Annotated in this window: 105 protein-coding genes, 1 tRNA gene and 1 pseudogene (2 of these 107 running past the window's edge); 51 read left to right on the forward strand and 56 right to left on the reverse strand. The window is 73.6% G+C overall.

Features of this window, described 5'->3' with window-relative positions:
* Both A6F73_RS06650 and A6F73_RS06655 read left to right on the forward strand, forming a co-directional pair.
* Positions 1-268: the end of a hypothetical protein gene (locus A6F73_RS06650; RefSeq protein WP_208869056.1), read on the forward strand. Its footprint begins 824 nt before the window's first position; only the last 268 of its 1,092 coding nucleotides appear in the window; its start codon lies off the left edge, out of view; it ends in the stop codon at positions 266-268.
* Positions 269-638: 370 nt separating this feature from the next.
* Complete coding sequence (locus A6F73_RS06655; protein ID WP_063346923.1) at positions 639-1,589, forward strand: PAC2 family protein; 951 nt, start codon at positions 639-641, stop codon at positions 1,587-1,589.
* An 88-nt stretch (positions 1,590-1,677) separates the two neighbouring features.
* Here the strand turns inward: A6F73_RS06655 and mshC are convergent, their stop codons facing one another.
* From mshC to A6F73_RS06685, 6 genes are all read right to left on the reverse strand, one after another.
* Positions 1,678-2,907 (reverse strand): cysteine--1-D-myo-inosityl 2-amino-2-deoxy-alpha-D-glucopyranoside ligase, encoded by a 1,230-nt coding sequence (mshC, locus tag A6F73_RS06660; RefSeq protein ID WP_063346924.1) that lies wholly within the window; start codon positions 2,905-2,907, stop codon positions 1,678-1,680.
* 284 nt (positions 2,908-3,191) lie between these two features.
* Positions 3,192-4,031 (reverse strand): carbohydrate-binding protein, encoded by an 840-nt coding sequence (locus tag A6F73_RS06665; RefSeq protein ID WP_063346925.1) that lies wholly within the window; start codon positions 4,029-4,031, stop codon positions 3,192-3,194.
* Positions 4,032-4,158: 127 nt separating this feature from the next.
* Positions 4,159-5,088 (reverse strand): AraC family transcriptional regulator, encoded by a 930-nt coding sequence (locus A6F73_RS06670; protein WP_107452830.1) that lies wholly within the window; start codon positions 5,086-5,088, stop codon positions 4,159-4,161.
* Between the two features lie 73 nt (positions 5,089-5,161).
* Positions 5,162-5,947 carry an SCO1664 family protein gene (locus tag A6F73_RS06675; RefSeq protein ID WP_063350993.1) on the reverse strand — a complete coding sequence of 262 codons (786 nt, stop codon included), beginning with the start codon at positions 5,945-5,947 and terminating at the stop codon, positions 5,162-5,164.
* Positions 5,948-6,003: 56 nt separating this feature from the next.
* Positions 6,004-6,582, reverse strand: coding sequence for a DUF3090 domain-containing protein (locus A6F73_RS06680; protein WP_063350992.1), 579 nt, complete (start codon positions 6,580-6,582; stop codon positions 6,004-6,006).
* Between the two features lie 328 nt (positions 6,583-6,910).
* Positions 6,911-7,603, reverse strand: coding sequence for a histidine phosphatase family protein (locus A6F73_RS06685; RefSeq protein WP_063346926.1), 693 nt, complete (start codon positions 7,601-7,603; stop codon positions 6,911-6,913).
* A 219-nt stretch (positions 7,604-7,822) separates the two neighbouring features.
* On the opposite strand from A6F73_RS06685, the gene A6F73_RS06690 reads away from it, so the two are divergent.
* Positions 7,823-8,806: a magnesium and cobalt transport protein CorA gene (locus tag A6F73_RS06690; RefSeq protein WP_063346927.1), complete on the forward strand. Its 984-nt coding sequence runs from the start codon at positions 7,823-7,825 to the stop codon at positions 8,804-8,806.
* A gap of 23 nt (positions 8,807-8,829) precedes the next feature.
* Here A6F73_RS06690 and A6F73_RS06695 read toward each other — a convergent pair whose 3' ends face one another.
* Positions 8,830-9,876 (reverse strand): LLM class F420-dependent oxidoreductase, encoded by a 1,047-nt coding sequence (locus A6F73_RS06695; protein WP_063346928.1) that lies wholly within the window; start codon positions 9,874-9,876, stop codon positions 8,830-8,832.
* 251 nt (positions 9,877-10,127) lie between these two features.
* Between A6F73_RS06695 and A6F73_RS06700 the strand changes: the two genes are divergently transcribed.
* Positions 10,128-11,108, forward strand: a complete 981-nt coding sequence (locus tag A6F73_RS06700; RefSeq protein WP_063346929.1) for an aldo/keto reductase — start codon at positions 10,128-10,130, stop codon at positions 11,106-11,108.
* A gap of 50 nt (positions 11,109-11,158) precedes the next feature.
* A complete protein-coding gene (locus A6F73_RS06705; protein ID WP_063346930.1) occupies positions 11,159-13,336 on the forward strand; it encodes a helix-hairpin-helix domain-containing protein in 2,178 nt (725 codons plus the stop codon).
* 85 nt (positions 13,337-13,421) lie between these two features.
* On the opposite strand, the gene A6F73_RS06710 is transcribed toward A6F73_RS06705, so the two are convergent.
* A complete protein-coding gene (locus A6F73_RS06710; protein ID WP_063346931.1) occupies positions 13,422-14,027 on the reverse strand; it encodes a hypothetical protein in 606 nt (201 codons plus the stop codon).
* A gap of 378 nt (positions 14,028-14,405) precedes the next feature.
* Between A6F73_RS06710 and A6F73_RS06715 the strand changes: the two genes are divergently transcribed.
* Entirely contained in the window at positions 14,406-14,615 is a 210-nt protein-coding gene (locus A6F73_RS06715; protein ID WP_033350848.1) for a DUF5703 family protein, read from the forward strand.
* Positions 14,616-14,919: 304 nt separating this feature from the next.
* On the opposite strand, the gene A6F73_RS06720 is transcribed toward A6F73_RS06715, so the two are convergent.
* The 3 genes from A6F73_RS06720 to A6F73_RS06730 all read right to left on the reverse strand — a co-directional run bounded on the left by A6F73_RS06720 (position 14,920) and on the right by A6F73_RS06730 (position 17,973).
* A complete protein-coding gene (locus tag A6F73_RS06720; protein WP_244293313.1) occupies positions 14,920-15,759 on the reverse strand; it encodes a chaplin in 840 nt (279 codons plus the stop codon).
* A 334-nt stretch (positions 15,760-16,093) separates the two neighbouring features.
* Positions 16,094-16,339 carry a chaplin gene (locus A6F73_RS06725; RefSeq protein WP_079135485.1) on the reverse strand — a complete coding sequence of 82 codons (246 nt, stop codon included), beginning with the start codon at positions 16,337-16,339 and terminating at the stop codon, positions 16,094-16,096.
* Positions 16,340-16,641: 302 nt separating this feature from the next.
* On the reverse strand, positions 16,642-17,973 hold the full coding sequence (locus A6F73_RS06730; RefSeq protein ID WP_063346934.1) for a M20/M25/M40 family metallo-hydrolase: 1,332 nt from the start codon (positions 17,971-17,973) through the stop codon (positions 16,642-16,644).
* A gap of 290 nt (positions 17,974-18,263) precedes the next feature.
* Between A6F73_RS06730 and A6F73_RS06735 the strand changes: the two genes are divergently transcribed.
* A tRNA-Leu gene (locus A6F73_RS06735) sits at positions 18,264-18,351 on the forward strand.
* Positions 18,352-18,391: 40 nt separating this feature from the next.
* Here the strand turns inward: A6F73_RS06735 and A6F73_RS41320 are convergent.
* From A6F73_RS41320 to A6F73_RS06765, 6 genes are all read right to left on the reverse strand, one after another.
* Entirely contained in the window at positions 18,392-18,604 is a 213-nt protein-coding gene (locus A6F73_RS41320; RefSeq protein ID WP_159398380.1) for a hypothetical protein, read from the reverse strand.
* Positions 18,605-19,344: 740 nt separating this feature from the next.
* Positions 19,345-20,553 (reverse strand): alpha/beta hydrolase, encoded by a 1,209-nt coding sequence (locus tag A6F73_RS06745; RefSeq protein WP_063346936.1) that lies wholly within the window; start codon positions 20,551-20,553, stop codon positions 19,345-19,347.
* 231 nt (positions 20,554-20,784) lie between these two features.
* Complete coding sequence (locus A6F73_RS06750; RefSeq protein ID WP_063346937.1) at positions 20,785-21,459, reverse strand: response regulator transcription factor; 675 nt, start codon at positions 21,457-21,459, stop codon at positions 20,785-20,787.
* Positions 21,456-22,616, reverse strand: coding sequence for a sensor histidine kinase (locus A6F73_RS06755; protein ID WP_244293314.1), 1,161 nt, complete (start codon positions 22,614-22,616; stop codon positions 21,456-21,458). The genes A6F73_RS06750 and A6F73_RS06755 overlap by 4 nt, the downstream gene beginning before the upstream one ends.
* 291 nt (positions 22,617-22,907) lie before the next feature.
* Positions 22,908-24,584, reverse strand: coding sequence for a DUF6297 family protein (locus A6F73_RS06760; RefSeq protein WP_159398382.1), 1,677 nt, complete (start codon positions 24,582-24,584; stop codon positions 22,908-22,910).
* Between the two features lie 5 nt (positions 24,585-24,589).
* Positions 24,590-25,288 (reverse strand): ATP-binding cassette domain-containing protein, encoded by a 699-nt coding sequence (locus tag A6F73_RS06765; protein ID WP_063346939.1) that lies wholly within the window; start codon positions 25,286-25,288, stop codon positions 24,590-24,592.
* 517 nt (positions 25,289-25,805) lie between these two features.
* Here A6F73_RS06765 and A6F73_RS41325 point away from each other — a divergent pair.
* The 7 genes from A6F73_RS41325 (at position 25,806) to A6F73_RS06795 (ending at position 31,347) form a co-directional block, all read left to right on the forward strand.
* Positions 25,806-25,979: a cypemycin family RiPP gene (locus A6F73_RS41325; RefSeq protein WP_159398383.1), complete on the forward strand. Its 174-nt coding sequence runs from the start codon at positions 25,806-25,808 to the stop codon at positions 25,977-25,979.
* 107 nt (positions 25,980-26,086) lie between these two features.
* Positions 26,087-26,935, forward strand: coding sequence for a hypothetical protein (locus A6F73_RS42475; RefSeq protein ID WP_208869057.1), 849 nt, complete (start codon positions 26,087-26,089; stop codon positions 26,933-26,935).
* Positions 26,932-27,843 carry an alpha/beta hydrolase gene (locus tag A6F73_RS06775; RefSeq protein ID WP_063346941.1) on the forward strand — a complete coding sequence of 304 codons (912 nt, stop codon included), beginning with the start codon at positions 26,932-26,934 and terminating at the stop codon, positions 27,841-27,843. The genes A6F73_RS42475 and A6F73_RS06775 overlap by 4 nt, the downstream gene beginning before the upstream one ends.
* Positions 27,840-28,370, forward strand: a complete 531-nt coding sequence (locus tag A6F73_RS41330; RefSeq protein WP_063346942.1) for a hypothetical protein — start codon at positions 27,840-27,842, stop codon at positions 28,368-28,370. The genes A6F73_RS06775 and A6F73_RS41330 overlap by 4 nt, the downstream gene beginning before the upstream one ends.
* 17 nt (positions 28,371-28,387) lie before the next feature.
* The gene (locus A6F73_RS41335; protein WP_159398384.1) at positions 28,388-29,026 is read left to right on the forward strand and encodes a flavoprotein; all 639 of its coding nucleotides are present in this window, start codon (positions 28,388-28,390) and stop codon (positions 29,024-29,026) included.
* Positions 29,027-29,103: 77 nt separating this feature from the next.
* On the forward strand, positions 29,104-30,585 hold the full coding sequence (locus A6F73_RS06790; RefSeq protein ID WP_063346943.1) for an NAD(P)/FAD-dependent oxidoreductase: 1,482 nt from the start codon (positions 29,104-29,106) through the stop codon (positions 30,583-30,585).
* A 90-nt stretch (positions 30,586-30,675) separates the two neighbouring features.
* Positions 30,676-31,347: a PHB depolymerase family esterase gene (locus A6F73_RS06795; protein ID WP_063346944.1), complete on the forward strand. Its 672-nt coding sequence runs from the start codon at positions 30,676-30,678 to the stop codon at positions 31,345-31,347.
* Positions 31,348-31,371: 24 nt separating this feature from the next.
* Here A6F73_RS06795 and A6F73_RS06800 read toward each other — a convergent pair whose 3' ends face one another.
* From A6F73_RS06800 to A6F73_RS06815, 4 genes are all read right to left on the reverse strand, one after another.
* Positions 31,372-32,094 (reverse strand): YukJ family protein, encoded by a 723-nt coding sequence (locus A6F73_RS06800; protein WP_063346945.1) that lies wholly within the window; start codon positions 32,092-32,094, stop codon positions 31,372-31,374.
* Between the two features lie 258 nt (positions 32,095-32,352).
* Positions 32,353-33,738, reverse strand: a complete 1,386-nt coding sequence (locus A6F73_RS06805) for a chloride channel protein (protein ID WP_063346946.1) — start codon at positions 33,736-33,738, stop codon at positions 32,353-32,355.
* Positions 33,739-33,941: 203 nt separating this feature from the next.
* On the reverse strand, positions 33,942-34,697 hold the full coding sequence (locus A6F73_RS06810; protein WP_244293315.1) for a TetR family transcriptional regulator: 756 nt from the start codon (positions 34,695-34,697) through the stop codon (positions 33,942-33,944).
* A 76-nt stretch (positions 34,698-34,773) separates the two neighbouring features.
* A complete protein-coding gene (locus A6F73_RS06815; RefSeq protein ID WP_063346948.1) occupies positions 34,774-35,925 on the reverse strand; it encodes an acyl-CoA dehydrogenase family protein in 1,152 nt (383 codons plus the stop codon).
* Positions 35,926-36,087: 162 nt separating this feature from the next.
* On the opposite strand from A6F73_RS06815, the gene A6F73_RS06820 reads away from it, so the two are divergent.
* A complete protein-coding gene (locus A6F73_RS06820; protein WP_063346949.1) occupies positions 36,088-36,522 on the forward strand; it encodes a hypothetical protein in 435 nt (144 codons plus the stop codon).
* Positions 36,523-36,615: 93 nt separating this feature from the next.
* Here A6F73_RS06820 and A6F73_RS06825 read toward each other — a convergent pair whose 3' ends face one another.
* The 6 genes from A6F73_RS06825 to A6F73_RS06850 all read right to left on the reverse strand — a co-directional run bounded on the left by A6F73_RS06825 (position 36,616) and on the right by A6F73_RS06850 (position 42,568).
* Complete coding sequence (locus A6F73_RS06825; protein ID WP_063346950.1) at positions 36,616-37,578, reverse strand: electron transfer flavoprotein subunit alpha/FixB family protein; 963 nt, start codon at positions 37,576-37,578, stop codon at positions 36,616-36,618.
* Between the two features lie 57 nt (positions 37,579-37,635).
* Complete coding sequence (locus A6F73_RS06830; RefSeq protein ID WP_079135488.1) at positions 37,636-38,421, reverse strand: electron transfer flavoprotein subunit beta/FixA family protein; 786 nt, start codon at positions 38,419-38,421, stop codon at positions 37,636-37,638.
* 244 nt (positions 38,422-38,665) lie between these two features.
* Positions 38,666-39,463: a family 1 encapsulin nanocompartment shell protein gene (locus tag A6F73_RS06835; RefSeq protein ID WP_063346952.1), complete on the reverse strand. Its 798-nt coding sequence runs from the start codon at positions 39,461-39,463 to the stop codon at positions 38,666-38,668.
* A gap of 28 nt (positions 39,464-39,491) precedes the next feature.
* The gene (locus A6F73_RS06840) at positions 39,492-40,526 is read right to left on the reverse strand and encodes a Dyp-type peroxidase (RefSeq protein ID WP_063346953.1); all 1,035 of its coding nucleotides are present in this window, start codon (positions 40,524-40,526) and stop codon (positions 39,492-39,494) included.
* 309 nt (positions 40,527-40,835) lie between these two features.
* A complete protein-coding gene (locus A6F73_RS06845; protein ID WP_063346954.1) occupies positions 40,836-41,459 on the reverse strand; it encodes an FMN reductase in 624 nt (207 codons plus the stop codon).
* Positions 41,456-42,568 (reverse strand): LLM class flavin-dependent oxidoreductase, encoded by a 1,113-nt coding sequence (locus A6F73_RS06850; RefSeq protein WP_063346955.1) that lies wholly within the window; start codon positions 42,566-42,568, stop codon positions 41,456-41,458. The genes A6F73_RS06845 and A6F73_RS06850 overlap by 4 nt, the downstream gene beginning before the upstream one ends.
* Positions 42,569-42,726: 158 nt before the next feature.
* On the opposite strand from A6F73_RS06850, the gene A6F73_RS06855 reads away from it, so the two are divergent.
* Positions 42,727-43,488 (forward strand): protein phosphatase 2C domain-containing protein, encoded by a 762-nt coding sequence (locus A6F73_RS06855; protein ID WP_063346956.1) that lies wholly within the window; start codon positions 42,727-42,729, stop codon positions 43,486-43,488.
* A 93-nt stretch (positions 43,489-43,581) separates the two neighbouring features.
* On the opposite strand, the gene A6F73_RS06860 is transcribed toward A6F73_RS06855, so the two are convergent.
* Positions 43,582-45,810 carry a M9 family metallopeptidase gene (locus tag A6F73_RS06860; RefSeq protein WP_063346957.1) on the reverse strand — a complete coding sequence of 743 codons (2,229 nt, stop codon included), beginning with the start codon at positions 45,808-45,810 and terminating at the stop codon, positions 43,582-43,584.
* Positions 45,811-46,122: 312 nt separating this feature from the next.
* The gene (locus A6F73_RS06865; RefSeq protein WP_063346958.1) at positions 46,123-46,692 is read right to left on the reverse strand and encodes a DoxX family protein; all 570 of its coding nucleotides are present in this window, start codon (positions 46,690-46,692) and stop codon (positions 46,123-46,125) included.
* Between the two features lie 183 nt (positions 46,693-46,875).
* On the opposite strand from A6F73_RS06865, the gene A6F73_RS06870 reads away from it, so the two are divergent.
* Entirely contained in the window at positions 46,876-47,472 is a 597-nt protein-coding gene (locus A6F73_RS06870) for a TIGR03086 family metal-binding protein (RefSeq protein ID WP_063346959.1), read from the forward strand.
* 145 nt (positions 47,473-47,617) lie between these two features.
* A complete protein-coding gene (locus tag A6F73_RS06875) occupies positions 47,618-48,115 on the forward strand; it encodes a hemerythrin domain-containing protein (RefSeq protein ID WP_063346960.1) in 498 nt (165 codons plus the stop codon).
* 3 nt (positions 48,116-48,118) lie between these two features.
* Here the strand turns inward: A6F73_RS06875 and A6F73_RS06880 are convergent, their stop codons facing one another.
* Entirely contained in the window at positions 48,119-48,907 is a 789-nt protein-coding gene (locus A6F73_RS06880) for a VOC family protein (RefSeq protein WP_063346961.1), read from the reverse strand.
* 282 nt (positions 48,908-49,189) lie between these two features.
* Complete coding sequence (locus tag A6F73_RS06885) at positions 49,190-49,798, reverse strand: Uma2 family endonuclease (protein WP_244293316.1); 609 nt, start codon at positions 49,796-49,798, stop codon at positions 49,190-49,192.
* 196 nt (positions 49,799-49,994) lie between these two features.
* Here A6F73_RS06885 and A6F73_RS06890 point away from each other — a divergent pair, with 196 nt between their 5' ends.
* The 4 genes from A6F73_RS06890 (at position 49,995) to A6F73_RS06905 (ending at position 54,733) form a co-directional block, all read left to right on the forward strand.
* Positions 49,995-50,672, forward strand: a complete 678-nt coding sequence (locus A6F73_RS06890; RefSeq protein ID WP_063346963.1) for a TetR/AcrR family transcriptional regulator — start codon at positions 49,995-49,997, stop codon at positions 50,670-50,672.
* Between the two features lie 176 nt (positions 50,673-50,848).
* Positions 50,849-52,378 (forward strand): MFS transporter, encoded by a 1,530-nt coding sequence (locus tag A6F73_RS06895; RefSeq protein ID WP_063346964.1) that lies wholly within the window; start codon positions 50,849-50,851, stop codon positions 52,376-52,378.
* Positions 52,379-52,645: 267 nt separating this feature from the next.
* Positions 52,646-54,256, forward strand: coding sequence for a cytochrome bc complex cytochrome b subunit (locus A6F73_RS06900; protein ID WP_063346965.1), 1,611 nt, complete (start codon positions 52,646-52,648; stop codon positions 54,254-54,256).
* Positions 54,257-54,292: 36 nt separating this feature from the next.
* Positions 54,293-54,733 carry a PPOX class F420-dependent oxidoreductase gene (locus tag A6F73_RS06905; RefSeq protein WP_063346966.1) on the forward strand — a complete coding sequence of 147 codons (441 nt, stop codon included), beginning with the start codon at positions 54,293-54,295 and terminating at the stop codon, positions 54,731-54,733.
* A 107-nt stretch (positions 54,734-54,840) separates the two neighbouring features.
* On the opposite strand, the gene A6F73_RS06910 is transcribed toward A6F73_RS06905, so the two are convergent.
* Complete coding sequence (locus tag A6F73_RS06910) at positions 54,841-55,044, reverse strand: hypothetical protein (protein ID WP_063346967.1); 204 nt, start codon at positions 55,042-55,044, stop codon at positions 54,841-54,843.
* Positions 55,041-55,310 carry a DUF1876 domain-containing protein gene (locus A6F73_RS06915; protein ID WP_063346968.1) on the reverse strand — a complete coding sequence of 90 codons (270 nt, stop codon included), beginning with the start codon at positions 55,308-55,310 and terminating at the stop codon, positions 55,041-55,043. Before A6F73_RS06915 ends, A6F73_RS06910 begins: the two co-directional genes overlap by 4 nt.
* 167 nt (positions 55,311-55,477) lie before the next feature.
* On the opposite strand from A6F73_RS06915, the gene A6F73_RS06920 reads away from it, so the two are divergent.
* The 10 genes and pseudogenes from A6F73_RS06920 to A6F73_RS06965 all read left to right on the forward strand — a co-directional run bounded on the left by A6F73_RS06920 (position 55,478) and on the right by A6F73_RS06965 (position 64,559).
* On the forward strand, positions 55,478-56,320 hold the full coding sequence (locus A6F73_RS06920; RefSeq protein WP_063346969.1) for a YndJ family protein: 843 nt from the start codon (positions 55,478-55,480) through the stop codon (positions 56,318-56,320).
* Positions 56,317-56,874, forward strand: a complete 558-nt coding sequence (locus A6F73_RS06925; RefSeq protein WP_063346970.1) for a DUF1990 domain-containing protein — start codon at positions 56,317-56,319, stop codon at positions 56,872-56,874. Before A6F73_RS06920 ends, A6F73_RS06925 begins: the two co-directional genes overlap by 4 nt.
* A gap of 40 nt (positions 56,875-56,914) precedes the next feature.
* Entirely contained in the window at positions 56,915-57,637 is a 723-nt protein-coding gene (locus A6F73_RS06930) for a hypothetical protein (protein ID WP_063346971.1), read from the forward strand.
* 147 nt (positions 57,638-57,784) lie between these two features.
* Positions 57,785-58,186 (forward strand): annotated as a pseudogene (locus tag A6F73_RS06935) (thioredoxin domain-containing protein); the annotation flags it as partial.
* Positions 58,187-58,532: 346 nt separating this feature from the next.
* Positions 58,533-59,690, forward strand: coding sequence for an IS701 family transposase (locus A6F73_RS06940; protein ID WP_063346973.1), 1,158 nt, complete (start codon positions 58,533-58,535; stop codon positions 59,688-59,690).
* 244 nt (positions 59,691-59,934) lie between these two features.
* Positions 59,935-60,669, forward strand: a complete 735-nt coding sequence (locus A6F73_RS06945) for an alpha/beta hydrolase (protein WP_063346974.1) — start codon at positions 59,935-59,937, stop codon at positions 60,667-60,669.
* Positions 60,670-60,821: 152 nt separating this feature from the next.
* A complete protein-coding gene (locus tag A6F73_RS06950) occupies positions 60,822-61,052 on the forward strand; it encodes a hypothetical protein (protein WP_063346975.1) in 231 nt (76 codons plus the stop codon).
* Positions 61,049-62,491, forward strand: coding sequence for an NAD(P)/FAD-dependent oxidoreductase (locus A6F73_RS06955; RefSeq protein ID WP_208869058.1), 1,443 nt, complete (start codon positions 61,049-61,051; stop codon positions 62,489-62,491). Before A6F73_RS06950 ends, A6F73_RS06955 begins: the two co-directional genes overlap by 4 nt.
* A 138-nt stretch (positions 62,492-62,629) precedes the next feature.
* Positions 62,630-63,724, forward strand: coding sequence for a hypothetical protein (locus tag A6F73_RS06960; protein ID WP_063346976.1), 1,095 nt, complete (start codon positions 62,630-62,632; stop codon positions 63,722-63,724).
* A gap of 73 nt (positions 63,725-63,797) precedes the next feature.
* Complete coding sequence (locus A6F73_RS06965) at positions 63,798-64,559, forward strand: GNAT family N-acetyltransferase (RefSeq protein ID WP_244293317.1); 762 nt, start codon at positions 63,798-63,800, stop codon at positions 64,557-64,559.
* Positions 64,560-64,619: 60 nt separating this feature from the next.
* On the opposite strand, the gene A6F73_RS06970 is transcribed toward A6F73_RS06965, so the two are convergent.
* Entirely contained in the window at positions 64,620-65,477 is an 858-nt protein-coding gene (locus A6F73_RS06970) for a DMT family transporter (RefSeq protein ID WP_063346978.1), read from the reverse strand.
* 92 nt (positions 65,478-65,569) lie between these two features.
* Between A6F73_RS06970 and A6F73_RS06975 the strand changes: the two genes are divergently transcribed.
* A complete protein-coding gene (locus A6F73_RS06975; RefSeq protein WP_244293318.1) occupies positions 65,570-66,421 on the forward strand; it encodes a MurR/RpiR family transcriptional regulator in 852 nt (283 codons plus the stop codon).
* 66 nt (positions 66,422-66,487) lie between these two features.
* Positions 66,488-67,534 (forward strand): LacI family DNA-binding transcriptional regulator, encoded by a 1,047-nt coding sequence (locus tag A6F73_RS06980; RefSeq protein WP_063346980.1) that lies wholly within the window; start codon positions 66,488-66,490, stop codon positions 67,532-67,534.
* A 70-nt stretch (positions 67,535-67,604) separates the two neighbouring features.
* Here A6F73_RS06980 and A6F73_RS06985 read toward each other — a convergent pair whose 3' ends face one another.
* The 3 genes from A6F73_RS06985 to A6F73_RS06995 all read right to left on the reverse strand — a co-directional run bounded on the left by A6F73_RS06985 (position 67,605) and on the right by A6F73_RS06995 (position 69,189).
* Positions 67,605-68,117 (reverse strand): GNAT family protein, encoded by a 513-nt coding sequence (locus A6F73_RS06985; RefSeq protein WP_079135490.1) that lies wholly within the window; start codon positions 68,115-68,117, stop codon positions 67,605-67,607.
* Between the two features lie 122 nt (positions 68,118-68,239).
* On the reverse strand, positions 68,240-68,605 hold the full coding sequence (locus tag A6F73_RS06990; RefSeq protein ID WP_063346981.1) for a nuclear transport factor 2 family protein: 366 nt from the start codon (positions 68,603-68,605) through the stop codon (positions 68,240-68,242).
* 131 nt (positions 68,606-68,736) lie between these two features.
* Positions 68,737-69,189, reverse strand: a complete 453-nt coding sequence (locus tag A6F73_RS06995) for a molybdopterin-dependent oxidoreductase (protein ID WP_063346982.1) — start codon at positions 69,187-69,189, stop codon at positions 68,737-68,739.
* Positions 69,190-69,652: 463 nt separating this feature from the next.
* On the opposite strand from A6F73_RS06995, the gene A6F73_RS07000 reads away from it, so the two are divergent.
* Positions 69,653-71,227, forward strand: coding sequence for a PucR family transcriptional regulator (locus A6F73_RS07000; protein WP_063346983.1), 1,575 nt, complete (start codon positions 69,653-69,655; stop codon positions 71,225-71,227).
* 70 nt (positions 71,228-71,297) lie between these two features.
* Here the strand turns inward: A6F73_RS07000 and A6F73_RS07005 are convergent, their stop codons facing one another.
* A complete protein-coding gene (locus A6F73_RS07005) occupies positions 71,298-71,765 on the reverse strand; it encodes a MarR family transcriptional regulator (RefSeq protein ID WP_063350998.1) in 468 nt (155 codons plus the stop codon).
* A gap of 128 nt (positions 71,766-71,893) precedes the next feature.
* Here A6F73_RS07005 and A6F73_RS07010 point away from each other — a divergent pair, with 128 nt between their 5' ends.
* Positions 71,894-72,676 carry a class III extradiol ring-cleavage dioxygenase gene (locus A6F73_RS07010; RefSeq protein ID WP_063346984.1) on the forward strand — a complete coding sequence of 261 codons (783 nt, stop codon included), beginning with the start codon at positions 71,894-71,896 and terminating at the stop codon, positions 72,674-72,676.
* Between the two features lie 22 nt (positions 72,677-72,698).
* Here the strand turns inward: A6F73_RS07010 and A6F73_RS07015 are convergent, their stop codons facing one another.
* From A6F73_RS07015 to A6F73_RS07025, 3 genes are all read right to left on the reverse strand, one after another.
* Entirely contained in the window at positions 72,699-73,346 is a 648-nt protein-coding gene (locus A6F73_RS07015; protein WP_063346985.1) for an NAD(P)H-binding protein, read from the reverse strand.
* Between the two features lie 222 nt (positions 73,347-73,568).
* Positions 73,569-73,955 carry a VOC family protein gene (locus A6F73_RS07020; protein ID WP_063346986.1) on the reverse strand — a complete coding sequence of 129 codons (387 nt, stop codon included), beginning with the start codon at positions 73,953-73,955 and terminating at the stop codon, positions 73,569-73,571.
* Positions 73,956-73,959: 4 nt separating this feature from the next.
* Entirely contained in the window at positions 73,960-74,526 is a 567-nt protein-coding gene (locus tag A6F73_RS07025; RefSeq protein WP_063346987.1) for a GNAT family N-acetyltransferase, read from the reverse strand.
* A 243-nt stretch (positions 74,527-74,769) separates the two neighbouring features.
* Here A6F73_RS07025 and A6F73_RS07030 point away from each other — a divergent pair, with 243 nt between their 5' ends.
* Positions 74,770-76,308, forward strand: coding sequence for an AMP-binding protein (locus A6F73_RS07030; protein WP_063346988.1), 1,539 nt, complete (start codon positions 74,770-74,772; stop codon positions 76,306-76,308).
* Between the two features lie 72 nt (positions 76,309-76,380).
* On the opposite strand, the gene A6F73_RS07035 is transcribed toward A6F73_RS07030, so the two are convergent.
* The gene (locus tag A6F73_RS07035) at positions 76,381-77,163 is read right to left on the reverse strand and encodes a LuxR C-terminal-related transcriptional regulator (RefSeq protein WP_063346989.1); all 783 of its coding nucleotides are present in this window, start codon (positions 77,161-77,163) and stop codon (positions 76,381-76,383) included.
* Positions 77,164-77,322: 159 nt separating this feature from the next.
* On the opposite strand from A6F73_RS07035, the gene A6F73_RS07040 reads away from it, so the two are divergent.
* Positions 77,323-78,159: a TIGR03084 family metal-binding protein gene (locus A6F73_RS07040; protein ID WP_063346990.1), complete on the forward strand. Its 837-nt coding sequence runs from the start codon at positions 77,323-77,325 to the stop codon at positions 78,157-78,159.
* Positions 78,160-78,216: 57 nt separating this feature from the next.
* Here A6F73_RS07040 and A6F73_RS07045 read toward each other — a convergent pair whose 3' ends face one another.
* From A6F73_RS07045 to A6F73_RS07055, 3 genes are all read right to left on the reverse strand, one after another.
* Positions 78,217-81,453 carry an error-prone DNA polymerase gene (locus A6F73_RS07045; RefSeq protein ID WP_063346991.1) on the reverse strand — a complete coding sequence of 1,079 codons (3,237 nt, stop codon included), beginning with the start codon at positions 81,451-81,453 and terminating at the stop codon, positions 78,217-78,219.
* Between the two features lie 80 nt (positions 81,454-81,533).
* Complete coding sequence (locus A6F73_RS43915) at positions 81,534-83,207, reverse strand: DNA polymerase Y family protein (protein WP_063346992.1); 1,674 nt, start codon at positions 83,205-83,207, stop codon at positions 81,534-81,536.
* A gap of 3 nt (positions 83,208-83,210) precedes the next feature.
* Positions 83,211-83,942 carry a hypothetical protein gene (locus A6F73_RS07055; RefSeq protein ID WP_063346993.1) on the reverse strand — a complete coding sequence of 244 codons (732 nt, stop codon included), beginning with the start codon at positions 83,940-83,942 and terminating at the stop codon, positions 83,211-83,213.
* A 201-nt stretch (positions 83,943-84,143) separates the two neighbouring features.
* Between A6F73_RS07055 and A6F73_RS07060 the strand changes: the two genes are divergently transcribed.
* From A6F73_RS07060 to A6F73_RS07070, 3 genes are all read left to right on the forward strand, one after another.
* Complete coding sequence (locus A6F73_RS07060) at positions 84,144-84,746, forward strand: DinB family protein (protein ID WP_063346994.1); 603 nt, start codon at positions 84,144-84,146, stop codon at positions 84,744-84,746.
* 189 nt (positions 84,747-84,935) lie between these two features.
* Entirely contained in the window at positions 84,936-86,045 is a 1,110-nt protein-coding gene (locus tag A6F73_RS07065) for an SUKH-4 family immunity protein (RefSeq protein ID WP_244293319.1), read from the forward strand.
* Between the two features lie 41 nt (positions 86,046-86,086).
* Positions 86,087-86,461: a hypothetical protein gene (locus A6F73_RS07070; protein ID WP_159398386.1), complete on the forward strand. Its 375-nt coding sequence runs from the start codon at positions 86,087-86,089 to the stop codon at positions 86,459-86,461.
* A 4-nt stretch (positions 86,462-86,465) separates the two neighbouring features.
* Here A6F73_RS07070 and A6F73_RS07075 read toward each other — a convergent pair whose 3' ends face one another.
* Positions 86,466-87,809, reverse strand: coding sequence for an MFS transporter (locus tag A6F73_RS07075; protein WP_079135492.1), 1,344 nt, complete (start codon positions 87,807-87,809; stop codon positions 86,466-86,468).
* A gap of 7 nt (positions 87,810-87,816) precedes the next feature.
* Positions 87,817-88,734: a DMT family transporter gene (locus tag A6F73_RS07080; protein ID WP_063350999.1), complete on the reverse strand. Its 918-nt coding sequence runs from the start codon at positions 88,732-88,734 to the stop codon at positions 87,817-87,819.
* Positions 88,735-88,949: 215 nt separating this feature from the next.
* On the opposite strand from A6F73_RS07080, the gene A6F73_RS07085 reads away from it, so the two are divergent.
* From A6F73_RS07085 to A6F73_RS07095, 3 genes are all read left to right on the forward strand, one after another.
* A complete protein-coding gene (locus tag A6F73_RS07085) occupies positions 88,950-89,822 on the forward strand; it encodes a LysR family transcriptional regulator (RefSeq protein WP_063351000.1) in 873 nt (290 codons plus the stop codon).
* 179 nt (positions 89,823-90,001) lie between these two features.
* Positions 90,002-91,033 (forward strand): DUF2332 domain-containing protein, encoded by a 1,032-nt coding sequence (locus A6F73_RS07090; RefSeq protein WP_079135493.1) that lies wholly within the window; start codon positions 90,002-90,004, stop codon positions 91,031-91,033.
* 88 nt (positions 91,034-91,121) lie between these two features.
* A complete protein-coding gene (locus A6F73_RS07095; protein ID WP_063346998.1) occupies positions 91,122-91,889 on the forward strand; it encodes a MerR family transcriptional regulator in 768 nt (255 codons plus the stop codon).
* 88 nt (positions 91,890-91,977) lie between these two features.
* On the opposite strand, the gene A6F73_RS07100 is transcribed toward A6F73_RS07095, so the two are convergent.
* Together A6F73_RS07100 and A6F73_RS07105 are read right to left on the reverse strand one after the other, a co-directional pair.
* Complete coding sequence (locus tag A6F73_RS07100) at positions 91,978-94,443, reverse strand: ABC transporter permease (protein ID WP_063346999.1); 2,466 nt, start codon at positions 94,441-94,443, stop codon at positions 91,978-91,980.
* A gap of 118 nt (positions 94,444-94,561) precedes the next feature.
* Positions 94,562-95,275, reverse strand: coding sequence for an ABC transporter ATP-binding protein (locus tag A6F73_RS07105; protein WP_244293320.1), 714 nt, complete (start codon positions 95,273-95,275; stop codon positions 94,562-94,564).
* 233 nt (positions 95,276-95,508) lie between these two features.
* Here A6F73_RS07105 and A6F73_RS07110 point away from each other — a divergent pair, with 233 nt between their 5' ends.
* The 4 genes from A6F73_RS07110 (at position 95,509) to A6F73_RS07125 (ending at position 99,991) form a co-directional block, all read left to right on the forward strand.
* The gene (locus A6F73_RS07110; RefSeq protein WP_244293321.1) at positions 95,509-96,960 is read left to right on the forward strand and encodes a sensor domain-containing protein; all 1,452 of its coding nucleotides are present in this window, start codon (positions 95,509-95,511) and stop codon (positions 96,958-96,960) included.
* Positions 96,912-97,559 carry a response regulator transcription factor gene (locus A6F73_RS07115; protein ID WP_063347002.1) on the forward strand — a complete coding sequence of 216 codons (648 nt, stop codon included), beginning with the start codon at positions 96,912-96,914 and terminating at the stop codon, positions 97,557-97,559. The genes A6F73_RS07110 and A6F73_RS07115 overlap by 49 nt, the downstream gene beginning before the upstream one ends.
* A gap of 336 nt (positions 97,560-97,895) precedes the next feature.
* A complete protein-coding gene (locus A6F73_RS07120) occupies positions 97,896-98,936 on the forward strand; it encodes a 2-oxoglutarate and iron-dependent oxygenase domain-containing protein (protein WP_063347003.1) in 1,041 nt (346 codons plus the stop codon).
* A gap of 299 nt (positions 98,937-99,235) precedes the next feature.
* Positions 99,236-99,991 (forward strand): MerR family transcriptional regulator, encoded by a 756-nt coding sequence (locus tag A6F73_RS07125; protein ID WP_063347004.1) that lies wholly within the window; start codon positions 99,236-99,238, stop codon positions 99,989-99,991.
* 129 nt (positions 99,992-100,120) lie between these two features.
* Here the strand turns inward: A6F73_RS07125 and A6F73_RS07130 are convergent, their stop codons facing one another.
* The 4 genes from A6F73_RS07130 to A6F73_RS07145 are packed head-to-tail and all read right to left on the reverse strand — an operon-like array spanning position 100,121 to position 105,933.
* Positions 100,121-102,313: a 3-hydroxyacyl-CoA dehydrogenase NAD-binding domain-containing protein gene (locus A6F73_RS07130; protein WP_063347005.1), complete on the reverse strand. Its 2,193-nt coding sequence runs from the start codon at positions 102,311-102,313 to the stop codon at positions 100,121-100,123.
* A 38-nt stretch (positions 102,314-102,351) separates the two neighbouring features.
* A complete protein-coding gene (locus tag A6F73_RS07135; protein WP_063351001.1) occupies positions 102,352-103,566 on the reverse strand; it encodes an acetyl-CoA C-acetyltransferase in 1,215 nt (404 codons plus the stop codon).
* A 40-nt stretch (positions 103,567-103,606) separates the two neighbouring features.
* A complete protein-coding gene (locus A6F73_RS07140) occupies positions 103,607-104,749 on the reverse strand; it encodes an acyl-CoA dehydrogenase family protein (RefSeq protein ID WP_063347006.1) in 1,143 nt (380 codons plus the stop codon).
* A 2-nt stretch (positions 104,750-104,751) separates the two neighbouring features.
* Positions 104,752-105,933, reverse strand: coding sequence for a CaiB/BaiF CoA-transferase family protein (locus A6F73_RS07145; protein ID WP_167745853.1), 1,182 nt, complete (start codon positions 105,931-105,933; stop codon positions 104,752-104,754).
* Between the two features lie 288 nt (positions 105,934-106,221).
* On the opposite strand from A6F73_RS07145, the gene A6F73_RS07150 reads away from it, so the two are divergent.
* Positions 106,222-106,767, forward strand: a complete 546-nt coding sequence (locus A6F73_RS07150; protein ID WP_063347007.1) for a GNAT family N-acetyltransferase — start codon at positions 106,222-106,224, stop codon at positions 106,765-106,767.
* Positions 106,768-106,902: 135 nt separating this feature from the next.
* On the forward strand, positions 106,903-107,550 hold the full coding sequence (locus A6F73_RS07155; protein ID WP_063347008.1) for a Pr6Pr family membrane protein: 648 nt from the start codon (positions 106,903-106,905) through the stop codon (positions 107,548-107,550).
* A gap of 100 nt (positions 107,551-107,650) precedes the next feature.
* Here A6F73_RS07155 and A6F73_RS07160 read toward each other — a convergent pair whose 3' ends face one another.
* Positions 107,651-108,022: a hypothetical protein gene (locus A6F73_RS07160; protein ID WP_063351003.1), complete on the reverse strand. Its 372-nt coding sequence runs from the start codon at positions 108,020-108,022 to the stop codon at positions 107,651-107,653.
* Positions 108,023-108,047: 25 nt separating this feature from the next.
* On the reverse strand, positions 108,048-108,260 hold the full coding sequence (locus A6F73_RS07165; protein WP_063351004.1) for a hypothetical protein: 213 nt from the start codon (positions 108,258-108,260) through the stop codon (positions 108,048-108,050).
* 335 nt (positions 108,261-108,595) lie between these two features.
* On the opposite strand from A6F73_RS07165, the gene A6F73_RS07170 reads away from it, so the two are divergent.
* A complete protein-coding gene (locus A6F73_RS07170) occupies positions 108,596-110,029 on the forward strand; it encodes a S41 family peptidase (RefSeq protein ID WP_063347009.1) in 1,434 nt (477 codons plus the stop codon).
* Positions 110,030-110,105: 76 nt separating this feature from the next.
* Here the strand turns inward: A6F73_RS07170 and A6F73_RS07175 are convergent, their stop codons facing one another.
* Positions 110,106-111,286, reverse strand: the 3' portion of a protein-coding gene (locus A6F73_RS07175) for an ABC-F family ATP-binding cassette domain-containing protein (RefSeq protein WP_063347010.1). The gene runs 427 nt beyond the window's last position; 1,181 of the gene's 1,608 nt are visible here — the last part of the coding sequence; its start codon lies off the right edge, out of view — the gene reads right to left on this strand; its stop codon occupies positions 110,106-110,108.

Below are 111,286 nucleotides of genomic sequence, written 5' to 3' on the forward strand. Positions count from 1 at the left end.
CGGCGGCTACGTCGCCCTGCAGACCGAACTGGCGCTGGAGGCCACCCCGGCCGGGGTGGACCTGCTGATCGGCCTGCCGTTCTTCTGGGACGACCGGCACGGCCATCGGGGTGACGCCGAGACCGTGCCGGCCGCCGTCCGGGGCGTCCGGCTGGGCCTGGGCCGCCAGGACCCGGGGCGGCGGAACTTCGGCGTCGCGCTGTACGTGGACTTCGCCGCCACCCCGGAGCACTGGGCGGCGTACCGGCGCGGGTGGGTGGACGCCTGAGGGGTTCCGGCGGCGAGTGCGGGACCGGCGTGCGCGGAAAGGGTGCGTACGGGAAGGGTGTGCGCGGGAAGGGCTCGTCGTCGCGCCGCGTCGCCGTCCGGACACCGTCCGCGCCCGCTCCGAGCCACCTGACGCCCCGTCAGCCGAGGCGGTCCGGATATCCGCTGGATCGGGGCGGCACGCTCCCCCAGACTGTCCCGGTGCCCGGCCGCGGTGCGCATCAAAGCCCGTAGGCTGGGCAGGTAGGGACCATGGGGCGAGGCGTTCCATGGGTGACGAGAGGTTCGACAGTCGGCAGCCGACCCGTCGGCGCCCCGGCAGGCCAGCCGAGGCGGCGCAGGTTCGACCGCCGACCGGAGGGAGACGCTGGGTGATCGAGCTGGAAGATGTTCCCGAGTTGATCGACCCGGTGATGGTCTGCGCTTTCGAGGGCTGGAACGACGCGGGCGACGCCGCCTCCGCGGCTCTGGCACATCTGGACGACACCTGGGGCGGCAAGGTGATCGCCGCCCTGGACGCGGAGGACTACTACGACTTCCAGGTCAACCGGCCCACGGTCTGGCTGGACGGCGGCATCCGCCGGATCACCTGGCCGACCACCAGGCTCTCGGTGATCCGGGTGACCGAGCCGACCACCCGGGACGTCGTCCTGGTGCGCGGCATCGAGCCGAGCATGCGCTGGCGCTCGTTCTGCAACGAGCTGCTCGGCTTCGCGCACGAGCTCGGCATCGAGCTGGTGGTGATCCTGGGCGCGCTGCTCGGCGACACCCCGCACAGCCGCCCGGTGCCGGTCAGCGGGGTCACCTCCGACCCGGAGCTGGCCCGCCGGCTGGACCTGGAGGAGAGCCGCTACGAGGGCCCGACCGGCATCGTCGGGGTGCTCCAGGAGGCCTGCACGCACGCCGGAGTCCCGGCCGTGACGCTCTGGGCGGCCGTGCCGCACTACGTCGCGCAGCCGCCGAACCCCAAGGCGACGCTGGCCCTGGTCAACAAGCTGGAGGACCTGCTCGACCTGCGCATCCCGCCGGGCGAGCTCGGCGAGGACGCCCGGGCCTGGCAGCTGGGCGTGGACCAGCTGGCCGCCGAGGACAGCGAGGTGGCCGAGTACGTCCAGCAGTTGGAGGAGGCGCAGGACACCGCGGAGCTGCCGGAGGCCTCCGGCGACGCGATCGCCCGCGAGTTCGAGCGCTACCTGCGCCGCCGGGAGAACGTCGGGCCGACCGGCGAGAAGCCGGTGGCCGGGCACGCCACGGCGGAGCGGCCGGCCGAGCCGGAGGCCCCGGGCGCGGCCCGGGAGAGCCAGGACGGCGACGAGGAGTAGCCGCCGCCCCGGGGCCCGCCCCGGACAACGCCGAAGGGGCGTCAGGACACCTGGTCCGGACGCCCCTTCGGCGTGTTGAGGGAGGACTCTAGAGCGCGACGCCCAGCAGGGCGTCCACGGTGCGGCTGACCAGGCCGGGCGCACCCATGTCGGCGCCGCCCCCGGCCTCCTGCCGCTCGGCCCAGCGGTCGACGGCGGCCAGCGCGGCGGGCGCGTCCAGGTCGTCCGCGAGCGCCGTACGGACCTCGCCGAGCAGCTGCTCGGCGGCCGGGCCGTCCGGCCGGGAGACTGCGGCCCGCCAGCGGGCGAGGCGCTCGACGGCCTCGTCCAGGGTCGCCTTGGTCCACTCCCAGTCCTCGCGGTAGTGGTGCGCGAGCAGCGCCAGGCGGATCGCCGCCGGGTCGACGCCCTCGCGGCGCAGCGCCGAGACGAAGACCAGGTTGCCGCGGGACTTGGACATCTTGTGGCCGTCCAGGCCGACCATGCCGGCGTGCACGTACGCCTTGGCGTACGGGTGGGCGCCGGTGGCGACCTGGGCGTGCGAGGCGCCCATCTCGTGGTGCGGGAAGGAGAGGTCGCTGCCGCCGCCCTGGATGTCGAAGGACATGCCGAGGTACTGCAGCGCGATGGCGACGCACTCGATGTGCCAGCCGGGGCGGCCGTGGCCGAGTTCGGTCTCCCAGGCGGGCTCGCCCGGGCGGGCGGCGAGCCAGAGCAGGGCGTCCAGTGGGTGGCGCTTGCCCGGGCGGTCCGGGTCTCCGCCGCGCTCGGCGAAGACCGGGCGCATGGCCTCCTGGTCGAGGCCGGAGACCTGGCCGAAGCGGGGGTCGGACTCGACCGAGAAGTAGATGTCGCCGTCCACCTGGTAGGCGGCGCCGCTGGCGAGCAGCTTCTGGACCAGCGGGACGATCCACGGGATCGACTCGACGGCGCCGATGTAGTGGGCCGGCGGGAGCAGCCGCAGGGCGGTCATGTCCTCGCGGAACAGGGCCGTCTCGCGCTCGGCGAGGGCCACCCAGTCCTGACCGGTCTCGACCGCCCGGGCCAGCAGCGGGTCGTCCACGTCGGTGACGTTCTGGACGTACAGGACGTCGTGGCCGGCGTCCTTCCACACGCGCTGCACCAGGTCGAAGGCGTTGTAGGTGGCGGCGTGGCCCATGTGGGTCGCGTCGTAGGGGGTGATGCCGCAGACGTAGATCCGGGCAGTGCCGTCCTGCGGCACGACCTCGCGGACCGTGCCCGCTGCGGTGTCGAAGATACGGAGGGGGAGCCCCTGACCAGGCAGGGCGGGAACCTCGGAGGCGGGCCAGGCATGCATGGAACCGACTTTAACCTTGCGAACATTTGAAAGCCTAACCAGTACACAAGATCGACTGGATTCGCTTCCTGTCGTTGCCGGACCGCTTCCCGACTGATAAGGAGCGGACCTTGACGGGCCCGGCGTTGTTTCGGGCAGGAATGCGGCAGGCTTCGGGCGGGCATTGGGCAGGCGTCGAGCAGGCGTTGGGCAGGCGTTGGGCAGGCTTTCGGACACGGTTGAGCGCCCGGTCGACCCTGCCGCCGACCGGGCGCCCGGCACCCCGGGGAACGCGGCCGGAGCCGCTACGACCGCTGCCAGAGGGCCGGCACGTTCGGCGGCTCCCAGCCCACCATGGCGGTGTGCGCCTGGAGGCAGAGGTAGGAGGCGCCGGAGTAGGTGACGCGGTCGCCCGCGTTGTAGGAGGCTCCCGGCTTCCAACTGCCGCTCGGCGGCGTGGGCGTTCCGGTGGGGGTTCCGGTCGGGGTGGCGGTGGGGGTCGGGCTCGGCGTGCCCGGGGTCTGCGGCACGTCCAGGACGAAGTCGTAACTGCCCTCACGGCCCGGGCCGTTCTGGCGGACGTTCATCAGCAGCCGGGCGTCGTAGATGGTGTCCGTGCTGTTGCGCGGCTCGCCGGGGAAGTAGAGCTGGGTGGTGAGCACCGGGCGGCCGGGCGCCTGGAGCTTGACGTGGAGGTGCCGGGTGCGGCCCGGGTAGAGGCCGGGGACAATCGTGTCCAGCTTGAAGGCGCCGTTCGCGTCGGTGAACTGGTGGCCGCGGAAGGTGAAGCCGGCGTTGTCGTAGGCGCCGTTGTCGTCGGCCTGCCAGAAGTCCAGCAGGACGCCGGAGATCGGTCGGCAGGCGCGGCCGAAGACGTAGCCGCTGACGGTCAGCCGGGTGCCGGGGCCGTCGTTGACCATGGAGCTGCGCAGTGGGGAGTTGGGCTTGAAGTAGGGGCCCTCGGTCTGCTCGATGGTGGGGTCGTCGCCGTCGTGGCACTCGGGGGTGAGGCCGAGGGGCCGGCCGGTGCCGGCCTGCTCACGGGCCAGCGCGACGCCGCCGCCGACCAGCAGCGGGGCGGCGCCGAGCGCGGCAGCGGCCTTCAGGACGGTCTTGCGGCTGATCATGCCGTCGGGCGTGGGCATACGCCCTCTCCTTCGGGTGGGGGGTGGATGTGGGGGGGCGGCCCTTGCCATGGTGGGGGCATGACAAGGGCCGAACCGGCCGCCCGTCCGCGCGCGCCGGACCGGCCACCGGTGGCCACCAGCAAAGCTACGGGCCGTCCGGGGCAGCCGCGATGGACGCGATCCGGGGATCGTGGTGATTTCCGTCGACCCGGGCCCGGAACTCCCCCGGCGTCATCCCGGTCTCCCGCCGGAAGAAGCGGCAGAAGTAGGCCGGGTCGGCGAAGCCCGCCTCCTTCGCGACCTGACGAATCGTCAAATCCGTGCACGCCAGCAACCGTTTGGCCTCCAGGGTCTGCTGGCGGCGGATCAGCCCGCCCGGGGTGCGACCGGTGGCCTGCTTGACCAGGGTCTGCAAGTGGCCCGGCGAGACGCCGAGTTCCTGCGCGCTGGACGCCACCGAGTGCCGCACCCCGCCCGGACCGGCGATCAACCGGGTGAAGGCGGAGGCCACTTCGGTCGGGCGGCCGGGCGGCGACGGCCGCTCCCCCGGCCGGGCGGCGCGCAGCGCCCGGACGATCAGGATGTGCAGACTGGCCCGCAGCACGCCCTGGTAGCCGGGCTGCCTGGAGCGGTACTCGTGTTCCATGTCGGCGAGCAACGCGCCGACCGGCCCGGCCTGTTCACCGAGTCCGAGCGCGGGGCGGGTGGCCAGGGTGCGCAGCGCGGCAAGGTCCTGCGGGTTCCGGAGCAGGAAGTCCTCGTTGAACAGGACGACCTGGCCGGTGAGTTCGTCCGCGTCCGACCAGTAGTGCACCTGGCCGGGCGTGATCACGCACAACTGCGGTGGCGCCAGCGGCCGGTGGACCAGGTCCAGGACGTGGGCGCCGCGGCCGCCGGTGACGTGGACGATCTCGTAGAACGAGTGCCGGTGCGGGAAGCCCGCCCGGGACAGCGGGCCGATCGTGTCGAAGCTCCCGATGGCGAACGGGAGCAGGTGCGGCAGCGGGACCTGGAGCCGGTGCAGCGGCAGGTCCGGCGTGGTACGGGGGGTGGGGGTGGTCCGTAACGCGTCCATCGGAGCAGTGTGCTGCCGGTTCGCGGACAGGTCCAGACCATCAGCCGGCCCGAACCGGTCCGCGGGATACGTCCTAGACCGGGGGCCAGGGGATCGAGGGCCAGTCCTCGGAGGGCAGCGGGTGCCGACCGGTGCGGCGCAGCCCGGCCACCCGGGCGCGGGTCGCCTCCAGTTCGGCGGCGGTCAGGTGCGGGGCGAGGCGCGCGGCCAGCTCGCCGTCCAGCCGCTCGGCGAGCCGGGTCAGCACCTCCAGCGCCTCGGCGGGCAGCGGCTCGCCGGCCCAGCCCCAGAGCAGGGTGCGCAGCTTGCCCTCGGTGTTGAAGGTGACGCCGTGGTCGATGCCGTAGACCCGGCCGTCGGCGGCCGGGATCAGGTGGCCGCCCTTGCGGTCGGCGTTGTTGAGCACCGCGTCCAGCACGGCGAGCCGGCGCAGCCGCTGGTCGTCGTGGTGCACCAGCAGCGCGGTGCGTCCCCCGCCGACCTCGGCCCGCACGATCGGCAGCCAGCCGTGCTCCGGGCCGCGCGGGTCCTGGAGGGCCAGCAGCGGCTCGGCCTGCGGATCCGGCTCGACCCACAGCTGCACCATCCCGGGCCCGTGCGGCCCGTCGCGCAGCACGGTCGGCGGCACCAGCGCCCAGCCGGTCGCGGCCGACACCTCGTACGCGGCGACCTCGCGGCCGGCCAGCGTGCCGTCCGGGAAGTCCCACAGCGGGCGCTCCCCGGCGACCGGCTTGTAGACGGCCTGCGCGCTCAGCGAACCGTGCGTGGCGGTGCAGTACAGCGCGGCGTTGGACGCCTCGGTGAGGCGCCCGTGCACCGTCAACTCGCCCTCGCGCAGCAGCTCCAACGCAGTGGGCACGTCGGCGGCAAGGGCGGCGGCGGCCGCCGGGTCCGCCTGGGGTGGGGTCTCGGTGTTCAGCGCCGGTAGCCGTTCGCGCGCGGGCACAGGTGGCCCTCCGGGTCGAGCGGCAGGTTGCAGAACGGGCAGGGCTTGCGGCCGGCCGAGACCAGGTCCAGCGCCCGCTTGGCGAACACCCGGGCCATCGCGCCGGACAGCCGCACCCGCAGCATGTCCGGACCGTTGTCGTCGTCCTCGAAGACCGCCGCGGCGCTGTCCTCGTCCTCGCCGTCCTCCTCCGCCTCGATCAGCGCCTGCGCCTCGACCACCAGGCAGCCGTCCACGCTGTCCCAGGCCAGGGCCATGGTGCCGACCCGGAACTCCTGCTCCAGCGGCAGGTCCAGCGGCGCGGTGTCGAGCAGGTCCTGCGGGGCGGCGGCCGGGATGGAGACGTCGCCGCCGCTGCGCCGCAGCGCCTCGTCCAGGACCTCCTCGATCCGCTCGGCGAGCGCCGCCACCTGGGTCTTCTCCAACAGGACGCTGGTGATCCGGCCCCGGGCACTGGCCTGGAGGTAGAACGCCCGGGCGCCGGGCTGGCCGACGGTGCCGGCCACGAACCGTTCGGGCTGGTCGTAGAAGAAGACCTGACGGGGCACGCTCTCGCTCCGGATCGTGTCGGTCGTGGGGATCACAGGGATCGTTCGGACGTCATGGCTCGGGCTGCCGTACGGCGGCCCGCGCGCGGGCTCGCCACGCGGCGGGGCTCGTTAGTCACCCTACGACCTCCGGGCCCCCGCAGGGGAGCCGAGCCGCAGTGGCACCGGCCAGCTCAGGCGGTGCCGCCGGTCCCTGCGGGGCGGGGTACGACGGCTCTCCCGCCCACGTCATGCGGCTCCGGGCCGGACGGCTCCGGTCAGGCCGGGTGGCGCCGGTCGGGCCAGGGTCGTACCAGGCGGGTCAGGCGGGCCAGGTGGAACGACCGCCTCAGATGGTGCCGCCGACCACCGCGTCGCCCGCCGGGGCGGCCGGGGCCGCGCCGGGCCTGGGCGCGAGCGAGGCGAGGTCGCCAGTGTCGCCCATCCTCAGGACGAAGGGCCGCTGCGGGGTGTAGCGGATCGCGGTGACCGAGCAGGGCTCGACGCTGATCCGCTGGAAGTGGTCCAGGTGCAGGCCGAGGGCGTCGGCCACCACCGCCTTGATCACGTCCCCGTGCGAGCAGGCCAGCCAGACCGCGTCCGCGCCGTGCTCGGCGGCGATCTTCTCGTTCCACTCCCGGACCGCACCGACCGTCCGATGGCTCAGCTCGCGCAACGACTCCCCGCCGGGGAAGGCCGCGGCGGCCGCGTGGTCCTGCACGGTGCGCCAGAGCGGCTCCTTGGCCAGCTCGGCCAGCGGCCGGCCGGTCCACTCGCCGTAGTGGCACTCGCCCAGCCGCTCGTCCTCGGCGGGCGGGCCCAGCTCGGGCCGAGCCGTCAACAGCGGCTCCAGGGTCTGCCGACAGCGCTCCAGCGGGCTGCTGACGGCCTGCACCAGTGGGATCCCCGCGAGCCGGCCGGCCAGCGCGGCGGCCTGCCCGCGCCCGGTGTCGTCGAGGTCCACGCCGGGCGTCCAACCGGCCAGGATTCCGGCGGTGTTCGCGGTCGAGCGGCCGTGGCGGACGAGCAGCAGGGTGGGCATGGGGCTCAGCCTACGGCCTCCGGGCGCGGGCGTGGAGTGTCGGTGCGAGGTGCGGGCGCGGGGTGCGGGCGCGGGGTGCGGGGTGCGCGGCCGCGTGGGGTGCGGGCGCGCAACGCGCGGTGGGCTGCGGGCCCCCCTGGGCCGCCGCCGGCACCGGCCCGCGACGCCGTCCTGGCCCGGCTCCGCCCCGGGCACCCCGCCCCGGGCCACAATGGCCCGATGATCGTCCACTGCGCCAGCTACCACGACGGCCACCGGATCGAGGCCCCCGACGACCTCGCCGGCGCGCTCGCCGCCGCCCGCGCCGCCGGGCCCGGCGGCTTCGTCTGGATAGGCCTGTTCGAGCCCACCGCCGATGAACTCAACCACGTCGGACGGGAGTTCGCCCTGCACCCGCTGGCCGTCGAGGACGCCGTCAGCGCCCACCAGCGCCCCAAGATCGAGCCGTACCAGGGCTCCCTGTTCGTCGCCCTCAAGACGCTCGGCTACCACCCCGGCGCCCACGCGGTGACCATCGGCGAGGTGATGGTCTTCCTCGGCGCGGACTTCGTGATGACCGTCCGGCACGGCGCCGACGCCCCGCTCTCAGGCCTGCGGGCCCGGCTGGAGAAGCAGCCCGAACTGCTGCGCTACGGGCCCAGCTCGGTGCTGCACTCGGTCTGCGACACCATCGTCGACGGCTACATGGACGTGGCCACCGGACTCCAGACCGACCTGGACGAACTGGAGGCGGACGTCTTCGCCCCCGGCCGGGTCGGCCGCGACACCGCCGGCCGGATCTACGGCTACAAACGCCAGGTGATGACCGTCCGCCGCGCCACCGGCCCGCTGCTGGAACCGACGCTGCGCCTGGCCCGCGGCGGCGAGCCGTACATCCGCCCGGAGACCCTGCCCTACCTGCGGGACGTCGCCGACCACCTGGCCCGGGTGACCGACCAGGTCGAGGGCATGGACCGGCTGCTGTCCGACATCCTCAACGCCAACCTGGCGCAGGTCAGCGTGCAGCAGAACAACGACATGCGGAAGATCTCGGCCTGGGCGGCGCTGGCCGCCGTGCCGACGATGATCGCGGGCGTCTACGGGATGAACTTCGAGGACATGCCCGAACTGCGCCAGCCCTGGGGGTACCCGGCGGTGCTGTCGCTGATGGTCGCGGTCTGCATAGTGCTGCACCGGGTGTTCAAGCGGCACGACTGGCTGTAGTGCCGCTCGACGGCCCCGGGCGGCTACGCCAGGCCGGCCAGTTCCAGGGCCTCGACGCCGGTGCGCAGCGCCTGGATCCGCTCGTCCAGGGTGAAGCCGGACGGGGCCAGGGTGAGCGTGGTGACGCCCGCGTCGGCGTAGGCCTGCATCCGGTCGGCGATCCGGGCGGTGTCGCCGATCAGCGAGGTGGCGTCGATCAGGTCGTGCGGGACGGCGGCTGCGGCGCCCGCGTAGTCCTTGGCCAGGTACTTCTCCTGGATCTCGTCGGCGGCCTGCTCGTAACCCATCCGCCGGGCGAGCTGGTTGTAGAAGTTCTTCTCCTTGCTGCCCATGCCGCCGATGTACAGCGCGGCGTAGGAGCGCTGGGAGTCGACGCCGGCCTTGATGTCCTCGCCGACCGCGATGGTGACGGTCGGGCACAGGTCGAAGCCGTCCAGACTCTGCCCCGCCTTGGCGCGGCCGGCCTTCAGCGGGTCGAGGGAGAGCGCGGCGTGCTCGGGCGAGAAGAAGATGCCGAGCCAGCCGTCGGCGATCTCGCCGGTCTGCTCCAGGTTCTTCGGGCCGATCGCGGCGATGTACAGCGGGATGTGCTCGCGCACCGGGTGCACGGTGAGCTTGATCGGCTTGCCGGGGCCGCCGGGCAGCGGCAGCGTCCAGTGCGCGCCCTCGTGGACCAGCCGCTCGCGGGACATCGCCTTGCGGATGATCTCCACGTACTCGCGGGTGCGGGCGAGCGGCTTGTCGAACTTCACCCCGTACCAGCCCTCGGAGACCTGCGGGCCGGAGACGCCGAGGCCGAGTCGGAAGCGGCCGCCGGACAGGGTGTCCAGGGTCGCCGCGGTCATCGCGGTCATCGCCGGGGTGCGGGCGGGGATCTGGAAGATGGCCGAACCGACGTCGATCCGCTCGGTCTTCGCGGCGACGAAGCTCAGCACCGTCGCGGCGTCCGAGCCGTACGCCTCGGCCGCCCAGCACACCGAGTAGCCGAGCCGGTCCGCCTCCTGGGCCACGGCGATGTTGTCGGCGTCCATGCCGAGACCCCAGTAGCCGAGGTTGATTCCGAGTCGCATGTGCCGAACCTTCCAGTCGGTGAGGGTTGGTGGCGAGGGTAGCCGCGCACTCGCCGGTCATGCTACTGACCGGTAGTGGTGGTCTGGGTCACACCCGCCGTCGCCCGGGCCCGGTGATCGTTCTGCGGGTCGCCACCCCTGCCCGGACACCGGCCGCTACGCTCAGCCGACGTGGGGAGCGCTCTCCCCACCTGCGCGTTCTCAGGGCTACCGGGGCGCCCGGTGCCACCGGCCAGTGGAGGGCCCGCCCGATGGAAAAGCGTCACCTCGGCCGTACCGGTCTCCAGGTCTCGCGGCTCGGCCTCGGCACCATGACCTGGGGCCGCGACACCGACGAACACGAGGCCGCCGAGCAGCTCAAGGAGTTCGTCGACGCCGGCGGGACCCTGCTCGACACCGCCGACGTGTACGCCGACGGCGGCGCCGAGTACCTGATCTCCCGGCTCACCGACAACCTCGTCCCCCGCTCCGAACTCGTCATCGCCACCAAGGCCGGCAGCGTGCCGGAGTCCTCCCGCCGCTTCGACGGCTCCCGCGGCCACCTCCTCGCCGCCCTCGACGCCTCGCTGCGCCGACTCGGCACCGACTACGTCGACCTGTGGCAGGTGCACTCCTTCGACCCCATGACGCCCGTCGAGGAGACGCTCAGCGCCCTCGACATCGCCGTCTCCTCCGGACGCGCCCGGTACGTCGGGGTCTGCGACTTCAGCGGCTGGCAGCTCGCCAAGGCCGCCACCTGGCAGCGCGCCCACCACGGGCGGACCCCGCTGGCCGGGGCCCAGCTGGAGTACTCGCTGCTCCAGCGCGGCATCGAGCGCGAGGCGCTGCCCGCCGCGGCGGACGCCGGGGTCGGACTGCTCGCCTCCTCGCCGCTCGGGCGCGGGGTGCTCACCGGCAAGTACCGGCACGGCGTCCCGCAGGACTCGCGCGGCGCCTCGCCGTACCTGTCCGGGTTCGTCCAGCCGTACCTCGGGGAGCGCTCGCGGCGGATCGTCGACGCCGTCGCCACGGCCGCCGACGGCCTCGCCAGCAGCCCGCTCGCGGTCGCCCTCGCCTGGGTCCGGGACCGGCCCGGAGTGGCGAGCGCGCTGGTCGGGGCCCGTACGGTGGCACAGCTGCAGGCGGCGCTGTCAGTGGAGGCGCTTACGCTACCGGGTGAGATCCGTGGTGCGCTGGACGACATCTCGTCACCGGTGCACCGCTACCCGGACCAGGGGTGGAGCGAGCTGTAGCCCCCCTCGTTCAGCTGAAACACGCAGTGGAGTGACCCTTGGAGCGGACGATGAGTGACACGGAGAACGGCGCTCCGGAGGAGACCTCGGCAGTCTCGGTGAGCCCGACGGAGAAGGCGAGCCCCGCGGAGACGGCGAGCCCGGCTGAGAAGGCGGCGGCGATCGCCGAGCTGGCGCAGCGGATCCGCAGCGTCGGCCCGCAGGCCGCACCGCCGGAGGGCGAGGGCCGCGCCGCGGCTCCCGAGCACGCCAAGGACGTCAAGGACGGCCAGGGCGCCAAGGCCCCGGCTTCCGCGCAGCCCGACCAGCAGCGCGCGCAGGCGCTCAAGGACACCGCCGAGGTGCTGACCGCCGGGGGCGCCCCGGCCGATCTCGCGGCCGCCGCGGTCGCCGAGTTCGGCGACGGCGCCGCCGAACAGCTGCGCTCCGACCCGTGGGCCGTACTGTCCCTGCCCGGCGTCCGCCCCGAGCACGCGGACGGCTTCGCCCGCGGCCTGCTCGGCCCCGCCGCCGGCCCCGGTGACCCGCGCCGCGCTCAGGCGCTGGTGCCGTGGCTGCTGGAGCAGGCGGCGCTGCGCGGCCACTCCGCCGTCGAGGTCGCCGAGATCGCGGCCGGGCTCGACCGCCACGGGCTGCCGGACTCGGCCGCGGCGATCCAGGCCGCCGTCCTGGACGGGCGCGCGATGCCGTTCCAGGAGGAGCTGACCGGCCCCGAGGCGCACGCGGCGGGCGGCGACGAGGACGAGGAGCCGCCGACCCGGACGCTGCTCGCCCTGGAGCGACTCGCGCTGGCCGAGGAGAGCCTCGCGGACGGGCTGGTCCGGCTGATGTCGACCTTCGTGCCGGGCGAGGACCCGGAACCGTGCGAGGAAGACGCGGTGGCGGAGGAGGAGGCGGCGGAGGACGCCGAGTCCGCGGCCGACTCCGTGGCCGACTCCTCGCCGGCCCCTGGCTCCGAGGCCGCCTCCGGCTCGGGCGCGGCCCCCGCGGAGGACACGGCGGAGGCCACGGTGGAGGACACTCCGCAGGCCCCCGCCGCGCCCGGCCCGACCGCGTGGGCGGCTGCCGGCGAGGCCGCGCCGTCCTCCTCCGCGACCGCCCTGATCCAGGCCGTCGCCGACAGCGCCCTGGTGCTGCACACCGGCGGCGAGGCCGCCCGCGCCGAACCCGCCGCGCTGCTGGCCGCTGCCGGCGGCCTCGGGCTGCGGGTCTGGGCCGCCACCTGGACCGACCAGGGCCGGGAGTCCTTCGCCGCGCTCACCGACACCCCGGCCGCCGTGATCACCCTGGCCGACCTGCTCTCCGGCGCCGCCGGGCCGGGCCGCGCCGCTGACGGCACGCTCGCCCTGGACGTCCTGGTCGTCCTCGACGCCCCGCTGCTGGACGTCGAACTGGCCGCCACCGTCCTGGAGTCGCTCGCCGACAGCACCCGGCTGGTGCTCAGCGGCGACCCCGGCCAGCTCTGGTCGGCCGGCCCCGGCCGGTTCTTCGCCGACCTGCTGGCCGCCAGGGTCTGCCCGGCGGTCGCCTCCCGCACCCCGGACTTCGGCCCGATCGGCGAGCTGGTCTCCGGCGTCGGCATCGGCGAGCTCCAGCCCGTCGAGGCGCCGGACAAGGAGGTGGTCATCCTGACCGCGAAGGACGGCGGCGAAGCCGTCCACCGCGCCCTCCAGCTGCTCACCGACTCCATCCCCCGCGCCCTCGGCATCCCCGCCGAGCAGGTGGTGCTGCTCACCCCCGGCCACGGCGGCCCGGCGGGCACCCGGGCGCTGAACGCCGCCGCGAAGGCCCGGCTCAACCCGGGGCCCGGCCGGTTCGGCGGCTTCGACCCGGGCGACCGGGTGGTCGACTCCCCGGCCCCCGGCGTCACCCGCCCGGCCCGGGTGCTGGACGGCGACGCCACCGGCCTGCACCTGGCGTACGCGGACGGCTCGCGCCGGACCGTCCCGCCCGCCCAGGCGGCACGGCTGCGGCACGGCTGGGCGCTGACCGTCCACCAGGCACTCGGCCGCCGCTGGCCGGGCGCGGTCGTGGTGCTCCCGGAGGACGCCGGCCCGGCGCTCACCCGGCAGTGGGTCTACACCGCCTTCGGCCGCGGCGAGCGGCACCTGTCCGTGGTGCACGCGGCGGGCCCGGCGCTCGCCCAGGCCGTCACCGAGCGCCCGGCGCAGCCGCGCACCACCCGGCTGCGGGCGATCCTCGCCGAGAACGCCGCCTCGGCGTACTAGCCCTGTCCGGCGGTTGGCGGAACGCGCGGAGGGCGGGCCCCCTACAGGTGGGGCCCGCCCTCCGGGTGTCTGCACGACGAACGGTTCAGTCGTCGGGGTCCTCGTCGTCGTAGACCTCGCTCACGTCGAACCGGCAGATCAGCATCTGCGGGTCGGCGTGCTCGAAGGGTTCCGGCAGCCACTCCCCCGGCTCGGTCGGCTCCGCCGCCGCGACCCAGAGCGTCGAGTCCGCCTCCTCCAGGCCGAACTCCTCGCTGCGGGCGGCGATCTCGTCCGGCTCGTACTCGCCGAACAGCACGCCGATCGCGGCGTTCACCCCGCTGGTACCGCCCCCGCCGGGGGTCAGCGACTCGTCGAGCCGCTCGGCCTGGGCGCGCAGCCGCTTGGGGTCGGCGACGTGGTAGTCGCGGCGGATCAGCACGCTGATCGCCTCCGGCTGTTCGGGGCCGTGGTAGCCGCCCGGACCCTCGTCCCCGGGGATCTCGAAGGGGGTGACCTCGTCGTAGACCTCGTAGAGGATCTGGTCGTAGGCGATGGCCGCCGTCGCGAGCTGCTCGTAGGCGGCGGACACAGCGGGATCATCCGCTGCGCTGGGGCTTGACACCGCTTCCAGATGACGGTCGATGGCGGCCTTGACCGCCTCGGCGGCGGCGCGTACCTCGGCAATGGTTGGCTGCGCGGCATCAGACATGGTGCAGACGCTATCTCCCCGCGGTGTCGGTACGCACAGCGGTTGTCACCTACACCCGCGATTTCACCGCAACTTCCCCCCTGATGTCCGATCCGCGTGGTTCTGTCCCCGCGCGTGCCCGGCGCGAAGGGCGTGCAGCCGGGCCGCGCGGGGCCGATCGGGTGCCGCTTCGCGCGCCGGGATCGGGGTATCCCGTCCGGAGGAACAACGGAACTGATGCACTGTCAGGCGAGCTGGCGTGCCCCGGCCGGTCCGGGGCGTCCTGCCGGGTCGGACGGACGGACGGGAGGACGTCCGGGAGGACGTCCGGAAATACCCGGGCCGACTGTCCGAGGCAGGTCGTAGGCTTGCGTGCAGGTGATTCTCAGGAGGAGCGTTTTGACCCCACCGAAGCCGGTCCGGCAACCGGAGTACGAGTACCAGTCGCTGCGCATGCCGCGCGGCACCACGCGCAACGCGGCACGCCAACTGCTCACCGAGCACGCCGAGTACGGGCACTGGGAGCTCGACCGGCTGCGGCTGTTCCCCGACGGGAGCCGGACGGTCCGGCTGAAGCGGCGGATCATCCGGCAGGTCCGGAGCTGGTGACGGGCGAGCGCGTCTGAGCCCACCCGCCGCGGCGGGGGTGGACAGGCGGGGCGCCCGGGCGGGAGGCGGCCGGGTCGGGGAGCTCCGGGCCCGGGAACGCTCCCGTCTCGGTGGGGATTTCACGCCGGGCTTTCGGACCGGGGCTTCACGTCACCGTCAGGCCTTCGTACGGGCTTTCACGCCGGGCCTCCGCTTGCCCGCAGCCGCCCGTACCTCCAGGCGGCCGCGGGCGCGTCACGCTCCGACGTCGTGCTCCGGCAGCGCCGCTGGGGTGCGGCGCCGCGGGGTGTGGCCTACCGGCCGCTCAGCGGGCGCCGGCGCGGGCGCGGCGGTAGAGCACGCCGCCACCGAGCAGCAGAGCGAGGCCGGCGGCGCCGAGCAGTTCGACGTCACCGGCGCCGGTGGAGGCCAGCTGGCTGCCGACGGCGCCGCTCGGCGAGGAGGCGACGGCCGGGGCGACGGCGCGGGCCGCGACCGGGGCGACCTGGCCGCTCGCGACCGGCGCGACGGCGGGGGCCGAGTGTGCGCCGGCCTCGGGGGTGGCGGACGGGCCGCCGTTGCGCGGGTTGCCCGGGACCTCGCCGCCGGCCTGCGGCGGGATGGACGGGCTGTGCTTCTCGGGGCAGTCGTCGGCCGGCTTCGGCGCCGGGGCGGGCTGCGCGACGTTGGCGCAGTCGTTGCCGAAGGCGGGGTTCCCGACGCCGACCACGTCGACGGAGTTGCCGCAGGCGTTGACCGGGACGTGCACGGGGGCCTGGATGCTGTTGCCGGAGACCACGCCGGGCGAGTTGGCGGCGACGCCGGAGGCGGACGCGCCCGAGGCGGAGGAGCCCCGGCCGGTGCCGCCGTTGGCCCCGGAGCCTGCGTGGGAACCGGAGCCGGTGTGGGAGCCGGAGCCCACGTGGGAGCCGCCCGGCTTCGCGGCCTCGGGGTGGCCGCTGGCGTTGGCGCAACGGTTGCCGTAGGACGGGTTCAGCACGCCGATCACGTCGACGGTGTTGCCGCAGGCGTTGATCGGCACCTCGACCGGCACCTGCACCGAGTTCCCGGAGGCGACGCCCGCCGAGCCGGCGGCACCTCCCTGGGCCTCGGCACCCGCGTAGGCGTAGCCGGCGGTCGAGGCCAGGACACTGCCGGTGGCCACGACCGTGAGGATCCCCTTCTTGGCTACATTCCTCATTTTTTCCCCTGACGTATCGAGAACGACGTGACGACCTTGACGCAAACGCCTTCCGAAAGTCGGAATTTCCGTATATCCGGATATCCGGCAAGGTCTTCGACTGCACAGGAGTTAACGAGAGGACGGCGGGCAGGTTGAGCCGAACGAACCAGCTTCACCCGATCGAGCGATTGCCCCCTTGTTTACCTCTCCGCACCCCGCACTCGCACCCCGCACGCAAGCGACCCCCGGGCGGCGCGTCCGCCACCCGGGGGTCGAATGAGTCGGCTCAACGAGCCTCAGCAGCTCGGAGCGTGACTCAGAAGTTGGCGCAGTGGTTGCCGAACGCCGGGTTCAGCACACCGATCACGCTGACGGTGTTGCCGCACAGGTTGACCGGGACGTGCACCGGGATCTGCACCTGGTTGCCGGCGACGACACCCGGGGAGCCGGCGGCCACACCCTCGGCGGCGGCACCGCCGTGAGCGGACGCGACACCGGCGGCGGCGATCACCAGGCCACCGGTGGCGGCGGCAACAGCGGCGATCTTCTTGACCTTCATCATTCCTCCTGTATGGACAACGCAACCCGTTCGGCGGGTTGCACAGGGATGAACGAGGGTGTGGCAAACGGGGTACGGAACAGATTTGCCATTCACTCGCAACGGTGACGTCTCGCACGCACGCTCGATCCGCATTTCCATGCAGGATCGTTTCTGTTGATCTCCTTCGCCCTGTCCCAAATCATTAGCTCGGACAATGCGGACGGCCCGCCCCCGGCACTCCGGGAACGGGCCGTCCGCCCGAGGTGCTCAGCCCAAGGAGCTCAGCCCAAGCCGCTCGACAGACAACGCTCGGCAGGCAACGCTCAGCAGGCGTCGAGGAACCGGTCCAGCACCCGGACGCCGAACTTCAGCCCGTCCACCGGCACCCGCTCGTCCACGCCGTGGAACATCCCGGCGAAGTCCAGCTCCGGCGGCAGCTGCAGCGGCGCGAAACCGAAGCAGCGGATCCCGAGGTCCTGGAACGACTTGGCGTCCGTCCCGCCCGACAGGCAGTACGGCACCGCGCGGGCGATCGGGTCCTCCGCCCGCAGCGCCGTCTGCATCGCCTCCACCAGCGCGCCGTCGAAGGTGGTCTCGATCGCCTTGTCCGAGTGCAGGCTCTCCCGCTTCACACGCGGGCCCAGCACGCTGTCCAGCTCCGCCAGGAACTCCTCCTCGTAGCCGGGCAGGAAGCGCCCGTCCACGTGTGCGGTGGCCTGGCCGGGGATCACGTTCACCTTGTAGCCGGCGCCGAGCATGGTCGGCTGGGCGGTGTTGCGCAGCGTGGTGCCGATCATCTTGGCGATGCCGCCGAGCACCCGCAGGGTCTCGTCCATGTTCTCCGGGTCGAGCTCGACCCCGAGCGCGTCCGACAGCTCGTTCAGGAACGCCCGTACGGTCTTGGTGATCCGCAGCGGGAACTTGTGCCGGCCGAGCCGGGCGACCGCCTCGCACAGCTCGGTGATCGCGTTGTCGTCGTTCTCCATCGAGCCGTGCCCGGCGCGGCCCTCGACCGTCAGGCGCATCCAGTGCATGCCCTTCTCGGCCGTCTCCACCAGGTACAGCCGCACCTGGTCGTTGACCGTGAAGGAGAAGCCGCCGACCTCGCCGATGCCCTCGGTCACGCCCTCGAACAGCTCCGGGTGCTTGTCCACCAGGAACCGCGCCCCGTACGTGCCGCCGGCCTCCTCGTCCGCGACGAACGCCAGCACCAGGTCGCGCGGGGGCTTGCGGCCGGTGCGCAGCCGGTCGCGGACCACCGCGAGGGTCATCGCGTCCATGTCCTTCATGTCGACCGCGCCGCGACCCCACACGCAGCCGTCCGCGATCTCGCCCCCGAACGGGTCGTACGTCCAGTCCGCGGCGTTGGCCGGCACCACGTCGGTGTGGCCGTGGATCAGCAGGCCCGGGCGGGAACGGTCCTCGCCCTCGATCCGCACCACCGTCGAGGCCCGCCCCTTGGCCGACTCGAAGATCTGCGGCTCCACCCCGAACTCGGCGAGCTGCTCGGCGACGTACTCCGCCGCCTTGCGCTCCCCCGGGCCGGAGCCGTCCCCGTAGTTGCTGGTGTCGATCCGGATCAGATCGCGACAGATCCCGGCGACCTCCGACTCAGCCGTCGCCCTCGGCCCCGCCGACTCGCTCCGCTCGCTCACGGTCACTCCTCGTCTTTGGCCCGCACCGACGCACCAGCGCGCCACCCCCAGGACCTGCACCCGGGCGTACGAGCACGTACGCCCATCCTCCCCCAGCCCCCGACCCGGATCCACCCCCTGCGCACCCCCGAAACCCCCTGGTCACGCCCCCGCCACACACTCCCCCTTGCCCCCGCCACCACCCCCGCACCCCCGCCCCGAACCGTTTTGGGACCCCAAGCCGATCTTTGCTACAGTTACATCTGTCAGCGCGGCCGACGAGAGAACGAAAGCCGCAAAGACAACACCCGGTCCGGGTGGCGGAATGGCAGACGCGCTAGCTTGAGGTGCTAGTGCCCTTTATCGGGCGTGGGGGTTCAAGTCCCCCCTCGGACACCAGCAAGACCCCTGTTGATTCAGGGGTCTTTTGCTTTTCCGGTCATGGTGCAGCAGTCACGTGACCCACCGGCCAGCGGACTCGCCCCTGGGCCAGGGCGGACAGGCCCAGCCGGCCTGCTCCGGAGGCGGCCAGCCGCCGCGCCCCGTCCTTACGTGAGTGCCCGTACCGGGCCATCGTGCAGCCCGGGGAGTGGTGGCGGACGTTCGCCGAGACCTCCGCCGGGTTCTCCCCCGCCTCCAGGTCGTCGGTCACCTTCACCGGTCGCCGCGACGGGGGAGGCCTACGGCTTCACGGTCGTCTACTCGCCCTACCTGGCCGACAAGACCGCCGTCGCCTACGTCAGTTCGGCATTCGCCATGGCCGTCCGCTCCCCGCCCGTGGTGCGGAGCGAGTTTTCCGCTGCGGCAGGACACCAGGGGTACTCCATGCGCTGGTTGACGACCTTTGACGACGACAGCCTGAACCGGCGTTCCATCATGGACGCGTACGTGGGCTCGTGCGTTCTTGACGAGCGACGCTCCATCACGGTGGCCACATGAAGCCAGGCGTTGATCAAACGTCTGCTGGCCGCTGGTCCCCTGTGAGCACCGACCTCTTCGAGTCCTTGGAGGACCATCGTGCTCAAGCGTGTAGTAATGGGCGTGGCGACAGCCGCGCTGTTCAGCCTCGGCACCGGCGTAGCGCTCGCAAACGCGGGCGTGGACAGCACCGCACGGCCGGCCCCGGCCCGCTATTCGACCCCGGTGTCGACGCCCACCCCCGTGGCGGAGTCCGCCCCTGCGGGGGAAAGCGGCACTGACAGCACCCAGGCCTGGTGGAACCACAGCACGCACTACTAGCGAGTCTCCCGCAGCCGTGGCGCGCTGCCTGTCCGCCTCGACGGCCAGCACCAGCAGGCCCTCTGTGGCCGCGGCAGCGGCTAGGGCGCGTCTGACAATTCCCGCCGGGCGCGCGTTGTCAGACACGCCCTAGGTCCCGGCCGGGACCCGGGGTCAGCGTGCGTCCGCGAGGAGGAAGTCGAGCAGGATCTGCCGGCTCGTCTGGGAGGTGAGGCTGCCGTACGCGTCGTCGAACGCGTGGTCGGCGAAGGGCAGTTCCTTCACCTCCACGTCGACGCCCTGCTTCCTCAGCGCGTCGCCGAGGCCGGCGACGGTCTCGGGGCGGGCGCTGCGGTCGCGGTCCCCGACGACGAGCAGGGTGCGGGGCAGGCCGGGGCGGACGTCGGACGTCGGGGACACCTCGCGGTAGCGGTCCGGGTACTGCTGCGGGGTGCCGCCGGTGTACATCTGCGCCGCCTCGCGGGTCCCGGCCACGTCGTCCTCCCACATCTGCGCGACGTCGGTGCCGGGGTAGAAGCCGATCACGGAGGCCGGGGGCGCAGGGGTGGCGCCCTCGGCGGCCTTGATGGTGCCGTTCTGGAGGCGGTAGGCGGTGTTCATCGCCAGGGTGCCGCCCGCCGACATGCCGCCGAGCGAGATCCGCGCGCCGTCGACGCCGTACACGTCGGCGTTGCGCTGCACCCAGCCCATGGCGGAGACGAGGTCTTGCGGGGCCTTGTCCCAGGTGGGACGGTCGGGACCGGCCAGGCGGTAGTCGACGGCGAAGACGGCGACGCCGTGGTCGGCGAGCCAGCGGCCGGTGCCGCGCAGGTCGTTCTTGTCGAAGGTGTGGAAGCCGCCGGCGTGGGCGAGCACGACAGCCGGGGTCCGCTTGCCCGGGGCCTTCGCGGGCAGGTACGCGTCCACCCGCAGGGGCTCGCCCTCGGGGCTCGCGAACGTCTCGGTCGCGTCCGGCTTCGCCGCGGGGTAGGAGAGTTCGGTGAACACCTGGCCCAGCGAGATGTCGACGCCGGCCTCCCTGGCGGCCTGGAACTGGATGCCGCCGATGACCAGCGCGCCCACGGTGCACAGCGTCGAGACGCCGGTGACCACGCGTCCCCAGCGCACCAGGCCGGCCCGCCAGGCCAGCGTGGCGAGGCCGGCGGCGACGAGGGCCAGCAGGGCCGTGTGGAACGGGTACTGCCCGCCCAGGACCGGCCCGATCACGCCCGCCTTGGGTATCGAGGGGACGTACGCGCCGAGCACGATGGCGACGGTCAGGAACGCGAGGAACGACGCCAGGACGGCGGAGGCGGCCCGCAGGATCCGGGCGGCCCGTCCGGGCCGGGCGGGCGAGGCGGCGGAGCTTCGGGGTGTGGTCATGGCTGTACTCCTGCGATGGTGCGCGGGGCGGTCGCCGCCGCCCGCGGAACTTGTCGGGAGCCGCGAGGTCCTCGGAACCGCACACGGGGGCGGCGAGGACCGGCTCGTACAAGAACGCTAGGAATCCGGCACCCGCACGGGCCTCACACCGCGGAGCCATTCTCCGGAGCAGCTCTCAGGTAGGGGGTCGGAGGGAGACGTCCGGGCCAGTGCCGCCGCACTACCGCGGGATCACAGACCGGTGCGGCCGGGAACGACCAGTCCCGTCTCGTAGGCGAGGACTGCGGCCTGGGTGCGGTCCCGCAGCTGCAGCTTCTGCAGGATGCTGCCCATGTGCGTCTTGACGGTCTGCTCGGCGACGACGAGTTCGGCGGCGATCTCCGCGTTGGACAGGCCCCGGGCGACCAGCGTGAGCACCTCGGTCTCGCGGTTGGTGAGGACGTCGATCCGCACCTGGGCGGGCGGTTTCGCCGAGCCGCCCAGCCGGGCGAACTCCGTGATGAGCCGCTTGGTGAGTCCGGGCGACAGCAGCGCGTCCCCGGCGGCCACGACGCGTACCGCCTCGGCCAGTTGGACCCCGGAGGCGTCCTTGAGGAGGAACCCGCCGGCGCCGGCCCGCAGCGCCTCGTACACATACTCGTCGAGGTCGAAGGTGGTCAGGACGAGGATCCTGGTCGACAGGCCGGCCTGCCCGGTGATCCGGCGGGTGGCCTCGATGCCGTTCAGTCCGGGCATCCGGATGTCCATCACGATCACGTCGGGGCGGAGCTCCTCGGCCTTGGCCACCGCGTCCAGGCCGTCCACGGCGGTCGCGATCACCTCGATGCCGGGCTGGGCGCCGAGGAGCACCGAGAAGGCCTCGCGAACCATCGCCTGGTCGTCGGCGATCATCACTCGGATCGTCATGCGGTCTGTTCCCTGTCTGTCCGGACGGCTGGGGCGGCGGGCACCGGCAGCAGCGCGGTGACCTCGTAGCCACCGTCGGGGGTGGTGCCGGCGGAGAACTCCCCGCCGAGCATCACGGCACGTTCGCGCATGCCCAGGAGGCCGTGCCCGGCTCCCGGCGAGGGCTCGGCAACCGCGGTGCCGGGCCCGTTGCGGATCCGCAGCCGCAGGGCGGCGTCGGTGTACGTCAGCTCGACGCGGGCCGCGGCGCCCGGGGCGTGGCGCAGCGTGTTGCTGAGCGCCTCCTGCACGATGCGGTAGGCCGACAGCTCCACGCCCTCGGGCAGCGGTCGGCGCGTCCCGGAGACCACCGCCCGCACGTCGAGCCCGGCCGCGCGCACCCCGGCGAGCAGGTCGTCGAGCCTTTCCAGGGTGGGCTGCGGAGCCTCGGGAGCACGCCCGCCGGGACGGTCCTCGGAGCGCAGCACGCCGAGGAGGCGGCGCAGCTCGGTCAGTCCCTCCAGGGCACCCGCGCGGATGTCGGCCAGCGCCGCGACCAGTTCCCGGGGCGGGTCCGCGACCCGGTACGGGGCGGCCTCGGCCTGGATGGAGATGACGGACATGTGGTGGGCGACCACGTCGTGCAACTCGCGCGCGATGCGGGCGCGTTCCTCCAGGACGGTGCGGTGCGCCCGCTCCTGCGCGAGGGCCCGCTCCTGCTCCGCGAGCCGGGCGCGGACCTCCCTCGTCCGGCGCACCCCGGTCGCGGCGGCCACGACGAGGGCGAACAACACCAGCACGATCACCGTGAAGTACCAGGGCCCGATCCGCCCGCCCGCCAGCTGCAGTCCCAGCAGCAGCGCGGTGCTCAGCGCCACCGTCTCGCCCGTCACCCGCGGCGGGTTGCGCAGCGCGACCAGGAACGACAGCCCAGCCTGCACGGCCCACGCCCATCCCGTGTACGGCGCGAAGGGCGGGTACAACGAGAACACCGGCAGCATCACCAGCGACAGCCACCAGGCCGGCAGCGGCCGGCGCAGCGCCGGTACCAGGAGCGCGGCGTGGAGCATCCCGAGCGGCCGCAACGGGATGTCCTCGGTAGCGGAGACGGCCGCGAAGACCGCCACCGCGACGACCGCGCCGTGCGGCAGCCACCTCAGCAGTCCCGGCCCGCTCATGGGCGGCATGGGCTGCGGGGCCGGGGTGAACAGATCCTTCCTCACGGTGTGCAGCGCTCCGCGCACCGACCACCTCCTAGGGGCTCTCAGCAATTCGGACGCTCACGGTGCCTTCCTCGGCCGGGGTGCATTCGGTCACCACGCTACGCAGCGGACCCGCCGGCCGGCCTCCCGCCGCGGAGCCGTTCTCGGCCTGGCTCTCAGGTATGAGGCGTCACGGGCGCCCGCCTCCGGAGGGACCGCCCGACGATGCGTCCGCAGCGGCGGCCGACCCCTGGTATGGGGCCGGGGCTATCGGGTGTGGAGGCGGTGGGCGGTGCGCCGGACCCACCAGAGGGCGGCTGCGGTGACGGCCAGGGTCCAGGCGAGTTGTGCCGCGGCGTACGGGTGGCCTTGGGCTGCGGAGCGGGCGAGCGGGAACAGGAGGGTGCCGACCGCCAGCGGGCCGCGCAGGTACCAGAGCGCCACCTGGCCGGGGCCGGTGTTGCCCATGGGGGTGTTGACGCCGATCGTCAGGTGCATGGGCACGACGCCCCGGTAGGAGCTGACCAGCGCGGCCGCGGTGAGTGCGGGTACGGAGGCGAGGAGCGGGAGGAGTCCTGCGGTGTCCCGGCCGGCGAGCGCGCACGCCAGTGCGCCGGCTCCGGTGAGCGCGAGGAGGAGGCCGCCGGGCACCGCCGAGTGCTGGAGGGCGAGCGACTTGAACGTCCAGGGCAGGTTGGTGGAGCGTCGCGGGTCGTCGCTCTCCAGCCGGGCCGGCTCGGTGAGTTGGGCGGCCGCCAGGTATTCGGCGACCAGGGACAGCACGACGACGATCTGCTGTGCGGTCGAGGTGAAGGAGGGGGCCGCCGCGGTCAGTCCGACGGCGATTCCGCTCCAGGCGACGGCCCACCCCAGGCGGCGGGGGTTGCGCAGCAGGCAGGTGAGGTCGCGCCACGGGACCAGCAGCAGCCGGTGCCGCGGCATGGGGAGGCGGAGCCGGGGGGTGCTGTTCCGCTCCTTGAGCCGCGGTACTCCGGAGCGGGCCTGGCGGAGGTCGAGCATGAGGACGGACGTGCTGATCTGGGCGGCGACCGTCGCGCGCAGTCTGAGGGCGGCTTGCGGGATCGCGGGCAGTTCCCGCCAGGCGAGGGCGAGGGCGAGCACCGGGGTGCCGACGGACAGCACCGTGCCGACGGCGCCCGCCGTACCCACGAGGCCGAGCGCCCACAGGAGCGGTTGGGACGCCCACCCCCACGGGCCCGACCAGAGCAGGAGGCCTTGCAGCCAGCCCGTCCGCCCCTGCGTCCATGCCGTCCACACGCCGGCGGCGGCGACCGCGGCGAGGAGCCACCCCGCGGCGAAGACCCTGCGGCCGTACCGGGACATCCACTGGTCGTGCCGCTCGACCAGGACGCCGACCGCGCTCGTGGTGAGCGCCACCGAGACGCCCGTCCAGGAGCCCGCGAGGGTCAGCAGGATCCACGACTGCGGGGCCAGGCCCTGCAGCAGGAAGCCCGCGACCGCGCCGGCGACGCCGCTCACCACGGAGGCCAGCGCCACCGAGGACCGCAGCCCCGGTGCGAGCAGGGCTCGCCGGTCGACGGCCGAGGGCAGCAGGAAGCCGGTGGTGGCCCGGTCCAGCAGGACCGGGCCGCGCCACATCGCTCCCCGGGCGGTGAGCAGCAGGGCGAGGACCAGCACCGCCGGGATCAGCGCCAGGAGCGTCGCGGACGCCTGTTCCCCGATCTGCACGGGCGGCCGGTCGGCCGCCCGGGTCGAACTCGTCCACTGGAGCAGGGCGGGGACGCCCCAGCAGCCGCCCACCAGGAGGACCGTGTAGGCGATGAACCACGCGCTCCTGCGCTTCTCCTGGCGCGTGCCGCTCCGGGCTTCGCGCAGGAACAGCAGGGTGTCCGCGGTGCAGTCCCCCGACCTGTCGGGCACCCGCGCCCTCGTCCCGGTCGCGGGTGCCACGCTGTCGCTCAAACCGTTCATCCTTCCCCCTGCACCGCCCCGGACGGGCCCGAGTGCCCCGAACGCGAGCCGACTTCGACGATCTGGTCCGCGACCTCGTTCAGGGCCCGGTGGTGGGTGGCCATGAGGACGGCCGCTCCGCGGTCGCGGTGCTCCGCGATCAGGCGGGCGAGGGCGGTCCGGGCGTGGGAGTCGAGCCGTTGTTCGGGCTCGTCGAGGATGAGGAGGTCGTGCGGCCGGATGAAGGCGGCGGCGAGGAGCAGCGCCTGGGTCTGTCCGGAGGACAGGGCCGAGGGGAACTGTTCGGACTGCGCCGTGAGGCGGTGCGACTCCAGCGCCCCGTCGACCGCGGCATCGGCTCCGGCGCCCATGCCGTGCGACAGCGCCACGAGCCGCAGGTGCTCCCGCACGGTGAGGTCCGGGTAGAACGCACCGGGATCCATCACCGACGCGACCCGCTTGCGCACGTCCAGGGAATCCTCGTGGATCTCTTCCCCGTCGAAGACGACCGATCCTGCGGACGGTCTCTCCCGTCCGGCCGCCACGCGGAGCAGGGTGCTCTTGCCGGATCCGTTCTCCCCGACCAGGGAAACGCACTCACCACGGTGGATGCGGAGGGAGACCCGGTCGAGCACGGTGCTGTCACCGTACGCGTGTGTGACGTCGACGAGTTGCAGCAGCGGTGCGCCCGCCGCCTTGCCGGTTTTGTTTTTCAATCGACGAGCCGTCTTCTCTCGGATGATCGAAACGTTCATTTTCACACTTTTCTGAACATTGGGCCGATCATAGCAAGGCGTCCCAATCCTGCAAAGCCGACCCAAATACACCCTCCGGGCGGCCCGACATGCGCCCTCCGGCCGAACCGGAACCCGAACCCGAGGCCGTCAAGTCAAATGGGGTGATTCGAGGCCATACGGACTGTTCGGCGGAATCCGCCACCCGCCCGGATTCTCGATCAAGGCCTGACCTGCGATATCAATGATCGAATACAGGAACACCCGGGGACTCCGCAACAAAAGGGGCATTGCACAGAATTCGAGGAATGTCCACCTACAATGGAATTGGTCAATTTCTTCGAAATTATCCGCCGCCGATTCGCATTGTGCACACCATGAACACATCAAGGGTCTTCCCGTGGTTACCGAAACGACATATGGTCGAACGGCAGCGGCCGGCAGCGGACGTCGGTCCTCTGTGGGTTGGCCGCTGTCTCCACCATCAAAAGGAGAAAGAGTGAACGCCACCGAATCGCGTGTCGAGTTCGTGACCGATGCCGTCAACGCTTCGTTCGCGGAGGCGCAGGAGGGTTTCGTGAACGCACACAACGCTCCCGCGATGACCACCCCCACCATCATCGCCGTGTGCGAGGTCGTCGTGACGGGCAGCACGATCTGCCTCGGCTGCTGAACCAACTGACCCACCGGTGACACCACCCATGTGAGCAGACGGGCCGGAAAGGGGGACGAGCGGTTCCCCTTTCCGGCCCCGCTCGACCGGAGCACGAGGACGCGTGAATGCCATTCACTAAGATCGTCAACGAGCCTTCCCACCCCATATCGCGCGAGGACGCGCATTACTGGACGCTGGCCCCGGCCGCGGTGGGCGAGATCATCAGCGGCCTCGAAGCCTTGACCCGGACAGCCGCCTACGGACCCAACGGCCTTTTGCAGGGCCTGAGTTCGAAACGCGATCGCAGCGTCGTCCCGCAGGCTCTCCGCAAGGCGATCGACAGCCGCGGCGGCGCCGTCGCCATCAAGGCCATGGGCGTCGTCGGCGGAGCGCTGACCCTGACCGGCCGCAGGAGCCGGGCGCAGCAGATCACCGGAGCCGGCCTGATGCTGGCCTCCAGCGGCCTGAGCAAGTACCGCACCTCGTTCGGCAGGGACGGGGCGGACCACATGGCCGCCCTGATCTGCGGCTACCGCGTGCTCACCGCCTTGGTCCCCGAGGCCGAGAAGTCCGACGACCTCTTCCTGCGCGCGGTCAACGCCCAGACCTTCATCGCCTACGTGACCGCCGGCGCGGCGAAGGCGATCTCCAGTACCTGGCGGTCGGGCGAGGCGCTGGAACAGGTCCTGCAGACCCAGCAGTACGGGGACAGCGCGGTCGCCAAGTGGCTGAAGAAGAGCCCGCTGCTGTGCAGTTCGATGACGTGGTTCACCATCGTCTGGGAGACGGGGTTCCCGGTCGTCTACCTGCTGGCACCGGCGGACGCCCGCAGGGCCCTGGCCGGCGTCAAGCTCTTCCACCTGGGCATCGCCGTGACGATGGGCCTGCCGCGGTTCTTCTGGGGATTCAGCTCGGCCCACGCGGCGGTCCTCTACGCCGTGGACCGCCTCCCCAGGAACGGGGGCCGGGGATGAGGTTCGAACGCCAGGTGGTCGCCACCTTCGGGGCCGCCGCCGTGGTCAGCGCCTACCTCTCGTACATCCGCCTGGAGGAGGAGTACACCCGGCGCGGCGGGCTCAAGGGGACCTCCCTGATCCAGGGCCCGGACGGCCTCGCGATCGAGTACGCGCTCGATGGCGGGGAGCTCGGCCCCACCGCCCCCGTCGCGGTCCTCGAAAGCGGCCTGGGCGCGCCGCTGGAATCCTGGGACTGGGTGGCCGGGCTGCTCAGCCGGCGCTTCCGGGTGCTGCGCTACCACCGCAGCGGGTACTGGCGCTCGAAGAGCAGGCTGCGGCCGGCCCAGTTGGTCGAGTTCCTCCTGCAACAGCTCGCGCCGCAGGGCGACGTCGTCCTGTGCGGCCACTCGATCGGCGCCCTCACCGCCATGAACGTCGCGGCGGAGTCCGCGTACGTGCGCGAGCGCGCCACCGTCCTGCACATCGTCGACGGGACGGACGCCGTCCTCCTCGGTGAGGACCGCGGGTCGAAGAGGCGGGTGGCGCGCTACAACCAGGACACCGCGCGACGGCTGCTCGGCTCGGCCCTGGGCACCACCCGCTGGCTGACGAGCCCCACCGAGCGGGAACTCGAATACCGCCCGGACATCCAACGGGCGCACCTGGCCTCGATCTCCAGCCCCCAGGTGCTGCTGGCGGCTCGCCAGGAGTACCTGCACGAGCCCCTCGCCGGGCAGGACTTCGTGGCCGCCGGGCCGCTGCGGCGCGTCGTCATCTCGGCCGCCAACAACACCGAGCAGCAGCGCAAGCTCAGCGAGCGGGTCGCCGCGGACTTCCACGTCGTGCCGGCGAGCAGCCACCGGTCCATCATCGCCAAGCCCGCCCTGGCGCAGCAGACGGCGGCGATCATCCTGGAGAACTCATGAGCGCGTGGCGCAGGGCCGTCGCGTCCCTGGTCAAGGCCGCCCTGGTGACGCACGTCGTGCTGACGGTCTTCGAGAACCTGCCCGACGACAAGCTGCCGATCAAGATGCGCCTGCCGTTCTTCCCCGACCTGCCGCAATGGCGCTTCTTCGCCCCGAACCCCGGCATCGAGGACCTGTACGTCTTCTACCGCACGCGTGCGACGCCCGCGGACGGCTGGACCACGTGGGCCGACCTGGCCATGCGGAACGAGGCGAAGCCGCTCGCCGTGCTGTGGAACCCGGGGAGCCGGGTTCCCAAGGCGCTGTTCGACATGGCGTCGCAGGTACGCACGCTCGCCTCGAACGGGGCCATGTTCGAGTGGATGCTGAACAGCGACGGGTACAACCTGATGGCCGGGGCCGTGCGGGACGCGTGCAGGAAGAGCAGCGAGTCGGGCGACTACCAGTTCATGATCGTGGCGTCCGTCCCGACCGAGGGTGCCGACGGGATCAAGCCCATCATGATCTCGCCGGAACTCGCCCTGTGAACCGGGGGAATACCGAGATGCCCGAAAGCACCGAAAGCAGCGGAACCGGCGGAAGCGCTGGAAACACCGGAAACGCCGGCAATCAGGAGATCCCCGATCTGGGCGAGAAGCGGATCCTGTTCATAGTGACCGGATCCATCAACGCCGCGCTCACGCCGTACTGGCTGCACTGGCTGCGCCAGTCGTTTCCCCGGATCACGAGCGACCTCCTGGTGACCAGGTCCGCACAGCGTTTCGTGACGCTGGACGCCCTGCGCCGACTGGTGGGCGGCGACGTGTGGACCGACGACTACGCCGACCCCTCCCTCCCGGAATCCGCGCACGTGGAGATCGGCGAACGCGTCGACGCCTTCGCCGTCTTCCCCGCGACGCTCGATTTCGCCATGCGGCTCGCCGCGGGAAACTGCAACACCCCCGCCACCATGGCGTTGCAGATCACCGAGAAGCCGATCGTGCTCGCCACCGCCTTTCCGGCCGGAAATGCCGTCGTCGAACGCAACATGGAGCTCCTGCTGCAGCGCCCGAACGTCTCGGTCAGCCAAACCGTCGCGGCGTACAGCGTCGGGAAGCGAAAATGGGAGGGCGAGACCGGCTTCTACCTGCCGTCGGTCCTGAAGGAGCTGGAAGGAATGTTCGATGCGGAGGGCCGCCGGTAGCACCAGCTCCCGGTGAGCGGCCGCCCCGCCCGTGGAATCCCGCGCGGCGGACCGACCACGAACGAGGCGGGCCGAGCATGAAATGGAACAGCGACGTCGCGGTCGTGGGCAGCGGGCCGAACGGCCTGGCAGCGGCCGTCACCTTCGCCCGCGCCGGGCTGCACGTGGACGTCTACGAGAGCCAGGACGAGATCGGCGGCGGCCTGCGCACGCACGCGCTGTTCGACAGCGACGTACGGCACGACATCTGCTCCGCCGTCCATCCGATGGCCGCCGTCTCGCCGTTCTTCCGCCGGTTCGACCTGTCGGCCCGCGGCATCGACCTGCTCCAGGCGGAAGCGTCCTACGCCCATCCGCTGGCTGACGGGCGAGCCGCCGTGGCGTACCACGACCTCGACCGGACCTGCGACGCACTGGGCCGTGACGGCGCCGGCTGGCGGCGGCTGATGGCACCGCTCATCGGCCGCAGCACCGAGATCGGGGAGCTCTTCCTCTCCGACTTCCGCTCCGTCCCCGCGTCCCTGCGGACTCCGGCGATGCTCGCGTGGCGGTCCCTGGTCCACGGGACGGCGCTCGCCACGCGCCGGTTCGCGACCGACGAGGCGGCCGCCCTCCTCGCCGGGGTGGCCGCGCACGCCGTCGGCAGGCTCCCCAGCATCGTCGGCGGGGCCGTGTCGGTCTTCCTCGGCCACCTGGCGCACAGTTCGGGGTGGCCGGTGCCGCGCGGCGGGAGCTCGGAGATCGCGGCCGGCCTGGCCGAGGACATCCGGCGCCACGGCGGGCTGATCCACACCGGTGCGCGCATCACCGAGCTGGCGCAGGTGCGCGGTTCGCGCGTCGTCATGTTCGACACCGGGCCGAAGGAGTTCTCGGCCGTGGCGGGCGACCGACTGCCCGCCGCCTACCGGCGACGACTCGGCAGGTTCCGGTACGGGCCCGCGGCGGCCAAGGTCGATTTCCTGGTGTCCGAGGCGATCCCGTGGCGCAACACCGACGTGGCCAGGGCCGCCACCGTGCACCTCGGAGGGTCGCAGGCACAGATCTACCGCCGGGAGTCCGGGGTCGCCCGCGGTGTCGACGCGGGCGACCCCTTCGTGCTGCTGGTGGATCCCGGCGTCGCCGATCCCGACCGGGTCCACGCCGGGAAGAGGCCCGTCTGGGCCTACGCGCACGTGCCCAACGGGTACGCGGCGGACCCCACCGGCTCCGTCACGGCACAGATCGAGAAGTACGCGCCCGGGTTCAGCGAGACGGTCCTCGCCGCCAGGAGCACCAACGGCGTCCAGTACGAGGCGTACAACCCCAACTACGTCGGCGGGGACATCGGCGCCGGGGCCCTGACCCTCGGCCAGCTGCTCATGCGCCCGACCCTCCGGTGGAACCCGTACGCGACCCCGCTGCCCGGCGTCTACCTGTGCTCCGCCTCCACCCCACCCGGTCCGGGCGTCCACGGCATGAGCGGCTACCTCGCCGCCGTCTCCGCGCTCCGCCGGGAGTTCGGCATCGCCGCGCCGCCCTCGCTCGGGCCCCGTCCGGCGTCTTTGCGACGTGAACCGTGACGGCGGCGTCATCGATCGGAGAGGCTGCTCGGTAAGGGTGGTGGCGGCGGGTCCGCCCCGTGGAACCCCTGGCGCCTTTGGAGGAGACCGATGTCCGCACCTGTTCAGCACCACCGGTTCGCCGTCGACGAGGACGGCAACGACCTGGGGTACGCCCTGTCGCTGCCGGACGGGTACGACGAGGGCCCCGGGCCGTGGCCGCTGCTGCTGTTCCTGCACGGCGCCATGGAGCGCGGCGAGGATCTGGCGGCGCTCGCCGTGCACGGGCCGGTGCGGCAGATCGCCGCCGGGGCGAAGCTGCCGTTCGTGGTGGTGGCCCCGCAGTGCCCGGCGCACAGCTCGTGGGTCGCGGAGGTGAGCGCGCTGGCGGCCCTGGTCGAGGACGTGGCGCGGACGTACCGGATCGACCCGGACCGGCGGTACGTGACCGGGCTGAGCATGGGCGGCACCGGCACGTGGGCGCTCGCCGCCCGGTACCCGCGCCGGTTCGCCGCCGCCGTGCCGATCTGCGGGTCCGGGCTGAGGGAGGCGGCGCCGCGCCTCGCCGCCCTCCCGGTGTGGGCCTTCCACGGCGGGGAGGACGACGTCGTCCCGGTCGCCCACACCGAGCGGGTGGTCGAGGCGCTGCGGGAGGCGGGCGGTCCGGTGCGGTTCACCCGCTACCCGGGGGTCGGCCACGACTCCTGGACGCGGACGTACGACGACCCCGAGGTCTACGCCTGGCTGCTCGCCCAGTCCCGCCGGTCCCGCAGCGCGGGCTGAGAACGCCGACGGGCCCGGCGGACGCTACTGCTGGGGGCCGGTCGCCTGGCGGGAGCCGGTCCGGGGGCGCGTGGGGTGCGGGACGGACGCGGGCAGGGCGTGCCCGGTGCGGTCGTCGGTGTGCCAGGACTGCGACTGGAAGGCCAGGAACACCGCCGCCCACCGGCTCTCCGCCGGCAGGTGGATGAGCAGCGCGCCGTCCTGGTAGACGCCGTCGTCCGTCCGGAACCGCCCGCTGTTGCCCTGGTTCATGTGCACGTCGTGCACGCCGTTGCCGGGCAGGAAGCCGAACACCTTGTCCGGGACGCCGGGTTCGGGCCCGAAGCGCTGCCCGAAGACGTACACCGCGGCCGCCGGGTCGGCGATCGCCCCCTGGACGTGCTGGTCGAGCATGTCGGCGAGGTCGTTGTCCGGGCCCGGGAGGTCGGGCGGCAGGACGCGCATCGCCGCGGGGTCGAACAGGTGCCCGCGGACGAAGTCCAGGCTCGCCGTGCCCGGCCGGGACGGCAGCGGGTTCCAGCCGCTGCCGGCCGGCGGGAGGAGACCGGTGACGGGGTGCCGGAAGTCCTCGACCGCGAGGTAGCGCAGGTCCGCGGGGGCCTGCTGGGAGAGGACGTTGACCGCCGCGCGGTAGTCGGTGCCCCCGGCGTCGCGCAGGTGGATCTGGTAGTGCGGGGTGTCGGTGGCGCCCTCGCGGCGCCGGTCGACGGCGGTGGCGGCGAGCACGCCGTAGTCGCTGATCGGCATGGGTGTGGTTCCTCGGTTCCCTGGCTGCTGGTCCTGGTGCCTCGCCGGCCGGTCGGCCGGGGTTCCTCCGTTATCGCGCACACCGCCGACCGGGGGCTGTGGAATCCGCAGTTGTTCATCTGCCGTCCCCCGAACGGGCTTTCGCGCCGCAGAACGTTGACGTCGGGGCGCCGTCGTCCGGGGACTGGACGAGGGCTGGATGAGGACCGGACGAGGACTGGACGAGGGCGGGGCGAGGGCCGGACGAGGGCGGGCCGGTCAGTCGGCCGGTGCCGGCCTGCCCCGGCCGGGCAGGACGTGGACGCGTCTCGACCGCCCCCGGAGCAGCTCGCCGGTGACGAAGGCCGTCACCGCGGCGACGATCAGCAGCGGCATCGCATCGGCGGCCTGGCCGCCCAGCAGCGCCGTCGCCAGCACCGTGCTGGTGACCGGAAGCCGGGTGACGGCCGCGCCGGAGGCGGCCAGTCCGACGGCCAGCGCGGGCGCGGTGCCGAAGCCGGGCAGCGGCGCGCAGGCCGCCCCGAGCGCGGCACCGATCAGGATCGCCGGGAAGATCGGGCCGCCGCGCAGGCTGCCCAGGGCGATCCCCCAGCCGACCGTCTTGCACAGCACCAGGGCGAGCAGCGCGCCGATCGACCAGGCCGCCGGGTCGGCCGCCAGCGCGCCCAGGGTGACCTGCCCGGAGAGCGCGGCCTCCTCCGGTGAGCGACCGGTGAGCAGCGGGTACGCCGCGAGGCAGGCCCCGACGGCGATCGCGCACAGCACCGTCCGGACGGCGGTCCGACGAGCGGTCGGCACCGGCCGGGGGCCCGCCGGATCGCCCGTGGTGAAGGCCTTGACCCGCCGGCCGAGGGCCTGCCCGGCCACGCAGACCACGGCGATCACCACCGCCAGCGGGACGCCCCAGAGGAAGTCGCCCAAGTCCGGGACGCCGCTCTCGGGCACCCGCGGCAGCGAGAGCGCGCCGATCGACAGCCCGGTCCAGTGGCCGAAGCCGGTGAAGACCAGCGCACCGACCCCGCTGGCCAGCAGGCAGGGCAGGATCAGAGCGATCAGCCGCGGGCCGCCCAGCCCGGCCGCCTCGATCATCATCACGCCCGCCACCAGCGGGCTGCCGAAGATGGTGGAGATCGCCGCCGCCGCCCCGGCTGTTCCCAACACCGGTACCAGTTCCGGGCGTTGGGCCCGCCTGGCGGACCGGACGGCGAGCAGCGCGAGGCCGCCGCCGATCGCCATCAGCGGCGCCTCCGGGCCGAGCACCGCGCCGAGCGGCAGGCAGGCGAGCGCGGCCAGCACCACGCCGGGGACGGCGCCCGGCGGGGTGGGCGGGCCGCCCAACCCGTCCACCGGGACGTGGCCGCCGCGCCCGGGCAGCCGGGTGACCACGGGGGCGAGCAGCAGGCCGGCCAGCAGCAGCGCGGGCAGCGGCCACCACCAGGGGGCGCGGTCGAAGCCGGCGGCGACCGGCAGGCTCTCCCAGACCCAGTGCTGGAGTTGGTGCTCCAGGCCGACGAAGCCGAAGGCGACCAGCGAGACCGGGACGCCGATCAGGGTGGCGACCAGCAGCAGGCCGAGGTAGCCCTTGCCGAGCAGCACCTGGCGCAGGGTGGGGCCACCGTTCTGCTGCTGGGGCGTCCCCGGCATCGCCGCTCCTTCGCGCTCCCGGGGCGCGCGGCCCCCGTCCTGCGACCGAGTCTCGCCCGGGGCCGGGCGGCCCGCACGGCGTGCGGCCCGTCAGCCGGGCGCCGGACGAGCGGAGTTGCGCCGTTCAGGTGAGAGCGCTCTCCGGGGCGGCTGGCGACCGGAGCGGGTGGGCGTCGACGGCGGCCGGGGCCAACAGCGGGCGGTCAGAGCCGGCGGGCGTCGCCGAGCGCGCTCTCGATGCCCTGGACCATCCGCCACAGCGGCGCCCGGCGGCTGGCGACCAGCACCACCACATCGTCCGCCCCGGACTCCGCGGGCTCCCCGGACCCCCCGGACTCCCCGCCCGGGCGGTCGTTCCAGGTGCCGGTGACGAAGGCCATCGCCGCGTCGACCTCGACCACCCAGTCGCTCTCGCCGCCCGAGCGCAGCCAGGTGCGCAGGGCGTGGTTGTGCGCGGCGACAACGGCGGCGGCGGTCACGTCGGCGCGCAGCGGGCCGTCCGGGCGGTCGGCGAACCGGCCGCGCAGGTAGGCCGCGAGCGTGTGCTCGTAGCGCCAGACCACGGAGAGCTCGTACGCCCGCAGGCCGGGGACCTTGCGGGTGAGGCGGTAGCGCTGGACGGAGAAGGAGGGCTGTTCGGCGTACATCCGCAGGACGAGCCGGGCCGCGTCGCAGGCGTGCTTGACCGGGTCCTCCTCGCCGGTGCCGGACTCCAGGAACTCCGTCATCTCGGCGAGGCTGCGCTCGTGGTCCGGGAAGACCACGTCCTCCTTGGCCGGGAAGTAGCGGAAGAAGGAGCGCCGGCCGACCCCGGCGAGCGAGACGATGTCGTCGATGGTGGTCTGCTCGAAGCCGCGTTCCAGGAAGAGCTCGAAGGCCGCGGCGACGAGCGCCTCGCGCATCGCCGGCTTGGCGGGCCCGTCGTTCATGGGCAGGTCCTGCTCTTCCTTCTCGCTCATTCCCGGAACATAGCATCGGCCCCGAACGGCCGGACCGGGTGCTCGGCCCGGCCGTCGGTGCACCTCGGAGAGGCTGTTACGGCAGGTTGCGGGCCATGACGATGCGCTGGACCTGGTTGGTCCCCTCGTAGATCTGGGTGATCTTCGCGTCCCGCATCATCCGCTCCACCGGGTAGTCCCGCGTGTACCCGTACCCGCCCAGCAACTGCACCGCGTCCGTCGTGATCTCCATCGCCGCATCCGACGCGTAGCACTTCGCCGCCGCCCCGAAGAACGTCAGATCCCCGTCCCCACGCTGCGACTTCGCCGCCGCCACATACGTCAACTGCCGCGCCGCCTCCAGCTTCATCGCCATGTCCGCCAGCATGAACTGCACACCCTGGAACTCCGCGATCGCCTTCCCGAACTGCCGCCGCTCCTTCACATACCCCTTCGCGTAGTCCAACGCCCCCTGCGCGATCCCCACCGCCTGCGCCGCGATCGTCACCCGCGTGTGGTCCAACGTCCGCATCGCCGTCGCGAACCCCGTCCCCTCCGCACCGATCATCCGGTCCGCAGGAATCCGCACATTGTCGAAGTACACCTCACGCGTCGGCGAACCCTTGATCCCCAACTTCCTCTCCGGCGCACCGAACGACACCCCCTCGTCGCCCTTCTCCACCACGAACGCCGAGATCCCCTTCGACCGCAGCTCCGGATCCGTCACCGCCATCACCGTGTAGAACTCCGAGACACCCGCGTTCGTGATCCAGCGCTTCACCCCGTTCAGCACCCAGAAGTCCCCGTCCCGCACCGCCCGGGTCCGCATCCCCGCCGCGTCCGAACCCGCCTCCGGCTCCGACAGGCAGTACGAGAACATCCCCTCACCCCGCGCCAACGCCCCCAGGTACTTCGCCTTCAACTCCGGCGAACCCGACAACTGCACCGGCAACGACCCCAGCTTGTTCACCGCCGGAATCAACGAGGACGACGCACACACCCGCGCCACCTCCTCGATCACGATCACCGTCGCCAGCGCATCCGCCCCCGCACCACCGAACTCCTCCGGCACGTGCACCGCATGCAGATCACTGCCCCGCAACGCGTCCAACGCCTCCTGCGGGAACCGCCCCAGCTCATCCACCTCCGCCGCGAACGGAGCGATCTTCGCCTCGGCCAGCGAACGCACCGCCTCACGGAGCATCTCGTGCTCCTCGGAGATACGGAAGAGATCGAACTCCTGGCTCATGATCGCCACTCCTGTTTCACGACGGTACTCAGTACCCTTCATTATGCACCCACGCGGCAAAAAGGGAACTCAGTGCCTTCACATGGCGGCACTGAGTTCCCTATCCTTTTTTCTGCCGAACTTCTGCCGAACAAGCCGGTCCGAGCGCAGGGAGATGACAGCGTGGTCCACTCAGCCATCGATGCCGACACCCGGAGCACCACGCTGTACTTCCAGCGCTGCTCGTGGTGCTGCAACCCGACCTTCCAGCGGCTGCTCTGCCCCACCTGCGGCTCCACCGAGCTGCGGCTGGAGCCCAGCGAGGGCACCGGCGTCGTCCGACGCTGCGAGGTCGAGCAGGCCCGGACGCCGCTGGTCCGCCAGAAGTCCCTGATCCGGATGGCCGAGGGCTTCGACGTCTGGTGCATCGTCGACGGGCTGCGCAGCACCGTCCCGGTCGGGACGCGGGTGCGGCTGCTGTCCGCCCCCGGCTCCGAGCAGCCCGAGCTGCGGCTGCTGCCGATGGAGGGGCCGCAGCCGCCGGTGGACGTCGAGCCGCGACCGCTGCCGCCCGTCCAGGGCGGGTTCACCCAGCACCTCGCGGCCTTCGCCGAATAGCGTCCACCACACGGCGGATAGCGTCCGCCACACGCCGGAGGGCGTGGCACCGGGTACTCGGTGCCACGCCCTCCGCCATGTGGTGTGCGGGGATCAGCCCTTGCGGGACTTCACCTCGGCGGTCAGCTGCGGCAGCACGGCGAACAGGTCGCCGACCACGCCGTAGTCCGCCAGCTCGAAGATCGGGGCCTCCGGGTCCTTGTTGACCGCGACGATGGTCTTCGAGGTCTGCATGCCCGCCCGGTGCTGGATGGCGCCGGAGATGCCGTTCGCCACGTACAGCTGCGGCGAGACCTGCTTGCCGGTCTGGCCGACCTGGTTGCTGTGCGGGTACCAGCCCGCGTCGACGGCGGCACGCGAGGCACCGACGGCCGCGCCCAGCGCGTCCGCGAGCTCCTCGACGACGCCGAAGCCGGCCGCCTCGCCGACGCCGCGGCCGCCCGAGACCACGATCGCGGCCTCGGTCAGCTCCGGACGGCCGGTCGAGACCCGCGGGGTGCGCGAGGTGACCTTGGCCGCGTTGCCGGTGAACTCCACCGCCACGTTCTCCACCGCACCCGCGCCCGCAACGGCCTCGGGGGCCACCGCGTTCGGCTTGACCGTGATGACCGGCACGCCGTTGCTGACGCGCGAGTCGACGGTGTACGAGGCGGCGAACACCGACTGGGTGGCGACCGGACCACCGTCGCCCGCACGCAGGTCGATGGCGTCGGTGATGATGCCGGAGCCCAGGCGCAGTGCGACGCGGGCGGCGATCTCCTTGCCCTCGCCGGAGGAGGTGACCAGGACGGCGGCGGCGTCGCCGGCCTTGGCGATCTGGGTGAGGGCGTCCACCTTCGGGACGACCAGCTGGTCGGTGAACTCGGCGCCCTCGGCGACGTACACCTTGGCCGCGCCGTACTCGGCGGCCTTGGCCGCGATGTCGGCGGCGGCGGCGCCGGCGCCCAGCACGACCGCGGACGGCTCGCCGATCCGGCGGGCCAGGGTCAGCAGTTCGAGGGCCGGCTTGCGGACCGCACCGTCGGCGTGGTCCACCAGGACGAGAATCTCAGCCATTGCTCAATGTCTCCGTGTTTCGCTGTGGCAGGGGGTGGGTGGCTCGGCCGGGCCGGCTCAGATGAACTTCTGGTCGGCGAGGAAGCCGGCGAGCTGCTTGCCGCCCTCGCCCTCGTCCTTGACGACCGTGCCCGCGGTCCGCGCCGGACGCGCCGCCACCGACTCCACCGCCGTCCACGCACCCGCCAGACCGACCTCGTCGGCCTCGATGCCCAGATCGTCCAGGTCCAGCGACTGGACCGGCTTCTTCTTCGCCGCCATGATCCCCTTGAACGACGGGTACCGGGCCTCACCCGACTGGTCCGTCACCGACACCACCGCCGGCAGCGCCGCCTCCACCAGCTCGGTCGCCGCGTCACCGTCACGACGGCCCCGCACCACACCGCCCTCGACCGACACCTCGGACAGCAGCGTCACCTGCGCCACGCCCAGCCGCTCCGCCAGCAGCGCCGGCAGCACACCCATCGAACCGTCCGTCGACGCCATCCCACCGATCACCAGGTCGAACCCGGTCTTCTCCAGCGCCTTCGCCAGCACCGCCGACGTCCCGATCACATCCGACCCGTGGATGTCCTCGTCGTTCACGTGCACGGCCTTGTCCGCACCCATCGACAGCGCCTTGCGCAGCGCGTCCTTCGCATCGTCCGGCCCGACCGTCAGCACCGTCACCTCGGCGCCCTCGTTCGCCGCCGCGATCCGCAGCGCCTGCTCCACGCCGTACTCGTCGAGCTCCGACAGAAGGCCGTCCACACCCTCCCGGTCGGTGGTGTGGTCGTCCGCGAACCGACGGTCACCCGTCGCGTCCGGCACGTACTTCACACAGACGACGATCCTCAAGCTCATGAGTGGTTCTCCTGTCACGGTCGCACTGGTCGATGGCCTCACGTCATGCCGAGGGTACTGAGTGCCAATCCCGGCCCGGCCGCGCCCTGCGCGCCGTGAGCGCCACCTGGACCGGCATACCGTGTCGGCGCTCTTCGACTGGTGTCGGAGGCTCCACGAAGAGGATACGGCACTCAGTACCCCTGGTAAAGGAACTCAGTACCCTTCCCGGTGTGCGCTGGGCCTCAGGCCGCCCTCAGCGCCCTCAGGCGGCCAGCACCACGGCGGCCTCCCCCGTGTAGACGCGGAAGGTGAGGGACTCCTGGAGGTAGAGCCGCACGGTGTCGGCGTCGTGGGAGAGGTAGCCGACGGAGACGTCCTGGCCGAGGAAGAGTTCGAAGTCGCCGCCCCGGGTGGAGAGGAGGAGGGCGCCCTCGATGGCGGGGGCCCAGATGATGTCCCCGTCGAGGAGGCGGGCGAGGTGGTTGTGGACGGGGTAGCCGTGGTCGCTGGTCTCGTTGACGGCGGTGAAGGTGTCCGCGCCGAGCAGGAGCGAGTAGGGGCCGCCGACGCCGGCCAGGCGCAGCGCGGTGAGGGCGCGGCTGACGGCCTCGGGGTACTCGCGGACGTCCTCGGGGAGCCGGACCAGCGGGTTGGTGGAGCCGGCCCGGATGCCCTCGATGGCGGCGGCGCGGTAGCCCTCGAAGACGGCGCGGTCCTCGGCGAGGGCGATGGTGCGGGCGGCGTCCTTCACCGGCTGCCAGTCGGAGTCGCGGGAGCCGCGCTCGACGTCGTCGACGGCCTCGCGGCGGACGGTGAAGGGGACGCGCAGCTCGACCACCGGCTGGGCGGCGCGGGCGTGGGCCTGGACGCCGTCGGCGGGCGGTTCGATGCCGGTCAGGTGGCCGGTGCCGACGGCGGCGAGGGTGGAGCCGTCGGGGCCGTTCAGGTCGACCACACGGCGGCCGGCGATGTGGAGCTTGAAGGTCTGGCGGGCCTCCTCCTCGATCTCCGCCCAGGCTGCGGCGGAGACGGGGGCGAGGTCGCGGTGCAGGTTGTTCATGGTGCGGGTCCTTGTCGGGAGGTCCGGTTCAGGGCGTGCCGCGCAGGCTGCCGATGCCGAGCGAGCCGGTCGCGGGGGGAGCACTCGGCGCGGGCGGAGCGGGCGGCGCCGACCGCACCGGGGGCGCCGACGGCGCGGGCGGCGGAGCGTCGAGGAAGTCGGCGGTCGGGACGAAGAACAGCGAGCCGGTGACGGCGGTGGAGAAGTCGAGCAGCCGGTCGGTGGTGCCGGGCGGGCGGCCCACGAACATGTTGCGCAGCATCTCCTCGGTCACCTCGGGATCGCGCGCGTAGCCGATGAAGTAGGTGCCGAACTCGCCGCCGCGGTCGAACGAGCCGAAGGCCATGTTGTAGCGGACGATCTGCCGCTGCTCGCCGCCAGGCCCGGTCACGGTGCTGAGCGCGACGTGCGAGTCGGCCGGTTTGGCGTCGTCGTCGAACTCGATGTCGGTGAGCTTGGTGCGGCCGACCGCCCGTTCCTGGTCCTCGACGCTCAGCGCGTTCCACGCGTCCAGGTCGTGCAGGTACTTCTGGACGATGACGTAGCTGCCGCCGGTGAAGGCCTGGTCCTCGGCGCCGACCACGGCGGCGGTCTCGGCGGCCCGGCCCTCGGGGTTCTCGGTGCCGTCGACGAAGCCGAGCAGGTCCCGGTCGTCGAAGTACTTGAAGCCCTGGACGGAGTCCACCACGGTGGCCGCCCCGGCCAGCCGGCCGGTGAGCTGGCCGGCCAGCTCGAAGCAGAGGTCCATCCGGGCGGCCCGCAGGTGCAGCAGCAGGTCGCCGGGGGTGGCCGGGGCCCGGTGGCGGGTGCCGGCCACCTCCCGGAAGGGGTGCAGGCCGGCCGGCCTGGGGCCGTCGAAGAGGCGGTCCCAGGCGTCCGAGCCGATGCCGGTGACGCAGGTGAGGCCGCCCTCGGGGGCCCGGAAGCCGACCGCGCGGCGCAGCCCGGCGAGGTCGGGCAGCAGGTCGCGGACGGCGTCCTCGCCGCCGGGCTCGACGGTGAGGACCAGGAAGACCGCCGCGCTGGTCAGCGGGGAGAGCACGGCTTGCGGTTCGGCCTGCATGGCGAGGGTTCCTCCACGGTGGCGCGGGAGGCCGGGCGGCGTCCCGCTCATGGCCGGTGGTCAGCGTGCCACGGCTGCCGCCGACCGGGCGGGCCGACGGCGTGACGGACCAGCGGCGTGACGGACCAGCGGACATCTGATCATGCGTACGATTACACCCCATAGCGGACCATTCGGCGCGGGCGGCACTCCCCCGAACGGCCCTCCCGGACGCGCCGTCCGCCGAGGCCGTTCGGGGGCGCCATCGGCCGGTGGGCACGCGGAAGGGGCGGACGCGCCGTCACGCGCCCGCCCCTTCCACCCCGACTGTCAACCACGCAGGGCCGCCAGCTGCTCGGCGAACGGCACCACCTGTTCGGGCAGCGCCGGCGCCGCCGGGCCGCGGCCGGCCAGCAGGGCCGCCAGTTCGCCCGCCGCGCGGTCGATCCGGCCCGGGAGGCCGTCGGTGAGCCCGTCCCCCGCCGCGCCCCAGTCGTCGGTGGCCGCGTAGACGGCGGTCGGCACCACCACCGCACGCAGGTAGCTGAACAGTGGCCGGACGGCGTGCTCCAGGGCGAGCGAGTGCCGGGGCGTGCCGCCGGTAGCGGCGATCAGCACCGGCTTGCCGGTGAGCGCGTCGTGGTCGACCAGGTCGAAGAACGACTTGAACAGGCCGCTGTAGGAGGCGGTGAAGATCGGCGTCACCGCGATCACCGCGTCCGCCCCGGTCACCGCGTCGATCGCCCCGCGCAGCGCCGCGCCGGGGAAGCCGGTGACGAAGTGGTGGGCGATCTCCGTGGCCAGGTCACGCAGTTCGACCACCGTGACGTCCACCTGCCGCCCACCACCGGACAGTTGACGGACCGTCGAATCGGAGAGACGGTCGGCCAGCAGCCGGGTCGAGGACGGCTTGCTCAGCCCGGCGCTCACCACCACCAGCCGGTACGCGGTCACTTGGCCACCTCCATGGTCTCCCCGTCGACGGACTCCTCGTTGCGGGCCGCGACCCGCGCGGCGTGCGTCGGCCCGTCCGGCACCGCGGCCGGGCGGTTCCTGGCGAACTCCTCGCGCAGCACCGGCACGACCTCCTCGCCGAGCAGGTCCAGCTGCTCCAGCACGGTCTTCAGCGGCAGGCCGGCGTGGTCCATCAGGAACAGCTGGCGCTGGTAGTCGCCGAAGGACTCGCGGAAGGCCAGCGTCTTCTCGATGACCTCCTGCGGGCTGCCCACGGTCAGCGGGGTCTGCTCGGTGAACTCCTCCAGCGAGGGCCCGTGCCCGTACACCGGCGCGTTGTCGAAGTACGGGCGGAACTCCCGCACCGCGTCCTGCGAGTTGCGCCGCATGAACACCTGCCCGCCGAGGCCGACGTACGCCTGCTCGGGCGTGCCGTGGCCGTAGTGGGCGTAGCGCTCGCGGTAGAGCTCGATCAGCTTCTGGAAGTGCTCCTTGGGCCAGAAGATGTTGTTCGCGAAGAAGCCGTCCCCGTAGTAGGCGGCCTGTTCGGCGATCTCCGGGCTGCGGATCGAGCCGTGCCAGACGAACGGCGCGACGCCGTCCAGCGGGCGCGGGGTGGAGGTGAAGGACTGCAGCGGGGTGCGGAAGCGGCCCTGCCAGTCCACCACCTCCTCGCGCCAGAGCTGGTGCAGCAGCGCGTAGTTCTCGATCGCGAGCGGGATGCCCTGGCGGATGTCCTTGCCGAACCACGGGTAGACCGGGCCGGTGTTGCCGCGACCCATCATGAGGTCCACCCGGCCGTCGGCGAGGTGCTGGAGCATCGCGAAGTCCTCGGCGATCTTCACCGGGTCGTTGGTGGTGATCAGCGTGGTCGAGGTGGAGAGGATGATGCGGTCGGTCTGCGCGGCGATGTAGCCGAGCATGGTCGTCGGCGAGGACGGGACGAACGGCGGGTTGTGGTGCTCGCCGGTCGCGAAGACGTCGAGGCCGACCTCCTCGGCCTTGCGCGCGATGGCCACCATGGCCTTGATCCGCTCGTGCTCGCTCGGGGTGCGGCCGGTGGTCGGGTCGGGGGTGACGTCGCCGACGGTGAAGATTCCGAACTGCATGCTGCTCACCACACTCCAGGTCGGCCCCTCGCCCGGGCGCTCGGGGCGCACGGGGTTCTCGGGGCGGATCGTTAAACTTTCAACCACCTTAGCACCCGGGTGCGGATCGTTATTCCCGCCCACACTTGAGGGAGGAGCTCCGGAAGGGCGGCGAACCGATGGCGACGTACATCGCGGTGAGCGCGCTGAGCCACGAGGGCCTGGTGCGGCAGCACAACGAGGACAGCCTCACGGTCGGGCCGTGGACACTCTGCGCCACCGTGACCGGCAACCCGCAGACCCTGCTGTTCCCGCTCGGCCCGCCCTGCGTGGTCGCCGTGGCGGACGGCCTGGGCGGCCACCCCGGCGGCGAGGTCGCCAGCGCCCTGGTGGCCCGCCGACTGGCCGCCGACGGCGCCGGACTGGACGGCGAGGAGGCCCTCCGGGAGGAACTCCAGGACTGCAACCGGGCGGTGTACGCGGCCGCCGCCGGCGAACCCGAGCTGGCCGCGATGGGCACCACGGTGGCCGGCCTGGTGCTGCTGCCCGGCCGGGCGGTGGCCTTCAACGTGGGCGACAGCCGGGTCTACCAGGTCACCCCGGACGGGCTGCACCGGGTGAGCGTGGACGACAGCCCGCCACTGCCGCCCGGCCGGCGCACCACCTCGGTGGTCACCCAGACCCTGGGCGGCTCGCTCGGACTGACCTTCGTCGAGCCGCACGTGCGCGCCGCACCGCTGGCCGCCGGCGACCGCTACCTGGTGTGCAGCGACGGCCTGACCGACCCGGTGCCGGAGGAGGAGCTGGCCGAATTGCTCGCCCGGCCGCACGACGGCTCCGACCGCGCCGACGGGAGGGCCGCGTTCGAGCTCTGGAAGGCGGCGATCGCGGCCGGCGGGCCGGACAACATCACCCTGGCGCTGGTCCGGATCGGCGAGTAGCCGCCAGCGGGCACGGACCCGCCCCGGCGGGGCGCCGAAGCGCTCCGCCGGGGCGGTCACCTGTCCGTTTTCGGTCGCTCGACGAGCGTCCGGTCAGAGTTCGCTCGTGACGCTCACCCCGCTGAAGCCCTGCTGGGCGTAGAGGCTGAAGTAGACGTAGCCGGCCGGCGGGTTGGTGATCGTCAGGGTCTCGGAGTTGTCCGGACCCGACGAGTGCGCCGTGCTGGCGTCGGTGTACGCCCAGGAGGCCGGGTTGTAGTAGAGGTCGCCGTTGCCGGTGCCGCCGCTCGTGGTGACCTTCACCTGCTTGGTGCCGGCCGGCACCAGGAGGTAGAAGTGCGCGTAGTTGCCGGTGGTCGCCGCGATGTTGCTGCGGGCGCAGTTGGCGTCCAGCTTGCGGATGTCGGTGCCGGCGCACTCCGGCAGCTGCGGCTGGGTGGGCGTGCCGCCCCCGGTGGCGCAGGCGCCGTTGGCGCACGCCGTCAGCCAGCTGTCGAAGCCGGCGTCGTAGCGGGTGCCGATGGTGGTCTTGAGCAGGGTGCGGGCGCCGGCCCAGTCGCCCGCCCGGTACTTGGCGAGGACGGAGTCCAGGTCGCCGCGGTGCTGCTCCAGCATGTAGCGGACGGCGAGGTAGCCCCAGCGGTAGACCCGGTCCTGGTCACCGTAGGCGGTGTCGAAGAGGTCGCTCAGCTTGTAGGTGTGCCGGGCGGCCGCCGCGATGGCGGCGTCGTTGGTCACCTTGCGGTACGAGTACGAGATGTACTCGGCGAAGCCCTCGACCCACCAGACGGTCGGGGTGGTCATGCCGGCGTTGAAGTCGCCGTACATGTCGAACCGGCCGTCGAGGTAGTGGGTGTACTCGTGGTTGAGGTTCCAGATCTCGAACGACGGGCGGGCCCACTCGGCCTCGTAGCAGAGGAAGCGCGGCTGGTTGCCGACCTTGGCCGGGTCGCCCTCCAGGTACATGCCGCCGTTGTTGGTGTCGATGCCGTAGATGGCCGCGGCCAGCACCTGGTAGTCCAGGGAGGAGTGGAAGACCACCACCTCGATCGTGGTGTTGCTGTCGTCCTTGACCGGGCCGTTGTCGCGCACCACCGAGTGGAAGTACGCGTCCTGGCCGGTGAGGCTGGTGCAGGCGGTGCCCAGCTGGGTGTTGTCCAGCGCCTGGGCGATCAGCTTGATGCTCGGGCTGCAGGTGTAGTTGACCGTCAGCACGCCCGCCTTGAGCTGGTCGGAGGCGTTGCAGGTGCCGTAGTAGGCGCAGTTGGCGGCGTCGTAGTAGCCGACCCCGTCCGCGACCGCGGCCCACTGGTAGACGGTGCGACCGTTCGGCGCGGACTGCGCGACCAGCGACTTGGCGAGCGGACGGACCTTGGGCTGGAGCGCCGTGTCCTTCAGGAAGCGGGTCAGCTCCTTGGCCGCGTTGTAGACCAGCACGCCGAAGTCGCCACCGAGCTGGTCGTTGTTGCGGGTCGCGAAGCCGGACAGCGCGTCCAGCACGCTCGGGTCGGCCTCGACCGCCGCGTCGAAGCCGGTCACCTGGTGGCCGCGGAACAGCACCGTGAAGACCGGGTTCACCGCCCAGGCCATGCCGGCCGGGTTCCAGGTGGCGCTGCTGTAGTCGTTCAGCAGCTGCTTGACCACCGGGAGGTAGCGGATGTTCTCCTGCGCGCTGTCGATCAGGGTGACGGCCTCGCCCAGGATGGGCGCGTTGCCCGCGGCGACGTCCCGCACGTGCGCGCCGCCGAAGAAGGCGTCCAGCCCGGAACGGATCGCCGTCTGGAGGGCGGTGCCGTAGGTGCCGACGTCGTCCTTGTGGTACCACTGCGCGAAGTACCCGGCGCGCAGGTACAGCACCAGTTGCTCGACGGAGGTCGAGTTGTCGCCCGGGTAGCTGCCGGACGCGTCGCGCAGCGCGTACGCCACGGTGGTCATCTGCTCCTCACGGAACGCGCCCCTCGCGTCCGCGCCGGTGAGCTGGAAGAGCCCGTTGATGCACTGGATGTCGGCGGCCTTGATGTGCTGGACCAGGTCGCCGCCCGTCCGGCCGGTGAAGTCGCCGACGTTGCAGGGCTGGGCGGCCGCCGCGCCGAGGGAGAAGGCCTTGGCGGTCGGCCGGGCCTCGGCCGGCCGGGTGTCGAGCGGGAGCGGGGCCCGCTGGTCGGCAGAGGCGAACTGCCGGTCGGTGTGGCCGCGTTCGGGGGCGCCGACGGCGGGCTGCGGCGCCGGTCCGGCGGGGGTGGTGGGGGCGGACGCGCCGCCGGGGGCGGCGGCAGGGGCGGCCTTGCTCTGTGGGGCGAACAGGCCGATCGTCAGGAACATGGTCAGGGCGAGTACTAACAGCCTTGCCAGCTGCGGGAGTCGCAGCAGACGCGCGGAACTCACGTGGGGGCCTCCGGGCCGTCGTCGGTCGCATTGGGGGTGCGGCCGGTGGGGGGTGAGGACCGTTGGCGACGGCGCCTCGTGGGCGGTTCCGTCGTACACACGGTGGGGAGTGTGACATGTACCATGGCACACATCACATGACGTTGGATAGCCCCGCTCATGTGAGCGATTCGCGGGGGAACGACGCAGGGGCCGTGCCGACGAATCGTCGGCACGGCCCCTGCGCTTGGGCGTTGACGCCCCGCTCCACTACTTCCGCAGCAGCAGGATCACACCGGCCGTCACCAGGCCGACCAGGACCGCCGCCGCGCCGTACGCCAGCCGGTGTGCGCGCAGCACCGGGAGGAAGCGGTCCACGGCGTAGCGGCCCGGACCGGTCAGGGCGAGCGCGGCGGCACCCGCCGTGAGCAGCAGCTCGTACTCGCTGCCCTTCGGGGCGAAGAAGCCGCCGCCCCAGGTGACGGCGATCGCGTTGACCATCGTGCCGACGATCGCGGCACCCGCCAGCGGGGTCAGCAGGCCGACGGCGAGGGCGAGTCCGCCGAGCGTCTCGGTGAGGCCGGCGACCACAGCCATGGCGTTGCCCGCCGGGTAGCCGCTCATGGTGAAGAACTGACCGGTGCCGTCGATCCCGCCGCCGCCGAACCAGCCGAACAGCTTCTGGCTGCCGTGCGCGGCCATCGTCAGGCCGAGGGCCAGGCGCAGGAGCAGGAGTCCGGCGTCGTAGGCGTGCGGGGAGGTCGTCGCGGAGTCGGGGGTCGCCCGGCCCGGGAGGACGGTGGTGGTGGGGGCGGTCGTGCTCGGGCTGCTGCTCGGCATGCGCGTCTCCATCGATCGGGATCGGTCGTAGGGGTGTGGTGGCGCGGCCGGGCGGGTCATCCCGCGGCTGTTGTTCAAATTTGAACCGGCCACTCCTCGACCGTACCTTGGAGTTCGAATTTGAACAACTGACGGGTCGTGGACAACTCGCGGGCCCGACCCCGCCCGGGGCAGGGTGGAGACATGGCCCAACGCAGGCAGCACCGGCGGACCGCGACACCCGGCACGCCCTACCCCGAAGCCCTCGCCGCCTTCGGCGAACGCGTCCGGCTGACCACCCCCCGCCAGTGGGACGCCCCCACCCCGTGCGCCGACTGGTCCGTCCGCGAGCTCGTCAACCACCTCACCGGCGAACAGCTGTGGATCCCCGAACTGCTGATGGGCGCCACCATCTCCGAAGTCGGCAGCCGCTTCGACGGCGACGTCCTCGGCGACGACCCGGTCACCGCCTGGACGGAAGCCGCCGACGCCGCCCGGGACGCCTTCGCCGTCACCGGCGCCACCGAACTCACCGTCCACCTCTCCTTCGGGGACGTCTCCGGGCAGTACTACCTGGACCAGCTCACCACCGACCTCGTCATCCACAGCTGGGACCTCGCCGAAGCCATCGGACGGCACACCCGGCTCCCGGCGGAACTCGTCGACTTCGCCCTCGGCGAGTTCGCCGGCTACGGGGACCTCTCCGGGAGCGGCCTGTTCGACCCGCCCCTGCCCGTCCCCGACGACGCCGGCCCGCAGACCCGCCTGCTCGCCCTCACCGGGCGGCGCGACCGGCCCTGACACGGCTGGGGTGCGGCACGACCGGCCTGACCTGCGGCGGCCGGCGTGGCGCGACCGGCCCTGACCTGCGGCGACTGCTGTAGGTGCCCGACGCCGGATACTGGAAGGAGCGGGGGCCGCGATCCGTGCGAGAGGCGGGCACGCCATGAGCCGCAGGCCGGACATCCTCGGCGAGTTCACCGCCGACCACCGGGCGGTCACCGAGCTGCTCGACCGGATCGAACGGACACCCGCCGGCGCCGCCGAGCGCACCAACCTGCTGGCCCGGCTGACCGACCTGCTGTTCACCCACTGCGCGGCCGAGGAGGAACACCTCTTCCCGCTCGTGCAGCACGACGTGCCGGACGGCGGGGCGCTGGTGTTCGGCAGCATCCACGAGCACCTGGCGATCGGGCAGTACCTCTCCGACCTCCAGGGCCTCGGCCCGGCCGACCCAGCCTTCGACACCCTGCTGCGCGGCCTCACCGACACCCTGCGGCGCCACCTCGCCGTCGAGGAGAAGCAGCTCTTCCCGGCCGCCCGCAAGGCCCTGCCCGCCACCGCCCGAGCCGCCCTCGGCGACCGGCTGCGGGCCGAACGCGCGGAAACCGCCGAGGGCCCCGAGGGCACCGGGCCCGCCGAAGCGGGCGCAGCGGGGCCGTGAGCCTCAGTTCTTCGGGCTGATCACCGCGAAGCGGCCGCCCTCCCGGTCCTGCAACCGGGCCACCCGCCCGTACGGGGAGTCGAAGGCGGCCCCCACCGCCGAACCGCCCAGCTCCACGGCCCGGGCCAGCGCCCGGTCGGCGTCCGGGACGGCGAAGGACACCTCCCAGTGCGGCGACAGCCCCGCCGCACCGCCCGCCTGCTCCCTCGCCAGCGCGGCGACGCTGTGGCCCTCCGCCCGCAGCACCACCCGGTCGTGCTCCCAGCGGACGTCGAACCGCTCCGGGTCACGGCCGTCCCAGCGGAACACCTGCCCGTAGAACAGCGCCGCCGCGAACGGGTCCGGCGTGCGCAGCTCGATCCAGACCGGCGCGCCCGGCAGGTCCAGCCGCCGGGCCCGGCCCAGCGGGCCCTCCCAGATGCCGAACACCGCCCCGGCCGGGTCCGCCGCGAAGGCCACCCGCCCGGCGTCGAAGGCCAGCGGGCCCACCGCCAGGGTCGCGCCGCGCTCGCGCACCGCGTCGGCGGCCTCGTCCGCGCTCTCCGTACCGAAGTAGCTGGTCCACGCCACCGGCATCGCCCAGTCGCTGCCCGCGACCCCCAGCCCGGCCACCGCCTCCCCGCCGGTCACCGCGTGCAGGTACGGGCCGAAGCGGTCCGGCGCCGGCTCGAACTCCCAGCCGAGCAGCGGCCCGTAGAACGCCTTCGCCCCCTCCAGGTCCCGGGCCGTCAGGCTCACCCAGCACGGAACGGCCGCCACGCAGCGCACCTTGGCGGTCTCACCGCTGCCCATCGCGGACCTCCTCGCCCCCCGGCCGCCGGGCCCCTCCCGACTCCCACGACCCACCGGCCGCCCGGGACGCCCACAGCCTAGGGCCTCCCTTTCGGATCACGTCGGATCAGCGCGCGGCGTCGGAGTGCGTGCATCGCAAGGCGGAGGAGGGAGTCCATGCGGAGCATCGGCGACCGACGACAACGCGGCGAGGTGCGTGCTCCGGCGTCGCGCGCCCGGCGTGATCCGAAAGGGAGGCCCTGATCCGACGGGCGTAGCGCGTTCCGGGAGGCATGGCCGGGATCAGCGCACCCAGTTCTTGAGCGGCTCGGTGTCCAGCGAGATCCCCACCGGCTCGGGGAGGTGGACGGTCTTGCCGAACGGGAGGATCTGCGCGGTCTCGTAACGGACGCCGTCGGGCTGGCTGTAGACGGTGACCTCGGCGGAGTCGCGGTCGATCAACAGGTAGACGGGGATGCCGGTCTCGGCGTAGGCGCGCGGCTTCTCGACGCGGACGCGATGGTCGGCCACGGATTCGTAAGAGGTGACTTCGGCAACCATCAGTGCCTCGTCCGCGCTCACCCACTCCCCCTGCCCGGCAAGGGCCTCGGAGGGGGCCAGCATGCCGTCCGGGTGCGCGCGGCCACCTCGGGCGCCCTGGACCCTCAGGCCATGGCTGTGCAGCCAGAGCTCAGGCCGCGCCTGGAGGCAGCTGCGGACCAGCCATTCGAGGACCCGGCCGTGGCTGCCGTCCCGCGGGGGTTTGACTCCCAGCCTCCCGTTGAGGAACTCCAACCGGACTCCTTCGATCGTGCGGGCTGCGAGCCGGGCGAGTTCCTCGAATTCTTCGGTCAGCAGCTGCGGTCGGTCGGGGCCGTCGATCTCGACGCTCATTCCTGGGTCGGGGCTCATGCCTGTGACCGTAGAGCCACGATCAGACAGCGCCGGTCCGGACCGGGGGCTCGTTGCGGGTGGCTCGGAAGAGTGGCACGGGAAATGTGACCCGGGTCACAGCGAAAGGCGAAATTTCCGGGGAGGGAATCCCCGTTTGGTCTTTCGTAGGCAGAAGCGGGGAGAACTTCCCCGGTATCCTGAAGGAGCAGTCGCCGTGACCACCGCCGCCACCGAGCCGGTCCGACCCGTGGAGACCGTCCGTGCGCCCAAGCTGCGCGCTGACGCGACCCGCAACCGGGAGCGGATCGTCCTGGCGGCTCGCGACGCCTTCGTCGAGCACGGCGCGGACGTGCCGCTGGACGAGATCGCGAAGCGGGCCGGGGTCGGCAACGCCACGCTGTACCGGAACTTCCCGGACCGCTCGGCGCTGGTCCGCGAGGTGGCGCTGCTCGTCAAGAGCCGTATCCTGGCCCTTGCCGAGACGGCGACGGTCGAGGCGGACGCCCCTGACGGCGTCCCGTTCGACGCCCTGCAGCGGTTCGCGCACGCGACCGTCGCGGAGAAGCTCGGCGCGCTCTGCCCGATGTTCACCAGCCACGTCGACCCGTTCGACCCGGACCTCACCGAGGCCCGCGAGCGCCTGACGGCCGCCGTGAGCGGTCTGATGGAGCGCGCCCGGGCGGCGGGTGAACTGCGGGCGGACGTCGACCACGGAGACCTGTTCATCGCGATCAGCCAGCTGACCCGGCCGCTGCCGGGGACGTCCTGCCAGCTGCTCGACGACTTCGTCCACCGGCACCTGCAGCTGTTCCTGGACGGGCTGCGCACGCCGGCCCGTTCGGTGCTGCCCGGCCGGGCCGCGACCTTCGAGGACTTCCAACCCCACCACTGACCCACCAGCGGTACCCCGACCGACCGACCCGCCCTCCGGACCGCGCCGACCACCGGCCCGCCAGGAGCTGATCCCCGCACGCCCCGCACCGACGCACGCCCCCGTACGGCGACCAGCCGTCCCCGTACGGCGGTCGAACCCTGTCGCACGCCACGCACCCTGAAGTGAGTACCCCCATGCCTGAAACCGACGCCCGAGCGGCGACGCTGCCCGATCCCCGGCGCTGGAAGGCGCTGATATTCATCGGCCTCGCCCAGCTGATGGTCGTCCTGGACGCCACCATCGTGAACATCGCCCTGCCGTCCGCCCAGCGGGACCTGGGCATCTCCGACGGCAACCGCCAGTGGGTGATCACCGCCTACGCGCTGGCCTTCGGCGGCCTGCTGCTGTTCGGCGGCCGGATCGCGGACCTCTGGGGCCGCAAGCGGACCTTCGTGGTCGGCCTGGCCGGCTTCGCACTCGCCTCCGCACTCGGCGGCGCCGCGGCCAACACCGCGATGCTGCTCGGCGCCCGCGCCCTCCAGGGCGTGTTCGGCGCGCTGCTCGCCCCGGCCGCGCTGTCGCTGCTGGCGGTGACCTTCACCGAGGCCAAGGAGCGCGCCAAGGCCTTCGGCATCTACGGCGCGATCGCCGGTGGCGGTGGCGCGATCGGCCTGATCCTCGGCGGCCTGCTGACCGAGTACATGAACTGGCGCTGGACCTTCTTCGTCAACGTCCCGTTCGCCATCGTCGCCGCCGCGGGCGCCGTCCTGGTGATCCGCGAGCCCGCCGAGGGCCGCAACCGCAACCGGCTGGACGTCCCCGGCGTGCTGCTGGTGACCACCGGCCTGGTCTCGCTGGTGTACGGCTTCACCCGCGCCGAGTCCAGCGGCTGGACGGCCGCCAGCACGCTGGGGCTGTTCGTCGCGGCCGTCGTGCTGCTGACCGCGTTCGTCCTGGTGGAGCGCCGGGTCAAGGCCCCGCTGCTGCCGCTGCGCGTGGTGCTGGACCGCAACCGCGGCGGGGTGTACCTGTCGCTCGGCCTGGCCGTGATCGGCATGTTCGGCCTGTTCCTGTTCCTGACCTACTACCTGCAGCTCGTGCGCGGCTACAGCCCGGTGCTGACCGGCGTCGCGTTCCTGCCGATGGTGGCGGGCATGATCACCGGCTCGACCCAGATCGGCGCCCGGCTGATGACCCGCGTCCCGGCGCGGTTCCTGATGGCCCCCGGCTTCCTGGTCGCCTCGATCGGCATGCTGCTGCTGAGCAACATCGGTCTGGACACCTCCTACCCGATGCTGATCCTGCCCGGCCTGGTCCTGATGGGCCTCGGCATGGGCACCGCGTTCATGCCGGCGATGAGCCTGGCCACGCACGGCGTCCAGCCGCGCGACGCGGGCGTCGCCTCGGCGATGGTCAACACCTCGCAGCAGGTCGGCGGCGCCATCGGCACCGCGCTGCTGAACACCATCGCGGCCAGCGCCACCACCAGTTGGCTGGCCTCGCACGCGACCGCCGCGGCGGCCACGTCGCCGGCGGCCGCCCAGGCCCTGCAGTTCCAGGGCATGGTGCACGGCTTCACGACCGCGATCTGGGTGTCCTTCGGGATCCTGGTGGCGGCCTCCGCGATCGCCTTCACCCTCGTGAACGCCGGTCGCCCGGACGCGGCGTCGGCTTCGGGCGCCGGTGCGGCGAAGAACGACGAGGTGCCGGTGATGGTGCACTGACGCCTGCGGGTTACTCGGGTGCGTACGCGGCCCGTCCGGTGTCCCCTTCCTGGGGCGCCGGGCGGGCCGCTCGCCGTTTCCGGGGCCGGCGGTTCCGGGGCCGACCGTCGGCGGCGCCGTCGCTTCGGGGTCTGCGGTTCCGGGTCTGCGGTTCCGGGTCTGGATCACAGCCGCCCCGGGTAGAAGTGGGGATCACTCCCCGATTATGGTGACCTCAGCGAGAAGCGGGGAATGATCCCCACTTCCTTCCGACTGAGGTGCGTGCACATGACCCGGAATCAGAACCCAGGACGGGGGCGGCGGGCCGTCGACTGGGCGGATGGCCGGCTGGGGATCCACACCCTGGCCAGGGCCAACCTGCGCAAGATCTTCCCGGACCACTGGTCCTTCATGCTGGGCGAGATCTGCCTGTACACCTTCCTGATCATCATCCTGACCGGCGTCTGGCTGACCCTGTTCTTCAAGCCCTCCATGGGCGAGGTGATCTACGGCGGCTCGTACGTCCCGCTCAAGGGCGTGCCCATGTCGCAGGCCTACGCCTCCACGGTGGACATCAGCTTCGAGGTCCGCGGCGGGCTGCTGATCCGGCAGATCCACCACTGGGCCGCCGTCGTCTTCGTCGCGGCCATGTTCGTGCACATGATGCGGGTCTTCTTCACCGGTGCGTTCCGCAAGCCGCGCGAGGTCAACTGGGTCTTCGGCTTCCTGCTGCTCTTCCTCGGCATGCTGGACGGCTTCTTCGGCTACTCGCTCCCGGACGACCTGCTCTCCGGCACCGGCATCCGGTTCATCGAGGGCGTGGTACTGGCCATCCCGCTGGTCGGCACCTACGTCCAGATGTTCCTGTTCGGTGGCGAGTTCCCCGGGCACGACATCATCCCGCGGTTCTTCACCGTCCACGTGCTGCTCGTGCCCGGCATCATGCTCGGCCTGCTGGTGGCGCACCTGATCCTGGTCTTCCACCACAAGCACACCCAGTGGGCGGGCCCGGGCAAGACCGAGAAGAACGTCGTCGGCATGCCGCTGATGCCGGTCTACCTGGCCAAGGCCGGCGGGTTCTTCTTCCTGGTCTTCGGCATCGTCGCGCTGATGTCCGCCGTCGCCACCATCAACCCGATCTGGGCGTACGGCCCGTACCGCCCCGACCAGGTCTCCACCGACGCCCAGCCCGACTGGTACATGGGCTTCGCCGAGGGCCTGATCCGGGTGATGCCCGGCTGGGAGGTCGGGCTCTGGGGGCACACCCTCAACCTCGGCGTGCTGATCCCGTTCACGCTGTTCCCGGTGATCCTCGGCGCGATCGCGGTCCACCCGTTCATCGAGAGCTGGGTGACCGACGACAAGCGCGAACACCACCTGCTGGACCGGCCGCGCAACGCGCCCGTCCGCACCGCGCTCGGTGCCGCCTGGATCAGCCTCTACCTGGTGATGCTGGCCGGCGGCGGCAACGACCTCATCGCCACCCATCTGCACCTGTCGCTCAACGCCATCACCTACGCGGTGCGGATCGGCTTCTTCGCCGTCCCGGTGGCCATCTTCGTCATCACCAAGCGCTGGTGCCTCGGCCTCCAGCGCCGCGACCGCGACAAGGTGCTGCACGGACGCGAGACCGGCGTCGTCAGGCGCCTGCCGCACGGCGAGTTCACCGAGGTGCACGCCGGGCTCGCGCCCGCCGAACTGCACCGGCTCACCGCACACGAGCAGCCCCGCCCCCTCGAACTGCCGGCCCCCGTCGACGAGAATGGAGTCGCCCGGAGCGCGGGCGTGCTCAGCCACACCCGCGCCCGGCTGTCCCGCGGATTCCACGGCGAACACGCCCGGATCGCCGAGCCCGCCGCCGAGGAGTGCCGCGAGATCACCGAGGGCCACGGGCACTGACCCGCGGCCCCGGCCCCCACGCCAGAGGGAGGACAGATGCACGACCGATCCGACCAGCTCGCCGACAGCAGATACCTCCTGCTCACCACCTTCGGCGAGGACGGCACCCGCCAGGACTCGCAGATCTGGGTGGTGCCCGACGGCACCGCGCTCGGCGTCTGGACCCCGGCCCACTCCGGGGAGGCCGAACGGATCCGGCGCCACCCCCGGGTGCTGGTCGGCCCGTGCGACGCCCACGGGCGCCCGACCGGACGGCCGGTGCCGGCCCGCGCACGGCTCTGCGACCCGGACGACACCGCCCGCTACCGCACCTCGCTGATCAACAAGTACGGCCTGACGGCGCTGATCGTGCTGGCCCGCAGCCGGTTCCGGGTCGGGCTGGCCGGGACGGTCGGCATCCGGATCACGCTCAACGAGCTGGAGCAGCGGCTGGTCGGGCCCGAGTGGCAGCTGCCGACGACGTACTGCGTCAACTGACTCCGTCGGGCGACCTGGTGGCGCCGAGGGGCGGGGGCCGGGCACGGACGTGCCCGGCCCCCGGCGCCGTTCGCGTGGTGAAGCGTTCGCGCTGCCGGGGACCGCTCTCAGGGCCCGTCGTCCGGCGCCTTCGCCAGGTCCCCGGGTTCGCACGCCTCCCGGCCCGTCGCCACGTGCACGACCCTGACCGACCGGTCGGGGCCGCCGGGCACGACCCGCTGTTCGTGCCCGCAGCGCGGGCAGATCAGCGGGATGCGCGAACGGTGCTCCCGGCCGCCGGCGTGGCCGCCGTCCGGGTGCGGGGCGCTCACGTCAGCGGGTGGGTCGGGACCGGGCTGACCTCCTGGATCTCGCCGTGGGCCTTGGTGAGCAGCTGCGAGGCCAGGTCGTTGAGGGCTCTGGCCCCCGCGATCTCCTCGCCGACCCGCAGCTGTTCCGGGTCCGAGGGGTGGCGGCTGCTGTAGCCGTGGGCCCGTAGTTCCCTGCCGTCGCGCAGCCGCAGCATGGCCGCGGCGGTCGTGCGCGGGCCGTCCTCGCGGAACTCCATCTCGATGTGCCAACCGACCAGAGTCTGCATGGCGGATCACCTCCATCGATTACTCCTCCGGTTACTCCTCCAGAGTGCGCCGCACCCACCGTGAACACCAGGGCAGGCGGACCGGAGGCAAGTTGAACGCGTTCAACTCTGCGGCGTAGAGTCGTCCACGACCAAGGTTTGAACACGTTCAAGGAGGTGCTTCCGGCATGGGCAAGGGCACGACGGAGCTGGTGAACCTGCTGGTCCTGCTCGGTATGGGCGCCGTCGTCCCGCTCGGCCTCGCCCTGATCGGCGAACCCGGCCTCGCCCGCGTCCGCCGGCTCTGGCCGCTCGCCGCCGTCCCCGGCGCGCTCTCGCTCTGGCTCCCGCGCGGCGGCCTCGCCACCGGCAGCGCCGCCCTCTACGCGCTCGGCACCCTGGCCGTCGCCCTCCACGCACCGCTGCGGCTGCGCCGGACCCGCTCGCTCGCGCCCGCCGAAATCGCCGTCCTCACCGCGCTCGCCGCCCCGGCGGTGGCCGGCACCGCCCTGGTCGCCGAGCGCTCCGGCTACCCGCTGTTCGGCTTCGAACCGCACGTCCTGGCGCTGACCGTCCCGCACTTCCACTACGCCGGCTTCACCGCCGCCCTCGTCGCCGGGCTGGTCTGCCGCAGCACCCGGCCGGGTTCCGGCGCCGCCCGCTGCGCCGCGCTCAGCGTGCCGGCCGGGACGCTGCTGGTGCTAGCCGGGTACTTCCTCGGCACCTGGGTCCAGTTCGCCGGGGCCTGCGTGCTCACCACCGGGATGTGGCTGGTCGGCCTGGTCACCTGGCGCGACCTGCGGCCGCGCGCCGCCGACCCGGTCACCGCCCGGCTGCTCACCGCCTCCTCGGCCGTCCTCGCCCTCACCATGCTGCTCGCCCTGTGGTGGGCCCTCGGCCAGGCGTCCGGACTCCCCCACCCCACCCTGGCCTGGATGGCCGCCACCCACGGCGTCGGCAACGCGCTCGGCTTCGCGCTCTGCTCGCTGCTCGCCTGGCGCCGGATCACCACCACGGAGGACCACCGATGACCGACCTCAGCTACCCGGAGCAGGGCGCCAGCGCCACCGGCCACCTGCCCGGCGGGTACCGCCACCTGCGGCACCGGGCGCTCGTCGGCCGGGGCCGCCCCGCCCTGGAGGTGGCCGGGGCCGCCCTGCTCGGCTGGCGGATGCACCGGCTGGCCGGCGTGCGGATCGACGCCGACGCGGACCGGGCCGCCCCCGGCGTCGCCGTGCACTGCGCGATCGGCGTCGGCCCGCTCCGGGCCGGCGCCCCCAACCGGGTGCTGGCCACCGTCGAAGGCCCGGACCGGTACGGCTTCACCTACGGCACCCGGGCCGGCCATCTGGCGTGCGGCGAAGAAACGTTCCTGGTCGAACTGGAGGCGGACGGGGCGGTCTGGTTCAGCGTGACCGCCTTCAGCCGTCCGGTCGCCCGGTACGCCCGGCTGGCGGGGCCGCTGCTGCCGCTCGCGCAGCGGGCCTTCGCCCGGCGCTGCGGCCGGGTCCTGGCCCGGATCGCGGCGGACGCAGGGCAATGCCTTGGCCCGACGGGCGGGCCGTCCGGCATGATCGCCCGGTGATACGCATGCAGCCGGCCCTCGATGTCGCCGCGGGGCAGCCGTGACCAGCTTCCTGACCCACCGGGCCCGGGTGCACGACGAGCGGCTGCCGGTGCGCCGGCGGCTCAACGCCCTACGGACCTGCCTGACCTGCTTCGCGCCGTACGGCTTCCGGGCCACCTACCACCACCTCACGCTCAGCGCCCGGATGCCCCGGCTGATGGAGGCCGACCCGGACTCGCTGGTGCGGGCCGTGGAGGAGCTGCACGAGGCGCGGGTCCTGTGGCTGGCCGGGGCGCGGGAGTACGAGGCGCGGCGCCGGGCGGAGAAGCGGGCCGGGCGGCGGCAACCGACCGAGCCGGTGTGGTGGAACCGCCCCTGGTGGGGCGCACCGGACGCGGCCTGGCGGGCGGACCCCTTCCTCCACCCGCCGCTGCGGCTGCCCGACTACGTCCGGCGGCAGAACGCGCTGCTGGACGGCGCCGTACTGCCCGGCTGCCCGGCCTGCGGGGACGAGGGGCCGGTGCTGTCGCGCTCGACCGGCCACGGCCTGGCCGAACTCTGCCGGACCTGCGCCTGGGTGCGGCAGCCGTGCCCGTGCGGGCGGTGGCACAGCTTCGAGCCCGCCCTGCGGGTCGGCTGGAACGGCATCTGGCGACGGGAGCACCTGACCGGCGACGGCACGCCGAACCCGCGCTGGCCCGGCGTACAGGGGCCGGCCCGGATCGAGCGGCTGGCGGCGTACCAGGTCTCCCACCCGTGGGGTTTCCGCTCCACGCCGTGAGCGGCGCCCGGGCGCTGAACCGGCGGGCGCTGGACCGGCGGGGGCGGCTACGGCGGGAGAGGCTCCGGCCCGGGCGGCTCCGGAATACCCCGTCGGGGCGCACGGTTGTCGCGAGCACGTGATCGGTAGCACCGCCTCCGGAAGGGAAGGAATCGCGAGATGAGCAGCACGGTCGAGCTGACCAAGGAGAACTTCGACGACATCGTCCCGGGCCCGGAGGGCCAGGACTTCGTCTTCATCGACTTCTGGGCCGGGTGGTGCGGGCCGTGCCGCCAGTTCGCCCCGGTGTACGAGAAGGCGGCCGAGCGCCACACGGACCTGGTCTTCGCCAAGGTGGACACCGAGGCGCAGGTGGAGCTTGCCTCCGCGTTCGGGATCCAGTCGATCCCCACGCTGGCGATCGTCCGTGAGGGCGTGCTCGTCTTCTCGCAGGCCGGTGCGCTGCCGGAGTCGGTGTTCGAGGACCTGATCGGCCAGGCCAGGAAGCTGGACATGGCCGAGGTGAAGCGCAAGGTGGCGCAGGAGCAGGCGGCCGAGGGCCAGGCCTGACCCGTCCGGGCGTCCGGACGTCCGCTTGTCCGAGGGCCCGGGGAGTGCGACTCCCCGGGCCCGGTCGCTCAGTAATCCGGGCGAAAATCCGGGCGAAGTCCGGCCGGGGTCGGTCCTAGGGCGTGTCGTCAAACCCCCGTCGTCCGCCCGGAGGGCGGGCGTGGCGGCGCTGGGGTGCGTGCATCGCAAGGCGGAGGAGGGAGTCCATGCGGAGCATCGGCGACCGACGACAACGCGGCGAGGTGCGTGCCCCAGCGCCGGCGCGCAGGCGGGGGTTTGACGACACGCCCTAGTACTGCAACGGTGCTTACCGTGACGGTTGTCGGGTTAGCTCGTTGAGCTGTTCATGGATGGGGACATATCCGAGGTCGATGCTCGTCGCTGGTCGGATGGGCTGGCAGGGTTACATGAGCGGTTTGCTCACCGGTTCGCGCGGAGTGAGTCGCGGGAGTCTGCGCTGGCTTACATGTGGGGCCTGCTGGCGCCTTTGGAGCGCAAGAACGGGTGGACGGTGGCCGAGGAGGCCGGTCATGTCGGTCCGGACCGGATCCAGCGGCTGCTGAACCGGATCGAGTGGGACGCGGACGGGGTGCTCGACGACGTACGCGAGTACGTCGTCGAGCACCTGGCGGATCCGGCCGGTGTGCTGATCGTGGACGACACCGGGTTCCTGAAGAAGGGTGTGCGTTCGGCCGGTGTCCAGCGGCAGTACTCCGGCACCGCCGGCCGTACCGAGAATTGCCAGGTCGGGGTCTTCCTCGCCTATTCCGGCAAGCCGGGCCGCACCCTGATCGACCGGGCGCTCTACCTCCCGAAGTCCTGGACCGACGACCGCGCACGCTGCCGGGCGGCAGGGATCGGCGACGAGGTCGAGTTCGTCACCAAGGTCCAGCTCGCCAGGGCGATGGTCCGGCGCGCGATCGACGACCAGATCCCGTTCCGGTGGGTGACCGCGGATGCCGGCTACGGCTACAGCAAGGGCTGGCGCTACGAGTTGGAGCAGGCGGATGTCTTCCACGTCGTGGCCACCACCAGCCACGACACCGTCGTCACCCGGAGGGCACTGGACCATCGGCTGCACGACCTGATCGCCGACCTTCCCCGTCAGAAGTGGAAGCGTCGTTCCTGCGGCGAGGGCGCCCATGGCCTGCGGGTCTACGACTGGGCCCGTGTCGAGGTCCGGCCGTGGCACCGCCCCGACCGCAAGCACTGGGTCCTGGCACGCCGCAGCATCACCGATCCCACAAAGCTCGCCTACTACATCGCCTACGCGCCCGCCGGTGCCACACTCAACGAGCTGATCGCCGTCGCGGGTGCCCGCTGGGCGATCGAGGAGTGTTTCCAGAGTGCCAAGGGCCAGTGCGGCCTGGACGACTATCAGGTCCGACGCCACCCGGGGTGGTACCGGCACATCACCCTGGCCATGGCGGCCCACGCCTACCTCACCGTCATGCGGGCCCAGCACCTCGAAAAGGGGCTGGACCCGCTCGAACGCCAGACCTGATACCCCTCACGGTCCCCGAGATCCGCCGACTGATCACGAAGCTCACCCGGCCTGTCCGCCGCAGCATCGACCACGTCCTGCACTGGTCCCGATGGCGTCGCAGACGCCAACAACAGGCCCGGACCAGCCACTACAAAAGACGAGGCCACAGCCCAAGAGCTGAAGCCTCGTCACGGTAAGCACCGTTGCAGTACTAGGGTCGTCGGCGACGGAGATCCCGCCCGACCGCGAGGAGCGATCCACCATGAGCACGTTCGTACTGGTCCCCGGTTTCTGGCTCGGCGCCTGGGCCTGGGAGGAGGTCGCCGGGCCGCTGCGCGCCGACGGGCACGCCGTCCACCCCGTGACGCTGCCCGGGCTGGCGGAGCGCGCGGGCGAGGCCGAGCCGATCGGGCTGGCGGAGCACATCGCCGCGCTGGCCGACCTACTGGTCCGCGAGGACCTGTGGGAGGTGGTGCTGGTCGCGCACAGCGGCGCCTGCGCCCCGGCCGGCGGGATCGCGGACCGGATGCCGGAGCGGATCCGCCGGGTGGTCTACCTGGACAGCGGCCCGATGATCGACGGCGGTTCGCTGTACGACCTCTGGCAGCCCGACCACCGCGCGGCGGCCGACGCCTCGGTGGTCGACGGCCGCCTCCCGATGCCCTCCTGGGCCGACCTCGCCGCCGACGGCGCCAGTGTGGAGGGCCTGGACGAGGCCGCGCTCGCCCGGATCCGCGAGCGGGCCACCCCGCACCCGGCCGGGGCGTACCGGGACCGGCTGCGGCTGACGGGCGCCTCGGCCGCGCTGCCGCAGGCACTGGTGACCTGTTCCTTCCCGCTCGCCCAGGTGCAGGCGATGATCACGGCCGGCCACCCGTGGTTCGCCGGGCTCGACGGGCCGAACTGGGAGCTGCGCGAACTGCCCACCGGGCACTGGCCGATGTTCTCCCGCCCGGCCGACACGGCGGCGGTACTGGCCGAGCTCGCGGCGCTCTGACCCGCCCCCGGCTCGAACCCGTCGGCGGGTTCGTCTGCGGGTTCGTCTGCGCGAAGCCCCGTCGACGTCGCAGGATGGGCACGGCGCCGGGCACACGGCCCGGCGCCCGTCCGGCCGGGGGCCGGATCCCACAGGAAAGCGAGCCCCTGCGGATGCACGCGGAGCGCGAGAAGTGGCCGCTGGAGGCCGTTCGGGTCAGGCTCGGGTACGAGACGAACGGCAGCCACGGGCCGACCTCCCGGAAGGCCGCCCTCACCGGCGCCCTCACCGACGCGCTGGACGACGCCCGGCACGCCCGGCTGCTCGACGTCCGCGACCACACGCCCGTCACCCTCGCCCTGCGGGCCGGGGTGGCCATCGACAGCACGGAGGACCGGGTATGACCAGCACCGCCGAGGAGTACGACGTCATCGTCCTGGGGGGCGGCCCGACCGGCGAGAACGTCGCCGACCGGACGGCCGCCGCCGGCCTGCGCACGGTGGTCGTGGAGGCCGAACTGGTCGGCGGCGAGTGCTCGTACTGGGCCTGCATGCCGAGCAAGGCGCTGCTGCGCCCGGTGGCCGCGCTGGCCGACGCCCGCGCGGTGGCCGGCTCCCGGGAGGCGGTCGGCGACCGGCGGCTGGACCCGGCCGCGGTGCTGGCCCGGCGGGACTCCTTCACCTCGCACTGGAACGACGACGGCCAGGTGCAGTGGCTGCGGAGCGCCGGCATCGAGCTGGTGCGCGGCCACGGCCGGCTGGCGGGCGTGCGGACCGTCACCGTGGAGGCCGAGGACGGCACCGAGCGGGTGCTCACCGCCCGGCACGCCGTCGCCGTGTGCACCGGCAGCCGCCCGGTGCTGCCCACGGGCGTGCCGGGGCTGGCGGAGGCCCACCCGTGGACCAACCGGGAGGCGACCGCCGCTCCGGCCGTGCCCGGGCGGCTGGCGGTGGTCGGCGGCGGCGTGGTCGGGGTGGAGCTCGCGACCGCCTGGCGGGCGCTCGGCTCCGAGGTGGTGCTGCTGGTGCGCGGCGACCACCTGCTGCCGCGGATGGAGCCGTTCGCGGGCGAGCTGGTCGCGGAGGGCCTGCGCGAGGCCGGGGTGGACCTCCGGTTCGGGACGGAGGCCACCGCGCTGGAGCGGGCGGACGGCGCCGGGCCGGTGGTCCTGACGCTCGGTGACGGCGAGCGGCTGACCGTGGACGAGGTGCTGTACGCGACCGGACGGGCCCCGCGCACCGCCGACGTCGGGCTGGAGCAGGTCGGGCTGAAGCCGGGCGGCTGGCTGGAGGTGGACGACAGCTGCACCGTGCTCGGCGTCGACGGCGAGTGGCTGTACGCCGCCGGGGACGTCAACCACCGGGCGCTGCTCACCCACCAGGGCAAGTACCAGGCCCGGATCACGGGCTCGGCGATCGTGGCCCGCGCCCAGGGGCGCGCGCTGGACACCTCCCGCTGGGGCGCGCACGCCGCGTCGGCCGACAGCGCGGGCGCGCCGCAGGTCGTGTTCACCCATCCGGAGGTCGCCGCCGTCGGACTGACCCTGGCGGCGGCCGAAGGGGCCGGGCTGCGGGTCAAGGCCGTCGACCACGACTTCGGCGCCGTCGCCGGGGCCTCGCTGTACGGCGACCACTACCGCGGCCGGGCCAGGGTGGTCTTCGACCTGGACCGCGAGGTGCTGGTCGGCGCCTGCCTGGTCGGCCCCGGGGTCGCCGAACTGCTGCACTCGGCGACCGTCGCCGTGGTCGGCGAGGTGCCGATCGACCGGCTCTGGCACGCCGTGCCCTCCTACCCGACGATCAGCGAGGTGTGGCTGCGGCTGCTGGAGGGCTGCCGGGGGTGAGCCGGGCGGGTGAGCGTTCCTGACGAGAGAGCCTTCCGGGTGAGTGGGCGCGGCGAGATGTGGCCGCCGGTGGACAACGGGACACTGGGCGTCGGGGGCCGTCCCGGGGGGCCGTACTCGTCACCAGGTGGTGTGGGCATGACCGAAGTGCTGTTGGCCGTCGGAACCGAGAAGGGCCTCTTTCTCGGCCGCAGCCGCGACCGGCTGGACTGGGAGTTCAGCGGGCCGCACTTCCGGATGAACGCGGTCTACTCCGTCTCCATCGACCGCCGCGACGGCCGCACCCGGCTGCTGGTCGGCGCCGACAGCAGCCACTGGGGGCCGTCCGTCTGGCGCTCCGACGACCTCGGCGCCACCTGGTACGAGCCGCCGCAGCCGGCGATCCGCTTCCCCGAAGCCACCGGCGCCTCGCTCACCCGGGTCTGGCAGCTCCAGCCGGCCGGCCCGGAGGCCCCCGGCGTCGTCTACGCCGGCACCGAGCCCGCGGCGCTGTTCCGCTCCGAGGACGGCGGCGAGACCTTCCGTCTGGTCGAGTCGCTCTGGAACCACCCGCACCGGACCGACTGGGGCGCCGGCTACGGCGGCCAGGGCCTGCACACCGTCGTCACCGACCCGCGCGACCCGCAGCGGCTGCTGGTCGCCGTCTCCACCGGCGGCGTCTACCGCAGCAAGGACGGCGGCGACAGCTGGGAGCCCGCCAACACCGGTCTGCGCGCCGAGTTCCTCCCGGAGGAGGGCCAGTACCCCGAGTTCGGCCAGTGCGTGCACAAGATCGCCCCCGACCCCGTCGACCCCGACCGGCTGTACCTGCAGAACCACGGCGGCGTCTACCGCAGCGACGACTGGGGCGCGAGCTGGCGCTCCGTCGCCGACGGGCTGCCCGCCGCGTTCGGCTTCGCCGTCGCCGCCCACCCGCGCCGGGGCGACACCGCCTACCTGTTCCCGCTCGGCGGCGGGGACGACCGCATCCCACCCGGCCGCCGGTGCCGGGTCTTCCGCACCACCGACGGCGGCACCAGCTGGCAGCCGCTCGCCGACGGCCTGCCCGGCGAGGACCACTACGGCGTCGTGCTGCGCGACGCGCTGCGCACCGACGACGCCGAACCGGCCGGGATCTACTTCGGCAACCGGACCGGCGACGTCTACGGCAGCCACGACGAGGGCGAGAGCTGGTCACCGCTGATCTCCCACCTGCCGGACGTGCTCTGCGTCCGCGCCGCGGTGGTGGCCTGACAATTCGGTTGCCCCCGAGCGCGCTCTCGTCGACCATGACGGCGGACGAACGACCGTACGAATGGGGCTGGGTGTGACCGAGACTGACTGGGTGATCGGGCGAAACGGCGAGGGCGTACCGGTGGTGCGCTACCTCCTCGGCGAGCGGGAGGGGCGGCCCTGGGCCGACCTGCTGGAGGTGGTGGACGGAAACGACGGCACCGACCCGGTGGAATTCGTCCGCACCGAGCTGGCCGGGTGGGTGGTCTCCGGGACCCCCGAGTTCGGCCTCGCCCTGCTGGAGCACGGCGCCACCGTGCTCCGGCACGCCCACGCCATGCGGCGCGACCTGGTCGCCGACCCGCCGCCCGCCGACTGGGCCGGGGCCCCGCTGCGCGGCGGCCTGCGGGCCGCGCCCTGCGACCGCGCGCCCGAGGACCTGTTCGAGGCCTGGCGGGCCGCGTTCGCCCCGGGGCACCCAGACCACTTCGCGGGCGACGACCGGCAGGCGCTGGCGCAGCGGATCGCCCCGCTGCTCGCCGGCGAGGTCATCGGGCCGGTGCTGCCGTCCAGCCTGCTCGCCGTGGACGCGCAGGACCGGGTGGTGGCCGGGCTCGTCCTCACCGACCGCGGCGGCCTGCCGTGGATCGCCGACGTCTTCCGGCACCCGGAGCTCGGCTACCGGGGCCTCGGCGCGGACCTGCTGCGCCGCGCCGTCGCCGACGCCGCCGAACGCGGGCTCGTCGAGGTGCAGTTGGCCGTCACCGACAGCAACCCGGCCCGTCGGCTCTACGAGTCCCTGGGCTTCGAGGTGCTGAGCACCTCGCTGACCGTGATCGTGCCGGAGAAGAGCTGACGGCCACCAGTCTCTGTCCGGCCGGTCTCGGTGGATCAGCCCGCGATCGGCCAGACAGCGCTACGGCCGGACCAGCTCCAGGACGGCTATCCCGGCCAGCACGATGAGGCTGGCGCTCAGCCGCAGCCGGCCGAGCCGCTCCCGGAACACCACGGTGGCGATCAGGGCGGCGATCACGATGCTCGTCTCGCGCAGCGCCGCGATCGTCGCCAAGTCCCCCCGGGACTGCGCCCACACCACCAGGCCGTAGGCCGTCAGCGAGAGCACGCCTCCCGCGATCCCCACCGGCACCACCTTGCCGACCCCGGTCAGCAGCGAACGGCCGCGCCGGGCCCAGACGATCAGCGCGAGCGTCGGCCCCTGCAACAGGAACAGCCAGGCCACGTAGCCGCCGACCGTCCCGGCGTGCCGGACGCCGCTGCCGTCCAGCACCGTGTAGACGGCGATCATCACGCCCGTCCCGGCGGCGGCCCCGAGCGCGGGCAGTTGCGCCCGCCCCGGGACGCCCTTGGCGAAGGCCAGCCCGATCAGGCCGCAGGAGATCACCACGACGCCCAACAGCTCGCCCGCGCCCGGGCGCTGGCCGAGCACGGTGGCCGACAGCAGGGCCACCAGCAGCGGCGCCGAGCCGCGCGCGATCGGGTACATCTGCCCGAAGTCGCCCAGCTGGTAGGCGCGTAGCAGCAGGACCGTCGACGTCGTCTGGACGGCGACCGAGGCCAGCAGGTACGGCCAGGCCGAGGCCGCCGGCAGCGGGTTGAGCAGCACCAGGACCAGCGCGCACGCGGTGTAGGTCAGGTTGATCAGCGCGAAGCCGACCAGCTTGTCCGCTATTCGGTGCGCCAGGCCGTTCCAGACGGCGTGCAGCACGGCCGCGGCGAGCACGGCCACCGGCACGGCCGGCACGATCTCGGGCATGGCGAAGCTCCCCTCCGACGGCCTTCCGGCGACCCGGCACGGCCTGGAACCGAATTCCACGCTACCCTAGCGCTATGGAAGGACATTCCGACATGACGCCCCTGGAGTCCCAGCTCGCCGCGCGGATCCGGGCCCGGCTCGGCGACCTGCGCGGCGCCGAGGCGCGGGTGGCCGAGGTGGTGCTCGACCGGGGCGCCGGCCTGGTGCACCTGAGCGTCAGCGACGTCGCCGCACTGGCCGGCACCGCCCCCTCCTCCGTGGTCCGGGCCTGCCAGCGGCTCGGCTTCCGCGGCTACCAGGAGCTGAAGATCGCCGCCGCCCGGCACTCCCCCGCCACGGCCCCGGCCCCCGCCGACGACGACGCACGCGACCCGGCCGCCCGGGCCCTCGCCGACACCCTGCGGGCCGCCCGCGCGGCCCTGGACGGGATCACCGCCACGCTCACCGCCGACGACCTGCGGGCGGCCGCCGACGTGCTGGCCGGCGCCGGCCAGGTGGTGCTGGTCGGTTCCGGGCTGTCCGGCGCGGTGGTGCTCGACCTCGCCTACCGGCTGCGCGCGCTCGGCCTGCGCGTCGACGCCCCCGCCGACCCACTCACCGCCCAACTGGCCGCCGCCCAGCTCCCGCCCGACGGCGTCTGCTTCGCGGTCAGCCACGGCGGCGCCACCCCGCTGGTGATCGACGCCGCGCGCCGGGCCCGGGCGGCCGGGGCGGCCGTGGTCGCGCTCACCAGCTACGCCCGCTCGCCGCTCACCGAGACGGCCACCCACACCCTGGTCGCGGGCGGGCAGGACCTGGTCTTCGGCCTGGAGACCACGGCCAGCCGGCTCGCCCACCTGGCCGCCGTCGACGCGCTCGCCCAGACCCTGCTGGCGCTGCGCGGGCGACCCGCCGAACAGGCCCTCGGCCTCTCGGCGGACATCACCGCGGACCACACGTACTGACCACGGCGGGCGCCCGGCGGCGACGGCAGCCCGGAGCTGTCGGAGGCGCTGTGTAGGCTCGCGGGCATGGCGAGGGTGACACGGGACGATGTGGCGCGGGTGGCGGGGACGTCCACGGCGGTCGTGAGTTATGTGATCAACGACGGGCCGCGGCCGGTGGCGCCCGCGACCCGGGCGCGGGTGCTCGCGGCGGTCGAGGAGCTCGGCTACCGCCCCAACCGGGTCGCCCAGGCGATGGCACGGCGGCGGACCAACCTGCTCGGCATGGTCGTGCCGGACGCCCGCCAGCCGTTCTTCGCCGGGCTCGCGCACGCCGTCGAGCAGGCCGCCGCCGACCACGGCCGGCTCCTGCTGATCGGCAACTCCGACTACGTGGACGAGCGCGAGGCGCACTACATCCGCGCGTTCCTCGGCATGCAGGTCGACGGGCTGATCCTGGTCACCCAGGACCCGGCCACCCCCGGGCTCACCGGCTTCGACGTGGGCGACGGCACCTCGGTCGTGCTGCTGCACCACCGGGCGGAGACCGCCGACGGCGTCGCGGTGGTGGCGGACGACGAGGGCGGCGCCCGCGAGGTGGTCCGGCACCTGCTCGGGCACGGCCACGCCGAGGTGCACTGCTTCGGCGGCACCCTCGCGCTCAGCCCGCACGACCCGGTCACCGGGCGGACGGCCGGCTGGGCCGCCGCGCTGGCCGAGGCCGGGCTGGCGACCGAGGGGCGGCTGGTGCCCGCGCCGTTCGACCGTGTCCGGGCGCACGCCGAGGCGCTCGCCCTGCTGGCCCGGCCCGACCGGCCGTCCGCCGTGTTCTGCACGACCGACGACCAGGCGATCGGCCTGCTGCGGGCCGCCGACGACCTGGGCATCCGGGTGCCGGAGCAGCTCGCGGTGGCCGGTTTCGACGACATCGCCGAGGCGGTGATCGCCGGCCCGGCACTGACCACCGTCGCGACCGCGCAGGACGAGATGGCCCGCGCCGCGGTCGACCTGGTCCTCGGCGGGGCCGAGCGGCGCTCCACCGGCGCGCGGACCTTCCCGGCCCGGCTGGTGCTGCGGCGCACCTGCGGCTGCCCGGCGCCGGAGCGGGCGACCGCAGGCGCAGCCGCGATCTGACTCCGCGCCACGCGCGCTCCGGACCGGTCGGGCCGCTGCCGGGCCGCCTACCGCCGCGCGGGCGCGCCGGTCAGCGGAGCTCGTCCGCGAGGAGGTCCATCAGCAGGTTGTCGTGCCAGGTGCCGTCCGGGCCGCGCTCGTACTGGCGCATGGTGCCGACGGAGCGGAAGCCGACCTTCGCGTAGCAGCGGATCGCGGCCGTGTTGTCGGCCGCCGGGTCGATGATCAGCCGGTGGTAGTGGTGGTGGTCGACGAGATGGCGGGCCAGCGTACGGACGGCGTCCGCGCCGAGGCCGACGCCGTGGACCTCCGGGTCGAGGTAGATGTCGATGCCGGCGTGCCGGTACTCGTCGTCGTTGTTGGCGTACCACTGGATGGCGCCGACGATCTTCCCGCCCACCTCGACGGCGAGGGTCTCGGTGTCGGGCTCCTCCAGGTCGCTGGCGACGGCGTCGGCGAGGTCGTCACCGCCCCGCCAGCGGGCGAACACCTCGGGCGTGCCGCGGATGGCCGCGAGCGCCGGGATGTCGTCGGTGCCGGCGGTACGGAGGGTCACCAGGGTGCCGTGCAGAATCGTCCCCATATGGGGCATGTTGGCACGGAAACAGGCATCCGGCGAGCTCTTTTCGGTCTCGGCTGCGATCGGGCCCACACCCCCTCCGAGCAGGGCCTACGGCCCCGGCGAGGATCCGACGGGGGCCCGCGTCAGGCCTCCGGCCCGTAGGCGCCGAGGCCCCGGCAGACCAGGCCGTCGCGGAAGGTCAGCACCTCGGCGACGGCTTGGCCCCGCTCGTTGCGGTAGTTGATGACGACGGTGTCCACGGAGGCGCGGACGTCCTCGACGGTGAAGTGCAGGTCGGGCAGGCGGTCGAGGCCCTGCGCCCAGTACGCGCGCAGGGCCTCCTTGCCGCGCACCTCGTCCAGCCGCTCACCGGTGAGCACCCGGATCCGGGGCGAGGCGAAGACCACATCCTCGGTGTAGTGGGCGAGGATGCGCTCCAGGTCGCGGGAGTTCCAGTCGGCGGCCCAGACCTCGGCGAAGCGCTCGGCGAAGGCGAGATCGATCGTCATGCGCCCATCCTCCCCACGGTCCCGTTGGCGGCACAAGGCTCGGACCGGGGCCCGGACCGGGGCCGCGGCTCGGCCCCGACCCGGCGGCACAAGGCCCAGCGACACAAGGCCCGGCTACGCGCGGCCGGGGCTCAGGCCGCCGGTTCACCCAGCGGGCCGAGCCACACGGCGGTGACCCCGCTGACGTAGCGGGCGCCGCAGTGGTCGTCGGGGACGACGAGCTGCGGGCCGGCGGCGTCCAGCGGGGCGCCGTCCATGCTGGTGGCCAGCAGGATCCGCTGGCCGCCGAAGTCGGGGTCGATCTCGGCCCAGGAGACGACGGCCCGGTGGCCGTCCGCGCCGCTGACCGAGAGCAGGAAGCGCAGCCGCTGCTTGCGGCCGGAGAAGTCGATCCGGGGCCGGGCCGCGCACAGCACGTCCCAGAGCGCGGGCCCCTCGTAGTCGTGCCGCTGCTCGCCCTCGGCCAGGCAGTCGAAGCTGACCTCGACGCGGTGCGCGGGGAGGGCGCGCAGCTGGTCGACCGACAGCTCGGCGGGCCGGTCGAAGTGGCCGTGCAGCCGGACGGTGGGGCTCGACGGGGTCATGGTGCTCCCTCCTCCCGGGCCGCGCCGCTGCGACCCGGGAGGGGGTTACCCGAGGGAGGGCCCGGGCATTCGCAGCTGCGGCGCTGAAAGGATGATTTCAGCGGCAGATGCGATGGCATGGAGCGCTTTCGGCTGGCAACTGCCGAGACAGGGGCGGGCATGCCCGAGGAGGCGGCTCGGCTCGGCGCGCCCCGCACCGGCGGAAGCCGGCGGAAGCCGCGAAAGCCGGCGGAAGCCGCGAAAGCCGGCGGAAGCCGCGAAAGCCGATGGAAGCGGCACCGCAATCGGGCGGACGACTGGTTCCGCACACCCGCCGAGGGGGCCCGCACTGGATGATCCGACAAGAAGAATCACCGCCGCATGACTTGCATTTACGATGCCCATGCACATCTGAACCTTGCACTTGCGAGGAGCAGCCGTGCGCGGCGCACAAAGGCGAGAGCGAGAGCGAGATGAGCGAGAGATGATCGTCGGCGACCTGCTGCACCTCGACGACCTGGACATCCGCCTGGCCTGGGGCACCCCGGACCTGCTCGACCGCCCGGTCACCGGGCTCAGCTCCACCGACCTCCAGGACCCGGCCCGCTACCTCCAGCCCGGCGAACTCGTCCTCACCGGCCTGGTCTGGTGGCAGCCCGCCGACGCCTCCGGCGCGCTGCGCTTCGCCACCGCTCTGCGCAGCGCGGGCGTGGCGGCGCTGCTGGCCGGCGAGGGCACCCACGGCAGCGTCCCGGACAGCCTCGCCGACGCCTGCCGCACCCACGGCATCCCGCTGCTGGCGGTGCCCGCCGGAGTCAGCTTCCGTGCCGTCACCGACCGCGTCTACCTGCGACTCTGGGGGGACCTGCGGGCCGGCGCCCAGGACACCGCGGCGATCCCGGAGACCGTCCGGCACGAACTGCTCGACCTGCTGCACGCGGACGCCGGGGCCGGCGAGGTGCTGGCCCACGCGGTCAGCCGGCTCGGGGTGCCGGACTGCTCGATCACCACCGCCGGCGGCCGGGCCGTCGCCGCCACCGCCACCACTGCCGTCACCGCCGTACCTGCCACCGCCCCACCCGTCCCGCCCGCCGGGCGCGGCAACACCGGGCTGCCCGTCGGGCCCCAGGACGGCTCGCCGTTCGACGGCTGGCGGCTGCGCCCGCACCTGCGCTCGGCGGCGGCCGAACCGGCACTCCAGGCCCTGGCCGAACTGCTCGCCCCGCTCGCCGCCCGCGCCCACGCCGACGCGGGCGCGCGGCGCCGGGCCGCCGGGCGGCTACTGGACGCGCTCGCCGGGGAGGCCGGGCTCGCCGAGCCGCTCGCGGCCTGCGGGCTGGGCGGGGCCGAGTCGCTGGTGGCGGTCACCGCGCGGATCGACGGCGGCCGGGCGGGCGAGGCGGGTGCCGCGCCGGGCGACGGCCCGCCCGTCGCCTGGGCGGCGTACGCGCTGGCCGAGGCGCTGCACCCGCTCGGCGCGCCGTACGCCGCCGGGACCGACCGCGGCGGGCGGTCCGCCGCGCTGGTGGCCGCGCCGGTCGAGCAGGTCGCCGAACGGCTGCGCCGGGCCCGGCCCGCGCTGCAGAGCCGGCTGACCGGCCGGCGCACTCTGCGAGTGGGCGTCGGCCCGGCCGCCCCGCCCGCCCCCGCCGCACTGCGGGCGGCGCTGGTGCAGGCCCGCTACGTACTGGAGGGCTCGGCCGGCCCGGTCGCCAGCGCCGCCGAACTGGACTCGCTGGACGGACTGCTGCGCGGCATCCCGCCGGAGGTGACGGCCGCCTTCCACGCCCGGCTGCTGGCCCCGCTGGCCGCCCACGACCGGGAGAACAGCGTCTCGCTGCTGGGCACCCTGGCGGTCTTCCTGGACCACGACGGCTCGTGGGCGCGGACGGCCGAGGCGCTGTGCATCCACGTCAACACCGTGCACTACCGGATCCGCCGGATCGAGGAGCTGACCGGCCGCAGCCTGGCCCGACTGCGGGACCGGCTCGACCTGCGGACCGCCCTGCTCTGCGCCCCGCAGCCGGTCCGGGCTCAGGCCCCGGCTCAGGCTCGGTAGACCGCCGAACGGGAGCGGCAGCTGCTGCGGGGGCGGGCGGCGGGGGACTGAGCGGCTCAGGAATCGGGCTTCAGGGTGTGTCGTCGAGGCGCAGCCGGGCACTGACCTCGCCGAGGCTTTCGGCGAGCACGGCCAGCTGCTCGCGGGTGAGCACGTCGATCAGCAGCTCGCGGACCAGGGCGACGTGCCCGGGTGCGGCCTGCCGCAGCGACTCCCGCCCCTGGTCGGTGAGTTCGGCGATGACGCCGCGCACGTCGCTGGGGCAGGAGCGGCGGGCGACCAGGCCCATCCGCTCCAGCTGGGTGACCTGGTAGGTGAGGCCGCTCTTGGAGGTGACCAGCTTGTCGGCGAGTTCGGTCATCCGCAGCGCGTGGGCCGGGGCGGCGGACAGGTGGACCAGGATCTCGTACTGCTGGTGCGAGAGGCCGGAGTCCTCCTTGAGCTGGCGCTCCAGTCGGCGGTTGAGCAGGTTGCTCGCGACGACGAAGCCCCGCCAGGCAGCCATCTCGTCCTGGTCCAGCCAGCGGGGTTCGTTCAGTGTGGACATGCAGTGAAGCCTACTCCTGTTGTTCAAATTCGAACGAAGGTGTACGGTCAGCGAGTAGAGGTTCAAATTTGAACTACTCTGCCGAGCCACCAGCCCGTTCGACCCAGGAGGAGGACGCCATGAGCACCGCGGCCCCCGAGCGTATGCCCGCCCTGTACCTCTCGCACGGCGCGCCGCCGCTCGCCGACGACCCGGTCTGGCCCGGTGAACTGGCCGCCTGGTCCGCCGACCTGCCCCGGCCCAAGGCCGTCCTGATGGTCTCCGCCCACTGGGAGGAGGCACCGCTCGCCCTCGGCGCCGTCACCACCGTGCCGCTGGTGTACGACTTCTGGGGCTTCCCCGAGCACTACTACCGGGTCCAGTACGCCGCCCCCGGCGCACCGGCGCTCGCCGACCGCGTCCGCAAGCTGCTGCGCGCGCCCGGCACGCCCGTGCAGGACATCCCCGACCGCGGCCTCGACCACGGCGCGTACGTCCCGCTGGTGGAGATGTTCCCGGAGGCCGACATCCCCGTCCTCCAGATCTCCATGCCCACGCTCGACCCGCAGCGGCTGCTGGAGATCGGCCGCCGGCTCGCCCCGCTGCGCGACGAGGGCGTGCTGATCGTCGGCAGCGGCTTCTTCACCCACAACCTGCGGGCGCTCAGCAACGACGGCCGGATCAGCTCGGTGATGGCCGAGTTCGACGACTGGGGCCGGCGCGCCCTGGACGCCCACGACCTGGACGCGCTGCTCGACTTCGAGCGCAAGGCCCCCGCCGGGCGGCTCGCCCACCCGCGCACCGAGCACTTCGCCCCGCTGTTCGTCACCCTCGGCGCCGGCGAGGCCGACCTCGGCAGCCAGCGCAGCGTCATCGACGGGTTCTGGATGGGGCTCGCCAAGCGGTCGATCCAGCTCGGCTGACCGGGCGCACCGTAACTGAGGGTTACAGCGCGCAGCAGGTGAAGCGCTCGCCGATGTGCTCGGGCTGCTCGGCCTCGTCGACCAGGGCGACCGCGTAGTCCGGCACCGAGATCCGGCTGCGCCCGGCAGCGTCCGTGAGCAGCTGCTCCAGGCCCGTCCGGTAGCGGCCGGTCCGCTCCCCCGGGCCGATCTCGGCAGCCGGGCTGAGCACCGTCCAGCGGACGTCGGAGACCGCCCGGTAGAAGTCCAGCGCCGCGCCGTGCGCGTGCATGATCTCCAGCACCGGCTCCGGCAGCCCCGGCGCGTCCCAGACCCGCACCCCCGGCGCGGTCTCCAGGCTGCCCGCGCCGCCGACCGCGATCAGCCGGGGCGCGGCGTCGCCGAGCGAGCGCAGGCCCTCCACCAGCGAACGGGCGGCCGGCCCGATCAGCGCCAGGTGGCCCGGGCCGTCGCCGCCGCCGACCGCGCTGACCAGGACGTCCTGGCCGGCCGCCACCCGGGCCACCTGGACCGGGTCCAGGACGTCCGCGCGTTCGACGAAGGCCGCCCCGCCCTGGTAGCGGTCCGGGTCGCGGACCACCGCGGTGACTTCGTGCCCGCGCGCGGCCGCCTCCGCGACGATGGCGCTGCCGATGGTTCCGTTGGCGCCGATCACGGCGATTCTGGCCATGGGGTACCTGCCTGTCTCTCGGGTGGTGGGGGTCGGGGAAGCTCGCCGCGACGTGGCATCGGCCAGGTTCGATTATCGGACGGTTCCACTGCGACGGCCCGAGACGTCGGCCTGTCGTGTGACGGGTGCGCCAGGCGGGGCGAACCGACCGGCCGCCAAGTCCTCGTGGACTCGGCGGCCGGTCGTTCAGGCGGTGGCCCAGGCGGTGGCCCAAACGTTGGCTCAGGCGTTGCCGGTGGCGATGCGCTCGGCCTGGCTGCGCTCGACGCACAGCTCGTTGCCCTCGGGGTCGCCCAGGGTGACCCAGCCCTTGCCGTCCGGGGTGCGGTGGTCGCCGAGCACCGTCGCGCCCAGCGCGACCAGGCGCTCCACCTCCTCGTCCCGGCTGCGGTCCTGCGGCTGGAGGTCGAGGTGGACCCGGTTCTTCACCGACTTGCCGTCGGGCACCCGGATGAACAGCAGCGAGGCGCCTGCGGACTCCACCACCGCCTCCTCGTCACCCGGGTTGTCGTCCTCGCCCAGGGTGCCGTCCAGCGCCTGGGCCCAGAACTGCGCGAGGCCGTGCGGGTCGGCGCAGTCGATCGTCACGTGTCGTACCAGAGATCCCATCCGGCTACTCTGACCTGCCGCGTTCGGCCCCGTCCAGCCGTTTCCTGGAGTGCCGGTGACCGTCCAACGGGAACTCCGGCGGCAAGGCCGTCAGCACCTCCTGGAAGGCGTAGCCGCTCTTCTCCGCGACCCGGCAGGACGCCTGGTTGTCCACCTGGTGCAGCAGGTCGATCCGGACCAGGCCGTCGTCGGCGAGCACCTCGAAGGCCCAGGCGGTGAGCGCCACCACCGCGCGCGGGGCCACCCCCCGGCCGCGGGCCGCGGCCGCCGTCCAGTAACCCACCTCGGCCGCCTCCCCGCCCGGGGTGCCGCGCTTGAGCGCGACGTTGCCGAGCAGTTCGCCCGTGCCGGGCTCCAGCACCGCGAAGCTGTACCGGCGGCCCTCCGCCCGGCCCCGGTACTGCAGCCCGAGCCAGTGCGCGGCCTCCTCGGCGTTCCCCACCGGGGTGCGGGTGAAGCGGCGCAGCGTCTCGTCCCGGTACGCCTCGATCAGGGCCGGCGCGTCCGCGTCCTCGAAGGGGCGCAGCAGCAGGCCCGCGGCCCTCGGGTGCGCGGTGACGGGGGCGGTCACCGCAGTCCCCCGGCCTCGTGGCGGGTACTGCCCGGTCGTCGGTCGCTCATGGTGCTTCTCCCCGTGGGTGCATGGCCGTTCGCTGCGATCTTCCTAGCAGGTGGCCGGTGGGCCCGCCGCATCGGTCGCCCGTCTGTTCGCGACGGGCCCAGCAAACGGAATCCGCTCCTTCCACTCTGCTCCCACCGGCGACACCCCCGATCGGGGGTGTCCGGCGGGCGGGTGGGAGAGGACAGTGGGCGCATGCAGATTCCACTCTCCGTGATGGACTTCCTCGACCGGGCCGAGCTGGTCTACGGCGACCGGGTCGGCATCGTCGACGAGCCGGTGCAGCCGGCCGAATCCTGGGGCGAGCTGAGCTACCGCCGGGTCGCCGAACTGGCCCGGGCACAGGCGGCCGGGCTGGACCGGCTGGGCGTCGGGCCGGGCGAGCGGGTCGCCGTCGTGTCGCACAACTCGGCCCGGCTACTGACCTCCCTGTTCGGGGTGAGCGGGTACGGGCGGGTGCTGGTCCCGGTGAACTTCCGGCTGAAGGCCGAGGAGGTGGCGTACATCGTCGAGCAGAGCGGCGCGTCCGTCCTGCTGGTCGACCCCGAACTCGCCGACGCGCTGGGCGGGGTGACGGCCAAGCACAAGTTCGTGCTCGGCGCGGACAGCGACGCGCTGCTCCACGACTTCGACAACTCCCCCCGGCGGTACGAGATCGCCGAGAACGACACCGCCACGATCAACTACACCAGCGGAACCACCGCCCGCCCCAAGGGCGTTCAGCTCACCCACCGCAACATCTGGCTGAACGCGGTACTGATGGGCCTGCACTACGGCGCCGGCGACCGGGACGTCTACCTGCACACCCTGCCGATGTTCCACGCCAACGGCTGGGGCCTGCCGTTCGCCCTCACCGGGCTCGGCGCCCGGCACATCGTGCTGCGCAAGGTCGACGGCGCGGAGATCCTGCGCCGGGTCGAGCGGCACGGGGTGACCTTTCTCAGCGGCGCGCCCGCCGTGGTCCAGATGGTGCTGGACGCGGCCGCCGAGTGGGACGGCCCGGTGCCCGGCCGGGACCGGGTGCGGATCGTGGTGGCCGGCGCGCCGCCGCCGACCTCGGTGGTGCAGCAGGTCGAGTCCGAGCTGGGCTGGGAGTTCATGCAGCTCTACGGCCTCACCGAGACCTCCCCGGTGGTCACGGTCAACCGCTCGCGCGCCGAGTGGGACGCCCTGCCCGCCGCCGAACGGGCCGAGAAGCTGGTGCAGGCGGGCGCCCCCGCGCTCGGCACCCGGCTGCGGGTCGACGCCTCCGGCGAGATCCTGGTGCGCTCCAACACCGTGCTGGACGGCTACTGGCAGCAGCCCTCGGCCACCGCGGACGCCCTGCGGGACGGCTGGTTCCACACCGGCGACGGCGGCGTCCTCGGCCAGGACGGCCAACTGACCATCTCGGACCGGAAGAAGGACGTCATCATCAGCGGCGGGGAGAACGTCTCCTCGATCGAGGTGGAGGACTGCCTGTACGGCCACCCGGCGGTCGCCGAAGCCGCGGTGATCGGAGTGCCGCACGAGAAGTGGGGCGAGACCGTCAAGGCGCTGGTGGTCCTCCGGGAGGGCCAGGGGCCCGTCACCGAGGCCGAGTTGATCGCTCACTGCAAGCAGCGGCTGGCCGGCTACAAGTCGCCCACCTCGGTGGAGTTCCGGGCGGCCCTGCCGCGGACCGCCACCGGGAAGCTGCAGAAGTTCCGGCTGCGCGAGCCGTACTGGGCGGGGCGGGAGCGGCAGGTCGGCTGAGGCGCACCCACTGGCCCCGACCAGGCACGTTCACCGGTCGACCAGGCACGTTCACCGGTCGACCAGGCATGTTCACCGGTCGATCAGGCCGGACTCGCGTGCCGCCAGGGCGAGTTCGGTGCGGTTACGGACGCCGAGCTTGTGCATCGCGGACTTCAGGTAGCCCGTCACGGTGTTGCAGGTGAGGCCCAGCCGGGCGGCGATCTCCGGATTGGTCCGGCCGGTCGCCGCCCAGCGCAGCACCTCGTGCTCGCGCGGGGTCAACGGCCGCACGGGGGCGGCCCGTCGGGGTGGCGCGGACCGCCAGGCGGCCGCCCCGGCCAGGGCCCGGGTCGCCGTCGCGGCCAGTTCGCCGACGGCGGCGATCCGCACGTCCCCGAACGGGACGACGGCACGCAGCGACGCGTACACCACGCCGTACACGGTGTCGCCGTACAGCAGCGGCACGGTGAGCATCGCGTACAGGTCCTCGGCGCTGACGGCGGCGTCGTGGTCGTGCGAGATCGTGGTGGCGGCACGGTAGTCGGGCACCCAGCTGGGCGCCCGCTCGGCCAGCGCCCGCCCGCCCAGGCCGGTGCCGGTCGGGACGGCCCGGTCGTGCAGCAGGTCGGCCCGGGTGCCGGCCCAGTGGCGCAGCACCATACCCGTGTCGCGCCCCCGGGGCCCGGCCGGCGGCTGCGGCACGCCGACCAGTCCGACGTCGGCCCCGCACTCGGCCACCACCCGCCGCGCGAGGTCGCCGAGCACGGCGTCCCGCACCAACTCGGCGGCACGGGCGGCGAGCCCGGGATCGTCCGAGTGCGCCGGGGTGGTGAGGGTGTCCGCGGCCCCGGGGCCCGTCTTCGCCCTTGTCATCGCGAGATTGTCACACGCGGCACGGCCGCTGGCGAGAGTGCTGACATGGGTGTTCCCCGCGTCTTCGACGCAGTGGCGGGCACGGCGGCCGGGCCGGGCGTAGGGTGCGGCCGTGACGTACCGGCGGGTAGTGCGCCGGACCCGGAAGGAGGGAAACCGATGACGGACCCGAACACCCCGACGACGCCCGCGGCGGACGTCCTGGCCGCGCTGCTGGACGACCTGCGGGCCGAGAGCGCGGCGCTGGACGCCCTGGTGGCCGGACTGGACCCGGCCGGCTGGGCGCGCCCGACGCCCGCCGAGGGCTGGACGATCGCGCACCAGATCGCCCACCTGGCCTGGACCGACGACTGGACGGCGCTGGCCGCGCGCGACGCGGACGGCTTCGCCGCCACCCTCGACGAGCGCTTCGGCACGCTGCCGGCCGCCGGCGTCGACCCGGTGGACGAGGGCGCGGCGAGCGGCGCGGCCGCCGCACCCGCGGACCTGCTCGCCCGCTGGCGCGCCGGCCGGGAGGAGGTGTCGGCCGCACTGGCCGCCACCCCGGCCGGCACCCGGCTGCCGTGGTTCGGCCCGCCGATGAAGCCCGCCTCGATGGCCACCGCCCGACTGATGGAGACCTGGGCGCACGGCCAGGACGTCGCCGACGCGCTCGGCGCCGCCCGCGAGCCCACCGCCCGGCTGCGGCACATCGCCCACCTGGGGCTGCGCACCCTCGGCTTCGCGTTCACCCTGCACGGGCTGCCCGCCCCCGAATCGCCCGTCCGGCTCGAACTGACCGCGCCCGACGGCGGCCTGTGGACCTTCGGACCGGACGGCGCCACCGACCGGGTGACCGGCCCGGCCCTGGACTTCTGCCTCCTGGTGACGCAGCGCCGCCACCGCGACGACCTCGCCCTCACCGCCACCGGCCCCACCGCGACCGCCTGGCTCCCCATCGCCCAGGTCTTCGCCGGCGCCCCGGGCAAGGGGCGGACGCCCGCCCGAGTTGACTGATCGTCACATTCCCTGGTGTGGAGGGCGGTCCAGGATCCCGCCCTCGGCTCACCCCGCTCAGAGTCCGATCCGCAGCGGGGTGAGCCGGGTGGCGATCAGGTTGGTGGCGCCGCGGTCGCGCTCGATGCGGCCGTGGACCAGCAGGCCGGCCCGGTCGAGGGCGGTGCGGCGCTGGGACTCCCAGACCGGGCGGTTGCAGACCACGTTGATCAGGCCGGTCTCGTCCTCCAGGCTGAGGAAGAGCACCCCGCCGGCCGTCGGCGGCCGCTGCCGGTGGGTGACCAGGCCGCCGACCACCACCTCCGATCCCGGCGCCGCGTCGGGGAGTTCGGCGGCGGACAGGGCGCCGCCGCGCTCCAGGCGGGCGCGCAGGTGCTGGAGCGGGTGGCTGGTGGCGGAGGTTCCGGTGGCCCACAGGTCGGCGATGGTCTCCTCGACCGGGCTCATGCCGGGCAGCGGCGGCGCCTCCGCCCCGGGCGTGGTCCCCGGGATCAGCGCGGCCGAGATCCCGGCGAACGCCCCTGCCGTCCACAGTGCCTGACGCCTCGTCAATCCGAAGCAGTCGAAGGCGCCCGCCGTCGCCAGCGCCTCCAGCGCCGGCGCGGGCAGACCGGTGCGGCGCGCGAAGTCCTCCAGGTCGGCGTACGGTTGCCCGGCCGCGATCGCCGCGGCCTGCGGGGCGCCGATGCCGCGCACCGTCTCCAGGCCCAGCCGGATCGCCGGCTGCGGGCGGCCCGCGGTCAGCGGCGGCTCCGGCGTCGCCCCCCGGTGCGGCTCCAGGGTGGGGCGCGGCGCGCTGGCGTTGACGTCCACCCCGCGCACCCGCACGCCGTGCCGCCGGGCGTCCGCGACCAGGCTCAGCGGCGAGTAGAAGCCCATCGGCTGGTTGGCCAGCAGGGCGCAGGTGAAGGCAGCCGGGAAGTGGTACTTGAGCCAGGCGCTGGCGTACACCAGGTAGGCGAAGCTGATCGCATGGCTCTCCGGGAAGCCGTAGTTGGAGAACGCCTCGATCTTGCCGTAGACGTCCTCGGCGACCTCCTCGGGGATGCCACGCTCGGCCATCCCGCCGAGCAGCCGCTCGCGCAGCCGGGCGACCCGCTCGTGCGAGCGCTTGGCGCCCATCGCCTGCCGCAGCCGGTCCGCCTCGGCGGGCGTGAACCCGGCGCAGTCGATGGCGAGTTGCATCATCTGCTCCTGGAACAGCGGCACCCCGAGGGTCTTGCCGAGCGCGTTCTCCATCAGCGGGTGCGGGCAGCCGGCCGGTTCGGCGCCCGCCCGGCGGCGCAGGTACGGGTGCACGGAGCCGCCCTGGATCGGGCCGGGCCGGATCAGCGCGACCTCGACCACCAGGTCGTAGAAGTGGTCCGGCTTGAGCCGGGGCAGCGTCGCCATCTGGGCCCGCGACTCGATCTGGAACACGCCGACGGTGTCCGCCCGGCGCAGCATCGCGTACACGCCCGCGTCGCCGTCCGGGATGGTGGCCAGGTCGTAGCGCAGGCCGTGGTGCTCGGCGACCAGGTCGCAGGCGTCGTGCAGCGCGGCGAGCATGCCGAGGCCGAGCAGGTCGATCTTCACCAGCCCGGCACCGGCCGTGGACTCCTTGTCCCACTGCAGCACCGAGCGCCCGGGCATCCGGGCCCACTCGGTCGGGCAGATCTCGCCGATCGGCTCCCTGGTGAGCACCATGCCGCCCGAGTGGATGCCCAGGTGGCGCGGCAGGCCGTGGAGTTGGCCGGCGAGCGAGAGCACGTCGGCGGGGATCACGGCGTCCGCGCCGGGCGCGGAGCGGAAGTCGGTCTGCCGGCTGAACGCGTCCACCTGGCCCTGCGGGTAGCCGAGCACCCTGGCCGCGTCGCGGATCGCCAGCCGGGGCCGGTAGGTGATCACGTTGGCGACCTGCGCGGCGTGCTCGCGGCCGTAGCGGCGGTAGACGTACTGGATGACCTCCTCGCGGCGGCGGTTCTCGATGTCCAGGTCGATGTCGGGCGGCCCGTCCCGGGCGGTGGACAGAAAGCGTTCGAACAGCAGCTTGTAGTGGACCGGGTCGACGGCGGTGATCCCCAGGGCGTAGCAGACCGCCGAGTTGGCGGCCGAGCCACGGCCCTGGCACCAGATGTCCCGGCTCCGGCAGAAGTCGACGATGTCGTGCACGATCAGGAAGTAACCGGCCAGGTCGAGGTCCTCGATGACGTCCAGCTCCAGGGCGAGCTGGCGCCGGGCGGCCGCGTTGCCGGGCCCGAAGCGGGCCGGGCCCCCGGTGGCGACCAGGGCGCGCAGGTGGCTGATCTCGCTCTCGCCCTCCGGGACGGGGAAGCCCGGGAGCTCCGGGTCCAGCCTGGTGAAGTCGAAGGCGCAGGAACGGCCGAGTTCGGCGGTCGCCCGCCGCACCCCCGGGAAGCGGGCCAGCCGGGCGGCCATCTCCCGGCCGGAGCGCAGGTGCGCGGTGCCCGCGGCCCGCGTCCAGCCGACCGCGTCCTGGAGGGTGCGGCGCCCGTGCAGCGCGGCCAGGCTCTGCGCCAGCCGGCCCTGGGCCGGGCCGGCGTGGTGGGCGTTGGTGGAGGCGACCACCGGGAGGCCCTGCTCGGCGGCGAGCGCGGCGAGGGCGTCATTGCGCCGGTCGTCGCCGGGAAGCCACTGGTCGATCAGCTCCACGTGGACGTTGTCGCGGCCGAACGCCTCGGTCAGGGTGTGGAGTTGGTGCCCGGCCGTGCCGTCATCCAGCTTTGCCGGGACGCGGCCGAGGCGGCAGCCGGTGAGCACCGCCCAGTGGCCGCCGTGCGCCCCGGCCAGCGCCGCGAGGTCGTACACCGGGCGGCCCTTCGCGCCGCCGGCCAGCTGGGCGGCGGCGATCGCGGCGGACAGCCTGCGGTAGCCGGCCGGGTCGCGGGCCAGGACCAGCAAGTGTTCCACCTCTGTGCCGTTGTGACGGATCGTCAGTTCGGCGCCGAACGCGGTGGCCACGCCCGTCCCCCGGGCCGCCTCGGCCAGCCGGACCGCGCCGTACAGGCCGTCGTGGTCGGTGATCGCCAGTGTCTCCACGCCCAGCCGGGCCGCCTCGGCGACCAGGTCCTCCGGGTCGCTGGCGCCGTCCAGGAAGCTGAAGGCGGAGTGGACGTGCAGTTCGGCCCAGGGCTCGCTGCCGTCGCCGGGGGCTCCGGGGACTCCGGGGGCTCCGGGGGCGGGCTCCTCCTGGGCGGGGCGGCGCAGGGGAACGACCGTACGGTCCGGCACGGCACCGGTCAGGCGGCGGTGCAGCTCGCTCCAGGGGAGGGTGGGGTGGCTGGTGAAGCCCATCGGGGGTCGCCTTCGTTCTCGCGGTTCGTCACCTCTCCCCCCTCGGCCCCCTCGGATCTCCCCCCTCGGGCCGGTGGCCGTCAGTCGTAGCCGGCCTCCAGGTACCACGCACCCCCCTCCACCGTGAGCAGCAGCGCCCGGCCACCGCCCAGCACCACCTGGAACCGGGCCCGGCGGCGGGCGAGCGACTGGTCCCACCAGTACTCGACCGCCGGCCAGGGGCCGGTCCAGCCGTCCACCCGCTCCTGTCGCCCCTGCCCCTCCCTGCCCGACGGGCCATCGCGGAACACCACCAGGGCCGGGCGGGCCGACACCCCCGCCCGGCCGTCCACCGTGACCGGCAGCCCGGCCTCGTCCAGCACCCGCACCGGCACCGGCTCCCGCAGCACCACCGCCGGCCACACGTCCGGCAGCCGCCCGGGCCAGGGCGCGCCGGCCGGCCCCGCCGCCTCGTACGGTTCGCCCCACGGCACCTTGACCGCCTGCTCGCCCGGACCGCGCCCGCCGGCCGGCTCGATCCGGCGCAGCCCGGCATGCCCGAGCACCGCCTGCACCCGGGCCACCGCGCGCTCCACCCGGTCGTCCGCGACCGCCTGGCCCCACAGCGCCAACTGGCGCCCCTGGTCCGGGGAGAGGCCGTCGGGGGCCAGCCGGAGCAGGGCGAACCCGACGTCGGGCGCCTCCCCGGACGCCTCCCCGGACGCCTCCCCGGACGCGGCGAACGTGCCCGCGCCCTGCCAGGCCTGGAGTTGCCAGCGGACCCGCTCGGCCAGCGCCGTCGCCGACAGCCCGCCCTCGTGCCGCCACAGCCGCGAGGCCGTCCGCCCGTCCGCGCAGGCCACCTCGACGGCCACCCGGCGGCAGGTCAGCCCGGCCCCGGCCAGCCGCTGGTGCAGCTGCTCGGCCAGCGTGCGGGCGACGAACACCAACGGCTCCGCCAGCGGCTCGGGCGGGTCGAAGCGCTGCTCGACGGCGAGGTCCGGCTCCTGGTCGCGCGGCACCAGCGGGCGCGGCTGCAAGCCCCGGGCCAGCCGGTGCGCCACCGCCCCCGCCGGGCCGAAGCGGTCCGCGACCGCCTCGGGCGGCAGCGCGGCGAACGCCCCGACGGTCGGCAGGCCGAGCCGCCCCAGCACCTCCGCCAGCGCCTCGTCGCCGAGCACGCCCACCGGGTACGGCGCGAGGAACTCCGCCGTCCGCCCGGCCGGAACCAGCACTCCGGCGCGGGCGGCGAGCACGGCGGCGAACAGGCCGTCGGCGACGCCGACCTGGGCGGGCGGGGGCAGGGGGTGCTCCGTCGCGGTGGGGGTGGTGGGCGTGGCGGGCACGGCGACCGCGCCGGGGGCGGCGTCCGGGACCGGCTCCCGGGCCAACGCGTCCGCCACCGCCGTCCGGACCTTGGCCGCCAGCGCCTCCTCGCCGCCGAAGTAGCGGCCCGGCCCCTTCACCGGGATCGCGCACAGGCCCGGGCGGACCACCTCCACCCGGGGCGTGAACGCCTCCACCGCCGCGACCACCGGCTCGAAGCGGCCGGTCTCCGCCTCCGGGTCGCGGTCGCGCAGCTCCAGCGCCGGGCAGAGCCGCTGGGCCAGCTTGAGCCGCTGCCCCTGCCGCACCCCGGCCGCCCGGGCACCCGCCGAGCAGGCGAGGATCCACCCGCCCTCGGTCACCGCCACCGGGTCGTCGCCGGTGACGGCCGCCACCGGCCAGTCCGGGCACCAGATGACCAGCACCCGCGGTGTCCTGTCGTCCACCATCGCTCACACCACCGCTACCCGTTCGAGCGGCTGCTCGACGACCCCGGGCCGCCCCGGAACGGGACGCTCCAGGACGGGGCGCGCCAGGGCCGGCCGGTCCAGGACCGGCCGTACCGCGCCGTGCTCGTCCGGCAGCCAGAGCCGGGCGGTCCGCCCGCGCACCGCCGAACCGCGCCCCTCGGCCACCACCTCCACCTGCCGCCCGGCGAGCTGCCCGTAACCGTCCCCCAGCCCGAACCAGCGCCCGGACCGCACCCCCAGCCGCAGGGCCGCCCCCGGCCACGGCCCGGCCACCAGCAGCACGCAGCCGCTGCGCCGCAGTACCGCCGCCAGCCGGGTGGCCAGCTTCGGCGGCACCGGGCCGTCCGGGCGCAGCATGACCAGTTCGACCGCGCCGGCCAGCACCGACACCACCTCGGCCCAGTGCGGCCCCGGGTCGTCCGCGACCAGCAGCCGCCGCAGGTCCAGCCCGTACCCCTCGGCCGCGGCCAGCCCCAGATCCGGCAGCCCGACGGCCGCCGCCCAGCCGCCCTCGGTCTCCTTCACCCCGGCCGCCAGCGCCAGCAGCAGCCCGGTGTCCCCGCCCGCCACCGACACCGCCGTCCCCCGCCGCAGCCCGCCATCCGGCAGCACCTCCCGCAGCGCCGGCACCACCGGCAGCACGCCCCGCCCGGCCTGCTTGTCCTGCCCGTCCTGCTTGTCCTGCCCGTCCGCCGGCACGGCGGCCGGCGCCACCGGCCGGAGCGTCGGTCGCTCGGCGATGGAATCGAAAGCAGGTTCGAAAACGGACACAACCCCAGGATCGAACATTCGTTCGTAAAGATTCAAGTCCACACCCTCCCCGCCCCGCCCGTCACACTCCGCAGCTCCCCCTTGCCGGCCCCTGGGTGCACGGAAATCGATGGACAGGTCCGACACGATCAACAGACTGATGCCATGACGGCAACCAGCCCCAAGACCGATCCCAAAACCGACCTCCGGATCTACCTCCAGGACGCCCGCGACGTCCTGCTGTGGAAGCTCGACGGCCTCTCCGAGTACGACCTCCGGCGCCCGCTGACCCCGACCGGGACCAACCTGCTGGGGCTGGTCAAGCACGTCACCGGGGCCGAGGCGATGTACTTCGGCGACACCTTCGGGCGGCCGTTCCCCGAACCGACGCCGCTGTGGTTCACCGGCGACGCCGAGCCGAACGCCGACCTGTGGGCGCGGGCGGACGAGACGACGGAAGAGATCACCGGGCGCTACCGCCGGGTCTGGGCGCACACCGACGCCACCATCGAGGCGCTACCGCTGGACGCGATCGGCCGGATACCGTTCGGCCGGCGGGCCGAGCAGACCCTGCACCGGATCCTCGTCCACATGATCGCCGAGACCCACCGCCACGCCGGCCACGCCGACCTCCTCCGCGAACTCGTCGACGGCACCACCGGCCAGCGCCCCGACGGGATCAACACCGCCCCCGGCGACGCGGCCTGGTGGCAGGCCCACCACGCCCGCGTGGAGCGGGCCGCCCGGGAGGCCGGCGGGCTCGTCTGACCCGCCCGGTACAGGCTGGAGCCCTGCGGTGGCTTGCGGTGGCTTGCGGTGGCTTGTCCGCGCTGGTGTCGGATGGGGCGGCTAGGGTCTGGGGGTCAAGGGTCGGGGCGGTGGAAGGCGGGGGACGTGGGGGGCATGGGGGACGTGGGGTGTGCGCGGGTGGCGGCGGACGGGTTGCCGAGTGGGGTGGTGCACCCGGGGAGCCGGGAGTTCCTGATCCGGGAGGGGCTGCCGCTCTCGGGGGCGTTCCTGGACTTCGGGGTGCTCGGCGACGGGGCGTTGGCGGCGCTGCCCGAGGCGGAGCGGCTGTTCGTCTTGGGCGAGACGGAGTACTGCGCGCCGTTCGCCGCGGCCGGCGGCCTGGTGCTGCTCGACGGAACGACCGGCGAGGTGTTCCTCGGCGAACCGGGCCCGCGGCGGGACCTGCTGGCCTCCGGTCTGCCCGCGCTGGCCGGATTGGTGCGGGAGGTGGAGGCGGTCGCCGAGGCGGCCCGGCGGGCGGACGCGCTGAACGGGCGGCGCGGCCCCGCGGTGGTCGCCGAGGTGACGGCCGGGGCCGAACGGCGGATGCGGGAGATCGACCCCGGACTGTTCGAACGGTCCGCGACACCGCCCGCGCACTGGGGCACGGCACTGCTCGTGCGAGCACTGGGCTGGGGCGCGCTGCCCGGCGGTCCGGGCGGTCCGGCGTACGAGGTCGGCCCGGAGCTGGTGGCGGAGCTCGCCGCGCTGACGGGCGAGGAGGGCGGCGCGGGCCTGGTGCACCGCTACCGGGCGGAGGAACTGCCCGCCGGGCTGGTGCACGAGCCGACCCGGCGGCTGCTGACCGAGATCGGGCTGCCGCTGGGCGGGGCGATGTTCGGGGTCTGCGAGGAGCCGCTGGTCACGATGGCGGAGGCGTACCCGGAGTACTTCGACGGCGAGGAGGAACGCCCGTACCAGCGGGAGTTCCTGGCGCTCGGCGACTGGCCGACCGATCTGACGATCGCCCTGGACGGCGTCACCGGCCGCCTGGAACTGCCGGACTGGTACGACGACGGCCAGCCGGAGGCCTACCTCAACCGCGACCTGTCCGCCCTGCTGTACGCGCTGTGGACGTACGAGCGGCTGCGCGCCGAGTGGGAACGCTGGGACTGCGGGCGGGGCCGGGACACCTGGGCGGTGTTCGACCCGCAGTCGCTGCTGAGCACCGTGGTGGACCGGCTCGTGGAGGCCGTCGACCCGGAGGCGTTCGCCTCGCCCGGGTGCTCGTGGCGGCTGCTCGCCGAGGACGCGCACATGGGCGGCCTGCTCGGGTGATCCCGGCGGCGCCCCGGACAGTGCGCCGGTACGCTGCCCCGGTGACGAACATCCGTACGGCGACCGGGCGACGGCGGGCGGTGCTGCTCACCTTCGGCGCCGTCCTGTCCCTCGCGGCGGCGGGCTCGCTGTACGGGCTGCTGTACGTGCGGTCACTGGACTTCGGCGAGCGCTGCGAGCAGGGCCTCGTGCCCGGCGGCGGACGGCTGCTGGAGACGGGCGCGTCCTGGCTGCCGCCGGACGCGTGGTGCCGGTTCGAGGACGGGAGCATGTCCACCACGCCGTTCTGGGCGCTGCTGCTGTTCTACGCCCTGCTGACCCTGGTCGTCTGGTCGGTGACCGCGCTGCTGCGGATCCACCGCCCGCGCCCGCACCTGGGGCTGGACTGGCAGCCGGGGCACGGGCCGGGCTGGTAGGCCTTCAGGCCTGTCGGGGCTGCGCGGGGAGCTGGGTGGGGACGGGGCCTTCGGAGGCTTCGGCTTCGGCTTCGGCGTCGGCGTCGGGGAGCCGGCGGCGGGTGCGGATCGGGGAGAGGAAGACCGGCAGGAAGGCCACCGCGAGGACGGCTCCGCCGAACCAGAGGGTGGCCCGCAGGCCGACGAGTTCGCCGAGCAGCCCGGACAGCGCGGAGCCGATCGCGAGCGCGCCGGTGAGCAGGAAGCGGAAGGTGGCGTTCATCCGGCCGAGGAGCGCGTCCGGGGTCATCCGCTGGCGCAGGCTCACCCCGAGGACGTTGTCCATCCCGGTCTTGAGCGAGACCAGCAGCCAGCCCGCCCCCGCCGCGAACAGCCAGGGGCCGTGCCCGATCAGCGGCACCAGCAGCCCGGCGGGCGCCACGCAGACGCCGGCCAGGCCGAGCGTGCGTCCGTAGCCGAGTCGGGCGGCGATCGGGCGGGCGCAGCGCGAGCCGAGCAGGGTGCCGACCCCGCCGACCGCCCAGAACAGGCCCAACGCCCCGGCGGGAAGGCCCAGTTCCCGCACGAACAGCACCGGGAGCAGGGTATTGACGAGTTGGAAGCCCAGGTTGGTGAGGGCCCCGGTGAGAGCGAGCGCGCGCAGTTCCCGGTTGCCGAGGACGTGCCGCAGCCCCTCGGCGATCTGTGCTCCGAGCCCGCCTCCCCCGGGCCGATCGCCGCCGCCCCCGCCCCCGCCCCCGTCGGCGATCGGCTCGGGGGTGGAGGCGGGGGTGCGGCGCAGCCCGATCAGGCGAAGCGCCGAGCCGAGGTGGCTGAGCGCGGTCGCGACGATCGCGAACGGCGCGGTGAGCAGTTGGACCAGCAGGCCGCCCGCGCCGCGCCCGGCGACGTTGCCGACCGCCATCAGGCCGACGACGGCGGCGTTCGCCTGCACCAGGTGCCCGCGGCCGACCAACCGGGGCAGCACGCTCTGCGAGCCGACGTCGAAGAAGACCGTCGCGCAGCCGGTGAGCAGCGCGACCGCGTACAGCTGCCAGAGGGTGAGCCCGCCCAGCCACCAGGTGAGCGGGATCGAGGCGTACAACGCGGCCTTCACCAGGTCGGCGACGATCAGCACGCGGCGGTGGCGCATCCGGTCCACCCAGGCGCCGGCGGGCAGGCCGATGAGCAGGAAGGCGAGGGTGCTCAGGGTGGCGAGGACGCCGACCTGCCCCGGGCTCGCGTCGAGCGCCTCGACGGCGATCAGCGGGACGGCGACGTAGCCGACGTTGGTGCCGAGTTGGGCGAGGGCGGTCGCGGTGAAGAGGGTGCGGAAGTCGGCGGTTCGCCAGAGGGAGTGGGGGTGCATGGTCCGTTCAGTCGCGTGAAGCGGTGGGGGTCGGCATGAGGGCGGGGGCCTGGGCCCGGTGATGTTTCGTCAGAAAAACACCGGCGAGTACGACGATCATTCCGGCGACGGTCCGGATCGTCAGCTCCTCGCCGAGGACGAGCGCGCCGAGCGCCGTGGAGACCACCGGTAGCAGATAGCCGACGGTCGCCGCACTCGTGGGGCCTTCCGTGGCGATGAGACGGTAGTTGAGGTGGAAGGTGAGCCCGGTGCAGGCGACGCCGAGGACGGCGACGGCGACGAGTCCCAGCGGATCGGCGCCCGCGACCGGGTCGAGCGAACCGCTGACCGGGAGCGCGAGCGTGCTCAGCCCGGCCGCGGCCGTGAGCTGGGCGGCGGAGAGCGCCAACGGGCCCGTTCCCGTGCCGGTGAGGGCACGGGCCATGTAGGCGAAGGCGATCGCGTAACTGGCCGCCGCGCCGAGCAGGGCGAGCGCCGGCAGGACCGGGAGGCCGCCGCCGTCCCGCCACGGGGAGAAGATCAGCAGCACGCCCGCGAAGCCGAGCACCAGACCGCCCAACCGCAGCGGGCCGCGGGCGCGTTCGGTGCCGAGGGCCCGTTCGGTGCCGAGCGCGAGACCGACCAGCAGGGACCAGAGTGGGGTGGTCGCGTGCAGCACCCCGGCCAGGCCGGAACCGACGCCGCGCTCGCCGTACGCGGTCAGCAGGAACGGCAGCGCGTTGCAGAGCAGCGCCGCCAGCGTGAGCCGGCGCCAGACGGCGGCGCCGCGCGGCAGGCGCTGCCGGGCGGAACGGGCGAGCAGCAGCAGGACGGCGGCGCCGAGGACCGAGCGGAGCACGGTGATCTGCACGGGGGTGAGCCCGTGCTGGAGCGCGAGCCGGATCCAGAGGAAGCCCGAGCCCCAGAACAGGGCGAGAACGGCCATCCGCAGCACGGGCGGTGCTCCTTCTGTCGAGGTGACGGTGTCGGGTGTGTCGGGGTCGGGTGTGTCGGGGTCGGGTGCCCGGGGGCGGTGTCGGGTGCCAGGGGGGTGTCGGGGTGTTCGACGACGGTCCCGCGACGGGACCCGGTAGCACAAGCGAAATGTTCTTCACCACCTTTAAGCTGAGCTACATGACTGAGGTACTCGACGTCCGACGGATGCAGGTCCTGCGGGCCGTGGTCGACCACGGCTCGGTGAGCGCGGCGGCCGGCGCGCTCGGCTACACCCCGTCCGCCGTCAGCCAGCAGGTGGCGGTGCTGGAGCGGGAGACCGGGACGGCCCTGCTGGAACGCGTCGGGCGCGGCGTGCGGCCGACCGCCGCCGGACTGCTGCTCGCCGGGCACGCTGCCGTCATCGAGCGGCAGGTCGCGGAGGCCGGCGCGGCGCTGGCCGACCTGCGGGCCGGGCGCAGCGGCAGCCTGACCGTGCGCTACTTCGCCACGGCCGGTGCCGCGTTGGTGGCCCCGGCGGTGGCCGCGTTCCGCCGAACACACCCGGGCGTACGGCTCGACCTCGGCATGACCGACCCGGAGGACCCGCTCACCGAGGTGCTGGACGGCCGGGCCGACCTCGCGGTGGTGGTCCGGTCCGACGGCGCCGCGCACCCCGGCCTGCGGCTGGTCCACCTGCGCGACGACCCGTACCGGGCGGTGCTGCCCAGGGGCCACCGGCTCGCCGCGAAGCGCGTCCTGGACCTCGCCGAGCTCGCGGACGAGCCCTGGGTGGGGGCCGAGCCGCCCGGCCCGTGCCGGGAGGTCGTCCGGGGGGCCTGCGACGCGGCCGGGTTCGGGCCGTCCATCGCGGTGGACAGCGCCGACTACGCGACGGCGCAGGGCTTCGTCGCGGCCGGACTAGGCGTCGCCCTGGTCCCCGCCCTGGGACTCGCCCAGCGCCACCCGGGCGTCACCGTACGTCGGCTCCGCGGCCCGGAGCCGGTCCGTGCACTGCACGCCGCAGTACGCGAGGGCGCCTGGGGGCAGCCGGTGCTCGGCGCGCTGGTCTCCGCGCTGCGGGCGGCGGCGCAGCCGTAGTACCACCGGCCCGGCCGCCTCCGGGCGGTGGCGGTGCGATCTCACTCTCGCGGGGGCCGGGTTAGCGCCCGTACAGCGGACGGCAAAGGCACGGACAGGACACGGACAAGGCACGGACAAGGCTGCGCCAATTCGCTGAAGAGAGTCGAAGAGAGCTGAAGAGAAAGGAAGTACGGAACGTGGACAGTGCTACCGGGGACCTCTACCGGGCCTTCGCGGAGCGGGAGGCCCGCGGCAACTCGGCGAGCTACCAGGACCTCGCCGAACGCGTCGCCGGGGACGAGGAGTTGTGCGCCCTGCTGGACGGGCTGCCGGTCGCGAAGCGGCAGCCGAATCTGCTGTTCGGTTCGGTCCGCCACCTCGGCGGACCGGTGACGGCCGGCTATCCGGCCTTCCGCACCTGGGTATCGGCGCACTGGGACGAGGTCGCGGCGACGATGCTGCGACGGCGGACGCAGACCAACGAGGCCGGCCGGTGCGCCACCCTGCTGCCGCTGCTGTCGGCGCTGCCGCAGCCGCTCGCGCTGATCGAGGTGGGGGCCTCGGCGGGGCTCTGTCTCTACCCCGACCGGTACCGGTACCGGTACACGGTTGACGTGGGCGAAGTGCGCGAAGCGGGCGACCCGGCAGTCGAGTTCGGTGCCCAGGAGAGCCCGGTGACGCTGGAGTGCGCGGTGCGCGGGCCGGTACCGCTGCCGGCGTCGCTGCGGGAGCGGCTGCCCGAGGTGGTGTGGCGCGCCGGGATCGACCTCAACCCGCTGGACGTCCGGGACGAGGGGGACGTGCGCTGGCTGGAGTCGCTGGTCTGGCCCGAGCAGGCCCACCGGCTGGAGCGGCTGCGCGGCGCCGTCCAGGTCGCCCGGACCGAGCCGCCGCACCTGGTGCGCGGCGATCTCAACGCGACGGTACGGGAGTTGGTGGCGCAGGTGCCTGCCGGTGCCACGCCGGTGGTGTTCCACAGCGCGGTGCTCGCCTACCTGTCCCCGGAGGCGCGCGAGGAGTTCGCGGTGACCATGCGCGGCCTGCCCGGGCACTGGATCTCCAACGAGGCCGTCTCGGTGCTGCCGGCCGTCGAGCGGCGCCTCCCCCGCCCGGCGCCCGCCGGATCCGGGCTGTTCGCGCTCGCCCTGGACGAGCGGCCGGTGGCCTTCACCGGACCGCACGGGCAGTCCCTCCACTGGTTCCGGTCCCGGGACGGTCTCGGGGCTTGAAGCTGCCGCAGCGGCAGCTTCTACCGTCGTGACCAGGGCCGGAGGAACCGGCCCTGGTCCAAGCGAACGTGAACGAGGGAGACGGCGCATGGCAACGGCTTGGCCGATCGCGGAAGTCGTCCGGATGTCGGGCGTGACCGCCCGGACCCTGCGGCACTACGACGAGATCGGCCTGCTGCCCCCGGCCTGGATCGGCTCGAACGGCCACCGCTACTACGAGGAGCGGCAGTTGCTCCAGCTGCAACAGATCCTCGTGCTGCGGGCGCTGGGGGTCGGGCTGACCGGGATCGCCCGGATCCTGGGCGACCAGGTGGACGAGCTGGAGGCCCTGCGGGACCACCGGCACCGGCTGCTCGCCGAGCGCGACCGGCTCGACACCCTGGCCGCCACCGTCTCCCGCACGATCGCCGACCTGGAACGTTCCCGAAAGGACGGCACATCCATGACCAGCATCAACCGCCCGGAGAACCTGTTCGAGGGCATCGAGCCCGGCGACGTCGAGGAGAGCCTGCGGGACTTCCCCGAGCACGCCGAGGCGGCGCGGCGCGCTACCGCCGCGATGAGCCAGGCCGACGTCGAGGCCGGACAGCGCGAGCGGACGGCACGGATGATCCGCCTGGCGGAACTGCTGGCGGCTGGCCACCCGGCGGACGCCGAGCCCGTGCAGAGCCACATCGACGCCGAGTACCTGGCGCTCACCGCCCTCCGGACGGTCTCCGTCGAGGAGTTCCGCGCGATCGCGCGCTCCTGCACGGAGAACGCCCAGTGGAGCGCCGCGTACGAGGCCATCACCCCGGGCCTGGCCGCGTACCAGCGGGCCGCCATGGAGGCGTACGCGGAGGCGCGGCTGGCCTGAGCCACCGGCGGGGCGGGGCGGCAGGGCCCGGCCTCTCTGCCGCCCCAGTCGGGGTGGCAGGGAGGGCCCGCCCCGCCTCGCCCCGCCGTCACTCGGTGCGCAGCGCCGTGACCGTCCGGGTGCGGGCGGTCCAGGCGGCGGGGAGGAGGGCGCCGAGCAGCGCCAGCACCAGGCCGCCGAGTATCAGCGGCCCCACCACCGAGGGGTGGAACACGGTGAGGTCCGCCTCCGGCACCCCGACCCCGGCGGCGCGGGCCATCGCCGGCATCACCTGGTGGTGTAGCAGGATCCCGATCGGGACCCCGATCAGCCCGGCCACCAGCCCGCTGCCGCAGACCGAGGTGAGCACCATGCCGACCGTCTGCCGGGGCGACATCCCCAGCGCCTTGAGCACCCCGAGGTCGTGCACCCGCTCCCGGGTGTCCAGCAGCACCGTGTTGAGCACGCCCAGGCCGGCCACCACGGCCAGCAGCAGGGTGAGCGTCCCGGCGAGGGTGTTCATGGCCAGCATCACGATGCTGATCTGCTGCCGGCCCGCTTCGGCGCTCAGGCCCAGCGGCCGGACGGCGTCGTCGAGCCCGTCCGCGTACGCCTGCGCGTCCGTGCCCGGGGTGAGGTCGATCTGGAAGGCGACCGTGTCGGCCTGGACGGCGGTGCCGAGCGGGGCCAGTGCGGCCCGGTCGACGAACACCTGGTCGTTGGTGGTCAGGACCTCACCACTGATCCGCACCGGGGTGCTGCGCCCGTGGTCGGTGAGGGTGACGGTGTCGCCGACGCGCACCTGGTTGGCGCGCAGGAAGGCGGTGGCGACGACCACCTCGCCGGGGCCCTGGAACCACCGGCCGGAGATCAGCTGGTAGCCGCCCCAGGAGGCGTCCCCGGTGAAGGCGATCACCGCGGTGCGTCCGGTGTTTCCGGCCACGGCGACCGGCGTCGGAGCGGTGCTGTACCAGGCCCGGGTGCCGGGGCGGTCGGCGATCGCCCTGGCCGCGGCGGCCTCGTCCACGTGGTCGGGGGCCTTCGTCGAGCTCTCGATCGGGGTCTGGACCACGACCTTGCCGGAGCGCCCGGCCTGGAGGCCGTCTTGGAAGGAGCCGAGCGAGAGCGTCAGGCCGACGCACAGGGTGACTCCGGCCGTGCCGAGCACCACCGCGGCGGCCGTGGTCGCCGAGCGGCCCGGCCGGGTGAGCGGGGTCGCCAGCCCGAGGCTCAGGGCGCGCGGCACCGGTAGGCGGCCGATGAACTGCTGGACCCTGGCGACCGGGCCCGACGCCCCGGCCGGACTCGACGCCCCGGCCGGGCCCGACGTGTCGACCCGACCAGACGCACTCGCCTGACCGGAAGCCCCCGCCCGGCCCGGGCCGTTGCGGGAGGCTGCCCGCCGGGCGCCCGGCGCCGTCCGGCCGACCGCGAGCGCCTCCACCGTACGCAGCCGGCCGGCCCGCAGCGCGGGCACCAGAGCGGTGCCCGCCACGGCTGCCAGGGCCACCGCCGAAACGGCGACGTCCACCCAGAGCGGGATGCCGAGCAGGCCGCCGCGCAGGGCCTTGTGCGCCACCCCGAGGACGGGTACGGACAGCAGGTTCCCGCCGAGCACGCCGAGCGCCGTACCGACCCCGGCCGGGATCAGTGCCTGGCCGACGTAGGCGCGCGCCACCTGGGACGGGGTGAAGCCGAGCGATTTGAGGATGCCGATCCGCCGGGTGGCGGCGCTGACGGCGCCACTGACCACGACGCCGATGATCAGCACCGACATGGCCAGGCCGAGCACCCCGAAGGCCGTCACGAACGGGACGAAGGTCGCGGCCGTCCGGTTGGCCTCCGTCTGGGCCGGCCGGTACGAGGTGGCCCTGGCGAGGGCGCCGCCCGGCACCGCGGCGGCGAGCGCCGCGCGGTCGGCCTCCACCTCGGCGTCGGTGTCGGCGTGGGCGAAGCGGTAGAGGTACTGGGCGGCGGGCGCCGCACCGGGCGCGGTGAGCCCGGCGACCTGTTCGGGAGCGATCCAGCCGTCCGCGCTCCAGGAGGGGGAGGCGGCCAGGCCGACGACCTTGAGGGTCGGGTGCCCGGGGAGACCGGGGAACTGCATGCTGTCGCCGACGCCCAGCGGCGAGTGGCCGTCCAGGAACACCACCTCGCCGGGGCCGGCGAGCCAGCGGCCCATGGTGATCCGCAGGCCGTCCAGCGGGCCGTCCTTCGCCCGGCCGACCAGCGTCACCGGCGGGAGCAGGCTGCCGGCCGGCGGGATCCGGAGCTCGTCGCCGGCGCGCGGCTGGACGGTGAGCGCCGGGTAGGGGCCGGCCGAGGCCGTCACGCCGGGGGCGTGCGCGGTCGCGGCGAGTTGGGCGGGGCTCGCCCTGGCCGGGTCGTACAGCACGTTGAGGTGCGCGCCGCGCTGGTCGGCGAAGGTGCGCTGGTACGGGCCCTGGGAGGCGACCAGCAGGCCCGTGGCGAGGATGCACGCCGTCACGGCCGCCATCGTGGTGAGCACCATGACCAGGGTCTGCACCCGCTTGCGGCCGACCCCGGCGCGAACCACCTTGCCCAGTACGCTCATGCGCCCGCCTCCCTTCGCCCGGCGGGGGCGTTCGCCCGCACGCGCCCTCCTGTGATCCGCTCGCCCCCGGCCTCCGGCCGGGGGCACCCCCACCACTCGCTCATCGCACAGCGCTCGCTCATCGCACACCGCCAGGGGCCGGCACGGCCGCGGTGTCCCGGACCAGCCGGCCGTCGAGCAGCTCGATGGTCCGGTCGGCGCAGGCCTCGGCGAGCGCGGTGTCGTGGGTGACCAGCAGGATCGTCTGGCCCTCCGCGTTGAGCCCCCGGAGCAGGTCGCGGACGTCGGCGGCCGAGGCGGTGTCCAGCGCCCCGGTCGGCTCGTCGGCGAGCAGCAGCGGCGGGCGGTTCATCAAGGCCCTCGCCACCGCGACGCGTTGGCGCTCGCCGCCGGAGAGCCGACCGGGGAAGGCCTTGGCGTGCCGGGCCACCCCGAGCCGCTCCAGCAGCTCGCCGGCCCGGGCCCGGGCCTGCTCCCGCCGCATCCCGGCGAGCTGGGCCGGGAGCAGCACGTTGTCCTCGACGTTCAGGTCGTCCAGCAGGTTGAAGAACTGGAACACCATGCCGATCCGCTTCCGCCGGTACTCGGCCAGGGCGGCCTCGCCGAGCTCGTGGACGGCCACGCCGTCCACCTCGACGGTGCCCTCGCTCGGGCGGTCGAGGCCGGCGACCAGGTTCAGCAGGGTGGACTTGCCGCTGCCCGAGCGGCCGAGCACGGCCAGCGCCTCGCCGGCCCGGACCTCCAGGTCGAGCCCGGCCAGCGCGGGGTGGGCGGCGTCGGATCGGTCGTACGTCTTGCTGACGCCGCGGATCCGGATGATCGGCGCGTTCACGGGCCCTCCACGATTCGAGATCCGGCACCGGAAGTCCGGCCCGGCTGACGGGACATGACGCTACGAATTCGGGGCGGGGCACGGACAGCCGTCTGGACGGCCTCTCGGGGGTGTATCCAGGTACACCCCGGATTGGGGGCGCAGACCTAGAGCACTGCACGTCACGGCGCGGCAGACTGACGCCGGATGATCAACCGGGGCCGCGGGGCCACCGACCGGAGGGGAGGCGCGGGATGAGGACGAGCGCAGTGTCCAGGGCCGTCGCGCAGCTGGAGGGTGCCGTCGTGGCCGGCGTGCGGGCGCTCTACATGGTCACGTTGGCCGTCACGGGGCTGATGGCGCTGCTGGCCGGGCCGGTCCTGCTGGCCGCCGCCCTGCTCGGCCCCGACGACGCCGAGCCGTTCGCCCACGGTCCGGGCGGGCCGCTGATCCTGCTGGTGCCGCTGACGCCGGTCGCCCTCTGGGCGCTCTGCTGGGCCACCGGGGGCGGCGGCCGGGCGGCCGGGGCCGTCCTGTTCGCGCCGGGCGCGCTCGCGCTGATGGCCACCGATCTCTACGGCGGCGCCCCGCCCGGCGGTCGGTCCGGATCGCTCTGCCTGGGACCGGCGATGCTGGTGCTCGGCCTGCTCGGCACGCGCTGGATCGCGACGGAGAACCGGCGGATCGTCGGCCGGTGGAGCGGCCGGCCGATCCCGGTGCCGTACCACCGCGTCGACGCCGGGCCGTGGCAGCGGATGCGCGCCGGCGGCTGGTTGGCCGATCCGGCGACCTGGCGGGACCTCCTCTGGGTGCTCGTCTCCGGCTGCGTCATCCCGATCACCGCCGTGATCGTCGTGCTGACCCCGATCGCCCTCCAGGTGCTCGGCCGGAACGGGCCGTTCCTCCCGCTGGGGCCCGTCTACATGATGGGGCTCTACATCTCCCCGCTGGCCGCCCTGTGGGCCGCGCCGCCGCTCCTGCGGGTGCACGAGCGGGCAGCCCGAGCCCTGCTCGGCCCGTCCCGACGGAGCGAACTCGCCCGCCAGGTCAGTCATTTGGCCCGGACCAGAGCGGACACCATCGACGCCGGGGCGGCCGAGCTGCGCCGGATCGAGCGGGACCTTCACGACGGGGCGCAGGCCCGGCTGGTCGCCCTGGGCATGCTGCTGACCGTGGCCGAGCAGGTGAAGGACGACCCGAAGGCCCTGCAACCCCTGCTGGTCGAGGCCCGGATGTCCTCGGTCAAGGCCCTGAGCGAGCTGCGCGACCTGGTCCGGGGCATCCATCCTCCGGTGCTCGCCGACCGCGGCCTGGCCGACGCGGTCGAGGCGACCGCGCTGGACCTCCCGCTGCCGGTCACCTTCACCGGCGGGCTGCCCGGCCGGGCGCCCGCCCCGGTGGAGTCCGCCGTCTACTTCGCGGTGAGCGAGCTGCTGGCCAACGTGGTGAAACACGCCGGCGCCTCGCACGTGTGGATCGAGATAGGGCACAGTGACGGGCTGCTGCGGATATCGGTCACCGATGACGGGCGCGGTGGCGCCAACCCGTCCCGGGGGACCGGCCTCAGCGGAACCGAACGCCGACTGGCCGCCTTCGACGGGGTGCTCGCGATCAGCAGCCCCTCCGGTGGCCCGACCATTGTGAACCTGGAGATCCCGTGCGCGTTGTCATCGCCGAAGACCTCTTCCTCCTCCGGGATGGCCTGACCCGGCTGCTGGAGGCCAGCGGCATGGAGGTCACCGCGGCGGTCGAGACCGGCGACGAACTGCTCGCCGCGGTGGCCGCCGACCGGCCGGACATCGCCGTGGTCGACGTCCGACTGCCTCCCGGCTTCACCGACGAGGGGCTGCGGGCGGCGCTGGCCGCCCGCCAGGCGCACCCAGGGCTGCCCGTCCTGGTGCTGTCGCAGTTCGTGGAGCAGTTGTACGCGCGCGAGCTGCTGGCCGGCAGCACCGGCGGGATCGGCTACCTGCTGAAGGACCGGGTGCTGGACGGCGCCCAGTTCATCGACGCGGTGCAGCGGGTCTCCCGGGGCGGCACCGTGATGGACCCGGAGGTGATCAGCCGGCTGCTCACCCACAACTCCTCGGCCGGCCCGGTCTCCACCCTCTCCCCGCGCGAGCGGCAGGTGCTGGCGCTGATGGCCGAGGGGCGCTCCAACGCGGCGATCGCCCAGCAGTTGGTGATCACCGAGCGGGCCGTCGCCAAGCACACCGCGTCGATCTTCGTCCGACTCGACCTCCAGCCCTCCGACGACGACAACCGCCGCGTCCTGGCCGTGCTGGCCTACCTCAACAACGGCTGAGAGGGGCGACGCACCAAGGCTTTCCACCCCTCCCACCCCTTGAAGGGCCACCGCCAAGTGAGAGACCGCCCTCCGCTGCAGGGGGCTCGCCCGCTCCGGTCAAGGTCATCTACGCTGGTGACGTGCTCATCCTTGTTCGCCGTCGCCACGTGGACCTGCTCCGCGTGACAAGCATGTCCTGTCGACGCTCCAGCTGAACCTCGCGCCACCCACCCTCAAGGGCAGCCTCCACCCGGCCGCCTCCACCTCCCGGCTCCCGGAGCACCCGCCGCACCAGGCGGCCACTCCGGCCATCCCCCGGTCGATCACCGGGACAGGCCGGGACGAGACCAGCGGATGTCACACATGTCGCAGCAGTACACCCCCATATCCGACTCCCTCCCGGTGATCGACCTCTCGCTCGCCGACGGCGGCCCGGACGACCGCCGCCGACTGCACGACGAACTCCGTGCCGCAGCCACCGACGTCGGGTTCTTCCAGCTCGTCGGCCACGGCATCACCCCGGAGGAGACGGCCGCGCTCACCGACGCGATGCGCGCCTTCTTCGACCTCCCCGAGGCCGACCGGCTCGCCGTGAGCAACCTCAACTCCCCCCACTACCGCGGCTACACCCGCACCGGCGACGAGCGCACCGGCGGCAGCCAGGACTGGCGCGACCAGCTGGACATCGGCGCCGAGCTGCCCCCGCACGTGCCCGGCACCGGCGAGCCCCCGTACTGGTGGCTGGAGGGCCCCAACCAGTGGCCCGCGGCGCTCCCCGAGCTGCGCACCGCCGCGCTCGGCTGGATCGACCACCTCAGCGACACCGCCCGCCGGCTGCTGCACGAGCTCCTCACCGCGATCGGCGCCCGCCCCGACTTCTACGACGAGGCCTTCGCCGGCCACCCCCACCTGCGGCTCAAGCTGGTCCGCTACCCCGGCACCGCTCCGGACGGCGCCGGCCAGGGCGTCGGCGCCCACAAGGACTACGGCTTCATCACACTGCTGCTCCAGGACACCGTCGGCGGCCTCCAGGTCGAGCGCCCGGACGGCACCTTCCTGGAGGTCCCGCCGATGCCGGGCGCCTTCGTCGTCAACCTCGGCGAACTGCTGGAGGTGGCCACCGACGGCTACCTCAAGGCCACCAACCACCGCGTGGTCAGCCCGGTCGGCGCCCGCGAGCGCTTCTCCGTCCCGTTCTTCTACAACCCCCGCCTCGACGCCCACATCGAGCCGCTGGACTTCCCGTTCGCCCGGCACGCCCCCGGCGCCACCGCGGATCCGGACAACCCGCTGTTCGCCGAGTTCGGTCTCAACGAGTGGAAGGGCTACACCCGGGCCCACCCCGAGGTCACCCGCCGCCACCACGCCGACCTGGCCGACGCCGCCTCCCGGTAGCCCCACACCCCGGAGGCCGAGACCGGTCGCGCCGCAGCACAGAAGCAGCACCGGCCAGAGCCGGCCCCGGCCAGAAACAGCGCGGGCCAGAAGCAGCACCGGCCAGAACAGGCTCCGGCCAGAGGCACCAGCACCCCGAGTCCGCCCCCGCCGCTCCCCAGCGGCGGGGGCGGACTCACGTGTGCGGCGGGCCACCGTCGCCGGTGGAGCAGCCGGTGGAGCATCCGGTAGACCAGGGGGACGGGCACTGTCACACTGCTGCTGTCACAGTGGAAGTGTGCCAGTGCAGGAGGCGGCAGATGGGGGAGCTCGGGGCCGTGGGAGACGGGGGCGGGGTGCGGCTGACGGTCGACGAACTGGCGGCGCGGGCCGGGGTGACGGTCCGGACGGTGCGGTTCTACGGAACGAAGGGCCTGCTGCCACCACCGGAGTTGGGGCCGCGCCGGGTCGGGCTGTACGGGGCGGCGCACCTGGACCGGCTGGAGCTGATCGAGGAGTTGCAGCGCCAGGGGCTGACGTTGGCCGCGATCGAGCGGTACCTGGCCCGGCTGCCGGAGGACAGCACGCCGCTGGACCTGGCGATCCACCGGGCGCTGGTGGCGTCCTGGACGCCCGAGGCGGCGGAGGAACTGGGCCGGGCGCAGTTGGAGCGGCGGGCCGGGCGGGGGCTGTCGGAGGAACAGGTGGAACGCCTGGTCGCGATGGGGGCGTTGGAGCGGACGGCCGATCCGGAGCTGTTCCGGGTGGATCCGGGCCTGCTGCCGCTGGGGGTGCGGATCCTGGACGTGCCGATCCCGTTGGAGACGCTGCTGGCCGCGCGGGCGGTGGTGTTGGAGCACAGCCGGGCGACGGCCCGGGAGTTGCAGCGGCTGTTCCGGGAGACGGTGTGGCGGCCCTACCGGGAGAGCGAGCCGGCGCCGGACGAGCTGGCCCTGATGAGGGCGCTGACGGACCACATCCAGCCGATGGTGGCGCAGGCACTGGTCACGGCGTTCCAGCGCTCGCTGCGGGAGGAACTCGGCGAGGAACTGCGGGAGGACTCGGCGGGGAGCTGAACGGGGAGCTCGGCGGGGAGCTGAGCAAGGAACTCGGCGAGGACCTGGGCGGGGACCTGGCCGGGAATCGCAGGAGGAGCCGGGTGGGGGCCGTCCGACACCCGGCCCCCACCCGCTCAGGACTGACGGTCAGTCGGTGAAGGTGCGCCCCTCCGCCGCGATCCGCTCCAGCAGCGCCGGCGGCGCGAACCGTTCGCCGTAGGCGGCGGCGAGTTCGCGGGCCCGGGCCGCGAAGCCGGCCGGGCCGCCCTCGTACCCGTTGATGTACTGGAACACGCCGCCCGTCCAGGCCGGGAAGCCGATGCCGAGGATGGAGCCCACGTTGGCGTCGGCGACCGAGGTCAGCACGCCCTCCTCCAGGCAGCGCACCGAGTCCAGCGCCTCGCTGAACAGCATCCGCTCCTTGAGGTCCTCGAAGGGGAAGCCCTCGGAGGGGACGTCCGCGGCCGGCTCGCCGAAGTGCTCGCGCAGCCCCGGCCAGAGCCGCCCGCGCTTGCCGTCCTCGCCGTACTCGTAGAAGCCGGCGCCGCCGCTGCGCCCGGGGCGGCCGAACTCGTCGACCATCCGGTCGACCACCGCGTCGGCCGGGTGGGGCGTCCAGCTGCCGCCGGCGGCCTCGACCGCGCGCCGGTACTCGTCGCGGATCTTGCGCGGCAGGGTGAGGGTGAGCTCGTCCATCAGCGAGAGCACCTTGGCGGGGTAGCCGGCCTGGGCGGCGGCCTGCTCGATGCTGGCCGGGGGGACGCCCTCGCCGACCATGGCGACGCCCTCGTTGAGGAACTGGCCGATGACCCGCGAGGTGAAGAAGCCGCGCGAGTCGTTGACCACGATCGGGGTCCGGTCGATCTGCCGGACCAGGTCGAAGGCGCGGGCGAGGGCCTCGTCGCCGGTCTGCGGGCCGCGGATGATCTCGACCAGGCGCATCTTGTCGACCGGGGAGAAGAAGTGCAGTCCGATGAAGTCCTCGGTGCGCTCGACGCCTTCGGCGAGCAGCCCGATCGGCAGGGTGGAGGTGTTGGAGCAGAGCAGCGCGTCGGGGGCGAGGACGCCCTCGACCTCCTGGAACACCTTGTGCTTGAGCTCGGTGTTCTCGAAGACGGCCTCGATCACCGCGTCGCAGCCGGCCAGGTCCGCGGCCTCGGCGGTGGGGGTGATCCGGGCGAGCAGCGCGTCCCGCTTGGCCTCGGTGGAGCGGCCGCGGGCGATCGCCTTGTCCAGCAGCCCGGCGGAGTAGGCCTTGCCGCGTTCGGCGGCGGCCATGCTCACGTCCTTGAGCACGACCTCGATGCCGGCCTTGGCGCAGGTGTAGGCGATGCCCGCGCCCATCATCCCGGCGCCGAGCACGGCGACCTTGCGGACGAGTCGCTTCTCGACGCCCTGGGGGCGGCCGGCGCCGGAGTTGACCGCCTGGAGGTCGAAGAACAGCGCCTGGATCATGTTCTTGCTGGTCTGTCCGCAGGCGAGCTCGGTGAAGTAGCGGGCCTCGATCGCCATCGCGGTGTCGATGTCGACCTGGGCGCTCTCCACGGCGGCGGCCAGGATGTTGCGCGGGGCCGGGTAGGGCGCGCCGTTCAGCTGCTTACGCAGGTTGGCCGGGAAGGCGGGCAGGTTGGCGGCGAACGCCGGGGTCGCGGGGGTGCCGCCGGGGATCTTGTGGCCCTTGACGTCCCAGGGCTGGACGGCGGTCGGGTTGGCCTCGATCCAGGACCGCGCCCGGGCGGTCAACTCCTCCGGGGTGGCGACGAGTTCGTGGACGAGTCCGTGTTCCAGGGCCTGCGCCGGGCGGTACTGGCGGCCCTCCAGGAGGAACTTCAGCAGGGCGTCGGTGATGCCGAACAGCCGTACGGTGCGGACCACTCCGCCGCCGCCCGGCAGCAGGCCGAGGGTGACCTCGGGCAGGCCGAGCCGGCTGGCGGGGTTGTCCAGGGCGATCCGGTGGTGGCAGGCGAGGGCGATCTCCAGGCCGCCGCCGAGCGCGCTGCCGTTGACGGCGGCGACGACCGGCTTGCCGAGGGTCTCCAGCCTGCGCAGCGCGCGCTTGATCCGCTGGGACTTCTCGAAGACGGCGGCGGCGTCCTCGGGGCGGGCGGCGGAGAGCAGCCGGAGGTCTCCCCCGGCGAAGAAGGTCTTCTTCCCGGAGGTGACGATCACGCCGCGCAGCCCGTCGGCGGCGGCGAGGCTGGCCAGCCGGTCGACGACGGCGTCGAGGTCGGTGGTGAAGGCCTCGTTCATGGTGTTGACGGACTGGGTCGGGTCGTCGAGGACGAGGGTGACCACGCCGTCCTGGTCCTGCTCCCAGCGGATGGTGGTGGTGTCGCTCATGAGTTCAGGGTCTCCGAGGGGATCCGAGGGACAGTGGGTCAGATGCGCTCGACGATGGTGGCGACGCCCATGCCGCCGCCCACGCACAGGGTGATCAGGCCGTAGCGCAGGTCGCGCCGCTCCAACTCGTCGATCACGGTGCCGAGCAGCATCGCGCCGGTGGCGCCGAGCGGGTGGCCGAGGGCGATCGCGCCGCCGTTGACGTTGACCTGCTCGGGCCGGAAGCCCAGTTCGCGGATGAAGCGCAGGGCGACCGCCGCGAAGGCCTCGTTGATCTCGACCAGGTCGATGTCGGCGGCGGTGAGCCCGGCCTTGGCGAGCGCCTTGCGGGTGGCCGGGGCGGGGCCGGTGAGCATGATGGTGGGCTCGGAGCCGGAGACGGCGGCGGAGACGATCCGGGCGCGCGGGCGCAGCCCGTACCGCTCGCCGATCTCCCGGCTGCCGATGGCGACGAGCGCGGCGCCGTCGACGATGCCGGAGGAGTTGCCGGCGTGGTGGACGTGGTCGATGGCCTCGACCCAGTGGTACTTCTGCAGGGCGACGGCGTCGAAGCCGCCGGCCTCGCCGATGCCGGCGAAGGAGGGCTTGAGGCCGGCCAGGGTCTCGACGGTGGTGCCGGGGCGGATGAACTCGTCGCGCTCCAGCACGACCAGGCCGTTGCGGTCGCGGACCGGGACCACCGAGCGGTCGAACAGGCCGTCCGCCTGCGCCTTGGCGGCGCGGGCCTGGGATTCGGCGGCGAAGGCGTCCACGTCGGTGCGGGAGAGGCCCTCGATGGTGGCGATCAGGTCGGCGCCGATGCCCTGCGGGACGAAGTTGGTCTCGTACGCGGTCATCGGGTCCGCGAACCAGGCGCCGCCGTCGGAGGCCATCTTGACCCGGGACATCGACTCGACGCCGCCGGCCAGGATGAGGTCCTCCCAGCCCGAACGGACCTTGGCGGCGGCCAGGTTGACGGCCTCCAGCCCGGAGGCGCAGAAGCGGTTCTCCTGGACGCCGGCCACCGTGTCGGGCAGGCCGGCCGCGATGGCCGCGATCCGGGCGATGTCGGAGCCCTGGTCGCCGACCGGGCTGACCACGCCGAGCACGATGTCGTCGATCGCCGCCGGGTCCAGCTCGGGGTGCCGGTTGCGCAGTTCGTGGATCAGGCCGACGACGAGGTCGATCGGCTTGGTGCCGTGCAGCGAGCCGGTGGCCTTGCCCCGGCCGCGCGGGGTGCGGATCGCGTCGTAGACGTACGCTTCGGTGGTCACGGTCAAACGCCTTTCGGGGCAGGGGGGTTCGCGGGAGGCCTCAGCCGAGGATGGACCGGCCGACGATCTCCTTCATGATCTCGGTGGTGCCGCCGTAGATGGTCTGGATCCGGCCGTCGGTGAACGCCCGGGCGACCGGGAACTCGCTCATGTACCCGTAGCCGCCGTGCAGTTGGAGGCAGCGGTCGGCGGTGCGCTTCTGCAGTTCGGTGGCCCACCACTTGGCCATCGAGGCGTCCGCTGGGGTGAGCGCGTAGCGGTTGTGCTCGGTGATGCAGCGGTCGACGAAGGCCCGGGTGACGGCGCACTCGGTGGCGAGTTCGGCGATCTCGAAGCGCACGTGCTGGAGCTTGGCCAGCGGGCGGCCGAAGGCCTCGCGCTGCTTGACGTAGTCGGTGGTGATCTCGACCAGGTACTCGGCGCCGGCGATCGCCGCGGCCGCGATGGTCAGCCGCTCCTGGGCGAGGTTCTGCATCAGGTGGACGAAGCCGCCGTTGAGCTCGCCGAGCAGGTTCGCCTTCGGCACCCGGACGTCCTCGAAGAACAACTCGGCGGTGTCCTGGGACTTCTGGCCGATCTTGTCCAGGTTGCGGCCGCGCTCGAAGCCGGGCGTGCCGCGCTCGACGACCAGCAGGCTCAGCCCGTGCGCGCCGCCCTCGGGGGTGGTGCGGGCGACCACGACCACCAGGTCGGCGAGGATGCCGTTGGAGATGAAGGTCTTGGCGCCGTTGAGCAGGTAGTGGTCGCCCCGGTCGACGGCCTGGGTGCGGATGCCCTGGAGGTCGGAGCCGGTGCCGGGCTCGGTCATCGCGATCGCGGTGATCAGCTCGCCGCTGCAGAAGCCGGGCAGCCAGCGGCGCTTCTGCTCCTCGGTGGCGAGCGAGGTGAGGTAGGGGCCGATGATGTCGTTGTGCAGGCCGATCGCCAGCCCGGAGGCGCCGGCCCGGGCGAACTCCTCGGCCAGCACGGCGGCGTAGCGGAAGTCCGGGGCGCCCCCGCCGCCGTACTCCTCGGGGACGGCCATCCCGAGCAGGCCCTGGCGGCCGGCCGCCAGCCAGGCGGAGCGGTCGACGATGCCGGCCTTCTCCCAGCGGTCGTAGTGCGGCAGCACCTCCTTGGCGAGGAAGGCCCGCACGGCGGCCCGGAAGTCCTCGTGCTGCTCGGTGAAGATCTCGCGCTGCAACGCTACGCTCCTTGTCCTGCATCGGAGTTGTCGGAGTTGAGAGACGGGACGGCCCAGTCGCGGGCCACCTCGGCGGTGTCCGCACCCGGCCGGGCCGGCGGGCGGCGCAGCGCGCCGGGGGTGGCGGAGAAGCGCGGGGCGGGGGCGGGCTGGGTGACACCGCCCGCCTCGACGTAGGTGCCGCGCGCCAACAGGTGCTCCTCCCGGGCTGCCTGACGCATCGTCAGTACGGGCTCCACGCAGGCGTCGGAGCCGGCGAAGACGGCCTCCCACTCGGCCCTGGTCCGGGTGGCGAAGCGGTCGGCGATCAGGGCTCGCAGTTCGGGCCAGCGGGCCAGGTCGTACTGCCCGGGCGCCTGCGGGCCGAGTTCCAGCAGCCGGGCGAACTCGGCGTAGAACTGCGGCTCCAGCGCCCCCACGGCCAGGTGTCCGCCGTCGGCCGCCCGGTAGACCGCATAGAACGGCGCGCCGCCGTCCAGCAGGTTGGCGCCCCGGCGGTCCTGCCAGTGGCCGGCCGCGAGCAGCCCCCACAGCATGCTGGACAGGTGCGCCGCGCCGTCCACGATCGCGGCGTCGACGACCTGGCCGGCGCCGGTGCTCCTGGCGTGGTGCAGCCCGGCGAGCAGGCCGACGACCAGGTAGAGCGAGCCGCCCGCGTAGTCGCCCAGCAGGTTGGCCGGGATGCCGGGCGCCTCCTCGGGCCCGCCCGGCCCCGCGACCAGGCCGAGCACCCCGGCCACCGCCGCGTACCCGAGGTCGTGCCCGGCACTGGCGGCGCGCGGCCCCTGCTGCCCCCACCCGGTCATCCGCCCGTACACCAGCGCCGGGTTGCGGGCCAGACAGTCCTGCGGCCCGACCCCGAGCCGCTCCGCGACCCCGGGCCGGTAACCCTCGATCAGCAGGTCCGCCCGCTCGACCAGGTCCAGCACCAGGCCGGGCCCCGCCGGGGACTTGAGGTCGACCAGCACCGACCGCTTGTTCCGGTTGGTCACGTCGTACACCGGATCGATGCCCAGCGGCGACGGATCCGGCCGGTCCACCCGCACCACGTCGGCGCCCAGGTCGGCCAGCAGCATCGCCGCGAACGGCCCCGGCCCGATCCCCGCGAGCTCGACCACCCGCACCCCCGCCAACGGGCCGGGGCCGGTGGCCGTGGCGCCCGGCGGACTGCTCGTGTCACGCATTGGCTGCAGAACCCTTCTGGGTTTGACAGTAAAGCTGTAACACCCGCGATGATAGAGAAGCGACCCGCCGGTAACAAGACCTCCTCCCCCACCATGAACACCGCCGCCGAGGACTTCGCCGCCGCCTGCCGCCCGAGCGACTGCGCCGGTTCCTCACCGCCGGGGGCAGAGCGATCGAGTGTGAGCCGATCCCGTAGCCGGGGCGGGTGGGCGGAAATGGCCGGGCGACTGTCGGGGTAATGGCCTATGGTGCGGTAGACCTATTACGAACGACACGGGGGAAGCGCCATGACCACCACCGGACACGCCACCGGACACGCCACCCGCACGATCGTCACCGCCTCCGAGCGGCTGGTGCTCGGCCGGCCCCAGGAGGGGGACGTGGAGGCGGTGTTCGCGATCCACGGGGATCCGGAGACCAACCGGTACAACCCCAACGGGCCCCACCGCGACCGGGCGGCGAGCCGGGAGATGCTGGACGGCTTCGTCGCCGACTGGGCGCGGGACGGGGTGGGGTACTGCACCGTGTCCACCCGGGAGGAGCCGGAGGCGGTCATCGGGTTCTCCGGGCTCTACCTGCACACGCTGGACGGCGAGCGGGTGTTCAACCTCTACTACCGCTTCCGGCCGTCCGCCTGGGGCCTGGGCTACGCCGCCGAGGCGGCCCGGGCGGCGATGGCGGAGGCGCTGCCGCGCTTCCCCGGCGTGCCGGTGGTCGCCCTGATCCACCCGGACAACGTGCCGTCCCGCCGGCTCGCCGAGCGGCTCGGGCTGCTGCCGGACCCGGACGGCCGCACCGACGACGAGGACCGGCTGATCCACCGGATGGCCTGAGCCGGGGGGGCCGACCTGGCCACCGCCCTGAGCAGGACCGTTTCTTCCGTCCCGCTGCTACCTGCGAGTAGAGTGCGGCGTCCCCCCTTAGCCGTCCGATACCTCCCGTATCGCCTGAAACGAACTGGTGGCCGCATGACAGTCCGGACCCGCCCCGCGCTGTGGTGGCGCATGGGCATCGTGCTCTCGGCGGGCCTCGGCCTGACCCTCGGAACCGCGCCGCTGGTGTTCTTCACCGTGCAGAGCAACGTCATCGTGCTCGGCTACTTCATCGGCGCCGTGTACTGGATGCTCAAGCGCGACACCGTGGACGCGCCCGCACCCCGGCTGCGCGGCGCCGCCACCCTGTACATCCTGATCACCGGTCTGGTCTCGCACGTCCTGCTCCAGCACGGCGCCAACCCGCTGCCCGGGCTGGTCAGCGGGCCGGACAAACTCGCGCACTGGTCGTCGTTCTTCCTGCACTACGTGACGCCGGTGATGGTGATCGCCGACTGGCTGGCGCTGAAGCCGCGCAACGCGGCGGCCTGGAAGGACATCCCGCTCTGGCTGGCCTTCCCGCTCGGCTACGCGGCGATCGTGCTCGCCCGGAACGCGCTGTTCGACGACTACCCGACGCCCTACCCCTACTTCTTCTTCGACCCCACCACCAAGGGCTACGGCTACGTCTGGGGCCAGATAGCCCTGCTGACGGTCGAGTTCGTGGTGCTGGCCGCCGCCGTGGTCGGGCTGGACCGGCTGGGAACGCTGGTCGCGGGCAAGCTGAGGTCCGCCAAGTCCTGAATGCCCGGGCCCGGATGACGGCCTCCCCGGGGGTGCCCTTTCGCCGGGGCGCTTTCCGGGAACGCCCTTTCCCGGGTGACCGTCCGCGCGGCGGCCGGCCTCAGATCCGCCAGGAGCGGATCCGGTCGGCCGCCGCGAACACGTCCGCCCCGCCCGCCGCGATGTCGCGGGCCAGCTCGACCAGCGCCCCGTACGGCGGGTCGACGCCCTCCTTGGCCGCGTGCATGTACGCGGCCGTCGTCATGCAGGCGTACAGGTTGTTGCGCACCGGCAAGGGGCGCAGCAGCACGATGGTGTGCATCAGGGTGGCCGCGCACCAGGCGGCGTCGGCGTTGTGGCCGAGTTGCGCGGTGTTCACCCGGTGCCGGGCGACGGCGGCCTGGAGCGCGGAGTAGTCCCGCACGCTGAGGTCCTCCGGCGAGGCCAGTTCCTGCACGTCGAGCAGCCAGCGCAGGTCGACGTGGAACAGCATCATCCCCGCACCCCCGCCGCGCCGTTCACGCCGCCGGCGCGTCCTCCGGGAACGCGGCGTCGAACTCCGCCCGGTGCGACTTCCAGAACGCCACCGCGTGGTCCACGAACACCCGCCGCTGCTGCTCCCGCACGCTCAGGTCGTGGATGTACGCCTTGATGCTCTTACCGTCCGCGGCGGCGGCCTCGCGGATCGCGGCGAGCTCGTGCTCCGTGTACTCGATGTTGAGCGCAGGCATGGCGCCGATGGTACTGGAGCGCACCGGAGTTGGGACCATCAACGGAGGATTTTCACCCGCCGTCAAAAGGGTTTGCTGTCGATACCCCCGCGGAGTGGTTTCGGCGCAGCCGCGGGTAGCCCCCAAGTCGGGCGGGGGTCGGGCGCGCGGGATGACGCCGGGGCGGTGGGGGCCGCCGTAGCGTCGGGGGCAAGGCGGCGGAGCGGTTCCGCGGGGGAGGCCGGGCGGTTCGGCGGAGGCCGGAGATGACGCGCAGGGCAGTGGGCAGGACCGCAGTGGGCAGGACCGCAGTGGGCAGGGCCGCGGCGAGCAGGACTGCGGCGAGCGGGGCGGCAATGGGCAGAGCGGCAGTGGGCAGGACGGTGGCGGCCACGGCGGTGGCGCTCGCGACGACGGTCGCGGTGGCGGCGCCGGGGGTGGCCGCGACGCAGGCCGACGGCCAGGACAGGCGGGGCAGGTCCCTCCAGGGGGTCTGGCAGATGGACGGGTACGGCCTGGTGGCCGTGGTCTCCGGGAGCAGCCTGGTCACCTACGACGTGACGACGCACAGCTGCGTGCCGGGGTGGGTCACCGGGACGCAGGACGGCGCCCCCGGCCGGGACGGCACCGTCCGGTACGTCCTGGGCGACAACGCCCTCACCCTCACCCCGCAGCCGGGCGGGCGCCGGGCGATCGACGTCGAGGAGGGCGGGACGGGCAGCAAGACGCTGCGCCGCCTGGACGCGCTGCCGGCGCTGTGCACCCGGCCCGCCCCCAACGACCCGCTCGCGGTCTTCGACCGGTTCTGGGAGACCTTCGAGGAGAACTACCCCTTCTTCGCCGCCAAGGGGATCGACTGGCACGCGGCCCGCGACGAGCAGCGCGCGAAGATCACTCCGGCGACCACCACCGACCAGCTCCAGCAGATCTTCATCGACCTGCTGACCCCGCTCAAGGACGCGCACACCGGTCTGGCCCGGGTGACCAGTACCGGCCCGACCGGCGTCTACTCCGGCCGGCGCGACGGCTCGTTGAAGTCGACGCCCGCCCTGCGGGACGCGGCCCGCAAGGCCGTCGACGCACAACTGACCGGCCCTGAACAGGAGTTCGCCGTCAACGAGCAGGGGGTGAGCCGGCTGGGCGTGGGCCGGCTCCCGGGCGGCGTCGGCTACCTGCGGGTGAGCGGCTTCGACGGCTACGCGACCGGCGGGTTCGCCGCCCAGGCCAAGGAGCTCGACCGGGCGCTGGACGCCCTGCTCGCCGACCCCGACCGGCTCAACGGCCTGGTGATCGACGTCCGGCTGAACGGCGGCGGCTCGGACGCGCTCGGGCAGCAGATCGCCGCCCGGCTCACCGACCGCCCGTACGTCGCCTACCGCAAGGTGGCCCGCGACGACCCGGCCGACCCCACGAAGTTCACCCGGCCGCAGCCGGTCGTGGTGCGGCCCGCGCACACCGAGCACTTCACCGGCCCCGTCGCCCTGCTCACCTCCTCGCTGTCGATCAGCGCCGCCGAGACCTTCACCCAGACCCTGATGGGCCGCTCCCCGCACGTCGTCCGGATCGGCGAGAACACCCAGGGCGTCTTCTCCGACGTACTGATCAAGACCCTCTCGCCGGACTTCATGGTGGTGCTGCCGAACGAGAAGTACCTCACGCCCGACGGCAGCACCTTCGACGGCCCCGGCATCCCGCCGGACATCCGCACGCCGGTGTTCACCGATGACGAGCCGGCCGGGCTCAAGGACTCCGCCCTGAGCACGGCCCGCCGCGTCCTCGGCGAGCAGTAGCGGCCGCATCGCGGGCGAGGCAGCCCGCGCCGTACCGGCCACCCCGGCGGCGGCCGCCCGCGCCGTGCCGTGCCGGCTACATCGGATCCACCCCCCGCAGTTCGCCGTCCAGCTCCAGCCACCGGGTGAGGCCCAGGCCGCGCAGGAACGGCACGTCGTGGCTGGCCACGATCAGCGCGCCCTGGTAGGCGGCGAGCGCCTGGGTGAGCTGGCGGACGCTGGCGAGGTCCAGATTGTTGGTCGGCTCGTCGAGCAGCAGCAGCTGCGGCGGCGGGTCGGCCAGCAGCAGCGCGGCCAGGGTGGCCCGGAACCGCTCGCCGCCGGAGAGGGTCGCGGCGGGCTGGTCGGCCCGGCCGCCGCGGAACAGGAAGCGGGCCAGCCGGGCACGGATCGCGTTGTCCCCGGCGGCGGGGGCGAACAGCTTGACGTTCTCCGCCACGGTCAGCTTGTCGTCCAGCAGGTCGAGCCGCTGCGGCAGGTGGCGCAACGGCACCGGGGTACTGACCTCGCCCTCCAGCGGGGCGAGTTCGCCCGCGATGGTGCGCAGCAGGGTGGTCTTGCCGGAGCCGTTGCGGCCGACCAGGGCGATCCGCTCAGGGCCGCGCAGGTCGAGGTCGGCGGTGGTGCCGTAGGGCAGCCGGACCTTCTGCAGGGTGAGCACGGTGCGCCCGACCGGGACGGCCGTGCGCGGCAGGTCGATCCGGATCTCGGCGTCGTCGCGCACCGCCTCCTCGGCGGCGGTGAGCCGCTGCCGGGCCTCCTCCAGCCGCTCGGTGTGCATGCCCTGGAGCCGCCCGGCCGTCTCCTGGCCCTGGCGTTTGAGCTTGCCCGCGAAGATGTGCGGGTCGTTGCGGGTGACCGCGCGCTTCTTGCCGTAGCTGGCGCTGCGGTCCAGCCGGGTGCGGGCCTCGGTCAAGTCCCGTTTCTGGCGCTCGACGTCGGCCTCGGCGTTGCGCAGCAGCCGCTCGGCGGTCTCCTGCTGGGCGGCGAGGGTGCGCTCGTACTCGGCGAAGTTGCCGCCGTACCAGGTGACCGCGCCGTCCCGCAGGTCGGCGATCTGGTCGACGTGCTGGAGCAGTTCGCGGTCGTGGCTGACGATCAGCATGACGCCGTGCCAGCCGGCGACCGTCTCGTAGAGCCGCTCCCGGGCCGTCCGGTCCAGGTTGTTGGTGGGCTCGTCGAGCAGCAGGACGTCGGGGCGGCGCAGCAGCAGGGCGGCGAGGCGCAGCAGGACGGCCTCGCCGCCGGAGAGCTCCC

It is taken from the genome of Streptomyces sp. MJM8645, from assembly GCF_001625365.1.
Taxonomy (GTDB): Bacteria; Actinomycetota; Actinomycetes; order Streptomycetales; family Streptomycetaceae; genus Kitasatospora.

Bases quoted from the DNA above. Each gene is read 5' to 3' on its own strand.
- mshC (WP_063346924.1), bottom strand. From the start codon at position 2,907: ATGCATGCCTGGCCCGCCTCCGAGGTTCCCGCCCTGCCTGGTCAGGGG.
- A6F73_RS06665 (WP_063346925.1), bottom strand. From the start codon at position 4,031: ATGCCCACGCCCGACGGCATGATCAGCCGCAAGACCGTCCTGAAGGCC.
- A6F73_RS06670 (WP_107452830.1), bottom strand. From the start codon at position 5,088: ATGGACGCGTTACGGACCACCCCCACCCCCCGTACCACGCCGGACCTG.
- A6F73_RS06685 (WP_063346926.1), bottom strand. From the start codon at position 7,603: ATGCCCACCCTGCTGCTCGTCCGCCACGGCCGCTCGACCGCGAACACC.
- A6F73_RS06690 (WP_063346927.1), top strand. From the start codon at position 7,823: ATGATCGTCCACTGCGCCAGCTACCACGACGGCCACCGGATCGAGGCC.
- A6F73_RS06695 (WP_063346928.1), bottom strand. From the start codon at position 9,876: ATGCGACTCGGAATCAACCTCGGCTACTGGGGTCTCGGCATGGACGCC.
- A6F73_RS06700 (WP_063346929.1), top strand. From the start codon at position 10,128: ATGGAAAAGCGTCACCTCGGCCGTACCGGTCTCCAGGTCTCGCGGCTC.
- A6F73_RS06705 (WP_063346930.1), top strand. From the start codon at position 11,159: ATGAGTGACACGGAGAACGGCGCTCCGGAGGAGACCTCGGCAGTCTCG.
- A6F73_RS06710 (WP_063346931.1), bottom strand. From the start codon at position 14,027: ATGTCTGATGCCGCGCAGCCAACCATTGCCGAGGTACGCGCCGCCGCC.
- A6F73_RS06725 (WP_079135485.1), bottom strand. From the start codon at position 16,339: ATGATGAAGGTCAAGAAGATCGCCGCTGTTGCCGCCGCCACCGGTGGC.
- A6F73_RS06745 (WP_063346936.1), bottom strand. From the start codon at position 20,553: ATGACCACACCCCGAAGCTCCGCCGCCTCGCCCGCCCGGCCCGGACGG.
- A6F73_RS06750 (WP_063346937.1), bottom strand. From the start codon at position 21,459: ATGACGATCCGAGTGATGATCGCCGACGACCAGGCGATGGTTCGCGAG.
- A6F73_RS06755 (WP_244293314.1), bottom strand. From the start codon at position 22,616: ATGAGCGGGCCGGGACTGCTGAGGTGGCTGCCGCACGGCGCGGTCGTC.
- A6F73_RS42475 (WP_208869057.1), top strand. From the start codon at position 26,087: ATGCCATTCACTAAGATCGTCAACGAGCCTTCCCACCCCATATCGCGC.
- A6F73_RS06775 (WP_063346941.1), top strand. From the start codon at position 26,932: ATGAGGTTCGAACGCCAGGTGGTCGCCACCTTCGGGGCCGCCGCCGTG.
- A6F73_RS41330 (WP_063346942.1), top strand. From the start codon at position 27,840: ATGAGCGCGTGGCGCAGGGCCGTCGCGTCCCTGGTCAAGGCCGCCCTG.
- A6F73_RS41335 (WP_159398384.1), top strand. From the start codon at position 28,388: ATGCCCGAAAGCACCGAAAGCAGCGGAACCGGCGGAAGCGCTGGAAAC.
- A6F73_RS06790 (WP_063346943.1), top strand. From the start codon at position 29,104: ATGAAATGGAACAGCGACGTCGCGGTCGTGGGCAGCGGGCCGAACGGC.
- A6F73_RS06795 (WP_063346944.1), top strand. From the start codon at position 30,676: ATGTCCGCACCTGTTCAGCACCACCGGTTCGCCGTCGACGAGGACGGC.
- A6F73_RS06800 (WP_063346945.1), bottom strand. From the start codon at position 32,094: ATGCCGATCAGCGACTACGGCGTGCTCGCCGCCACCGCCGTCGACCGG.
- A6F73_RS06805 (WP_063346946.1), bottom strand. From the start codon at position 33,738: ATGCCGGGGACGCCCCAGCAGCAGAACGGTGGCCCCACCCTGCGCCAG.
- A6F73_RS06810 (WP_244293315.1), bottom strand. From the start codon at position 34,697: ATGAGCGAGAAGGAAGAGCAGGACCTGCCCATGAACGACGGGCCCGCC.
- A6F73_RS06815 (WP_063346948.1), bottom strand. From the start codon at position 35,925: ATGAGCCAGGAGTTCGATCTCTTCCGTATCTCCGAGGAGCACGAGATG.
- A6F73_RS06825 (WP_063346950.1), bottom strand. From the start codon at position 37,578: ATGGCTGAGATTCTCGTCCTGGTGGACCACGCCGACGGTGCGGTCCGC.
- A6F73_RS06830 (WP_079135488.1), bottom strand. From the start codon at position 38,421: ATGAGCTTGAGGATCGTCGTCTGTGTGAAGTACGTGCCGGACGCGACG.
- A6F73_RS06835 (WP_063346952.1), bottom strand. From the start codon at position 39,463: ATGAACAACCTGCACCGCGACCTCGCCCCCGTCTCCGCCGCAGCCTGG.
- A6F73_RS06840 (WP_063346953.1), bottom strand. From the start codon at position 40,526: ATGCAGGCCGAACCGCAAGCCGTGCTCTCCCCGCTGACCAGCGCGGCG.
- A6F73_RS06850 (WP_063346955.1), bottom strand. From the start codon at position 42,568: ATGCAGTTCGGAATCTTCACCGTCGGCGACGTCACCCCCGACCCGACC.
- A6F73_RS06855 (WP_063346956.1), top strand. From the start codon at position 42,727: ATGGCGACGTACATCGCGGTGAGCGCGCTGAGCCACGAGGGCCTGGTG.
- A6F73_RS06860 (WP_063346957.1), bottom strand. From the start codon at position 45,810: ATGTTCCTGACGATCGGCCTGTTCGCCCCACAGAGCAAGGCCGCCCCT.
- A6F73_RS06865 (WP_063346958.1), bottom strand. From the start codon at position 46,692: ATGCCGAGCAGCAGCCCGAGCACGACCGCCCCCACCACCACCGTCCTC.
- A6F73_RS06870 (WP_063346959.1), top strand. From the start codon at position 46,876: ATGGCCCAACGCAGGCAGCACCGGCGGACCGCGACACCCGGCACGCCC.
- A6F73_RS06875 (WP_063346960.1), top strand. From the start codon at position 47,618: ATGAGCCGCAGGCCGGACATCCTCGGCGAGTTCACCGCCGACCACCGG.
- A6F73_RS06880 (WP_063346961.1), bottom strand. From the start codon at position 48,907: ATGGGCAGCGGTGAGACCGCCAAGGTGCGCTGCGTGGCGGCCGTTCCG.
- A6F73_RS06885 (WP_244293316.1), bottom strand. From the start codon at position 49,798: ATGAGCCCCGACCCAGGAATGAGCGTCGAGATCGACGGCCCCGACCGA.
- A6F73_RS06895 (WP_063346964.1), top strand. From the start codon at position 50,849: ATGCCTGAAACCGACGCCCGAGCGGCGACGCTGCCCGATCCCCGGCGC.
- A6F73_RS06900 (WP_063346965.1), top strand. From the start codon at position 52,646: ATGACCCGGAATCAGAACCCAGGACGGGGGCGGCGGGCCGTCGACTGG.
- A6F73_RS06905 (WP_063346966.1), top strand. From the start codon at position 54,293: ATGCACGACCGATCCGACCAGCTCGCCGACAGCAGATACCTCCTGCTC.
- A6F73_RS06915 (WP_063346968.1), bottom strand. From the start codon at position 55,310: ATGCAGACTCTGGTCGGTTGGCACATCGAGATGGAGTTCCGCGAGGAC.
- A6F73_RS06920 (WP_063346969.1), top strand. From the start codon at position 55,478: ATGGGCAAGGGCACGACGGAGCTGGTGAACCTGCTGGTCCTGCTCGGT.
- A6F73_RS06925 (WP_063346970.1), top strand. From the start codon at position 56,317: ATGACCGACCTCAGCTACCCGGAGCAGGGCGCCAGCGCCACCGGCCAC.
- A6F73_RS06940 (WP_063346973.1), top strand. From the start codon at position 58,533: ATGGATGGGGACATATCCGAGGTCGATGCTCGTCGCTGGTCGGATGGG.
- A6F73_RS06945 (WP_063346974.1), top strand. From the start codon at position 59,935: ATGAGCACGTTCGTACTGGTCCCCGGTTTCTGGCTCGGCGCCTGGGCC.
- A6F73_RS06950 (WP_063346975.1), top strand. From the start codon at position 60,822: ATGCACGCGGAGCGCGAGAAGTGGCCGCTGGAGGCCGTTCGGGTCAGG.
- A6F73_RS06955 (WP_208869058.1), top strand. From the start codon at position 61,049: ATGACCAGCACCGCCGAGGAGTACGACGTCATCGTCCTGGGGGGCGGC.
- A6F73_RS06960 (WP_063346976.1), top strand. From the start codon at position 62,630: ATGACCGAAGTGCTGTTGGCCGTCGGAACCGAGAAGGGCCTCTTTCTC.
- A6F73_RS06970 (WP_063346978.1), bottom strand. From the start codon at position 65,477: ATGCCCGAGATCGTGCCGGCCGTGCCGGTGGCCGTGCTCGCCGCGGCC.
- A6F73_RS06975 (WP_244293318.1), top strand. From the start codon at position 65,570: ATGACGCCCCTGGAGTCCCAGCTCGCCGCGCGGATCCGGGCCCGGCTC.
- A6F73_RS06980 (WP_063346980.1), top strand. From the start codon at position 66,488: ATGGCGAGGGTGACACGGGACGATGTGGCGCGGGTGGCGGGGACGTCC.
- A6F73_RS06985 (WP_079135490.1), bottom strand. From the start codon at position 68,117: ATGGGGACGATTCTGCACGGCACCCTGGTGACCCTCCGTACCGCCGGC.
- A6F73_RS06990 (WP_063346981.1), bottom strand. From the start codon at position 68,605: ATGACGATCGATCTCGCCTTCGCCGAGCGCTTCGCCGAGGTCTGGGCC.
- A6F73_RS06995 (WP_063346982.1), bottom strand. From the start codon at position 69,189: ATGACCCCGTCGAGCCCCACCGTCCGGCTGCACGGCCACTTCGACCGG.
- A6F73_RS07000 (WP_063346983.1), top strand. From the start codon at position 69,653: ATGATCGTCGGCGACCTGCTGCACCTCGACGACCTGGACATCCGCCTG.
- A6F73_RS07010 (WP_063346984.1), top strand. From the start codon at position 71,894: ATGAGCACCGCGGCCCCCGAGCGTATGCCCGCCCTGTACCTCTCGCAC.
- A6F73_RS07015 (WP_063346985.1), bottom strand. From the start codon at position 73,346: ATGGCCAGAATCGCCGTGATCGGCGCCAACGGAACCATCGGCAGCGCC.
- A6F73_RS07020 (WP_063346986.1), bottom strand. From the start codon at position 73,955: ATGGGATCTCTGGTACGACACGTGACGATCGACTGCGCCGACCCGCAC.
- A6F73_RS07030 (WP_063346988.1), top strand. From the start codon at position 74,770: ATGCAGATTCCACTCTCCGTGATGGACTTCCTCGACCGGGCCGAGCTG.
- A6F73_RS07035 (WP_063346989.1), bottom strand. From the start codon at position 77,163: ATGACAAGGGCGAAGACGGGCCCCGGGGCCGCGGACACCCTCACCACC.
- A6F73_RS07040 (WP_063346990.1), top strand. From the start codon at position 77,323: ATGACGGACCCGAACACCCCGACGACGCCCGCGGCGGACGTCCTGGCC.
- A6F73_RS07045 (WP_063346991.1), bottom strand. From the start codon at position 81,453: ATGGGCTTCACCAGCCACCCCACCCTCCCCTGGAGCGAGCTGCACCGC.
- A6F73_RS43915 (WP_063346992.1), bottom strand. From the start codon at position 83,207: ATGGTGGACGACAGGACACCGCGGGTGCTGGTCATCTGGTGCCCGGAC.
- A6F73_RS07060 (WP_063346994.1), top strand. From the start codon at position 84,144: ATGACGGCAACCAGCCCCAAGACCGATCCCAAAACCGACCTCCGGATC.
- A6F73_RS07075 (WP_079135492.1), bottom strand. From the start codon at position 87,809: ATGCACCCCCACTCCCTCTGGCGAACCGCCGACTTCCGCACCCTCTTC.
- A6F73_RS07080 (WP_063350999.1), bottom strand. From the start codon at position 88,734: ATGGCCGTTCTCGCCCTGTTCTGGGGCTCGGGCTTCCTCTGGATCCGG.
- A6F73_RS07085 (WP_063351000.1), top strand. From the start codon at position 88,950: ATGCAGGTCCTGCGGGCCGTGGTCGACCACGGCTCGGTGAGCGCGGCG.
- A6F73_RS07095 (WP_063346998.1), top strand. From the start codon at position 91,122: ATGGCAACGGCTTGGCCGATCGCGGAAGTCGTCCGGATGTCGGGCGTG.
- A6F73_RS07100 (WP_063346999.1), bottom strand. From the start codon at position 94,443: ATGAGCGTACTGGGCAAGGTGGTTCGCGCCGGGGTCGGCCGCAAGCGG.
- A6F73_RS07110 (WP_244293321.1), top strand. From the start codon at position 95,509: ATGAGGACGAGCGCAGTGTCCAGGGCCGTCGCGCAGCTGGAGGGTGCC.
- A6F73_RS07120 (WP_063347003.1), top strand. From the start codon at position 97,896: ATGTCACACATGTCGCAGCAGTACACCCCCATATCCGACTCCCTCCCG.
- A6F73_RS07125 (WP_063347004.1), top strand. From the start codon at position 99,236: ATGGGGGAGCTCGGGGCCGTGGGAGACGGGGGCGGGGTGCGGCTGACG.
- A6F73_RS07130 (WP_063347005.1), bottom strand. From the start codon at position 102,313: ATGAGCGACACCACCACCATCCGCTGGGAGCAGGACCAGGACGGCGTG.
- A6F73_RS07145 (WP_167745853.1), bottom strand. From the start codon at position 105,933: ATGCGTGACACGAGCAGTCCGCCGGGCGCCACGGCCACCGGCCCCGGC.
- A6F73_RS07150 (WP_063347007.1), top strand. From the start codon at position 106,222: ATGACCACCACCGGACACGCCACCGGACACGCCACCCGCACGATCGTC.
- A6F73_RS07155 (WP_063347008.1), top strand. From the start codon at position 106,903: ATGACAGTCCGGACCCGCCCCGCGCTGTGGTGGCGCATGGGCATCGTG.
- A6F73_RS07160 (WP_063351003.1), bottom strand. From the start codon at position 108,022: ATGCTGTTCCACGTCGACCTGCGCTGGCTGCTCGACGTGCAGGAACTG.
- A6F73_RS07165 (WP_063351004.1), bottom strand. From the start codon at position 108,260: ATGCCTGCGCTCAACATCGAGTACACGGAGCACGAGCTCGCCGCGATC.
- A6F73_RS07170 (WP_063347009.1), top strand. From the start codon at position 108,596: ATGGGCAGAGCGGCAGTGGGCAGGACGGTGGCGGCCACGGCGGTGGCG.